The sequence below is a fragment of the Rhizobium aouanii genome, assembly GCF_037002925.1.
Classification (GTDB): domain Bacteria; phylum Pseudomonadota; class Alphaproteobacteria; order Rhizobiales; family Rhizobiaceae; genus Rhizobium; species Rhizobium aouanii.
The window spans coordinates 168102-283105 of the sequence record NZ_JBAMYD010000007.1 but is presented as its reverse complement, the minus strand read 5'-3'; the positions used below and the strand labels follow the sequence as shown (position 1 = coordinate 283105).

Sequence of the window (115004 nt, the reverse complement as noted above, 5' to 3'; positions counted from 1 at the left end):
CCCCGCCACAATGCATCTGAAAACGTCGAAAAAACGACGGCAACGCTCAGCGTGCTGCGACCAGACCTTCGCGCTGGGCGCGCTTACGGGCCAGCTTGCGAACACGACGAACAGCCTCGGCCTTTTCGCGAGCACGCTTCTGCGACGGCTTCTCGTAGTAGTCGCGCATCTTCATTTCGCGGAAAATGCCTTCGCGCTGCATCTTCTTCTTGAGAGCGCGGAGAGCCTGATCAACATTGTTATCGCGGACAAGTACCTGCACGAGAATCACGTTCCTTTGGTTGGTTGATGCCGGAGGCGGCGCAGCGGCCAGAGGCAAAACAATAACGTTCGCGCGGCAGCAGCCTTGCGATTGGTGATGCGGGATAGCAGATTGGGTACGGGAAGTCCAGATGGATATGGAAGGCGGGCAGAAAAATCGCGCTTGCCTCGATATCCGGTCACGATCCGGCCGCCTCCGGCTGGGCTTCATCCAGGGCGGCGATTACCTCTTTCAGCGCCGTCCTGACCCCGGAGTCGATAGGCAGGCTCCAGCCGGCTCATATCCAAATGCGGGTCGAGATCGGAGAGATGTTCGCTCAGGACGCGGTTCTTGTGATCGGCGCCGAGCGTCAGCCCATCGACCGCATAGGGCACGATCTCGCGCTGTATGCCTTTCATCGTGATCGGCGGAAGATGCTGTTGCGCCGGTGGACGGAAAGAAAAGGCGGGAAACCGAAAAGAAGCGCCTGGAGCGCAGGTGCGAATGGCGTTCGGGCTGAAAGCGGCGTAGCCTGTCAGCCGGCAGTGCGGGGCCGCTCGAGCGGCCGTGGGAGGGACAGCCGGTGAGATCATGACGCGCGAGCAGCAAATCGGTGTCGTTATCGGTCTGATCATCGTGACTCTGCTGACGATGCTGCGCGCCGGCGATCCCGGGATGTTTAAGCTGATCCGCGGCGTGACGTTCGATGAGTATCAGCGGCTCGTTCCCAGGATCTTCGAGCCGATGCCGGTTCGTGTCATCGACATCGACGAGACTTCGCTCAGCGAATTCGGCCAATGGCCGTGGCCGCGGGATCGGCTGGCCCTGTTGGTGGACCGGCTCTCGGAAATGGGTGCCGCGGCCATCGCCTTCGATGTTCTCTTCTCCGAGCCGGATCGGTTGTCGCCGCGCAATGTCGTCCGTGAGGTGGTCGGGGTCGATCCCTCGCTTGCCGAAAAGCTACCCGACAATGACGAAATATTCGCCCGTTCGATTGCCGACAAGCCCGTTGTGCTGGGCTTCGGTCTTTCCAACGCAGGCAATTACCGGCCGCCCGTAAAAGCGGGCTTCGCATTCACGGGCGAAAGCCCCATCTCGGCCCCGCCCCGTCTCGGCGCTTCGACGCCGCTCAGACCGCAACTGGAGGCCAACGCGGCGGGCCTCGGCCACATCAGCCTCAACCCGGGAAACCCTTCGCCGGTGGTGCGAGCGGTCCCGCTGTTCCTGACCGATGGGGAACAGCTCTATCCGAATCTCGCGGTCGAGGCGCTGCGCGTCGCGCAGGAAGCATCGACCTACGTGGTATCGGGCGCGCCCGACCACGCGGGTATCATGACATCGGCTAAGATCGGCGATTTCGTCGTGCCGCTGACGGCGGCGGGCGAGCTCTGGCTCTATGTCACTCCCGACCGGGCCGAGCGGTATATCTCCGTCCGTCAGGTGCTTTCGTCAGGTGGCGCCTCCGCAGAAGTCGAAGCCGCCATCGCCGGAAGCATCGTCTTCGTCGGCACATCGGCGGCCGGCTTGCAGGACATCCGCGTTACCGCACTGGGCGAGAACGTTCCGGGTGTCTCGCTGCATGCGCAAGCGGTGGAGCAGATCCTCTCCGGCCAATTCCTATCTCGGCCCGACTGGGCGGATGGCCTTGAAATCCTCGTCATCGCAGTGCTCGGATGCCTGCTCGTTGTGGTGACGACTTTCGTCAGCCCCGCCGTCGCGCTCGTCTGCGGTTTGCTAATTACCGCTATGGCGCTTGTCGCGTCGTGGCTCGCCTTTCTTTATGCAGGACTTCTCTTCGATCCGCTGGCGCCGATCATCAGCGGATCGATCACCCATTTTGCCGCGACCTCGTTCAAGATCCTGGTGATCGATCGAGAGCGACGCGAGGTGCGGCGCGCCTTCGGACATTATCTTTCCCCGTCGCTGCTCCACCGTATCGAGCATAATCGCGATGCATTGCGTCTCGGCGGAGACGATCGCGAGTTGACGATGATGTTCGTCGACGTCAGGAATTTTACCGAAATGAGCGAGCGGCTGGCGCCGACGGATGTCGTCGCTTTCCTCAACACGCTGCTCGATGCGTTGAGCCGTCATGTCGTGGCGAATGAGGGCACGCTCGACAAGTTCATCGGCGACTCGATCATGGCATTCTGGAATGCGCCCGTCGATGTGGCGGATCATGAAGCCAAGGCTGTTCGCGCAGCGCTTGCCATGCGCGAGACACTCGCTGAATTGAACGCCGGCGACGCCTTTGGCTTCGGGCCTGATCAGGAGGTCTGCATCGGTATCGGCATACATACTGGCCTTGCCTGCGTTGGCAATATGGGCGCCAAGACCCGCTTCAACTATTCGGCTGTCGGAGATGCCGTCAACGTTGCGGCTCGGATCGAGTCCTCCTGCAAGGAGGTCGGCTTCGATATCCTCATCTCCGACAGCACGGCACGGTCAGTGCCGGAAATGGCGCTGATCGAGGCCGGCGCGCTCCCGCTAAAGGGGAAGAGCAACCGCACACAGATCCTCGCCGTTGTCGGCGATGAGCGGGTCGCGGCATCTCAGGAATTTGCCTCGCTCAAGGTCGTCCATAACCAGTTGATGCAGGCCCTGCAATCACACTCAAGGAATAGCCGGAAGCTTATCGGTACGGCAAAGCTCAGGGCTGTGCAGGTGATCGGCGGTCTGGCTGAATTCTACGAGCGCGTATACCGCAGGGCCGATCATTTCCGCGAGGTGCCGGAGGAGGTCGAAAAAAGCGCCGCAGACTGACAGGCCTCAGCGACCGCGATTGAAATTATGACCCCTGTCGCGGTTCCGATCGTTGTCGTGATCGCGATCTCTATCTCTATCATGGTGGCGCTCGTGCCCCCGATGATCCAAACCGTGATTTCCGGGCTTGCCATCATCGTCATGCCGGCCATGGCCATCATGCTTGTCGGGCCTGTCCGGTTTGTCATGATGGGGCTGATCGTGGTGCGGCCTGTCATGATGAGGCCTGTCATGATGAGGCTTGTCATGATGCGGCTTGTCGGGCTTGTTCGGTCGCTCCTTTTGCGGCTCGGCCTGTCTCTGTGGCGGATCCTGCCTTTGCGGAGCAGGCGCAACTGCCGGTGGAGGCCGCGTTCTGTCTTTTCTTTCCGGCGCAACGGAGGCCATATTGCAGCCGCCGAGCATGCCGATGCCGCCCGCAAGTCGCTGATTGCCGGAGAGGAAGGGTAGGGCGCGCTGATTTCCGAGCGTCGCGAGGATGCTGGGGTCGACCCGGCGTGCCGCGGACATATCGCCATTCGGCTTGGCCACCACGCAATCGCAGCGTTGCTGCAACTGCCGGCAGCCGCCGGGGCCGCAGAAACGGGCAGCACCATTCAGCAACACGATGGCGGTCGTGCCATCCGGGCCGACGTAGAAATCGAAAGCGGTGCCACGTACGCCGATCGTGCCGGCGGGAGTCAGGATCTGGTAGGCCGAGGAGTTGGAATTGCCGCTGACCCAGCGGAATGTGCCCTTTGCCGCCCTAATCGTCAGTTTCTTGACCGATTGGGAATCATCGAAGACATATTTATCGATCACGACCGACGAACCCCAGCCGACCGCGAGCTTCGTGCCGTCACGAAACACGAATTGGCCAAGCCCCGATTGCGACGTCTTGATGCGTTCGTTGCGATGAACGCGGGTGTCGACCTCGATCGGCCCGCTCTGTCCCGTCACCTGCGTCTTGACGACGACGGCCTGGCCGACCGGCTCGGCGGCGAGCGCCGGCCATGCGCCGTTTAACGCGATGCAAAGCGTCGCGACTGATACTGAGCGCCAACCCCACATGATACACATACCCCACACATGTGATTGTTAACATTTTAGTAATTGCTTGTCTTCTAACCCTCTTGGGTTAGGCGGCCGGTCGACGGACAAGCAGAAATGCCGCCGCTTGCGTCATTCGCCCGAAGCGGCATTCTCTTCAGCGTGTCGAAACCAAAGCTCTCGCGCGTCGCAAAAGAACCGTTGTGCCGCATTTGGATTTGCGATTTGTATGAGCGCGGAGAACAGGCCCTTTCCCGAAGGAGAAGAAGGCGGATGCGGAAATATTCGGTTTTTGCCGTGGCACGGGAGGCCCTTCGTGGCCACAGGGGCTGGGAGAAGCAATGGAATTCGCCTGAGCCGCGCGCCGAATACGACGTCGTCATCATCGGCGGCGGCGGCCACGGGCTGGGAGCTGCCTATTATCTCGCCAAGGAGCATGGCATCACCAATGTGGCGGTGATCGAAAAGGGCTGGCTCGGCGGCGGCAATACCGGGCGCAACACCACCATCATCCGGTCGAACTATCTCTACGAAGAGAGCATGCACATCTACGAGCATTCGATGAAGCTCTGGGAGGGGCTTTCCCAGGAGCTCAACTACAATGTGATGTATTCGCCGCGCGGCGTGATGATGCTCTCGCACAATATTCACGACCAGCAGTCCTTCAAACGGCATATCCATGCCAACCGGCTCTACGGCATCGATAATGAATGGCTGACGCCGGAGCAGGCGAAGGCCTATTGTCCGCCGCTCGATATCTCGGCCGGCGCGCGCTACCCGATCAACGGGGCGGCACTGCAGCGGCGCGGCGGCACGGCCAGGCACGACGCGGTTGCCTGGGGTTATGCGCGGGCGGCCTCGGACCGCGGGGTGCACATCATCCAGAATTGCGAAGTGACCGGCATCCGGCGCGGTCCGGACGGACGGGTGACCGGGGTCGAGACCTCGCGCGGCTTCATCGGCGCCAGAAAGATCGCCGTCTCGGCGGCCGGCCATACGACAACCATCATGCAGATGGCTGGTGTGCGCGTGCCGCTGCAATCCAGCCCGCTGCAGGCGCTGGTCTCCGAGCCGCTGAAGCCGATCTTTCCCTGCGTCGTCATGTCGAACACGGTGCATGCCTATATCTCCCAGTCCGACAAGGGAGAGCTCGTCATCGGCGCCGGCACCGACCAGTATAATTCCTATTCCCAGACCGGCGGGCTGCAGATCATCACGCACACGCTCGACGCCATCTGCGAGCTCTTCCCGATGTTCCGGCGCGTCAAGATGATGCGGCAATGGGGCGGCATCGTCGACAATACGCCGGATCGTTCGGCGATCCAGTCGAAGACGCCGGTTCCCGGGCTTTACGTCAATTGTGGCTGGGGTACCGGCGGCTTCAAGGCGACGCCGGGCTCGGCCAATCTCTTCGCGCATCTGATTGCTCGCGACGAGCCGCACAAATTCAACGCCGGGCTGACGTTGGAGCGCTTCCGCAGCGGCCGGCTGATCGACGAAGCGGCGGCGGCGGCGGTGGCGCACTGATGTGGACGGCGGCTTTCCTGACGATCGGGATCAGCGGCGCGGCAATGCCGGCCGGTGACGTCTTTCCCGGCGTCGGGGATTTCCGCCTGCAGGAGATCCACAGGGCTGCCGGCGAAAGCGAATGGCCCTTCGTTGCCGAGAGCGGCACGCTGCTTTGCGCGATGGTCCTGCGCCAGCCAGCCGTCTATTTCGTGCCCGAGGTCGGCGGAACGCCGGGACGTGCCTTCGTGATCGACAACGATATCGCCAAGATGGCTTTTGCGAATATCGGCATGACCGGTGTGCTGGAGCCCTATGACAATTTCGAACAGCTTCTCAAGCGCCTCATTCCCTATGTGACGATGGGAAAGCGTCTCTGCAATCAACCTCCCGGAACCAATGTTTCCGGATCGGAACTCTAAGACGGGTAACACATGCTGCTGATCTATTGCCCCTACTGTCAGGAAGAGCGCTCCGAACTCGAATTTCGTGGCGCAGGTGACGCGCATATCGCGCGGCCCGCCGATATCGCCTCGATTTCGGATGAGGAATTCGAGTCCTATTTCTTTATCCGCGACAATCCGAAGGGGCTGATCTTCGAGCGCTGGCGGCATTTTCACGGCTGCGGGCGCTTCTTCAATGCGGTGCGCGATACGGTGACCGACAAGTTCATCGTGACCTACAAGGCGGGTGAGCCGAAGCCTGAGATCGCTGCGGCGGCCAAGCAGCATGGGCCTGTCGAGACATATGAAGCCGTGGAAGGAGAGGCGCAATGAGCGGCGTGAACCGTATCGCCGGCAAGGGCCGCCTGACACCGGCCAGGACCGCGCGCTTCAGCTTCGACGGCAAGAGCTATACGGCGCTCGAAGGTGATACCGTCGCCTCGGCGCTGATCGCCAACGGCATACATCTTCTGGGACGTTCGTTCAAATATCACCGGGCCCGCGGTATTCTGTCGGCCGGGGCCGAGGAGCCGAATGCGCTGATCGACGTTTCCCGCGATACGGCGCGCAAGCAGCCGAACGTGCGCGCCACCGTGCAGGAAGTGTTCGACGGCATGATCGTCAGCTCGCAGAACCGCTGGCCCTCGCTTGCCTTCGATGTCGGCGCGGTCAACAATCTGATGTCGCCGTTCTTCGCCGCCGGTTTCTACTACAAGACCTTCATGTGGCCGCGCGCCGCCTGGAAACACGTCTACGAACCGTTCATCCGTCGCGCCGCCGGCCTCGGCGTCGCCCCGACGGAGGAAGATCCGGACCATTATGCCAGCCGCTATGCCCATTGCGATGTGCTGGTGGTCGGCGCCGGTGTTGCCGGGCTTTCGGCGGCGCTGGCTGCGGCCGAGACCGGCGCGCGGGTGATCCTTTGCGACGAGCAGGCGGAAGCGGGCGGCGCATTGCGCTACGATGTCGGGGTCAGGATCGACGGACAGGACGGCAATAGCTGGGCACAGAAGACCGTGGCGCGGCTGAAGGCCATGGACAATGTCGAAGTGCTGATCCGCACGACCGCCTTCGGCTACTACAACCACAATTTCGTCGGTCTTGCCGAGCGCGTCACCGATCATATCGCCAAGCCTACCCGCGATCTGCCGCGCGAGCGGCTTTGGCAGGTCCGGGCGAAGCGCGTGATCCTCGCCACCGGCGCGATCGAGCGGCACATGGTATTTCCGAACAACGACCGGCCAGGCATCATGCTCGCCTCGGCGGGGCGGATGTATCTCAATCATTACGGCGTTGCGGTTGGCACCAAGGTCGGCATCTACACGGCGCATGATTCGGCCTATGAGGCGGCCTTCGATCTGAAACGATCCGGCGTTTCGATCGCTGCCATCGTCGATAACAGGCAGGCGCCGGGAGCGGCGGTGCTGGAAGAGGCGCGTGCGCTCGGCATCGATGTTCTGGCCGGCCAATCGGTCGTCAATACGTCGGGGCGGCTGCGCATCTCATCGATGACGGTAGCGCGCAACGGCGGCGGTTCGCCGCGCAAAATTGCAGTCGATGCGCTCTTGGTTTCGGCCGGCTGGACGCCGTCCGTGCATTTGTTCTCGCAGTCGCGCGGCAAAGTGGCCTTCGACGCAGAAAGCCAGCGTTTCCTGCCCGGCTCCTATGCGCAGGATTGCCTCTCGGTCGGCGCCTGCAACGGCACCGACGACCTGCAGCGGACGATCGAGGAGTCGCTTGCCGCCGGCGAGCTGATGGCGCAGGCCACCGGCAGAAGCAGCGGCGAGAAGATCGCAATTTCAGCCGAGCAGGCCTATGACTGGACGGGCGGCATGATCGGTGCTGCCGAAGGCGCCGGGCCGAAGACCAATGCCAAGGCCTTCATCGACTTCCAGCACGACGTCTGCGCCAAGGATATCCGCCTTGCCGTGCGCGAGGGCATGCATTCGATCGAGCATATCAAGCGCTTCACGACCAACGGTATGGCCTCGGACCAAGGCAAGCTCTCCAATATGCATGGCCTGGCGATTGCCGCCGAAATGCTCGGCAAGGAAATCCCGCAGGTCGGGCTCACCACTTTCCGTGCGCCCTATACGCCGGTCACCTATGGTACGCTGGTCGGCCATTCGCGCGGAGAGCTGTTCGATCCGACACGCAAGACGCCGCTGCACGCCTGGGAAGAAGCTCATGGCGCGGTCTTCGAGGATGTCGGCAACTGGAAGCGCGCCTGGTTCTATCCGCAGGCCGGCGAGACCATGCATCAGGCGGTCGCTCGCGAATGCCGGACGGCACGCGAGATGGCCGGCATCTTCGATGCCTCGACGCTCGGCAAGATCGAGGTGGTGGGGCCGGATGCGGCGGAATTCCTCAACCTCATCTACACCAATGCCTGGGATACGCTGAAGCCCGGCAAGGCCCGCTACGGCATCATGACCCGCGAGGACGGCTTCGTTTATGACGACGGCGTTGTTGGACGCTTGGCGGACGACCGTTTCCATGTGACGACGACGACCGGCGGCGCGCCGCGCGTTCTCCATCACATGGAAGATTACCTGCAGACGGAATTCCCACATCTGAAGGTTTGGCTGACCTCGGTGACCGAACAATGGGCTGTCATCGCCGTGCAGGGACCGAAGGCGCGCGAGATAGTCGCGCCGCTGGTCGAAGGCCTCGATCTTTCGAACGAAGCCTTCCCGCATATGAGCGTTGCCGAGTGCACGGTCTGCGGGGTGCCGGCGCGGCTCTTCCGCGTCTCCTTCACCGGCGAAACCGGCTTCGAAATCAATGTGCCGGCCGATTACGGCCAGTCGGTGCTCGAAGCGGTCTGGGCCAATGCCGAGCCGCTCGGCGCCTGCGTCTATGGAACGGAGACGATGCACGTTCTTCGCGCCGAGAAGGGTTACATCATCGTCGGGCAGGATACCGACGGGACGGTGACCCCCGATGACGCCGGGCTTTCCTGGGCGGTTTCGAAGAAAAAGACGGATTTCGTCGGCATTCGTGGATTGAAGCGGCCGGATCTCGTCAAGGACGGGCGCAAGCAGCTCGTTGGCCTCGTCACCAAGGACCCGAAGCTGGTGCTCGAGGAAGGCGCGCAGATCGTCGCGAGCCCGAACGAGCCGAAGCCGATGACCATGCTCGGCCATGTCACATCTGCCTATTTGTCGGAAAATTGCGGCAGGTCGATCGCCTTCGCGCTGGTCGCCGGTGGTCGGGCGCGGATGGGCGAGACGCTCTATGTGCCGATGCCGGACCGGACGATCACCGTCGAAGTGACGGATCTGGTATTCTTTGACAAGGAAGGAGGCCGCATCCATGGCTGATGTCGCAATTCGCAAACCGGCGCTTGCCGGACGTCTCGGCGGCTCCGCAGCGGTGCGGCTGACGACGGCTCCCACCGCCAGCCGGGTGGCGCTACGCGCGCCAGCGGAATCGCTCGCGGCACTTTCCTCTGCTCTCGGCTTGTCTGTGCCGACCACTCCGAAAACGTCCAGCAGGGCAGGTGCGCGATCGGCGCTCTGGCTCGGGCCGGACGAGTGGCTGGTGGTCGATGAGGCCGGCGCCGACCTGGTAGCGCTCTCTTCCGGTGCCGGCGCGCTGCATTCGGCGACCGATGTTTCCCACCGCAATGTCGCGATCATCGTCTCGGGACCAGGTGCGGAGGCAACGCTTTCAGCGGGCTGCCCGCAGGATCTGTCACTGTCTTCCTTTCCGGTCGGCGCCGCATCGCGCACGATTTTCGGCAAGGCGGAAATCGTGCTTTTCCGCACGGAAGAAGACACGTTCCGGGTGGAGTGCTGGCGGTCGTTTTCGGATTATGTCTTCGGGCTGCTGAACGAGGCGGCCGAAGATGCGGGGCATTGAGCCTCAGCGAATCGCGGGCGTGCGCTCATTCAAGGAGTAAGCGAATGCTGCACCATGCCTCCCTCGGCGTTTCCGACATCGAGCGATCGGCGGCGTTTTACGATGCCGCCCTTGCCGCGCTCGGTTATATCAGGGTCTGGGACGATATCAGGCCGGGACAAACGGGACAGGCCGTCGGCTATGGCCTTCCCGGCGGCGGAGACAAGCTGGCGATCAAACATCGCCCGGACGGCCAGCGTGCGCCCGGTCCCGGCTTTCATCTCGCTTTTGCTGCTCCGAATCGGCAGGCGGTCGATCGGTTTCATGCGGCGGCAATCGCGCATGGCGGCGGTGACAATGGTCGTCCCGGGCTGCGGTCCCATTACGGTGAGCACTATTATGCGGCGTTCGTCATGGATCCCGACGGACACGCTCTCGAAGCCGTGTTCAATTCGGCCGAATAACAAAAGCAGTCTTGCTCAGATGTCCTCGGGGCGGTCCTTCGGGTCGAATTGGATGATGGTGATCCATTTTGCCGTCAGCGCCGGCTTCTTCTCGTTCTCGATCTCGATCGTGACGTCATAGGTGGTCATCAGCATGCCGGCGCCGCGGAAGCGGGCTTCGGAAAGCAGGAAGCGGCCGCGGACACGGGAGCCGCTTTTCACCGGCGTCATGAAGCGGACGCGATCGAAGCCGTAATTGATGCCCAGGGTCTGCTCGCGCACCTTCGGCAGGCAGTTGTAGTTCATCGTCGACAGCAGAGACAGGGTCAGGAAGCCGTGGGCGATGGTGCCGCCGAAGGGGCTCTCGGCCGCCGCCCGCTCAGGGTCTGTATGAATGAACTGATGGTCGTCGGTCGCCGACGCGAAAGCGTCGATCATTGTCTGGTCGACAGTGACCCAATCCGAAAGGCCCGTTTCCATGCCGATCAATCCCCGCACGTCGGAGAGTGAAATTTCCGTGACCATGAATTCCTCGTGAAATAAGCCGCCGCGGCAAAGCCTTATCGTGCATTTGTGACGATTGCGACAAGGATCTGCGCAAGCGAGGGGCGGCGGTCAATTTTCTACGAAAAAGGCAATTGAGCGCGGCTCGACGATTGCGCGGCCAACGGTTTTCTTCACTCCATCCGGGGTCAACTGGCGCCAGTCCGGTTCGCCCTCAGAAGGCAGCGTGAAAAATTGGCGGCTCCCCGAGCGATTGAAAAGCACACCGAGCCGGGTCTGCCTGCCGCGAGAGGAGCGGTCACCGGTCGATAACAGCATGCCGAGGGTGGAGAGCGACGGCGTCTCCCATTCGGCAATGGTCATCGGCTCGCCGGAGAGCGAAATCCATTCGACATCGCCGTTTCCTGACAGGAAGCCCGGCTCGGAGAAGACGGTGAAGCGGCGGCGCAGCCCGGCAACGAAGGCGGTGTGGGCAATGAGATCCTCGTCCAACGCCTTCCAGTCCAGCCAGGTGATCTCGTTGTCCTGGCAATAGGCGTTGTTGTTGCCGTGCTGGCTGCGGCCGCCCTCGTCGCCCGCCGTCAGCATGATGCTGCCGCGGGTGGCAAAGAGCGTTGAGATCAGCGCCATCACATCGTCCCGGCGGCGCTTGCGGATTGTCGGATAGACGGTTTCGCCTTCGACACCATTGTTCCAGGAATGGTTCTCGTTATGGCCGTCGCGATTGTGTTCGCCGTTGGCGTCGTTGTGCTTTCCTTCGTAGGAGACGAGATCGATCAGCGTGAAGCCGTCATGGGCGGCGAGGAAATTGACGCTGCGCGTTTTCTTGCCGTCGTTGCGCGAGAAGATGTCGGAGGAGCCGGCGAGTGCGGTTGCCAGCGCGCCGGTCTTCCAATCGTCGCCGCGCCAGTAGCAGCGCAGGTCGTCGCGAACCCGGTCGTTCCATTCAAGGAAGGGCGGCGGGAAATTGCCGAGCTGGTAACCGCCGGGACCGATATCCCAGGGTTCGGCGATCATGATCCGGTCGGCAAGCACATCGTCGGAGAGGATCGCGGCCAGTGTTCCCCTGTCGCGTTCAAAACCCGTCGCGGTGCGGCCAAGCACCGGGGCGAGATCGAAGCGAAAACCGTCGACGCCGGCGTTGAGCACGAAATGGCGCAGGCTGTCGATCACGAGGCGGCGAACTTCGGGATGATCGCAGGCGAGCGTGTTGCCGGTGCCGGTGTCGTTGACGAGTTCGCCCGGGCAATTCTGGGCGTGGCGATAATAATGCAGGTTGTCGAGGCCGCGCAGCGACAGCGTCGCGCCGTAACGGTCGCTCTCGCCGGTATGGTTGAAGACGAGGTCGAGGATGACGGCGATGCCTTCGGCATGGAGGGCCGCGACCGTTTCTCTCAACTCGGTCACGCCGCCGGGGACGAGCCGCGGATCGAGCGCCATGAAGGCGACGGGATTGTAGCCCCAGCCGTTGGTGAGGCCGAGCGGCGGCAGATGGCGTTCGTCGATCCAGGCGGTGATCGGCATCAGTTCGACGGCGTCGACACCGATCCGTTTCAAATGCGCGACGACGGAGGGATGGGCAAGCGCTGCGACCGTGCCGCGCTCAGCCTCCGGCACATCTGGATGGAGAATGGTGAAGGGCCGCACCGCCACCTCATAGATAAAGCCGCCCGGCTTGAACAGCGGCTTGCGGATCGCGGCTCGGGTATCGGTGGTGACGATCGCCTTCGGCATCAGATCCTGGCTGTCCTCGCCATAGATGCCGAGGCGGGGATCGTAGCGGAACGGCCTGTCGATCTCTTTGGCGTAGGGATCGATCAGCAGTTTGGAGGGATCGTACCAGAGGCCGTTGTCGGGCGCATAGATACCGTCGGCGCGATAGCCGTAGCGCGCGCCCTCCTTCAGTCCGTCGACAAAGAGACGATGGATGTAGTTGCTGTCGCGCGCCATCGGCAGGCGCGCGAATTCCCTGTTGCTGTCATCCTCGAAGAGGCAGAGTTCAATCTGTGCGGCATGATGCGACCACACGGCAAATTCGACGCCGGTCTCGAAGACGATCGCGCCGGCTTGCGCCGAACTGCTTCCCCGCATGTTTCCCCCGGATCAGGTGATCACGGTTGGCGCATCGCGTCCCGTGCGTTCACGAATGTTGGCTATGCTTTCGGCGGCGGCGATCAGATCGGCGAGCGCCTCCTGCGTTTCGATGTTGTGGCGAGTCGAATCCGGCTCGTAGCGCTCGATATAAACACGCAAGGTTGCGCCAGACGTGCCGGTGCCGGACAGGCGAAAGACGACGCGCGAACCGCCCTCGAAGAGCACACGGACACCTTGATGCTCGCTCACCGATTTGTCGATCGGATCGTGGTAGGCGAAGTCGTCGGCCTTCTCCACCTTCAGGCTACCGAAGCTCTTGCCAGGCAGAGTGGGAAGCTGGCTGCGGAGATTATCCACCAGGCCGTTCGCCGCATCGGTGTCGAGGCCTTCGTAATCATGGCGCGAATAATAATTGCGGCCGTAGGTCTGCCAGTGCTGGGTGACGATGTCGGCGACGCTCTCGCCGCGCACGGCAAGAATGTTCAGCCATAGCAGCACGGCCCAGAGGCCGTCCTTTTCGCGGACGTGACTGGAGCCCGTGCCGGAGCTTTCCTCACCGCAGATCGTCGCCATGCCGGCGTCGAGCAGGTTGCCGAAGAACTTCCAGCCGGTCGGCGTTTCATACATGCCGATGCCGCGCTTTTCGGCGACGCGGTCGGCAGCACCCGATGTCGGCATCGAACGGGCGATGCCGGCAAGGCCGCCGGAATAGCCGGGGGCGAGATTGGCGTTGGCGGCGAGGATCGCCAGGCTGTCGGAAGGCGTGACGAAGATGCCGCGGCCGATAATGAGGTTGCGGTCGCCGTCGCCGTCGGAAGCGGCGCCGAAATCGGGCGCGTCATCGCCCATCATCTCATCGAAGAGTTCTTTGCAGTGCACCGGGTTCGGGTCCGGGTGATGGCCGCCGAAATCCGGCAGCGGCATGAAATTGCGCACCGAACCCGAGGGAGCGCCGAGACGATTTTCGAAGATTTCCTTGGCATAGGGGCCGGTGACGGCGCTCATCCCATCGAAGGCAATGCGGAAGCCGAGGCTGATCAGATTGCGGATGGCGCCGAAATCGAACAGCTCTTCCATCAGCGCGGCATAGTCCTCGACCGGGTCGATGACCGAGAGGATCGTGCCGCCGGGAAGCTCGTCCTTGCCGATGCGGTCGAGATTGACGTCGGCGAAATCGGCGATCTTGTAGCTGTCGATCGTCTTGGAGCGCGCATAGATCGCGTCGGTGATCTTTTCCGGCGCCGGGCCGCCATTGTTGATGTTGTATTTGATGCCGAAGTCTTCGGTCGGGCCGCCGGGATTGTGGCTGGCGGAGAGGATGATGCCGCCGAAAGCCTTGTACTTGCGGATGATGTGGGAAGCGGCCGGCGTCGACAGAATACCGCCCTTGCCGACCATGACCTTGCCGAAGCCATTGGCCACGGCCATCTTGACCGCCTTCTGGATGACCTCGCGATTGTAGTAGCGTCCGTCGCCGCCGATGACGAGGCACTTGCCCTGGTAGCCTTCCAGCGAATCGAAGATCGACTGGATGAAGTTCTCCGCATAGTTAGGCTGCTGGAAGACCGGAACCTTCTTGCGCAGGCCCGACGTGCCGGGTTTCTGGTCCAGATAGGGCGTGGTGGGGACGGACTTGATCATTTTAGGTCACATGCCTTTCGAGACGAGGCTTGAATAGAGGGCAGCGTAGCGTTCGGCGCTCTTCTCCCAGGAGACATCCGATTTCATGCCCTGCTTTTGCAATTGGGTCCAGAGTTTTCGGTCCTGGTAAAAATGCATCGCACGGCGGATTGCCTGTAGCATGCCCGTTTCCGTCACGGGGGCAAATTGTATGCCGGTTGCGACTTTCGCTGCAAGTGCGGCGTGATTGGCGTCGATCACCGTGTCATTCAACCCGCCGGTGCGGGCGACGATCGGAACGCAGCCGTAACGCAGGCCGTAAAGCTGGGTGAGGCCGCAGGGCTCAAAACGCGAGGGGATGATGATCGCGTCGCAGCCGGCCTGCATCAGGTGTGACATCGGCTCGTTATAGCCGATCGAGACGCCGATGCGGCCGGGATGGCGGCTGGCGGAGGCGAGCAGCGCGCCTTCAATGGCAGCTTCGCCGGAGCCGAGCACGACGAGCTTGCCGCCCATGGCGACGATCTCGTCGGCAACGTTGGCGACGATATCCATGCCCTTCTGCCAAGTGAGACGGCTGATGACGCAGAAGATCGGGGCGTCGTCATTGTCGAGATGGAAGAATTCGGCGATCGAGCGGCGGTTCTCCTCACGGTTCTTCAGCGTCGTCGGGCCGTAATGGGTGTGGACGACAGGATCGGTCGCCGGATTCCAGATATCGGTGTCGATGCCGTTGACGATGCCGTGCAGATCGTCGATGCGGCTGGCGATGACGCCCTCGAGCCCCATGCCGAATTCCGAAGTCAGGATCTCATCGGCATAAGTCGGGCTGACCGTGGTGATCGCATGGGCAGTCTTCAGGCCGCCCTTGAGGAAGCCGACAGTGCCGTAATATTCGACGCTTTCGGTGGCGAAGGCATGGGCAGGCAGGCGCAGGCCGGGAAAGATCTCGGAACCGAACTGGCCCTGGAAGGCAATGTTGTGGATGGTCAGCAAGCTCGGCAGTTCCGGCGTCGGGTAATAGCGCATATAGACCGACGTCAGCGCCGCCTGCCAGTCGTGGGTGTGGACGAGATCCGGCCGCCAACCGGGCAGCAGGCCGGCGGCGATCTCGGAAGCGGCAAGCGACAGGGCGGCGAAACGGCGCCAGTTGTCGGGATAGTCCTTGCCGAGCGGATCGAGATAGGGCCCGCCCGGCCTGTCGTAATAGGCCGGCGCATCGAGGATGAGCAGATCGAGTCCCTCGTGCTCAACCTCGAGCACGGTCGCCCGCTCACCGAGCAGGTCGGGGAATTCGAGCCTGACGACGGCGTCGCGAATGACCTTCATGACGGCGGGATAGCCGGGCAGAAGGGTCTTGGTCTCGACCCCGAAGGCTTTCAGAGTAATCGGCAGGGCGCCGGACACATCGGCCAGACCCCCTGTCTTGATCAAAGGGAAGACTTCGGACGAAACCGAAAGAACTTTCATAAGTCAGATATCCAGCTTGTCGATCATCGGTTGCGTGATCAGGCAGATGCCGCTTTCCGTCCGCCGGAAGCGCTTGGCATCGAGCTCGGGATCCTCACCGACGACCAGGCCTTCCGGAATGACAACACCATGGTCGATCACCACATTCTTGAGCTGCGCGCGGCGTCCGATCTTCACGTTCGGCAGAATGACCGCCCCTTCCATCTTGGAGAAGGAATTGGCCCTGACACCGGTGAAGAGCAGGCTGTTGTTGAGCATGGCGCCAGAGATGATGCAGTCGCCTGACACGACGGAGGAGGTGGCCGAGCCGCGGCGATCCTCGTCGTCATGGACGAATTTCGCCGGCGGAGTGATCTCGGCATAGGTCCAGATCGGCCAGGACTTGTCGTAGATGTCGAGCTCCGGAACGATCGCCGTCAGGTCGATATTGGCCTGCCAATAGGCGTCGATCGTGCCGACGTCGCGCCAGTAGGGCTCGTGCTCGAAATCGGAACGGACGCAGGACTTGGCGAAGCGGTGGGCGACAGCCTTACCGTTCTTGACGATATAGGGGATGATGTCCTTGCCGAAGTCGCGGCTTGATGTCGGATCGGCGGCGTCGCGACGCAGCGCATCGAGCAGGAACTTGGTGTGGAAAACGTAGATGCCCATCGAGGCGAGGGCGAAATCCGGCTTGTCGGGAATGGGTGGCGGATCGGCCGGTTTCTCGACGAAGGCGATGATCTCGTCCTTCTCGTTGACATGCATGACGCCGAAGCCGACCGCTTCCATGCGCGGCACTTCCAGGCAGCCGATGGTGACGTCGGCGCCGGAATCGACGTGCTGCTGCAGCATCCATTCATAGTCCATCTTGTAGACGTGGTCGCCCGCAAGAATGACCATGTATTCGACGCCGTAATCCTGGATGATGTCGATATTCTGATAGACGGCGTCGGCCGTGCCTTCATACCATTGCGTCTCGGAGACGCGCTGGCTGGCCGGCAGGATATCGAAGCTCTCGTTGCGCTCGGGGCGGAAGAAGTTCCAGCCGCGCTGCATGTGACGGATCAGCGAATGCGCCTTGTATTGCGTCGCAACGCCAATGCGGCGGATGCCGGAATTCAGGGCGTTCGACAGGGCGAAATCGATGATGCGGGCTTTGCCGCCAAAATAGACGGCCGGCTTGGCACGCCGGTCGGTGAGTTCCTTGAGACGGCTCCCCCTACCGCCCGCCAGAACATAAGCCATTGCATCGCGGGCAAGTGGCTGAACGCGCTTTTCTACCATTTTCTCCTCCCACCAGTCACTAATTTTCAGGTTCAAGCATGATTGTCGCCAAGGGCGGCAAGGTGATCGAGCAGGTGATGTTGCCGCCGGCATCGACGGCCTGCACGCGCCCGCCATTGCCCTTGCCGCTGCCGCCGTAGATGTCGGCATCGGTGTTCAGGATTTCCCGCCAGCGGCCTGCGGACGGCAGGCGGATCGAGTAATTCTCGCGATAGACAGGGGTGAAATTGGTGATGACGGCGACCGGCTTCTGGCCCGGCGCCTTGCGCAGCCAGGCAAAGACGGAATTCTGGTGGTCGTCGGCGACCAGCCATTCGAAACCTTCGCCCTCGCAGTCACGCTCATGCAGCGCCGGCTTGCTGCGATAGGTGAAATTGAGGTCGCGCACCAGGCGCCGCATGCCCTCGTGCATCCGATACTGAAGCAGGTTCCAGTCCAGTGCCTTCTCTTCGCTCCACTCGCTCCACTGGGCGAATTCCTGGCCCATGAACAGCAGCTTCTTGCCGGGATAGCCCCACATATAGGCGTAGTAGGCACGCAGATTGGCAAATTTCTGCCAGTCGTCGCCCGGCATCTTGGCGATCAGTGAGCCTTTCCCGTGCACAACCTCGTCATGCGAGAGCGGCAGGACGAAATTTTCCGAATAGGCGTAGAGCAGGCCGAAGGTGAGTTCGTTGTGATGGTGCCCGCGATAGATGGGGTCGCGGCTCATGTAGCTCAGCGTGTCGTGCATGAAGCCCATGTTCCACTTGAAGCCGAAGCCGAGGCCGCCTTCATGAACGGGTTGCGAGACCTTCGGCCAGGAGGTCGATTCCTCGGCGATGGTCATGACGTTGGAATTTTTGCCGTAGATGCGGATGTTGAGATCCTGCAGAAAACGGACCGCTTCGAGGTTCTCGTTGCCGCCATATTCGTTCGGGATCCATTCGCCGTGCTTGCGCGAATAATCGAGGTAGAGCATCGAGGCGACGGCATCGACACGCAGGCCGTCGAGGTGGAACTTTTCGGCCCAATAGAGCGCGTTGTTGACGAGATAGGAAACGACCTCGGTGCGGCCGAAATTGTAGATCGCAGTGCTCCAGTCCGGGTGGAAGCCCTTGCGCGGATCTTCGTGCTCGTAGAGTGCCGTGCCGTCGAACCAGCCGAGGCCGTGTTCGTCGGTTGGGAAATGCGCCGGCACCCAGTCAAGGATGACGCCGATGCCGACCTTGTGGCAGCCGTTGACGAAACGGGCAAAACCCTCCGGCTCGCCGAAACGCGCGGTCGGCGCGTAGAGGCCGGTCGTCTGGTAACCCCAGGAGGGATCGTAGGGGTGCTCGGTGATCGGCAGGAATTCGATATGGGTGAAGCCCATGTCGGCGCAATAGGGGATGAGGCTGGAGGCGAGCTCGTCCCAGGACAGCATCGTGCCGTCCTGGCGGCGTTGCCAGGAGGCGGCATGCACCTCGTAGATCGAGATCGGCTGGCGGCGCTTGTCGGTCTCGCGCCAGTGCTTCAGATGGGCCTCGTCTTCCCACTCCTGCTCCAGCTCGGCGGCGGTGATCGAGGCAGTCTTCGGCCGCAGCTCGCTGCGCCGTGCAAAGGGATCGGCCTTCAGCGGCAGCAATACGCCGTCCTGGCCGCGGATCTCGAACTTGTAGGCAACGCCGATCGGTACATCAGGGGCAAAGATTTCCCAGATGCCGCTGTCGGCACGGAAGCGCATCACGTGGCGGCGGCCGTCCCAATTGTTGAAATCACCCACGACCGAGACGCGCTGCGCGTTCGGCGCCCAGACGGCGAAATGGATGCCCTGGGCGCCGTCATGCTTGATGAGGTGGGCGCCCATCTTGTCGAACAGGCGCAGGTGCGAGCCCTCGCGGGCGAAATAATCGTCCATCGGTCCGAGCACCGGCCCGAAGCTGTAGGGATCGGTAACAGCCCATTCGGCATCGCCGCGCCGGGCGCGGTAACGCACCGGCAGGAGTTTGGTGACGGAAACCGGGCCGGCGAAGAAGCCGTCGGCATGGAGCTGCTTCAGTTCGCCGATGACGCCGCCGTCGAGCGTCATGGCGGTCACCTCCTCCGCGCCCGGGATGAAGCACCGGGCGACGAAGGCGTCACCGGCCTGGTGCACACCTAGGACGGCAAAGGGATTGGAATGCGAGCCGGCAAGGATTGCCGTGATTTCATCTGCCGAAATTTCCCAGGAAAGCTTTACTTCAGGGACGGTTTTCGGCGTTTTCATCCGGCTCTCCAGATTTCGTCTGCGTATTGCCTGATCGTCCGGTCGGAAGAGAACCAGCCCATCCGTGCCGTATTGTTGATCGTCTTGGTGTACCAGGCGGACTGGTTGGTCCAGATCTGGTCGACCTCGCGCTGGGCCTGGGCATAGGCGTCGAAATCGGCCGCGACCATGAACCAGTCGTGCGAATAGATGCCGTCGATCAGCGACGTATAGCGGTTGCGGTCATCGGGCGAGAAGACGCCGGAGCCGATGGCGGCAAGCGCCTGGGCGAGTTCGCGCGATCCCTCGATGATGGCGCGCGGATTGTGGCCATCGCTGCGGACTTTCGACACCTCGTCGGCCTTGAGACCGAAGATGACGATGTTGTCCTCGCCGACATTGTCGCGCATCTCGACATTGGCGCCATCGAGCGTGCCGATCGTCAGCGCGCCGTTCAGGCCGAACTTCATGTTACCGGTGCCGGATGCTTCCATGCCGGCGGTCGAAATCTGCTCGGAGAGGTCGGCGGCCGGAACCATGACTTCGGCGAGCGAGACATTGTAGTTCGGGACGAAGACGATCTTCAGCAGGCCGCGCACCGACGGGTCGTTGTTGATCGTGCGGGAGACGTCGTTGATCAGCTTGATGATGAGCTTGGCGTTGTAATAACTCGGCGCCGCCTTGCCGGCGAAGAGTTTCACGCGCGGCACCCAGTCGAGCTCCGGATGCGAGCGGATCTGGTCGTAGAGCGCGACGGCCTCGATGATGTTAAGCAGCTGGCGCTTGTATTCGTGGATGCGCTTGATCTGGATGTCGAACATCGCCGATGGATCGAGCTTTACGCCCATGCGGCTGGCGACGAGGTTGGAGAGTGCCACCTTGTTGGCGCGCTTTATCGCTGCGAATTTCTGCTGGAAAGCCGGATCGGAGGAATGCACGTCGAGCGCACGCAGCTTCTCGGCATCATCGAGGAATTCGTCGCCGATCGCCTCGCGGATCAGGCCGGTGAGGCCGGGATTGCACTGCTGCAGCCAGCGGCGCGGCGTGATGCCGTTGGTCTTGTTGTTGATGCGGTCGGGATAGAGCTTGTGCAGGTCGGCGAAGACCGTGACCTTCATCAGGTCGGTGTGCAGGGCCGAGACGCCGTTGATCGAATGCGAGCCGACGAAAGCGAGGTTGCCCATGCGCACGCGGCGGTCGCCGCTTTCATCGATCAGCGAGATCGAGCGGATTTCCCCATCGGAGAAGTTCTTGCCCTTGCGGGCGTCGATCAGGATCTTGGCATTGATCGCATAGATGATCTGCATGTGGCGCGGCAGCAGGCGCTCGAACAGCGGCACCGCCCAGCTTTCCAGCGCTTCGGGCAGAAGCGTGTGGTTGGTGTAGGAGAAGGTGTGGCGGGTGATGTCCCAGGCCTGGTCGAAATCCATCCCGTGTACGTCACAGAGCAGACGCACGAGTTCGGCGACCGAGACGGCGGGGTGAGTGTCGTTCAGCTGGATCGCCACCTTGTCCGGCAGCGAAGTGAAATCGTCATATTGCTGCAGATGCCGGCGCAGGATGTCCTGCAGCGAGGCCGACGAGAAGAAGAATTCCTGGCGCAGGCGCAGTTCCTGGCCGGCCGGGGTGGCGTCGGCAGGATAGAGAACCCGGGTCAGGCTTTCGGCCTTGTTGCTTTCGCGTAGCGCCCCGATGTGGTCGCCGGCGTTGAAGGCATCGAGCAGGATCGGATCGATCGGCTGCGCCGACCAGAGGCGCAGCGTGTTGACGCGCTTGCCGCGCCAGCCGACGGCCGGCGTGTCGAAGGCGGCGGCGATGACGCGCTCGGCCGGTTTCCAGACGTAGCGCGGCTGGTCGTCATGGGTTGTAATGAATTCGACGGCGCCGCCGAAGCCGATTTCATAGGAGCTTTCGCGGCGCTCGAATTCCCAGGGATTCCCATGGGCGAGCCAGTTTTCCGGCAGTTCCACCTGCCAGCCGTCAGCCAGTTGCTGGCGGAAGAGGCCGTGGACATAGCGGATGCCGTAACCATAGGCCGGAACCTCGACCGTCGCCATGCTTTCCATGAAACAGGCAGCCAGACGGCCGAGGCCGCCGTTGCCGAGTGCGGCGTCCGGCTCCAGGCCGGCAATGACGTTGACGTCGACGCCGAGCGAGGCGAGCGCATCGCGCACCTCCTCCATCAGGCCGAGGTTCGAGATGGCGTCGCGCATCAGGCGGCCGATCAGGAATTCGAGAGAAAGATAGTAGACGCGCTTGGCGCCGGTCGCATAGACCTCGCGGGTGGAAGCCATCCACTTGTCGATGATGCGGTCGCGCACCACCAGGATGGTTGCGGTCAGCCAGTCATGCGGCTTTGCCACCTTGGCATCCTTGCCGATGCGGTAGGTCAGACGTTCGATGATTTCTTCAGCGAGAATTTCCGGCCTTGAACTGCGAGGGGCGGGGGAGGGGATGATCGGCTTGGAAACAGTGTTCATCGTCAGGTCTCGCCAATTTTAATTTGGTTTCAGGATGTTATGCCTGATTCAATCAATTTGTCGCTTGCGCCGGCGACAGTTTATGCATCGTTAGTAAGCACTTGCAACAAAGGATTTGGACAAACGAAAAATTTGCGAAACCTTCATATTCACGCGGGCCGAGGGGGTTGATTTCTATCGCTTTTCCCGATCTGATGGGTGGGCTAGCGATAACGAAAAGCCGCTCCGGTTTGTTCCGGAGCGGCTTTTTTATCGTGATGTTTCTCACGAACCGATTATTGGGTCAGGCGGACGAAATCACCTTCGGAACCACCGCAAACAGCGCTGACGGTATAGAAGAAGTCCTGGCGCTCCCAGCCGCCACCGTCTTCCCACGCATGGCTTTGGGTCTTGCTGCAGCCGAAATAGGATTCGAGCGGATAGGTCGCGCCCTTCTTCAGCTGCTTTCCGTCGACGAAGAGATAATCTATCTGGTCCGGATTGTCGGTGCGAAGCGTCGAGGTATAGACCGACTTCTGCTGCCATAACGTTTTGTTTTTCTTTTCATCGACGGCCGTGCATGTCACGGTCTTCTTGGAGTTGTTGGAGACGGAACCGGTATAGCCGGTCCCACAGTAGTCGTCTTTGATCTCCATTTTCAGGACGAGCTTTGTGTAATTGCCGAGGTCGATTTCACCGCTTGAGGGAGTAACCGTCATGGTCCCCTGACCTGAATCGTTCAGCGTGGTCGGTTGGTAAATGATGGTTCCGAGCACCTGTTCGGCTGTGCTATTCGGCCGCACGACCATGAGTGATATCTTCTTGTACCAGTAACCTTGCGCCTGTGTCGGCTTGAAGATCACCTTTGTCGGCTTTTCCGGCGAAATGGCCGCCGAAGTGACGCCGACGTCGACGGTATTGATGTTGGCGATCTTCATAAAGGCGGTATCAACCTGATCGTTCAGGGTGACCTTCAAAATGCGCCCGTCGGGCGTGGCGTCGAAGGCGATGTTGCCGCCGTAGGCACTGACATATTTCTGTGCGGCCGCCTTCGCGTCGGCGAGATTGGTGCCGTCGAAAACCTTGGCGCCGGCCAGTGCCGCGCCGTCGGCGATCTGCTGGAGATTGGTTTTTTCAACCCTGGCTACGGAAAAGTCGACCGCAAGGCCGGCTGCGAGCATCAGTGGAACGGCTATTATCGCCGTCATTATACCAAAATTACCGCCACGGTCGCCAAGCATGCGACGCAGGCAGGGATGCAAAAAGGAGGTGCTCATCATGTTCACCCGTATAAGAGGCGCTGTGAGGCGATATACGCACGCTTCTCCTTTCCGCCGTCCTTACGGCGTCAATACAATCTTAACGAATCGTCGGATTTTTCCAGTTTTGGGATTATTTCAGCGGAACGACGTCGACCGCCTGGACGGCGCGTTGGCCGCCATAGCTTTTCAATACGCCGATGACGGGAACGACGTCGGAATAGTCCCGGCCATAGGCGACGACGATGTGGTCCGTGCCGGCGGGGATGTCGTTGGTCGGGTCGAGCTCAATCCAGCCGTTCGTCTCACCGCACCAGATCCTGACCCAGGCATGCATGGCGTCCGCGCCTTCCAGCCGTTCCTTGCCGGGCGGCGGGATCGTGCGCAGGAAACCGGAGACGTAGCCGGCCGGAATGCCGAGGCTTCTAAGCGCTAGGATCATCACATGGGTGAAATCCTGGCAGACGCCGCGCTTCAATCTGAACGCCTCGATCGGTGTCGTGTCCACCGTCGTCGCGTCGGGGTCGTAGGTGAAATCCTTGTTGATGCGGGTACAGAGCGCATGGGCGATCTGCAGCGCCGTCAGATCAGGCATGGCGCAGTTTCGCGCATAGTCGGCGATCTCGCGGGCTTGGGTGAGGCGCGGACTGTCACCGAGGAAATGGTGCGGCGAATCCGGCGCCAGCGACCACATGCCTGATATCTCTTCCGGTAGGTCGGCAAGCAGCGGCGAGAAATCGGCGGCGATCGGCTGGCTCTCCACCTGCACCCGGGCCTGCATGCGAATGTCGAGCGTCTCGTGCGGCGAGCGCAGCAGGAAGGAGGTGGCGGGATGATGGAAGAAATCGACGAAATGCGATTGCTCGTCCGGCGAGGGCGAGATGGTGATCGAGCCGGCGACCAGCCGCTGGCGGTTGGCCAGCGACAGCGGCATCAGGCGCATGATGTGGCGGGCGCCGGAGGCCGGCGCGTCGTAGCTGTAACCCATGTGGAGGGAGAGATCGTAGAGCACGGCCATCACCCGAGATAGGTCTGGGCGAGCAGATCGGAGAGCTGCTCCAACTCGCGTTCCAGTCGCTGATAGACCTCGACGCCCATACCCTCCGGCGTCATCACCGCCAGGCCGGAATGGAGCCGCATCGCCTCGCGGTAGAAGGGCGACATCTGGCCGTTGATCATGGCATTCGGCAGTTGTTCAACCTCGTGATGGATCTCGTTCACCTGGAAGAGGACCGAACGCGGGTTGAGCGGGTCGAGCGCCAAGAGGTCGGTGACAGTCAGCCGCGCGGTGTTGACGTTATAGCGGCGGCGATGAGTCATGACGCTGTCGCCGATCTCCAGCAGCATGTCGAGCGCGCCGTCTGGCGCTTCCGGGCCCGACATGTGGCCGAGCAGGCGCGTCATGTGCAGGCCGCGTTCGATATAACGGCCGAGCGAAAGGAACCGCCAGCCGGTGAAGCGGTACATGTTTTCATGCATGAGACCGGCAAAGCCTGCAAGCTTCCGCAAGAGGATCGTCATCGCGTGGCTGGCGTCGTCGCCGGCAGCGACGGTGACGTGGAAGCGGCGGGCGGTCTTGGCGAGATCGTTGAGCGCCAGCCAGCCGTCCGGCGAGAAACGGTCGCGGATGTTGCTGGCCGAATAAACGGCGCTGTCGATGTTGCGCAGCAGCGTTTCGGGCACGGCGTCGGTGGTATCGATATCGACGGCGGCAAGATAATCGGAGACGTCGGCGAGCAGTGGCTGACTCGGATCGGCGGCTTCGGCGAAACGGGCATGCCAGGCGCGCAGGATGCGCAGCGCCCCTTCGGCGCGCTCGATGTAGCGGCCGAGCCAGAACAGGTTGTCGGCCGCCCGGCTCGGCAGGCTGCCCGGCATGTTGCGGGTGAAGCTGCCTTCAGCGGGCAGCAGCGTGTGGCGCTCGACCGGTTTGTCGCTGACGATCCAGACATCGGCGGCGGCACCACCGGACTGCATGGCGATCGCCGCGACATCGGCGCCGGAGCCGATGCGGGCAAAACCGCCGGGCATGATCTGCCAGCCGTTTGCGGTGCGCGCGGCGAAGACGCGCAGCGACATCGGTCGCGGCACGAGCTTGCCGTCCACCCAGGCAGGTGTGGTCGATAGCGTGACGACTTCCTGGCCGACGAGCTTCGGGCCGTCGGAACTCAGCCAGTCGGTGATCGAATCCTTGGCAGCCGCACGCAGCGATGAGCCGAGCACGGATTCGCCGTTATCGTCGAAGAAGGGAGCGCGGGAATAGGCCGGGCCGATTACCATCTTTTCGATGTTTTTTGCCACGTGCTCGCGCTCTTCCTCCTGACCGCACCACCAGGTAGCGATAGAGGGCAATTGCAGATCCTCGCCAAGCAGATGGTGACAGATGGTCGGCATGAAGGCGAGAAGCGCCCGGGTTTCAAGAATGCCGGTGCCGAGCGCATTGACGATGGTGAGGCTTTCGGCGCGCAGCGCTTCCACGAGGCCGGGCGTGCCGATATGCGAATTCTGGTTCAACTCCAGCGGGTCGGCAAAAGCCGAATCGAGACGGCGCCAGAGCACGCCGATCGGCTTCAAGCCGGCGACGGTGCGCACCATGACACGGCCCTTGACGACGGTCAGATCCTCGCCCTCGAGCAGCATGAAGCCGAGATAGCGGGCGATATAGGCGTGTTCGTAGTAGGTCTCGTTGGCGGGGCCAGGTGTCAGCACCGCGATGCGGTCATCGCCCGAATGTTTCATGCCCTGTAGCGCGTCGCGGAAGGCGCCGAAGAAGGAGGCGAGGCGATGGACCGGGGTTTCGGCATAGATATCCGAGAAGGCACGGGTCGTCGCGACGCGGCTTTCCAGCGCGAAACCAGCGCCTGAGGGAGCCTGCGTCCTGTCGGCCAGCACCCACCAGTTGCCGTCAGGCCCGCGGCCGATCTCGAAGGCGCAGAAATGCAGATAATGGCCGGATGCCGGCTTGACGCCGGCGAGCGGGCGCTGGAATTCGGGATTGGCCGCGATCAGTGCCGGCGGCAGGAAACCTTCCTCCACCAGCCGGTTGTCGCCGTAGATATCGGCGATGATTGCTTCCAGCAGGTCGGCGCGCTGAACGAGGCCCGCCGACAGCGTCTGCCATTCGCGCTCGTCGATCAGCACCGGGATATGCGAGATCGGCCAGGCTCGCTCCCCGGTGCCCTTGCTGCCATAGGCGCGATAGAAGACGCCGGCATCACGGAGATAGCGGTCGGCGCGGGCGAAGCGCTCGGCGAGATCCCTTTCCGGCATTGCGCTCAGATGCGAGAGGAAATTCTGCCAGACAGGGCGGACGGCGCCGTCGTTGTCGACCATCTCATCGGCGGTATCGGGAAGCGGTGCATAGCCGAAGGCCGCATTCTTGGCGATGCGGTCCTCTGCCTCTTCCCTGCGCTCCACTGCCGGCTTCTTGCCCATCAAAACTTAAGCCTCAACCCTCGGTCTCAAACCCCGGCGGGCCGCCTCAGATCCAGCGTCAGCGGGAATTCCGGCGAACCCGTCTCGACGCGCGGAATGTATCCGCCCGCCGTATGCCCCCACGGCTCGAAGCGGGTGAGTCGTCTTGCTTCCGCCTCGTTGCCGTTGACAGGGAAAGTGTCATAGGTCCGGCCACCCGGATGGGCAACATGATAGATGCAGCCGCCGATCGAACGCTTCGACCATGTATCATAAATGTCGAAAGTCAAAGGCGTGTTGATCGGCAGGACGGGATGCAGACCGGAGGACGGTTGCCACGCCTTGTAACGGACGCCGGCGACCGACACGCCGGCGGTGCCGGTCGGCGTCAGCGGCAGGGTGCGGCCATTGCAGGTGACGGTGTAACGCGCGGTATTGCTGGTTTCGAGCCGCACCTGAAGGCGCTCGACGGAGCTGTCGACGTAGCGGGCGGTGCCGCCCGGCGCGCCTTCCTCGCCCATGACGTGCCATGGCTCCAGCGCCTGGCGCAGTTCCAGCTTCGAGCCCTCGTATTCGACTTCGCCGCAGAAGGGGAAGCGGAATTCGAGCTGGGCTTTGAACCATTCCGGGCTGACGTCGAAGCCGTTTTGGCGAAGGTCGGCAAGCACGTCGAGGAAGTCGGCCCAGACGAAATGCGGCAGCATGAAACGGTCGTGCAGGGTCGTGCCCCAGCGGACGAACTTGCCGTCGACCGGGTTGACCCAGAAGCGGGCGATCAGCGCGCGCACCAGCAATTGCTGGGCAAGCGACATGCGCGCATTCGGCGGCATCTCGAAGCCGCGGAACTCGATGAGGCCGAGCCGTCCGGTCGGGCCGTCGGGCGAGAACAGCTTGTCGATGCAGATCTCGGCGCGGTGGGTGTTGCCGGTGACGTCGGTCAGAAGATTGCGGAACAGGCGGTCGACGAGCCAGGGCAACGGCTGCTGACCGCGGCCGGGGGCTCCGATTTGCGCCATGGCGATCTCCAGCTCGTAGAGAGTGTCGTGGCGAGCCTCGTCGATGCGCGGCGCCTGGCTGGTCGGGCCGATGAACATGCCGGAGAAGAGGTAGGAGAGCGAGGGGTGCCGCTGCCAGTGGAGGACCACGCTCTTCAGGAGGTCGGGACGGCGCAGGAATGGGCTGTTGTTCGGATTGGCGCTGCCTACGACGACATGGTTGCCGCCGCCGGTGCCGGTATGGCGGCCGTCGATCATGAACTTGTCGGCGCCGAGCCGGGTGGCGCGCGCCTCCTCGTAGATCGCAGTGGTGATGTCGACGCAGTCCTTCCAGTTGGAGGCCGGATGGATGTTGACCTCGATGACACCGGGATCCGGGGCGACGCGGATGACGTTAATACGCTCGTCCTGCGGCGGCGGATAACCTTCGATATGGACGGGAAGCTTGAGCTCGGCGGCGGCGTTTTCGGCGGCGGCGATCAGCTCGAGATAATCCTCAATGCGCTCCACCGGCGGCATGAAGATGCAGAGCCTGCCGTCGCGCGGCTCGACCGACATGGCGGTGCGCACGGCGCCGCGGAGTTCGCCGAGCGTCTGTTCAATCCGGCCGCGATTGCTCTCGTCGGCATGGAAAGAGGCTTCCGGCATGGCCCGGCCGGCCGGAACGAAGACATCAGGCAGCGGTTCGCGCGGGATCGTCGGGTCGGCGGGGTGGATGTAGGGATAACGCGCCGGGGGAACATAGGGCAGCGTGCCGAGCGGCAGGCGGTAACCGATCGGACTGTCGCCGGGGACGAGGAAGATCTTGCCGCGGCGGGTGCGCCATTTCTCGCTGACCCAGACTCGGCTTTCCGCTGCCCTGGCATTCCATGCCTGGACCGGAAGGATATAACCGGTCGGGGTCGTGAGGCCGCGGGCGAAGACGCGGGCGATGCGGTTGCGTTCCTCGGGATCCTTCAGCTTCGAATTCGACGGATCGACGTTTTCGGGAAGGCTGCCTTCCTTGATGATCCAGTCAGCGGGATCCTCATAGGCCGGCTGCACCATATCGGGCTTGATCGCCAGCTCCTTTGCGATCGCCGTCAGGAGCTTTTCGGCATCCTCGGCTTTGACGCCGGTGTCCTTGCCTTCGGCGGCGACCAGGTCGAGGTTCTGCCAGACCGGTTTGCCGTCGCGGCGCCAGTAGAGCGAGAAGGTCCAGCGCGGCAGGCTTTCGCCCGGATACCATTTGCCCTGGCCGTAATGCAGGAAACCGCCGGGGGCGAAGCGTTCGTGCAACTTGCGGATCAGGATGTCGGCCTTTTCGCGCTTGGTCGGGCCAACCGCGGCGGTATTCCACTCCTCGGACTGGAAATCGTCGATCGAAACGAAGGTCGGTTCGCCGCCCATCGTCAGATGCACGTCCTCGGCTTCGAGGACACGGTCGACCTTCTCGCCGAGCTCGTTGAGCTCCTCCCAGCTTTCATCGGAGAAGGGTTTGGTGATGCGCGGGTGCTCGGCGACGCGCGAGACCTTCATGTCGAAGGCGAATTCGGTTTCGGCCTCGCCGAAATAACCGCCGGAGATCGGAGCGGCGTTGCGATAATGCGGCGTGGCGGCAAGCGGGATGTGGCTTTCGCCGGTCAGCAGGCCAGAAGTCGGATCGAGGCCGACCCAGCCGGCGCCAGGCAGATAGACCTCAGCCCAGGCATGCAGGTCGGTGAAATCGACTTCGGTGCCGGAAGGGCCGTCAAGCGCCTTCAGGTCCGGCGTCAGCTGGATGAGGTAGCCGGAGACGAAGCGGGCGGCGAGGCCCAGATGGCGAAGGATCTGGACGAGCAGCCAACTGGTGTCGCGGCAGGAACCCTTGGCGCTTTCCAGCGTCTCCTCCGGCGTCTGCACGCCGGTTTCCATGCGGATGACATAGCCGATCTGCCGCTGCAAGCGGGCATTCAGGCCGACGATCATATCGACTGTCGGCTGGTCGGGCGACCAGTCGAGCGTCGGCAGCAGCGCCTTGAGGCGCGGACCGGCCGGCTCCGGCGTCATGTAGATCGACAGATCCTCCTGGATCGTTTCAGGGTATCCGAAGGGCCACTTGGTTGCCTCTTCCTCGACGAAGAAGTCGAAGGGATTGTAGACCGTCATGTCGGCGACGAGATCGACCTCGATCTTGAATTCGGTCACCGGGTCCGGAAAGACGTAGCGGGCAAGGTAATTGCCATAAGGGTCTTGCTGCAGATTGACGAAATGGTTGGAGGGCGTGACCTTCAGCGAGTGGCTGAGCACCCGTGTCTTCGAATGCGAGGCAGGTTTCAGCCGGATGATCTGTGGGCCGAGGCGGATCGGCTTGTCATAGGTATAATGCGTCAGATGATAGATGCTGGCTTTGATCGACATATTTCTCTTTTTATCCGGCTCGCATCGTCGTGCGGCTTGCTGTTCCCGAAATCAGTGTGTGCAATGCAGCGAAAGAAAGCAAGGCGGAAAGGTCGACGGCTTTTACGCTGCCTTGGCAAAGGTGACTGCCGCCTTCAGGCCTTTGCCATCTGCGCCCGGCTCCAGCGTCAGGTCGGCGTTGAAAAGATTGGCGATTTCTTCGACGATCGGCAGGCCGAGGCCGGCGCCTGGCGCATCGGAATCATTGCCTCGCGAAAAACGCCGGCGCACCGCCTCCAGCTTCTCGGGCGGAATGCCGGGGCCGTTGTCCTCGACTTCGAGGCGGATCGTCTCTGACGCGGCGATGATACGGACGGTGACCTCAGCTCCCTTGCCGGCATAGGCGATGGCATTGCCGGCAAGGTTGCGCAGCATTTCGCCGATCAGCAGCGGCTCGGCGCGGACCATCGCCGGGCTCTCGCCCTCGAAGCCGAGATCGATGCCGGCGACGGCGGCTGTCGGGATCTGTTCGCCGGTGATCTCCTGAGCAATGGCGGCGAGATCGATGGCGGAGGCGGTCAACGCCTCCTTGGCGGTAGCGGCGTCAATCTTGGCCATCAGCAGAAGCTGGGCAAGGATACGCTCGGCATGCGCCACCGCCTGGTCGCCCTTCAGTGCTGCGGCCTGGGCCTCATCGAGCGAGCCGGCCCGGGCGGAAAGGGCGAGCTGGGTGCGGATGATCGCCAGCGGGGTGCGCAACTGATGGCTGGCATTGCCGGTGAAATGGCGGAGCGCATCCAGCGCCGACTGTAGTCGGACCATGAAGGAATTTACCGTATCGACCAGCGGCTCGACCTCGCTCGGCACGGTCTGCCTAATCGGATGCAGGTCATCGGGGCTGCGTTCGCCGATGGCGTCGCCGAGCTTGTAGAGCGGGCGCAGAGCCACCGTGACCGAGATCCAGACGATGACCGCCGCGCCCGCGATCATGAAGGCGAGGCGGAGTGCGGAGCGGACGAGGATCGCCTGTGCCAACTGCCGGCGGGCGATGGTGGTTTCGGCGACCGTCACCACGAAGGGCACGGAGCGGATGCCTGTCGAGGCCGAGCGCTCGAGTGTGGCGACGCGGATCGGCTCGCCGCGGAAGGTGTCGTCGGCGAAGGCGGCAGCATCGCCCGGCGTCTTCTTGAGGACCGGCAGGGACTGGTAGCCGGTGATGAATTGGCCCGGCGGGCCGTCGACGCGGTAGAAGACGCGATCCTGCGCGGCCGAGGTCAGCATCTCCAGTGCGACATAGGGGATATCGACCTGTAGCGTGCCGTCCTCGGCGACGACGACGCGCTCGGCGATCGCCAGCGCGGAACCAGCGAGCACGCGGTCGGAGACGATATTGGAGGTCTGGACCGCCTCGCGATAGGTATCGGCAAGTGCCAGCGTACCGATGACGGCGGTGGAGACGAGCAGCCAGAAGAGCAGCCGGCGCCTGAGGGAATAGGCGGCTTTCATGAGGCCTCGGGCAGCTTGTCGAGATAATAACCGATGCCGCGGGCGGTCTTGACGGTCAGGCCGTGCGGCGACAGGCGCTTACGCAGACGGCTGACATATTGCTCGATGGCGTTTGCCGAAATGTCGTCGTCGAAGGCCGTCAGCGATTGAATGATCGCCTCCTTGGCGACGACCTTGCCGGCCCGCATGAAGAGGATTTCGAGCAGGCCGAGCTCGCGGGCGGGAATATCGAGGGGGGTGGCGCCTGATGAAAAGGTGCGGGAATTGAGATCGAAGGAGATGCTGCCGAAGCCGACCGTCGCCGAGCGCAGCCCGGCCTGGCGGCGCAGCAGCACGCGCACACGGGCCTCGAATTCGGCGATATCGAAGGGCTTGATCAGATAATCGTCAGCGCCGAGATCAAGCCCCTTCACCCGCTCTTCCGGCGTGCCGCGCGCGGTCAGGATGAGGACGGCCGCCTGGTTCTGCCGGCCGCGCATGGCGCGCAGCACGTCGAGCCCGTCCATCTCCGGCAGGTTGAGGTCGAGGATCACCAGATCGAAATTTTCCGCTGCGATGACCGCATTGGCAGACGCACCGTCATGGACGACATCGACGGCATGGCCTGTGCCGCGCAAGATCGCCGACAGGCCGTCTGCCAGCGCGATATTGTCTTCGGTGAGCAGGATGCGCACGGATGTTTCCCCTGTTTTTCAAGGGAGATTACAGAGATGAAGCAGGGATGTCACAGCGATTTTCAAGCTTACAGCGCCGCGCGTCCTACAGACGCGCAAAGGACGCTGTAACACTTTGAGTCTACGCATCGTGCTTTCCGTAAATCGATTCCGATTTTCGGGCCGATGCGCCAGTGAACGGCCGGGAAAAGCTTGACCTCAGCTCCCTGTCCTTTCGATCCGCTCGCGCTGCGTCATCGCGGCGGCGAGGAGTTTCTGGAAGCGGGGATCGTCGCGGATGTTGTCGAGGTCGGAATCATTATCGAACCATTTGATGTGGTAGACGGAGCTATTCGGCAGCAGCTTCTGCAGCAGATCGATCGCTTGGTCGACGTCGCCGAGGACGGAGTAGACGCAGGCGAGATTATACTGCGCGACGATGTCATCAGGATCGATGGCGATCGCCCGGTCGGCCCAGTCGCGCGCCCTTGCCGCGTCGCCAAGATGGGCAAGCGCCAGCGCGCCGCGATGGGCGGGACCTGAATTTTCCGGATTGAGGTTGAGGGCGCGTTCGGCGCGCAGCAGGCCGAGGCGCGCCCAGTTTTCCGTATCCAGCACCCGGCCGAGCGAGCGATAGGCGGACATCAGATGGATCGGCGAGACGTAGTCATCGGAGCGGATTGCGGCGGCGCGGGTGAAATATTGCACGGATTCGGCGAAGTTGCCGTGCATGAAGAAGAACCGGGCATAGTGGAAATTCGCCTCGAAGAGGTTCGGGTCGAGCGCCAGGGCACGTTCGAAGGCCGCCGCCGCCCTATCGTCATAGCCGCTTTGATGCAAAGCGAGACCATGGGAGGCGTGGGCCTCGGGAAGGTCAGGATCGAGCTCCAGGGCGCGAGCGCTCATCTCGAGGATGCGCCTCAGCGGCACGTCATCAGGCGCCCAATCGCGGATCGCCGCGTCGCAATCGGCGATGCCGGCATAGGCGCGGGCATAGTCCGGATCGAGCTCGACCGCCTTGCAGAACATGCGCCTTGCGAGCTCCAGATAGGATTTGGTCCAGGTGTGAGAGAGCTGGCGGCCTCTGAGATAATAGGTATAGGCCTCGACATTGGCGGTCGGCTCAGTCGCGATCGCCTTCTTCTCCTCCGGCAACAGACGCACCTTCAACTGGCCGACGATCGCATGGGTGATCTCGTCCTGGATGGCGAAGATGTCGGTCATGTCGCGGTCGTAACGCTCGGCCCAGAGATGGTCGCCATTGGCGGTGTCGATCAGCTGACCGGAAATGCGCACGCGATTGCCGACGATGCGCACACTTCCCTCCAGCACGTAGCGCACGCCAAGCTCCTGGGCGAGCCGCTTCACCTTCACCGATATGCCCTTGTAGGTGAAGATCGTATTGCGTGGCACGACGTGCAGGCTGGAGATCTTGGAGAGATCGGTGATGATGTCTTCGGTAATACCGTCGGAGAAATAATCCTGGTCGGCATCGCCGCTCATATTGGTGAATGGCAGCACCGCGATGAAGCAGGTATTGCGGTTTTGCGCCACCAATCTGGCGGAGGAGGGCGGCGCCAAGCTGACGGTATAGACCTGAACGGGCTGCCGGATGTTCTTCAGCGTGTGCTCGCCGATAAATTCGAAGCCGAGATTAAGGCGCGAGCCGACCTGGTCGCGCACCGAGGCCGACACGGCGATGCCGCCCGGCGCTGCAATACGCTCAAGCCTGGCGGCGAGATTGACCCCATCTCCGAATATGTCGCCGTTCTCGACCACGACGTCGCCGAGATTGATGCCGATGCGGAATTCGACGCGCTCGTCCTTGGGCACGTTCTCGTTGCGGGCCGCCATGCTGCGCTGAATTTCGGCGGCGCAGGCGACCGCATTCACGACGCTCTGGAATTCGGCAAGGATGCCGTCGCCGGTGAGTTTGACGATCCGGCCCTTGTAGTCTGATATACGAATATCGACCAGCTCGCAGCGATGGCGGTTCAGCGCCTGCAACGTGCCGGATTCATCGATGCCCATCAGCCGGCTGTAGCCGACGACATCGGCAGCGAGAATAGCACTCAGTCGTCGTTCCATGACCCCTCCATGGATCTTTCCAGTTTAGTCTAGCTTTTTATAGAGTTTTTGTCGCGTAGAGTCGTCCCCCGAAAAAGAAATTCGGGCGGTCTCGACGTTTTGACGCGGCAGCGCGACCATATAACGTCGTCGATCTTCATCAATACTCTAAATGGGTGAAGGATCGAGCCAATCCCTAATCCTTTGTGATGAAAAGACAATTCCCGTCGGAGAAAAACGGAGTCTTCTGCTTGCCGACACTTTCTGTATCGGCATCATAAAACTGATCGCCGATCGTTTTAAGGCTTGAGCCGGACCCAGGGGCATAGCCTAGAAGACGATTCGTGAGGGAATGATGAACGAGCGAATGAACGAGAATCTCTGGCTGACGGCAGCCGAATGCGCCGAGCGAATCGGCCTGACGGTAAAAGCGCTTCGACTCTACGAGAAACGCGGGCTGATCAACCCGCGGCGAACCGGCAAGAATTGGCGGCTCTATGGAGTCGAGGACATCGCGCGGCTGAACGAGATCCTGGCGCTGAAGCGGCTTGGGCTCAGTCTGGCGAGGATCACAGAACTGCTGGCCGGCCAGGCGACCGATCTCGACCGTACGCTCGCCATGCAACAGACGCAGTTGCTCTCGCTGCGCAGCCGCGTCGAAGACAATCTCTCGCGGATCAACGCCTCGCGGCAACGGATCGCCGCCGGCGAACCCATCTCGATCAACGAACTTATCAGCATAGCCAAGGAGACCAGCATGACCGACCAATCCGCCGACGCCGTCGCCTGGCGGCGCTACGAGCAGGCGCGGCCGCGCACGGAAGGCGCGATCGCTCTTGAGATCAATGATGATTATTTGGGCGCCTACCTCTTCGAATGGGGTGGCAGTATCACGATCGCCCGGCGCGAGGGCGGGCTGACAGCGCAGGTGCTCGGACAGGAAGCCATCGATATCTATCCGGAGAAGGAAGACGAGTTCTTCTATCGCGTGGTTGCGGCGCAGATCGGCTTCCGCCGTGGGCCGGACAAGCGGGTGGACGGCCTTGTGCTGCGCCAGAACGGGTGGGAGCAAGAGGCGTTGCGGATCGATGCGGCGGAGGCGGTGAGGCTGGCCGAAGACCTGGAGAACCGGACGAAAAACAAACAGCCGGTCGACAATAGCGAAGCGCTGCTGCGCGGCCTGATCGCCCAGCATCAGAGCGGTGAGGTCGACTATGACAAGATGGTTCCCGCACTTGCCGATGCTGGGCGCGAGCAGATGTCGATGATTCGCGCGGACCTGGAGCGGGCGGGGGCGTTGCGGTCGATTTCGTTCAAGGGCGTGTCGCCGGAGGGGTGGGACGTCTATGACGTCGCCTTCGAAAATGCCGTGATGGAATGGCGATTTGCGCTTGCTGCCGATGGAAGGTTCAGCGGGATTTTCTTTCGACGATTGCCGTGAGGCCGGACCTGGTTATTGTGGCGACGGTTTCAAGCGCAACGAGAGTTGGAATGACAGGTTCGGCCCGGAATTTTCTGGAGTTTCATGACATTCCGGAGGCCGGGCTTCGGTCGATCATCGGTCGCGCCAGTGAGCTTGCCAAAGCCTGGGACAAGCGCACGATGCCGCAGAGCCTTGCGGGCAAACGCGTCGCCCTGATTGTCGATGACGGCGGTTGGCGCAATACCACCGCCTTCGATCTCGGTATCCAGGCGATGGGCGGTATCTGCGTGCATGTGCCGATCGGCTTCAATGCCAGGGAGGAAACCGGCGATCTCTCGGGTTATCTCGGCAACTGGTTCGACATGCTGGTGATCCGCACCAGGGAGTTTGCGACGTTGAAAGCGGTGGCGGCAGCCTCGCAGGTGCCTGTCATCAATGCGCGCACGCGCTACAATCATCCCTGCGAGACGCTCGGCGACCTTGCCTACATCAAGAGCCGGCGCGGCTCGATCGACGGGTTGAAGGTCGTTGGCGTGGCGGCGGACGCAAATATCCTCCGCTCCTGGGCCGAAGCGTCGATCGCATTGCCGATCGAGGTGGTGCAGGTCTATCCCGAACGCTGGCACATCAGCGACGCCGCGCTGCTCAACAGGCGCTTCCGCGTGAGCACCGATATGGGCGAGCTATCGGATGCCGACGTCGTCATCACCGATTCATGGCCGGGCGATGCCGCCTCGGACGCGCTCGCCGGGTACCGGATCGGGACCGATGTGCTCGATCGTTTGCGGGAGGATACGATCTTCCTGCCGTGCCCGCCGGTTACGCGCGGCCGGGAGGTGACGGCGGGGGCGATGGAACACCCGCTTTGCCGGAGCTGCGCCGCCAAGGCCTTTCTGCTGCATGCGCAGAATGCGCTGATGGAGTGGGTCGCTGCCTAGTCCGGCGCCCTTGCTCCTCTGGGCGCGCTCAGGCATTGTTGCGGCATGAGGAGAGTTTTCATCTTGCTGCTGGCGTTCTGGCCGGGCTTTGCGCTCGCCGATCCGGTCTTCTATCCGGCGAAGTCGGGCAATGCCGATGCGCCGGTGCTGACGGTTTATTCCTCGCTCGACGAGCCCCTGGCGCAGCCGATGATCCGGGGTTTCCAGGACGCCAATCCCGATGTTGCAGTCAAATATGAGGATATGCTGACCGGCGACATCTACGACCGGATCGTCAGGGAGACGGATGCCGGCAAGAAGACGGCGGATTTCGCCTTTTCCTCGGCGATGGACCTGCAGGTGAAGCTTTCCAACGACGGCTATGCACAGGTCAGCAACCTGCCGATGAGTGCTGCATGGCCGAAATGGGCGAACTGGCGCAACACCGCCTATGCGCTCACCTTCGAGCCGGCGGTGTTCGTCTATCACAAGCCGAGCTTTGCGGATGAGCCGGTGCCGAGTTCGCGGGCTGAATTCGTCGCCTATCTGAAGCGCAAGGGCAACCAGGTCTATGGGCGGATCGGCACCTATGACATCGAGCGTTCCGGCGTCGGCTTTCTTTTCATGGCGCGCGACCAGGAGCAGTTCGGCGACATCTGGTCGGTGATCGGGGCGATGGGGGCTGCCGGCGTCAAGCTTTATTCGACGAGTTCGGCGATCCTCGAACGCGTTGCCGACGGGCGCTTCGTGCTCGGCTACAATATTCTCGGTTCCTATGCGGCCGACTGGGCCTCACGCTATCCCGATGTCGGCATCGTGCTGCCGAAGGATTACACCGTGGTGATGTCGCGGATCGGGCTGGTGCCGCAGGCCGCTGCCGAGCCGGAGCTCGGTCGGCGTTACCTTACCTTCTTCATGTCGAGGGAAGGGCAGACGATCATGGCGCGCGAGCTGCAGATCCCGGCCGTCAGCCCCGAGGTGGCAGGGGAGAATACCGCCAATACGCTGCAGGAACTGCTCGGCGCCCAACTGCGGCCGGTGCCGGTCAGTCCCGGGCTCATGGTTTATCTCGACCAGGTGAAGCGGGCGCGGCTGATCGCGCATTGGAACGAGGTTCTGCGGACGCAGTGAAGGTCAGCTTTCAGCCAGTTTCACTCCACCAACTGGCGGTCTCGCGCTCGTTTCGTGCGCTCTGTTGCCATCGATTACGACTCCGGAATTAAACCGGAGGCCTTTGCTGCAGAGTTGGGGAGGCCGGGCCGATGATCCTGCCAGATTGAGCCCGGCAGTCGTGTTAGTGCTTCGTCACGACCACTTCGAGATATTCGGCGGGCACCACCATCGTGCCGTCCTCGGCCTGGTTGAAACGCTCGATCAGCGTTAGGAAATCACGTTCCAGCGCCGCCTTGCCCGGCTGGGGCAACGCCTCGAACGCCTTGTGCACCGGGCCGTACCAAGTGCGGAAAATTTCCAGCCAATGGGCGGGGGAGCGATAGCGGAAATTGAAGATTTTCGGCGTGACGGCAATCCGTCCGCTGCTTGCGAACATCTCTTCGAGCCTGGCGGTCGTGCCCCAGAGTGCAGGAGATTTCACGCCGGGCATGGCTGGAATGTGCTGGCCGATCGTCTTGAACACTTGGCCGATGAAGCCGTTCGGCGTCCAATTCGCCATGCCGATCCTGCCGCCTGATCTGCAGACCCGCAGCATCTCCTTCGCCGCAGTGTCTTGATCGGGGGTAAACATCACGCCGAATGTAGAAACGACGGCATCGAAAGCTCCGTCTTCGAACGGCAGCGCCTCTGCATCGGCCATCTGGAAATTTACCGGCATGCCTTCGGCGATCGCCCGTTCGCGGCCGCGCTCCAGAAGCTCGTGGACGTAATCCGTCGATGTCACCTCGGCCCAGCGCCGCGCCGCGGCCAGCGTGGCGTTGCCGTTCCCGGCCGCCACATCCAAGACTTTCTCGCCGCCGCGCAGGTCCAGCGCCTCGCAGAGGCTTTCGCCGACGATCTGCAGTCGCACGCCGATGACGGCATAATCGCCCGAGGCCCATGCGGTCTGCTGGCGCGATTTCAGGGCGGAAAGGTCGGTATTTTGGGATAGCGCGGGTTCCCGCGACGTGCTGAGGGTGGTCTGCATGGTTTCTCTCCTGGGCTTGTCGGCAAACGCAGGCAATCCGCCGTAACGTCCGCCGGGTTTTGTTGCTCTCGTTCGGTTTTGCAAAGCGGCCGGCCCGCCAATCAGCGTTGCCGCTGGTCCGCTCATGGTTCGATGGTGCCGCGAACTGGCATTTCGGCCTAGTGTAGGAAGTGTAGCAATCCCGATACAGAATATGGACTGGCAGGCGCAACCATGGCGCCTCAGGCGATCGCGTAGGAACTCCTGACCATCCAGTTTTCCATGCTGGCGGCGAGGGTCGTGTCGCCGATCAGGGAAATCTTGTCATGGGCGATTTCGGTTTCCAGGCTCGACAGGCCGATCCATGCCGATGTCATGGCCTTGAGCTCCGCCGTCACGAAAAGGTCTACGTCATAGCCGGGATCACTGAGACACAGGTCGACCGGCATACCGGGTTTTGCCAGCAGCCAGTAATTTCTCTCGTCTCTCGGCAGTTCGGGGTAGCTGAACCTGATGACGCTGCGCCTGCGGGAAGGAAGGGCGCTCGCATCGATCTTGCGGCGCATGTTCCACATCAATATGCGGGCATCGAGCTTTTCCAGCGTGACGTCGGCGTCGACGTTCCTATGCGCCCATTTTCCAAGCGCGTGGACGATCGGCTCCAGCTCCTTGGCCATCTCGGTCGTTCTATAGACTATATCGCCCGTCGCATCGTTTTGCGACCGGACAATCAGTCCGTTCGCTTCCATTTCCCTCAGACGCTTAACCATCAGGGTCGGCGACATTCCCGGCACGCCCCGGCGGATCTCATTGAAGCGGGTTGAACCGGACCACATCTCGCAGAGAATGAGCAGCGTCCATCGCGGCTCAAGCAGCTCGCACGCTTTGGAAACCGGACAAAAATGGTTGTAACCGCCATGCGCCATTGGATTGCCCTCCGGCATAGAATATCCGGCAAATAAAAACGGACGTCCAGTGTAGATAATGTACTTGCCATGCGGCAGGAGAAAGCGGATCTCAGCCGCCGTCCGCCAATTACGGCAAAAAAGTGTCTTCTCCTTCTGGATATCTCGCCGATGTCAGCTAAATGACAGGTTGTTGTGGTCGCTTTGGCTACTTCTTCTCCGTGGAGGCGGAGAGCTGAAGCCTTGGGAGGTATTCCGCTCGTCATTCAGGACGCTTGCGTCCGCTGGCCGGCCATTCCTCCCGATTCCCAGAGAACAACAGGCGGTTTGCTCAGCCGCCGACGGAGGACACATCGTGAAGCATACGTTCATCGCAACCCTTCTTGCAGCGACCATCGCGCTGCCGGCCTATGCGGCCGATTACACCATCATCGCGCCCGCCGCTCCCGGCGGCGGCTGGGACCAGACGGCTCGTTCGCTGCAGACCGCGCTGCAGCAGGAGAAGATCTCGGGCAACGTGCAGGTCCAGAACGTCCCGGGCGCCGGCGGCACCATCGGCCTTGCGCAGTTCAGCAGCCAGGCTGCCGGCAACCCGAATTCGCTGATCGTCGGTGGCTATGTCATGGTCGGCGCGATCCTCACCAACAAGTCGCCGGTCACGCTCAAGGATGTCACGCCGATCGCCCGCCTGACCGGCGAATATGAGGCCGTCGTCGTTCCCGCTGCATCCGAGATCAAGACCATGGCCGATCTTGTTGCGGCGCTGAAGAAGGATCCGGGTTCGGTTTCCTGGGGTGGCGGTTCGGCCGGCGGCACCGACCATATCACCGTCGGCCTGATCGCCAAGGCCTCCGGTGTCGATCCGACCAAGATCAACTATGTCGCCTTCTCCGGCGGCGGTGAAGCGCTCGCCGCAATTCTCGGCGGCCAGGTCACGGCCGGCGTCTCGAGCTATAGCGAGTTCGAATCGCAGGTGAAGTCAGGCACGCTCCGCCTTCTCGCCGTCTCCAGCGAAAAGCGTATCGACGGCGTCGATGCCCCGACGCTGAAGGAAGCCGGCACCGACGTCACCATCCAGAACTGGCGCATGGTCGCCGCTGCCCCCGGCCTGTCGGCAGAACAGGTGGCAAGCGTCACCGCCGATTTCGAGAAGCTGCACAGCTCCGCCACCTGGCAGGAAACGCTGAAGACCAAGGGCTGGGCCGACACCTATCTGTCCGGCGATGCCTTCAAGGCGCAGCTCGAAAAGGATATCTCGGCCACTGAGAGCATTCTCAAAGACATCGGACTTGTTCAATGAGCGAGGATAACACCTCCTCGGCAACCGAACGCCGCCCTGATTGGGCGGCGTTCATCATTGCCGTTTTCCTCTTCGTCGTCGCCGGCGTGATGGCCTGGGATGCCTTGCATCTGAAAACGATCGCGCAATACGATCGCATCGGTCCGGCGACAGCGCCTCAAATGGTGGCATTTGGCCTCTTCTGTCTCGGGATCTGGACCGCCTTCGAAGCCTGGCGCGGCGATTTTCCGGAGCGTGACCGGCAGGAAGTCGCACCCGTCATCTGGATCGTCGCCGGTCTTGCCGGCCAGATGCTGCTCCTGCGCGTGGCCGGCTTCTCGATCGCAACCGGCATCCTCTTCGCGCTGACGGCACGCGGCTTCGGCAAACGCAAGCTCTGGATCTCGCTGCCGCTTGGTATCGTCTTCAGCTTCGTCGTCTGGGCGATCTTCTCGCAGCTGCTGCAGCTGACGCTGCCGGCCGGGCCGCTGGAACATCTGTTCTTCTGACCGCGCGGGACGCGCTGTCAGCTCTTTTGATTTTGCGCGGCGCCCGGTTGCGAAACGCACGGCCGGGAATGCCGCTTGGGACACCAAGATGAGCACATTCGAATTTCTATGGCAGGGTATCCTGGTTGCGATGCAGCCGATGAACCTGGTTTATGCGCTGGTCGGCGTGACGCTTGGCACCGCCGTCGGCGTGCTTCCCGGCATCGGCCCGGCACTCACCGTGGCGCTGCTGTTGCCCGTCACCTACAAGCTCGATCCCGGCGGCTCGCTGATCATGTTCGCCGGCATCTATTACGGCGGCATGTATGGCGGTTCGACGACCTCGATCCTGCTCAACACGCCGGGTGAAAGCGCTTCGATCGTCACCGCGCTCGAGGGCAACAAGATGGCGCGCGCCGGGCGCGGCGGGCCGGCGCTGGCGACAGCAGCGATCGGCTCCTTCGTCGCCGGCCTGATCGCCACGCTCGGGCTCGCCTTCATCGCTCCCTATATCGTCAAGCTGGCGCTGGTCTTCGGGCCGCGCGAATATTTCGCGCTGATGGTGCTCGCCTTCGTCACCGTCTCCTCGGCCTTCGGCGATTCGGCATTGAGGGGTCTGACCTCGCTGTTCATCGGCTTTGCGCTCGCCATGGTCGGCATCGACCAGCAGACGGGGCAGGCCAGGCTTACCTTCGGCATTCCCGACCTGCTCGACGGCGTCGAGGTAACGACGCTTGCCGTGGCGATGTTTGCGATCGGCGAGACGCTTTATATCGCCGCGCAGGGCAACCGGATCGCGGAGAAGGTCGAGGCGGTCAAGGGTTCGCTCTGGATGAATGCGCAGGACTGGTCACGTTCGTGGAAGCCGTGGCTGCGCGGCACGCTGATCGGTTTCCCGATCGGCGCAATGCCGGCGGGCGGCGCCGAAATCGGTACCTTCCTCTCCTATGCCACCGAAAAGCGGCTGGCGAAAAACCCGGAAGAGTTCGGCCATGGCGCGATCGAAGGTGTCGCCGGCCCTGAAGCGGCGAACAATGCATCGGCCGCCGGCACACTGGTGCCGCTTCTGACGCTCGGCCTGCCGACGACGGCGACGGCGGCGATCATGCTTGCCGGCTTCCAGCAATACGGGCTGCAGCCGGGGCCGCTGCTGTTTGCCACCAATCCGCAGCTCGTCTGGGGGCTGATCGCTAGCCTGCTCATCGCCAATGCGATGCTCTTGGTGCTGAACCTGCCGATGATCGGGCTCTGGGTGCGGCTGCTGACCGTTCCGAAGCCGTGGCTCTATGCCGGCATCCTGCTGTTTGCGACGCTCGGGACGATCGGCGCCAATCCGTCGGTGTTCGAGCTCGGCATGCTGCTCGCCTTCGGCCTGCTCGGCTATGTGATGCGGCTCTTCGGCTATCCGATCGCGCCTGCCGTCGTCGGCCTGATCCTCGGGCCGCTTGCCGAACAGCAGCTGCGCCGGGCGCTGGCGATCAGCCAGGGCGATGTGACGACGCTGGTGATGTCGCCGATCGCAGCAGGCCTGCTCATCGTTGCAGCCGCCGCCTTCCTCATCCCGCTGATCCTGCGGCTGCGCGGCAGGGGCCAGGTGCTCTCGCAACTGGCGGCAAACGAAGACTAGCGCATCGGCCCGAAAATCGGAATCGATTTTCGGAAAGCACGATGTGCAGATTTCAAAGTGTTAGAGCGTCCTTTGCGCGTCCGTAAGGACGCACGGCGCTCTAAGAAGAAAAAGACCACCCACCCCTGCCTCGAGGTCGGCCATGGAGACATGCGCCGGCCTCCTGTTTTTGCATGGCTGAGGTGATTTTCTGAGCATTGTGGAGGTCTGTGCGCGATGCCATCTATGAGTAGTCAATCATAGAGCAAGAGGAAAAGGACAATGTCCGCACTTCGCAATTCAGTCCGTACTGGCTTCTTTGGCCGCGCATTCGCCGTCCTTGGTGCCGCAAACGCCGTCAGCGCTGCTGTCGAAGCCGGTCGCCGCCCGCGCGCTAACGACCTCACCACACTCGGTATCGACCCGGCCTCCTTCGGTCAGGTCTCCCGCTAAGACCTTCAAGTCATGCATGAATGAATTAGCCCGCAACCGGATGGTCGCGGGCTTTATTTTTAGCTGCAAGGGTGGCGCGCACCGCGGCTTCTTGCATCCTCAGGCGTGAAGTTCCTCCTGCCGGGCGCCATGATCCTCCACCCTTTCGCGCCTGTTGTGGCGGATGGACGACCAGAGGGACAGGCCGATCAAGGCTGCGCCGCCGAGCCCGGTGATGACCTCGGGGATGTGGACCAGGGTCTGCGCATACATGATCACCGAGAGGATCAGGATGGCGTAGAAGGCGCCATGCTCGAGATAGCGGTATTCGGCAAGCGTTCCCTTCTCCACCAGCATGATCGTCATCGAGCGCACGTACATGGCGCCGATGCCGAGACCGATCGCGATGACGAAGAGGTTCTGCGTCAAGGCGAAGGCGCCGATGACGCCGTCGAAGGAGAAGCTGGCATCCAGCACCTCCAGATAGATGAAGGCGCCGAGGCCGCCCTTGGCGGCAGCACTCATCGTCTGCTGCGACGCATCGAGCAGCTCACCGACAACCTCGACCGCGAGGAAGGTGAGCAGGCCGTAGATGGCGCAATGGACGAAGACACTGGCTTCCTCGCCACCGATCAACCAGGAGAACACAAGCATCAGTGCCAGCACGAAGGCGATCTCGATGCCCCTGATGGTCGCCGAGCGCGCCATCACCTTTTCCAGACCGCGAAGCCAATGGATTTTCTTCTCGTGGTCGAAGAAATAGCTGAGGCCGACCATCATCAGGAAGGTGCCGCCGAAGGCTGCGATCGGCAGATGCGCATCGTTCATGATGCGGGCATATTCCTCGGGTTCGCGTGCGGCAAGCACCAGAGCATCCCAGGGGCCGATCCGCGCCGCGATAGCGACGATTGCCAGCGGGAAGACGATGCGCATGCCGAAGACGGCGATGATGATGCCCCAGGTGAGGAAGCGCTGCTGCCAGACCGGCGTCATCTCCTTCAGCTTGTTGGCGTTGACGATGGCATTATCGAAGGAGAGCGAGATCTCCAGCACCGCAAGCACCGTGCAGATGAAGAAGACGGTCGCCATGCCGCCGATCGTACCGGTCGTCTGCCAGCCGAGCACCGCGCCGAGAACGAGGCCGAGAGCAGTGACGATGAAAGCCCAGCGGAAATAGCTGAGCGAAGAGTTATGGGTCACGGGTCGGTTCATGGCCGCACCTCGCGGCCGCAAATCGTGTTGAAGAGGGTCGATATATTGGAAAAACGCGGCACGCCACAACGGGCACGCGGGTCAGGCATGGTGAGCTTGTTCATCGATGAAAAATCCGCCGGCTAAGCTGCAGGCGGTACCGACATCACGAGAGCGCCGTAAAAACTCTCGCCAGAGGGGCCCGGCACCAAAGTTCCCCGTCAGCCGATGTCTGGAAGGCTGCGGGATAGGCTCTAGGTAATGAACTTCGCGGGCCAGTCAAGGCCGGTCGTCACACCGGGATTGGGTGATTTTTTTTGGAACCATCCCGACGCCCGCCCGTTAGGCTCTGGTTGAGCTTAAAAAGGAGGCCGATGATGCACACTTCGACCCATCTTCCCGACAAACGCACGGAGGCGTCCGACCGCATGAAGCGGGCGAAGCCGAACCGCATGCAGAAGGCGCAGGTGCTGCCGCCGCATCATGTCGACCTGACACTGACGCCCGGCATCTACCACGACATTCACGTGCCGGCCCATGTTACCGGCGCCGATCTTTCCAAGGGAGGCCCCGACATCAAGGGCAATGCAGGGACCAAGAAATAACGGGTATTCCGGAAGCCTCCGGCGCGAACGGTAGATTTGAAACAGGGTGAGAAACATATGACGATCAACTTTGTGCCCCGCGAGATCTTCATCCGGCACGAAAATGAATGGCAGGCCGTACGCGAGGCGGCGGACGAGCGCATCAATATCGGCAAACGCCAGAAGCCGCTCTCCGTCGGCGGCACGGCATCGGTTGGGAAAAGCGATCTTTCGGCCACACGGGCTGAACGACCAACAGCCGAATGACCAACTGAAGCGCACGTGACACGAGCGCCCGGCGTGATGCCGGGCGCTTTGTTTTTCTATTTGTGTTCATCGCGATCGACACGCTGTCCGGAATTATAGCCGAACCATTGTTCGAGTTTACCGAAGGCGAAGAGCACGCAGATGGCAGCGAGCGTCGTGAAGAAGGCGATCGGCCAATAGCCGAAGCCCATGGCGAGGCCGATCGCGCCGGAGAGCCACATGCCGGCGCCCGTCGTCAGCCCGTGCACCCGACCTCTTGCAAAGACGATCATGCCGGCGGCAAGGAAGGCAACGCCGGCGGTGACGGCTTCGATGACGCGCAGCGGATCGATGCGCACCTGATCGTCATCGGTAAAACCCGGCATGTGCACTGCCTCGATCGAGATGATGGCGAAGAGGGCAGCGGCAAGACTGATCAGAATATGGGTGCGGAAGCCTGCCGGGCGGTCGCGGGCCTCACGCTCGAAGCCGATCAGCCCGCCGAAGACGATAGCGCCGAGGAGGCGGGCGAAGATGACGGGATAGTGGATACGCGACGCCGGTATTATGTCGGCGATAATGAGATCCATGGATTTTTCCCCAGAGCAGATGAAATTTTTCGCTGGCTAACGTCTGAGCCCGGAATTTGTTCAGCTTTTTTCCCTCGTGCGTTTCGATGGGCCCGTTGGTCTCTCCGGTGCGCACCGGCGCGTTCATGTCATTGGAGGGAAAGTTCGGCGAACCAGGCATCATCCTGTCGCCGCGCCAACCTTTCGGAAAGGATTGGGCAGCGATAATCCCGACCTCACGGGAATCGGACAGATGGCCAAGACAGCGACACGCGGCCGCCGCAAGGCGCCGGCGAGAGGAAAGAGCAAAGCGCGCAGCAGCGGCGGCGGATTGCTGCCCTGGGCGGTGATCGGCATTGCCGCAATCGGCGGCATCGTCGCCCACGACCATTGGAAGAGCATCCAGCCGATGCTTGCAAGGCAATCGCCGCCGATCACACGGGACACGGCGGAGCCGAGGCCTGTCGTCAAGAAGGACACGCCCCCGAAGCAGGTGGCGCTTGCCGCACCCACGCCGAAAGTCCCAGTACCGCAGTCGCTGCCGCCGGCCGCGATCCCGACGCCGATGATCCAGCCGATAAAGGCAGTGCCGTCGCCGGCCTCCGCTGCCGTTTCGGAAGCCAGGACAGTCGCCTTCGGCTATTGCGGGCAGGGCGCCCATATCAATTGCGTCGGCGACGGTGGCGTCTTCTGGTACAAGGGCGAGAAGATCGTGATTGCCGACATGGCAAGCCCGGCGGTCGACCGGGCGCGCTGTGACGGCGAGCGCCGGGTGGCCTTTGCCGCCAAGTCGCGGCTGCTGGCGCTTCTGAACGCCGGGCCTTTCACCATGAATGCGGCGGGTAAGGCCGAGTCCTCCGCCGCGCCGCGCGTCGTCTCGCGCGACGGGCGCTCTTTCGGGGCTCAGTTGATCAATGAGGGGCTGGCACGCAAGCCGGGGGCTGCCGGCAGTGCCTGGTGCGCCTGAGGGCGGCTACTTCCCCTTCTTCACCAGCTTGCCGCCGGTACGGAAGCTGCCGGTGAAGGAGGAGTCCTTGCTTTCGGCGGTGCATTCGATCGCGATCGGCTTGCCGGCATAGGGATTGCCGAAGGTGCAGAAGCCGGCAACCTTGACCTCTCCGGTCATCTTGTTGCCGACACCCGTGGTGACGAGGCTGAGCGGCAGGCGGGCATTGCCGTTGGAGGCAGGCTTGATGCCGCTGCCGTCGCCCTGGAAGCCCAGTGCCTTGCCGTCCGAGGTGAAGATGAAGGTCACCACGCCATTGGCCAGCGTGACACTGGCAAGCTCGTTCTTGCAGCCCTTGGTGGCGTCGAACTTGGCGACGACCAGCTTGGCGCATTTGCCGGAAAGCGTAATGACGCCGGGCGCACCAGGAAAGGTCTCGGCGGGTGCGGCCGGCGCGGCAGAGGCCGGCAAGGCGAGGACGGCGGAAAAAAGGGCGGCAGCGGCAAGCGCGGATAACTTCATTTCGATCTCAAACCCCATGTCGCGGCGAGGCGAATCATTACCTCACCCTCGGTTCGCCATGGCATGGCTCTGTGTCCGAATTTGGCGCCGTTATTGCTGAGGTGAAAAAATTTTGTCGGCCGCGGGGCTCGCTCGACGATCGGCGGCAGATCAGTAAAAAGCTGGTTGCGCTTGCTGGTTACAAGATCCGGCAACGACATAGGCTGCCGGACATCGGCAACGAACCGATGTGACACGACAGTGGCAAGGCACTCATCGAGGTGTCGTCTTGGACGCACGTCTGGTCAAGGGGAATAGGCCCAGGCAGGGAAGTCCAGGCCCATTCTTTCCCGATCGGAGGTCAGTCAGATCAGGAATTTGTAGCTACCGGTCCAGAGCATGATGCCGAAAAGTGTGAACGGTTTTCGGATGACATCCTGTTCTAGCCGGCAGCCTTTTATCAGAACGCGCGCTGCAGGCGGAAGAAGCCCGAGGTAACGTCGCTAGCATTGTCCGGATCGAGATACTGAACCGAAATCTTGGTGGAGAGGTTGTCGACGATCTGGTAATCAACCGTCAGACCGACCTTCCAGGCATCCACGTCGTCGTTGAACTCGCCAGCAGTGATGCCGTAGTTGTTGTAGTACTGAACAGCCGGGGTGATCTTCAGCTTGTCAGTCGCCTTGATGGCGTATTCAGCAGCGATCGCCCATTCAGCCTTGTTGTAATAGGCGTTCGGGTTGCTGGCGTAGACAACTGCGAGGCCGAGCGTACCCGGACCGACAGCAACCGTACCCATAGCGCGGACGGCGCCTTCTTCGTTGTCGGTGTCGTAACCAGCCGTGATCTGATAGCTGAAGATGCCAGCCTTGCCGCCGAGACCGACTGCAACGCCGACGTTGTTGGCGGTTTCGCCGTTGTAGAACGGGCTGTCTTCCAGCTCGTCAACGCTGATGCCAGCGTAGAAAGCGTCGGTTTCGTACTGATAACGGATGGAGTTGTGCAGCGTGACCGGAGAACCGATATCGTCCGTTTCGCCGGAGAGACCATCGTCCCACCAGGAGTAGAACAGACCAGCGCGGAAGCCGGCGATGTCGATGTAAGCGGAGTCGAGGATGGCCTTCTGAGCCGAAGCGTTGTCAGCATTGAACTGCATGACGATGACGCCGGTCAGCGGACCATATTCGGTGTCGCTCTTGGCCGTAAACTGAACCTGGCCGCGAGTACGGGCATCCCAGTCCGAGTCGTTGGCGACAGAACCGCCGCCGCTGGCGCCGATCGAGCTGGCGTTCGGAGCAACGTCAACCTGGAAACGGACGTAGCCGTTGATCTTGAGGCAGGTTTCGGTGCCCGGGATGTAGAAGTAACCGGTGCCGTAAGCGTCGCAGACGCGAACATATTCAACCGGTTCCGGCTCGGCAGCAACGATAGCGTCGGCAGCCTGAGCGCCGGATACTACTGCAAGTGCAGCAGCGGAGCCGAGAAGAAGGCTCTTGATGTTCATGGAATAACCTCCAGTTCAGATGCAGAAGGATGAAGACCGTTGCCATCGGCAGTCCCTACGTATCTTCAACCCGTGTGAGCGAAGCGGCGCCTTTTGACCCGGTGCCTGCCTCGCCGCGGTAGTTACACAGCGGCATGTTGCGTCGCAATAACGATGTCGATCGTGACAGCAGGGCGGGGCAGCTATGTTGCTGAAATAACACGCATTTTGTCACAAACTCGTCATCTGTCCGTCACAAAACCGGCAGCTCTGGATGCTTGACCAACGAGGGGCTGAAACTTGAATACGCTAATGCAAGTGACGAGCGCGTGAGCATGTTCTCATATGCGATCGCGCCGTCGCTGCAATGCGCGCGAGCCGACCGCAATCCGTTAGCGACGACGATGTGGCAAGCAGATCTGGAGCTTTGGTGCTGCCCGGAACGGGCTTCGGACGCTCGACGCAATTTTACGGCAAGGATATAGTTGCATTAGGGATGGAAGCGGGACGCAGGGATGCATCCAAAATGTTGTTTCACCGAAAATCGGCATTTCGGGTACTTCTTCAATAAGCAAAACGGCCTTGCCGCACGGACTATGAGGACGGCGCAACTCGGAAATTTAAAAAGCAAACGGCCTGTCGATTTTTCGAAAGGCCGTTTGCTTTTTAGCGAATTAGGATGGTGGGCGTGACAGGGATTGAACCTGTGACCCCTACGATGTCAACGTAGTGCTCTCCCGCTGAGCTACACGCCCATCCGATGGCGGCGCATAGATCACAAAACCTTCGGAGCCGTCAATAGGCTTTTTTCAGTTTTGTGACGCGCCGCCCGGCAAGCCTTATGCGGCAAGCATCTTGTTGACCTCGTCGACCAGATCGCGCAGGTGGAAAGGCTTGGAAAGGACCTTGGCATCCTTCGGCGCCTTCGAATCAGGGTTCAGCGCCACGGCGGCAAAACCGGTGATGAACATCACCTTCAGGTCGGGGTCGAGTTCGGTGGCGCGGCGCGCCAGCTCGATGCCGTCCATCTCGGGCATGACGATATCGGTCAGCAGCAGGGAAAACGGCTCCTCGCGCAGCCGGTCGTAGGCGCTGGCGCCATTGTCGTAGGAAAGGACCTTGTAGCCGGCCTTTTCGAGCGCTTTCACCAGGAAGCGGCGCATGTCGTTGTCATCTTCGGCGAGAAGTATCTTCTGAGTCATCAATCCAGACCGCGATCCATAGGTTTTTGGTGGGCTGCCAGCCGTTTACACTAGTCTCGCCCCGGTAAACAACCGGTGAATTGCCTGTGCGTGACCGCCATCCCTTCTACATAGTATGGACTTGCGGGCGGGCAACTGGCAACATACGCGAAGCAGTCAGTTCATGACATGGTAAAGAGGGCCGAAAGTGCCGGAAATACGCGAATACGAGCTTTTTGAGGTCCATGAGCCCGTGTCGCAGACCATTCCCTTCGTCTACAACTCCCCCCATAGCGGCCGCATTTATCCACCGGAATTTATCGCTCAGTCCAGGCTGGAAGGCATCGCCATCCGCCGTTCCGAGGATCATTACGTCGACGAGCTCTTCGGCTCGGCGGTCGCACTCGGCGCGCCGCTTCTGGCGGCCAACTTCCCGCGCGCCTATCTCGACGTCAATCGCGAACCCTACGAACTCGATCCGCGGATGTTCGACGGGTTGCTGCCGCCCTATGCCAACGTCAATTCGCTGAGAGTTGCCGGCGGGCTCGGCACCATTCCGCGCATCGTCGCCGAGAATATGGAGATCTATGCCCGGCGCTTGCCGGTGCAGGAGGGGCTGGACCGCGTCGAAGCGGTCTACAAGCCCTATCATGCGGCGCTCCGCCGGCTGATCGCGCGAACGCATGTGCAATTCGGCTTCGGCGTGCTGATCGACTGCCACTCGATGCCCGGCAATGTGCGCGTCGCCGGCAGCACTGCGCGGCCCGATTTCATCATCGGCGATCGCTACGGCACCAGCGCTTCGGCCGAACTTTCGCGCGCGGCGATCGCCATCCTCGAGGAGATGGGTTTTGCGGCGCTCCGCAACAAGCCCTATGCCGGCGGCTTCATCACCGAACACTACGGCCGGCCTTCGCGCGGACTGCACGCGCTGCAGATCGAGGTGAACCGGGCGATCTATGTCGATGAGCTGACGCTGGAGAAACGCGAGGATTTCGCCGCGGTGGCCGATGCCGTCACGGACTTCATGCAGCAGATGGCGGACTATGTCGAGAAATTCGCCGGCGAGCGGGCGCTGGCCGCCGAATAGATCCGTTTTCGATTTTGCTGACGTGTGGCCTTCCCGGCCAAAAAAAACCGCGCTTGTGAGCGCGGCTAAGTCTAGGGAGGAAACACCCAAGGAGGGTATTTACAGTCAGAAGACTGTATGAAGACGCTACTATTGCATTGCACAAATGTCAAGCAATATATTGCGCTGCGATATCTTTGTGCAACTAAACCCTATTTGCCTGCTGCGTTTGCATTCCCGTCGCTTTTCGCTATGAAAAGCGCCACTCCCGCCAGCCAAACGGATCCAACATGTTTCCTGACCGTTCGTTCTTCAATCGCCTGGCGGAGGCTGCCCGCGCCGAAACGCTGCCGCGTTTCCGCTCCGGCCTCGATGTCACGAACAAGCTTTCCTCCGGTTTCGATCCGGTGACGGAGGGCGACCGGGCGGCCGAACTCGCCATCCGGGCGCTGATCGAGGAGAATTTCCCCGACCACGGCATTCTCGGCGAGGAACATGGCGATGTCGGCCTCGACCGCGAATATGTCTGGGTGATTGATCCGATCGACGGCACGCGCGCCTTCATATCGGGTGTGCCGGTGTGGGGAACGCTGATCGGCCTGCAGAAAGCGGGCCGGGCGATCATGGGCATGATCGAGCAACCCTTTACCGGCGAGCGTTATTTCGCCGACCAGAACGGCTCGATCTATACCGGGCCGGAGGGCGAGCGACGGCTGGCGACGCGCCAGTGCGACACGCTTTCGAACGCCATCCTGTTCACCACCTCACCGCATCTCTTTGCCGGCGAGGAGATGGAGAAATACCGCGAGATCGAAGGCCAGGTGCGGCTTTTCCGCTATGGCTGCGACTGCTATGCCTATGCGCTGCTTGCCGCCGGCCATATCGATCTGGTCGTGGAAAACAGCCTGAAGCCCTATGACGTCGGCGGCATCATTCCCGTCATCGAAGGGGCGGGCGGCCTCATCACCACCTGGGACGGCGGACGGCCGGAAAACGGCGGCTCGATCATCGCCGCCGGCAGCCAGGCGGTCTACGAACAGGCAATCGCCATCCTGCAGCGCTGATCCCGGGGTGAGCAGCGCTGATCCCCCGGTCGGCAAAGCCGATCCGTCTCACGTGCCGAGGGCGGCGACGTCCTGGTTTTCTTCGGCATCGCTGCCGGGAATGAAGGCGTGGAAGGCGGCAAGGGCGGCGGCGCGATAGATATCGCGCTCCTGGAAGATTTCGTGACGGGCGCCGTTGATCGGCACCAGTTGGCCGGCGCGGAAGTAACGCGAGAGCCGCTCCTGCGCCGTGTAGGGCACGACACCGTCACGCGTCGGGGCGATGACGATGGTCGGGATGGTGATCGAGAAGAGATGGTAGGGTGAGGTGACCCGGTCCATCGTGCGGAAAGCCTCGATCAGCCAGCGGGCCGTCGGCGGCCCGAGCGTCAATTCCGGATAGGCCTTCATCATCGCGACATTGCGCTCGAAGCGGTGTTCGTCCGAGGTCAGCGGATTGTCGCTGAAGTTCGGCTCCTTCAGTTTTGAGGTCAGCGGCAGGAAGCCGAGGCCGACGGCGGTCAGCGTGCCGGCGAGAGCGCGGATGACGCGGGGCGAGGCCGACTGGCCGGTCAGGCCGATGAAGGGCGCCGACAGCACCATGCGATCGATACGGGTGGCGAGATAGGGCGCGGCCGAGAGTGCGATCAGGCCACCTGTGGAATGGGCGAGCAGATAGAAGGGCAGGCGGGTATCCGGCAGCACCACCTTTTCCAGGAAGGTATCGAGATCACGCTCGTAATCGGCAAAGCGGCGGATGTGGCCGTGGTTGCGGCGCTTCATGAGCCGCGATGAACCGCCTTGGCCGCGCAGATCGAAGGTCGCGACCCAGAGACCCTTAGCGGTAAGGTCGCGGATGGTCTCGAAATATTTCTCGATATATTCGTTTCGGCCATGCAAGATGACGACGGTGCCCTTGGCAATCTGGCCGCTGGAGCGGAAGACGGCGTAACGCAGTTGGTGGCCGTCATGGGTTTCGAAGAACCCCTCCGTGCGGTTTTCCGGGGCGGGATTATCGGGCGTCGAATAGAGAACCTGATCCATGACTTTGCCAATGCGCCGCTGCTGACTGCTTCGCATCAGGGATAGCGCATGGCATCCGGCTTGGAAAGCGGTGGGGAAAAGGGCCGGCAGGAGCATGAGGGTGCTCGCGGCCGGCCGAAGTTGAGGCTGAAGAAGAAGGGACGATGCACTTCAGCCATCGGGACCAGATTCACCCGACGCCTGAATCCTAGGCGAATGCGCCTGAACGCGCTCCGAACCGGTCGTTCATGCGGGGTTCACAGGCCGATCAAGGCGATTGCAAAAAGGTCTTGAACTCCTCGAATCCCATCACCATTTCCTTTCTGCGGGTGCCGAACAGGGCCTGCGCAACCGTCCCAAGGCCGCCAAAGATGGGGTCTCAGGGGCATTTCATCGCAACACGTCGCTTCCACAGGAGGACATCATGCGTCACGTAGACTTCTCTCCCCTTTATCGTTCGACCGTCGGTTTCGACCGGCTCTTCACCATGCTCGACAGCCTTGCCCAGCCGGAGCAGGCGCAAACCTATCCGCCCTATAATATCGAGCGCACTGGTGAAAACACCTATCGCATCACCATGGCGGTTGCCGGTTTCGACGAAACCGAACTTTCGATCGAAGCCCATGCCCACGTGCTGTCGGTGAAGGGTGAAAAGAACGAGGAACCTGCCGAAGGCGGCGAATTCCTCTACCGTGGCATTGCCAAGCGCGCCTTCGAGCGCCGCTTCCAGCTTGCCGACCATGTCGAGGTGACCGCCGCTTCGCTGAAGAACGGCCTGTTGCACATCGACCTTCTGCGCAACATTCCCGAGGCCATGAAGCCCCGCAAGATCGCAATTGCCGCAGAACCGGTCGAGGCTCCAAAGGCCATCGAAGCGCAGGTCATCAACGGCTAATCATATCCCACGGGATAAAACGGACGGCGCTCCATCGGAGCGCCGTTTTTTATTGCGGCTCAGGCCGGGCTGGCGGCTTCGTCTATCTCTTTTTGCGTTGCGCGGCGGGCCGCGGCGGCAGCGTATTTCTGGGCGATGGCGGCGCATACCATCAGCTGGATCTGGTGAAACAGCATCAGCGGCAACACGATCGCGCCGATCGACTGGCCGGCGAAAATGACGTTGGCCATCGGCACGCCACTTGCGAGGCTCTTCTTCGAGCCGCAGAAGGTGATGGTGATCTCGTCTGCCTTGTTGAAGCCCATCCAGCGGCTGCCGAACATCGTCAGCACCAGGACAATTGCCAGCAGGACCATGTCGGCGACGATGACGACGGCGATATCGGCGATCGAGAAGGTGTGCCACAGGCCCTCGACGACAGCCGTGCTGAAGGCCAGATAGACGACCATCAGGATCGAGCCGCGGTCGACAGGCATCAGGATCTTCTTCTTGGCGCGAATCCAGTCGCCGATCCAGGGCTGCAGAACCTGGCCGATGAGGAAGGGGGCAAGCAGCTGCAGCAGGATCTGCTCCAATGCGTCGAAGGAGAAGCCGCCATGGCCGCCGACGGAAAACAGCAGGCCGACGAGCAGCGGCGTCAGGAACATGCCGAAGATGTTGGATGCCGAGGCCGAGCAGATAGCGGCAGGCACGTTGCCGCCCGCCATCGAGGTAAAGGCGATCGACGACTGCACCGTCGACGGCAGCACACAGAGGAAGAGAATGCCGAGGTAAAGCGGCTGCGGCAGGATCGTGTCCGGGATCCATCCCAGCGCCATGCCGAGCAGCGGGAAGATGCCGAAGGTCGTCAGCAGGATGACGAGATGCAGGCGCCAGTGCAAGAGGCCTGATATGACGACGTCGCGCGACAGACGGGCGCCATGCAGGAAAAACAGCGCCGCGATGGCAAGGTCGGTGGCGATGCCGAAATAGTCTGCGAATGTGCCGCTTGCCGGCAGCAACGAGGCGAGGATGACGGTACAGACGAGCAGGATGGTGAATGTATCGGGCAGAAAGCGGCGCATGGCGGTCTCGCGGCTAGATAAAACAGTCATTGTTCTGTCGTGCATTATGATCCAGGATGCAAGGAATAACAGTTATCGAGAAGCTGGATCATGCTGGACCTTTCGCAATTGCGCAGTTTCGTCGCCGTCGAGCAGATGGGCAGTTTTACGCTCGCCGCAGAAAGGCTCGGCCTCGGGCAGTCGACGGTCAGCCAGCACATCCAGCGGCTGGAGACGGCGCTCGGGCGCAGGCTGCTGGCGCGCGACACGCATAAGGTGATGCTGACCGGCGATGGCGAGGCGCTGTTGTCGCATGCACGCGCCATGCTTTCGATCGAGGGGCAGGTGCAGTCGCTGTTTAAGAGCCACAGCCTGCGCGGCAGCCTGCGGCTCGGCGTGTCGGAGGATTTCGTCACCAGCCAGCTGCCGGCGGTGCTCGAGGATTTCGTTCGTTCGCACCCTTCGGTCGACCTCGAACTGACAGTGGCACTATCAGGCGTGCTTTACGAGATGCAGGACAATGGCGAGATCGATCTGGTGCTCGCCAAGCGCCGGCTCGGCGATGCGCGCGGAAAACTCGTCTATCGCGAGCCGCTCGTCTGGCTGGCGCGCGACCCCGAGCGTGTGCTTGCCTCGGGCCCTTTACCGCTGATCGCCTTTCCGCCGCCGAGCGTCACACGGGTGATCGCGCTCGAAGCGCTCGGGCGAAACGGGGTGCCGTGGCGGATCGTTTGCACCTGCGGCAGCCTGAGCGGGCTGACGGCAGCGGCGCGGGCCGGGATGGGCGTGCTGGTGCAGCCGCGCAGCATGGCGCCGTCCGGCCTGAAGGAGATCGCTGCGGGAAAGCTTCCGGTGCTGGAGGACGTGGAATTCGTGCTGGTTCCGCGCAAGGGCGCGGATCAGGCGCTGGTTTCAGCACTGTCGGAGGATATTCTGCAAAAGGTGAGGGGGCTGAGGTCGGCGTGAGGCTTTGCCCGTCACCGAAAGGCCTGCCGGGCCGGCAAGCCTTTCCAGCAGGCGATCAGGCGGCCAGGCACTTCAGGAAGCCATCAACATCCGCTTCGGTGGTCGCGAAGCTGGTGACGAGACGGATCAGGGTTTCGCTTTCGGAAACGAGTTCGGGCATTGCCGCCGGGACTGGCCATTCGTAAAATTTCGCGCCCTTTTCCTCCGCGATTTTTGCGGCACTTTTGCTGACGACGGCAAAGACTTCGTTGGACGCGGTCGGCCAGGCGAGGCGGGCGGAGTTGCTGGTGGCGATGCCGGCGCGCAGCCTGTCGGCCATGCCGTTCGAATGGCGGGCGAGATCGAGCCAGAGACCGTTTTCGAAATAGGCATCGAACTGGGCGGCGATGAAACGCGACTTGGAGAAGAGCTGGGCGGCGCGCTTGCGGATGAAGGGCATTTCCCGGGCTTGATCCGGATTGAAGAAGACGATCGCTTCGGCACACCAGCAGCCGTTCTTGGTGCCGCCGAAGGACAGCATGTCGACGCCGCGCTTCCAGGTCATTTCGGCCGGGGTGGCACTGAGCGCGACCAGGGCGTTGGCGAAGCGGGCGCCGTCCATGTGGAGCGGCAGATTGCGCTGCCTTGATATGGCGGCGATCTCGCCGATCTCCGGCAGGGAATAGACGGTGCCGATCTCCGTCGCCTGGGTGATGGTCACCGCGCTGGCGCGGCCGTGATGGACGGCGTCCTCGGGAAAGCTTGCGATCTTCGCCGAAAGCTTTGCCGGATCGATCTTGCCGGCTTCGCCGTCAACGGCAACGAGGCGGGCGGAGCCGGAGAAAAATTCCGGCGCGCCGCATTCATCCTCGATCACATGGGCCTCCGAATGGCAGAAGGTGATGCCACCGGGGCGCTGGACGCTTGCCAGCGACAGCGAGTTGGCGGCCGTGCCGGTGGCGACGAAGAAGATCGAAACCTCGCGCTCGAATATCTCGGAAAAACGGGCCTCGACCTTCCTGTCGAGATCGCCGGCGCCATAGGCGGCGGCAAAGCCGGCCGATTCCGTCAGCAGACGTTCGGCAATGGATTTGTGGGCGCCGGCCCAGTTATCGGAAGCAAAGAACATGGGGGAAACCATTGGGAAGGAAGGGGTTGGCAAGGTCCGCAGCGGACATTACGCCAAAGCTTCACAGGATCAAGGTTGTCGCCCGCGACACATCACAGAAATTGAACTACGCAATCAATAAACAAAATAGTACTGCTTGACGTAATTTTCTTTCGTCATCACCGCTGCACAGGCAATCTTCCGTCGCAAATTGACGTTTTTTGCCGGAGCGCTCTTGCAGAGCCGAATGCTTTCTGGCATAGAACTGATAAATTAGGACAGTGTTGCTGTCCTATTTTGGCCTTTATGACCGAAGAGGCGCCGAAAGCCCTGGAACAGACCGGCTTTCACGCTATAGTTCTTCCGAGCGTCAAGCCTCAAGGGGCGGCGCGCGGAGGCGAATGGCAGGCGCGGAACGCGACGGTTTGCTTTCCTTCAAAGCAGATGTCTGCGGCCGATCTTCACAATGCAACAGCGCTGTCATGCGCCGAACCTATCTTCGGGTTGCGGTGCGGGACGAAAAGCCGCCCGCGGCCCCGCGGGCTTCGACAGGAGGAAAGATGATGACGAAGACGCCATCCATGGAAATTGACCGGTTTGCTGCTGCTAATCTGCGCGCGACGGCCAATATGTCCAAATTCGCCTCCGGCCTGCCGAAGAAGCAGGGCCTTTACGATCCGCGCAACGAACATGATGCCTGCGGCGTCGGCTTCGTCGCGCATATGAAGGGCCAGAAGTCGCACCAGATCGTTAAGGACGGCCTGTTCATCCTCGAGAACCTGACGCATCGCGGCGCCGTCGGCGCCGATCCGCTGATGGGTGACGGCGCCGGCATCCTGGTGCAGATCCCCGACCGTTTCTTCCGCGAGGAGATGGCCGAGCAGGGCATCACCCTGCCGCCGGTCGGCGAATATGGCGTCGGCCATATCTTCATGCCGCGGGATGAAAAGCAGATCGAGCACTTCAAGAAGGTGATCAAGGACGTCATCACCGAGGAAGGTCAGGTCTTCATCGGCTTCCGCGACGTGCCCGTCGACAATTCCTCGCTCTCCAAGGCGCCGGCCATTGCCGCAACCGAGCCGCATCATGTGCAGGTCTTCATCGGCGCCGGCGAGGATGCCGAAAACAACGACGAGTTCGAGCGCCGGCTGTTTACGCTGCGCAAGGTGATCTCCAACCGCATCTATGACGAGTTCGACGGCGAGGAGAGCAATTTCTATCCGGTGTCGCTGTCGTCGGCGACGGTGGTCTACAAGGGCATGTTCCTGGCCTATCAGGTCGGCGTCTATTACAAGGACCTGTCGGATCCGCGTTTCGAAAGCGCGGTCGCCCTGGTGCACCAGCGCTTCTCGACCAACACCTTCCCGTCGTGGAAGCTCGCGCATCCCTATCGCATGGTCGCCCATAACGGCGAGATCAACACGCTGCGCGGCAACGTCAACTGGATGGCGGCGCGCCAGGCGTCGGTCTCCTCACCGCTGTTCGGCGAGGATATCTCCAAGCTCTGGCCGATCTCCTACGAGGGGCAGTCGGACACGGCCTGCTTCGACAATGCGCTCGAATTCCTGGTGCGCGGCGGTTATTCGATGGCGCATGCCGTGATGATGCTGATCCCGGAAGCCTGGGCCGGCAACCAGTCGATGGCGGCCGAACGCAAGGCCTTCTACGAATATCATGCGGCACTGATGGAGCCCTGGGACGGACCGGCTGCCGTCGCCTTTACCGACGGCAAGCAGATCGGCGCGACGCTCGACCGCAACGGCCTGCGGCCGGCGCGCTACCTCGTCACCGATGACGACCGCGTCATCATGGCGTCCGAAGCCGGCGTGCTGCCGGTTCCGGAGGAGAAGATCATCCAGAAGTGGCGCCTGCAGCCGGGCAAGATGCTGCTGATCGATATGGAGGAAGGCCGCATCATCTCCGACGACGAGGTGAAGTCGCAGCTGGCGACGGCGCATCCCTATCGCAGCTGGCTCAACCGCACCCAGCTCATCCTCGAAGACCTGAAGCCGGTGGAGCCGCGGGCGCTGCGCCGCGACGTCTCGCTGCTCGACCGCCAGCAGGCCTTCGGCTACACGCTCGAGGATACACGCATCCTGATGTCGCCGATGGCGACGACAGGCCAGGAAGCGATCGGCTCGATGGGCACGGATACGCCGATCTCGGCGATGTCGGAAAAGCCGAAACTGCTCTACACCTATTTCAAGCAGAACTTCGCGCAGGTGACCAACCCGCCGATCGACCCGATCCGCGAGGAACTGGTGATGAGCCTGGTTTCCTTCATCGGGCCGCGGCCGAACATTCTCGACCATGAGGGCGCGGCGAACGCCAAGCGGCTCGAGGTTCGTCAGCCGATCCTGACCAATGGTGATCTCGAGAAGATCCGCTCGATCGGCCATACGGAAGACCGTTTCGACACCAAGACGCTCGATTTCACCTATGATATCGAGCGTGGCGCCGAAGGCATGCCCGAGATGCTCGATCGGCTCTGCGAGCGCGCGGAAGCGGCCGTCAGGGGCGGCTATAACATCATCGTGCTTTCCGACCGCCAGATCGGGCCGGACCGGATCGCCATTCCCGCGTTGCTCGCCACAGCTGCCGTGCATCACCATCTGATCCGCAAGGGGCTGCGCACCTCGGTCGGTCTCGTCGTCGAGACCGGAGAGCCGCGCGAAGTCCATCATTTCTGCCTGCTCGCCGGCTACGGCGCCGAGGCGATCAACCCTTATCTCGCCTTCGACACGCTGCTCGACATGCATGCCAAGGGCGAATTCCCGAAGGAAGTGGATGCTTCCGAAATCGTCTACCGCTACATCAAGGCGGTCGGCAAAGGCATCCTCAAGGTCATGTCGAAGATGGGCATTTCGACCTACCAGTCCTATTGCGGCGCGCAGATCTTCGATGCGATCGGCCTGCAGTCGGAGTTCATCGATAAATACTTCTTCGGAACCGCGACGATGATCGAGGGCGTCGGCCTCGAGGCGATTGCCGCAGAGACCGTCGCCCGCCATAATGCGGCCTTCGGCACGGATCCGCTTCTTGCCACGACGCTCGATATCGGCGGCGAATATGCCTACCGTATGCGCGGCGAAAGCCATGCCTGGACGCCGGATGCGGTCGCAGCCCTCCAGCATGCCGTGCGCGGCAATGCCGAGGACCGCTACCGCGAATTCGCCGATATGGTGAACAATTCGGCGCTGCGCATGAACACGATCCGCGGTCTCTTCAAGATGAAGAGTGCCGAGGCGCTCGGCCGTACGCCGGTATCGATCGACGAGGTCGAGCCGGCGGCCGATATCGTCAAGCGTTTCTCGACGGGGGCGATGTCCTTCGGCTCGATTTCCAGGGAGGCGCATACGACGCTGGCGATCGCCATGAACCGGATCGGCGGCAAGTCGAACACCGGCGAGGGCGGCGAAGAATCCGACCGCTATATACCGCTGGCCAATGGTTCGATGAACCCGGAACGTTCGGCGATCAAGCAGATCGCCTCGGGCCGCTTCGGCGTCACCACCGAATATCTCGTCAATGCCGACGTGCTGCAGATCAAGGTGGCGCAGGGCGCCAAGCCTGGCGAAGGCGGCCAGCTGCCGGGTCACAAGGTTGACGCGACGGTTGCCAAGACCCGCCACTCGACCCCGGGTGTCGGCCTGATCTCGCCGCCGCCGCACCACGACATCTATTCGATCGAAGATCTGGCGCAGCTGATCTACGATCTGAAGAACGTCAACCCGACTGCCGATGTTTCGGTCAAGCTGGTCTCGGAAGTCGGCGTCGGCACGGTCGCTGCCGGTGTCGCCAAGGCGCGCGCCGACCATATCACGGTCGCCGGCTTCGACGGCGGCACGGGTGCGTCGCCGCTGACCTCGCTCAAACATGCCGGCAGCCCCTGGGAAATCGGCCTTGCCGAGACCCAGCAGACGCTGGTGCTGAACGGATTGCGTTCACGCGTCGCCCTGCAGGTGGACGGTGGCCTGAAGACCGGCCGCGACGTGATTATCGGGGCGCTGCTTGGAGCCGACGAGTTCGGCTTTGCCACCGCGCCGCTGATCGCCGCCGGCTGCATCATGATGCGCAAGTGCCATCTCAACACCTGTCCGGTGGGCGTGGCGACCCAGGATCCGGTGCTGCGCAAGCGCTTCAAGGGCGCGCCGGAGCACGTCATCAACTATTTCTTCTTCGTCGCCAACGAAGTGCGCGAAATCCTCGCCTCGCTGGGCTTCACCCGGCTTGACCAGATCATCGGCGCTTCGGAGCTGCTGGAGAAGGACGAGATGCTGAACCACTGGAAGGCGAAGGGCCTCGACTTCAGCCGCATCTTCCACAAGGTCGACGCTCCCAAGGAAGAGACCTTCTGGACGAGCCGGCAGAAGCACCCGATCGACGACATTCTCGACCGCGTGCTGATCGAGCAGGCGCAGCCGGCGCTGACGGCCAAGACGCCCGTCGCCTTCGAGGTCGGCATCAAGAACGTCGACCGTTCGGCGGGAGCGATGCTTTCCGGCGAAGTCGCCAAGCGCTTCCGCCATCGCGGGCTGAAGGAAGACACGATCAACGTGACGCTTCGCGGCACGGCGGGACAGAGCTTCGGCGCCTTCCTGGCGCGCGGCGTCACCTTCAACCTGATCGGCGACGGTAACGACTATGTCGGCAAGGGCCTTTCGGGCGGCAAGATTATCATCCGGCCGCCGGAGAATTCGAGGATCGTGGCCGAGGACTCGATCATCGTCGGCAACACCGTGCTTTATGGTGCGACCGAGGGCGAATGCTACTTCCGCGGTGTGGCAGGCGAACGTTTCGCCGTGCGCAATTCGGGCGCGATCGCTATCGTCGAGGGTGTCGGCGACCATGGCTGCGAATACATGACCGGCGGCGTCGTCGTCGTGCTCGGCGCCACGGGCCGCAACTTCGCGGCCGGCATGTCCGGCGGTGTCGCCTACGTGCTCGATGAAACCGGTGATTTCGCCAGCCGCTGCAACATGGCGATGGTCGAGCTCGAGCCGGTGCCTGAGGAGGACGACATGCTGGAGAAGCTGCACCATCACGGCGGCGATCTCATGCACAAGGGACGCGTCGACGTCTCCGGCGACATGACGCGCCATGACGAGGAGCGCCTTTACCAGCTGATCTCCAACCATCTGCATTATACGGGCTCGGCCCGCGCCACTGAGATCCTCGACAACTGGGCCGACTACCGCCCGAAATTCCGCAAGGTCATGCCGGTCGAATACCGGCGTGCGCTCGAGGAAATGGAGCGCAGCCGGATGGGCATCGCTGCGGAATGAATTGCACCGAACATCCGTCATCTGCTGACTGCAGGTGACGGGTGACGAAAATATCTCGATGACCCGTGACGATCACGCCGACGGCGAAAGCTCTCCAGATCGCACGGATGTCTTTCAGGGGATATGGTCCAATGACGGTCAAGACGAGCAACTTGCCCCGGGTACCGGGACTGACGATAGACAGATTGGCTGCGGTGAGGCGGTCATGAGGGTAAGGGACGAAGATATGGGTAAGGTAACAGGGTTTCTGGAAATCGACCGGCAGGTGGCGAAATACCAGCCGGCGTCGGATCGTATCCGTCATTTCCGCGAGTTCACGATCCCGATGTCGGACCCGGAAGTGCAGAAACAGGCAGCCCGCTGCATGGACTGTGGCATCCCCTATTGCCACGGCCCGACCGGCTGCCCTGTTCACAACCAGATTCCCGATTGGAACGACCTCGTCTATAACAACAACTGGGAAGCGGCGATCCAGAACCTGCATTCGACCAACAACTTCCCTGAGTTCACCGGTCGCGTCTGCCCGGCGCCCTGCGAGGAAGCCTGCACGTTGAATCTCGAGGATGCGCCGGTCGCTATCAAGACGGTCGAGCAGGCGATCGCCGACAAGGCCTATGAGCTCGGCTTCATCCGGCCGCAGCCGGCCACGGTCCATACCGGCAAGAAGGTCGCCGTCATCGGCTCCGGCCCCGCCGGCATGGCGGCCGCCCAGCAGCTCGGCCGCGCCGGCCACGAGGTGCATCTCTATGAGCGCGAGACAAAGCCGGGCGGCCTGCTGCGCTACGGCATTCCCGATTTCAAGATGGAGAAGAACTTCATCGACCGCCGCGTCGAGCAGATGAAGGGCGAGGGCGTCACCTTCCATTGCGGCGTCAATGTCGGCGTCGACGTCAAGGTCGAGCAACTGCTCATCGATCACGACGCCGTGCTTTACTGCGGCGGCTCCGAGACGCCGCGCGAGGCGGGCATTCCGGGCACCGACCTTGCGGGCGTGCATGATGCGATGCCCTATCTGGTGCAGCAGAACCGCCGCGTCGGGCGCGAGAACATCGACAGCGTCGGCTGGCCGTCGGACCCGATCCTTGCCGGCGCCAAACATATCGTCGTCGTCGGCGGTGGCGATACGGCTTCGGACTGCGTCGGCACGGCGTTCCGCCAGGGCGCCGTCAAGGTCACCCAGCTCGACATCCGGCCGCAGCCGCCGGAGAAGGAAGACAAGCTTGCCGTCTGGCCCTTCTGGGCGACGAAGATGCGCACCTCCTCCTCGCAGGCCGAGGGTGCCGTGCGCGAATTCCAGGTGGCCACTCTTGAATTCGTCGGCGAAGACGGTGTGCTGACCGGCGTCAAGTGCTGTGAGGTCGACGAGCGCCGGCGGCCGGTTCCAGGCACGGAATTCGTCATCCGGGCCGATCTCGCCTTCATCGCCATCGGTTTCCGCGGCCCGTTTACCGGCAGCGTGCTGAAAGAGCTCGACGGCAAGCTGACGCTCAACACCGACAAGCGCGGCTCGACCAACGTCGTCGCCAACGATCGCGACTACAAGACTTCGGTCGACAAGTTCTGGACGGCGGGCGACGTGCGCCGCGGCCAATCGCTGGTGGTCTGGGCGATTCGTGAAGGCCGCCAGGCGGCGCGCGCGATCGACGAGGAATTGATGGGCTCGACCGTCCTGCCGAACTGAGCATCAGCCGCACAGACCTCCCGAAGACACGAACTCCGCCGCTCCGGCGGAGTTTTTTCATGGTGCGCGGCGCTGTAGTGCGACCTTGACGCGGAGGCTCTGCGCCGCAAGCCCAGGCAATGCCGGGAAGCGAGATTTTCCGCCGGACGCGGGCTCAGAAGGAGCCAGCGGCCACCTTGCGCGGCCTTTTCACTTGACCGAGACTTCGGCCGGCGCCTTAACCGCCGGCAGGCGGTAATCGTCAACGCGGCCGGGAGGTGCGGGCGTCATTTCGCCTTGCTCGACAAGCAGGTCACGCGGCGATCGCGTCAAAGTCATAGGCGGCGGCCTGGCGCCGAGAAGCTCGGCGCCGCCGTCCAGATTGGGATCGGAGAGGCTGATCGGCACGGTATGTTCGACCGGATTGGTGGGAAGGCCGAGGCCGGGCAGATTGCTGGAGTCGAGGCGGACCAGATCGGGGCTTGCCTGCGTGCCGAGAAGACGCCGTGCCGGTTTTTCCACATAGAAGGCAAGCTTGCGCCGGCCGGCCTGGGTCAAGTTGATGCCGTCGGAGGTGCGCAGGCGCACCTGCTGGCCGTTCACATCAGAACCGGTGACGATGAAGTTGCCGTTTTCGTCGACGAAACCATCCCAGATATCGACGAATTCGCCGCCGATGCTTTCGACCTGGTTGCGGTAGAGCTGGTTCATCTGGACGGCATCCGCCGTCATCTGATCGGATTCGAAGGCGGGAAGACCGACCCAGAGCAGCGGGATCTTGCGGTCGGTGACGTCCTTGCCGAAGGAAAGCACGCGGCGGCGATATTCGGTGAACCAGCCGTCGGTGCGGAATTTTTCCTTGGCAGTGTCGGTCACCATCTGCTGGCGGTCGTTGGCGCCGATCATGACGACGACCATTGCCGGCTTCAGCTCGTCGATCATTTTCGGCAGCTGTTCCGGCCAGTCGTAATAATCGTCGCGGACAAGACCTGAGGAAACGTTGCCGCGGGCTTCGACGATGACGCCCGGCGAGGTCTCAAAGGCGGCGGTGAGGCCGTCGCCGAGGCCGCTGGCCAGGAAATCGCCGACGATCAGGATCTTTCGGGCGTCGCCGAGCTTCTGTACGGCCGGCTCCTCTTGGACGGGAGCGCGGACCGGCGGTGCGGTGCGGGTATTGACGATGGCTTTCTGCGCCGGCGGGCGTTTGCGCTGCTGGCGTCTCGGCTGCTGAACCTCAGGGGCTTGTGGCCCGTCGTCGAGATAGCGCCGGCCGAGGAAGAAATCGAGGACCGACCGGCGCTGATAGCGCTGCTCCTGGGCTTCGGCGACATGCGCCGGCGCAGACACGCCAAGGCATAGCGAAGCCGCCGCCAAGGAGAGCACGAGCCAACGGATTTTACGGGTCCGATCAGTTTTCTTCGTCATGGGCAGTTCCGCATCTGCCGGCATCTTGCACGCAGGGTAGGCCAGCGTCCACTCCCGCTAATATCTAGGTCACGGTTCTGCCTGTTGTAGAGCATCATGCCAAAGTGTGTGGGGTTTTCGGGCGATAGCGCGCCCTACTTGTCTGATTCAAATGCGGATTCGGTTTTCCGGCCGATCCGGCCGGAAATCATCCCGGTCTAGCGGCGCAGTGCGTTCAGAAGCGGCAGCGAGGGCTCGCCGTCCGGCTGCATGCCGATGCGAGACTGCACGGCCGATATCGCCGCCTTCGAACCCGAGCCGAAATTACCGTCGACCTCGCCACTGTAATAGCCGAGCGTCTTCAGACGCGTCTGCAGTTCGAATTTCTCGGTGATATCGAGTGCGCCGTTCGGGCGTGGCCAACGCTGCTGCATCCCGCCATAGCCGGCGATCTGGTCGGCCAGCAGGCCGACGGCAAGCGCGTAGCTGTCCGAGGCATTGTAGTTCTTGATGGTGAAGAAGTTGGCGGTCATCAGGAAGCCCGGACCACTGGGCCCGGCCGGCATCTTCAGCACGGCTTTGGTAGCGCTCTCGCGGAAGGCCTTGCCGTTCGGGCGCGTCAGGCCAAGCGCCGCCCATTGGGCCAATGTATGGGTCTTGCCGGCCTGCTTGGCGGCTGCGGCGGGAACGACGACCTCGTAGCCCCAGGTCTTGCCGGTGTCCCAGCCGTTCTTCATCAGGAGATTGGCCGAGGTCGCCAGCGCGTCGGGGATCGAATTCCAGATGTCGCGATGGCCGTTGCCGTCGGCATCGATGGCATAAAGCAGGTAGCTTGTCGGAATGAACTGAGTGTGGCCCATGGCGCCGGCCCAGGAGCCGGTCATCTCGCGTGCCGGCACATCGCCGTTCTGCAGGATCTTCAGCGCGGCGACCAGCTGCTTCTTGGCGAATTTGGCGCGGCTCGGATCGGCATAGGCAAGCGTTGCTAAGGCGCGCGGCACGTAGTGCAGCCGGTCGTCCTTATCGAGGACGGCGCCGTAATTCGATTCCATCGACCAGATGGCGAGCAGAATGCTCTTGTCGACGCCGAAGCGCTGCTCGATCGCAGCGAGCGTCCTTGCGTGCTTCGCGGCCATCTCGCGGCCGATCTTCACCGTATAGGGATTGACGCGGGAATCGACATAGTCCCAGATCTTCGAGGTGAATTCCGGCTGGTAGGCGGCTTTTTCGAGCACGGTCGGATCGGGCTCGCTCACCCCGGAAAAGGCCTTTTGATAGGTTGCCTTACTGATGCCACTCTGAGCGGCAGTTTGGTAAAAATCCGCGATCCATTTCTGGAACCGGGAATCAGCTCTCGCGTTGTCGGGGACCAGCCCAACCTGGGCGGCGACAATGAGAGCGAGAGCAAGACCACGAAGGGAGTTTTTGTGATTCTGGGTCATCGACAGTCGTATCCCACATCTTCAGTTTCAGGCGTAGCAGGGCGTCATGTCCGCCCAGACCCGAGACTACAGGAACGGAGTCAACAAAATCTTTACCATGACCGTCCGCTGAGGTCACCAGTTGCAAAACAGTTGCAATTCTATACTAGCTAGTCAGACGTGAACGGCTTTATTTAAAAGGCGATATAGTCAAAGCAGGAGGCCTGTGTGGCGCATCACAATAAAGTTCGTAAGGCAGTTTTCCCGGTAGCAGGGTTGGGGACACGGTTCCTGCCGGCAACAAAGGCTGTGCCGAAGGAAATGTTGACCGTGGTCGACAAGCCAATCATTCAATATGTCGTCGATGAGGCGATCGAAGCCGGGATCGAGCATCTGGTTTTCGTGACCGGGCGCAACAAGCACGTCATCGAAGATTATTTCGACATTCATTTCGAACTCGAGCAGACTCTCAAGGAGCGCGCCAAGAAGGCGGAAATCACTCTCCTGCAGCAGCAGCTTCCCAAGGCAGGTACGGTGAGCTTTACCCGCCAGCAGGAGCCGCTCGGCCTCGGCCACGCCGTATGGTGCGCCCGCGAGATCGTCGGCGACGAGCCCTTCGCTCTGCTGCTGCCCGACATGATCATGAAGGGCGAAAAGGGCTGCATGAAGGGCATGATCGACCTCTATGCCCAGAGCGGCGGCAATATCATCGCCGTCGAGGAATGCGCGCCGGACCAGGCGCATAAATACGGCATCGTCGGCGTCGGCGAGGCGATCGGCGACGGCTTCCGCATCACTGGCATGGTGGAAAAGCCTGCCAAGGGGACGGCGCCTTCCAACTTCTTCATCAACGGCCGCTATATCCTGCAGCCTGAGATCTTCAGGATCCTCGAAACCCAGGAGCGCGGCGCCGGCAACGAGATCCAGCTCACCGACGGCATGCTGAAGCTGCTGAAGGAACAGGATTTCGCCGGTTACCACTTCCGCGGCGCGACCTACGACTGCGGCGCCAAGGACGGCTTCATCCTGGCGAACGTCGCCTTTGCCCTCGAACGCGCCGATATCCGCCCCTCCGTCGAAGGCGGTTTCAGGGAACTGCTGGCCGGCCTGAAATAAGTCGCAAATTTAATGTGATAGGGCGCCGCGTGTCCTAACGGATACGCGGCGCTCAATTTTGGTATGCATTAGAGCGTGCGTCCTTTCGGATGCACAAAGCACGATGCGCTAGCGTTTCAGCTTGAGGCCGACGCCGGCTCGCCATTGCTGCGAGTCGCTGCCTTCCTTGCGCGTCGTCAGCTCGTAGCCGAGCGTGCTGGTCAGATCGAGATAGCGGTTGATGTTCCAGGTCAGGCCGGTCGCGGCGGTATAGACGAGCTCGTCGTTGATGGTGCTGTCGGTGGGATAATCGCGCCATATGACCCCGCCGATCATCGTCCCGACCAGATTGTCGCGCAGCTGGTGGTTGACCGTCGTCGTCAGCGCATGCGAGACGTAGCCGCTTTCGCCCGCCGTGGTCGAGGGTTGGATGCTCGTCTGCAGGTCGAGATTGACATCGGTGCCGCGGATCGGCGACCAGAGCAGGCTCGCATCGAGCGTCGCGGTATCGATCGAGGACAGGCGGCTGTCTTCGAAATCCGCCATCTCGTAGCCGACGCCGACTTCACCCTTCAGCTTTTCGCCGAGATCGACCTCGACGCCGGCCTTGGCGCCATAGCTGTGGCCCGAACGCTCGTAGCCGGCGGAGTCGCGCGTTTCGTCATAGAGAGTACGGCCGACCGTCGCCTCGATGAAGGGAATGAGCGCGGGCGACAGCTCGTAGCCGACGCGGCCGCGCAGCGTCCCCGTCGTCTGGTTGCGGTCGCTGAGGGCGACGGTCGTGCCGTCTGCAAGCTTGGCATCCGAATAGATCGAGCGGGTCAGTGCCAGTGCCGTCGTGCCGCGCAAGATGCCGAAATCGCGCTGGACGGAGGCGCCGGCCGAAAATTCCTGCACGTCCGACTGCTGCGCGGCGTCGGCGATGGCGTCGGGATCGTCCGTATCCTCACGGTAGAAATTATAGCCGGCGGTGAGGTGCGCGGTCGTATCGTCGGGAAGATCCAGCCTGAGATCGCCGTTGACTTTAAAGGAAGGCTGCTCCTCGCCCTCGCCGCTGATATTCCTCTGCCAGGCGCCTTCCGAGGTCACGGTGAGCTGATGTCGGCCCCAGCCGGACGTCAGTGTCGCTGCCGCATCCGTTTCGAGGAAGGCGCGCCGCTGCCTGGTATTGCCGTCCTTGGTGATCTCGGTGTTGATGCTCTGGGTGACGCTCGGACGGAGCACAAAAGTGCCGATCGGGATTCCCGGCGTTTCCTCTGTCGAGGCGCTCTCGGCAGCCCTGCGGCGCGGCAGCGTCTCGTCGATCGGCGCCTCGCGGGTGTTCAGCCGGCGTATGTCCTCGTCGAGGATGGAGCCGGTAATATCGTCGCCGGCCTGTGCATCCGGTATGGCGGGCCGCTGCTGGACATCGTCCGCGGTCGCAGTCGTGCCGTTTGCCTCAGGAGTGGTGGTATCGCCGGTCTCGTCATCGAAACCGGTGGCGGATGTGGCATTGTTGGTGGCGCGGTAATCCTGAGAGGCGGCGGAGGGGCTGTTTGCCGGCTGTGTCGAGGCGGATTGCGCGAAGGCTGCCGTCTGGCTGAGAAGCATGCTACCAAGCACGGCAAAAGAGACGGCACGGCTCATGGCGCGGAGCGGCGTCACACTGCTCGTCTGTTTTGGCTGGCCCATGCAATTCGCGCCTGACATGCTTTCGGTTCTTACCCAAAGGTAAAGCCTTGTGGTTAACCATTCGTTGCCGGCGACGGGCGCTGTTCACATTTCGGAAAGAGTGCGGGTCGGAAAGACAGCGGGTCGGAAAGAGTGCGGGGTGGACTTGGAAAGTGAAAAGGTCTAACGCAATTTCATGAACAGAAGAGCGATCAACCTCGTTGAAAACAGCGTGCTCGAATCGGCAAAACGCACGATAGAGACCGAAAGACGCGGTCTTGAAGCGCTCGAACAGGCTTTTGACAATGGATTGGCCGGTCCTTTCACACGGGCCGTCGAAGTCATCGGCGACATCTCCGGACGTGTGATCGTCACCGGCGTCGGCAAGAGCGGGCATATCGGCGCCAAGCTCGCAGCCACGTTCGCTTCAACGGGAACGCCCGCCTTTTTCGTGCATGCGGCGGAGGCCAATCACGGCGATCTCGGGATGATCGCGCGCGATGACGTCGTGCTGGCGATTTCCAAAGGCGGCGAGAGCGCCGAGCTCAAGAGCATCATTTCTTTCACGCGGCGCTTCTCCATTCCGCTGATCGCGGTCACCTGCAGCGAAGGTTCCTCGCTTGCGGCCGCCGCCGATATCGTCCTTCTGATGCCGAACGAACAGGAGGCCTGCCCCAACGGGCTGGCGCCAACGACCTCGACGCTGATGCAGCTTGCAATCGGCGACGCGCTGGCGGTGGCGCTTTTGGAGGCGCGCGGCTTTACCGCCACGGATTTCCACGTCTTCCATCCCGGCGGCAAGCTGGGCGCGAGCCTCATGCATGTCGCCGATGTCATGCATACCGGCGAGCGGCTGCCGCTGGTTGTCACGGGTACACCGATGCCGGAGGCGATCACGGTGCTGTCGCGCAAACATTTCGGCTGCGTCGGCGTGCTGGATGAGGATGGGCGGCTCTGCGGCATCGTCACCGAAGGCGACATGGCGCGCAATCTGACGCGCAATCTCTCTGAACTTGCCGTCGACGACATCATGACGAAGACGCCGAAGACGGTGAGGCCGACGGTGCTGGCGACCGCGGCCCTGGCTCTGCTCAACCAGCATCACATCGGCGCGCTGATCGTCATCGACGACGACCGCCGGCCAGTCGGGCTGGTGCATTTCCACGACCTACTGCGGATCGGCGTCGCCTGATCAGGCTCGTTTGATCAGACGGGCTCGACCGTCAGGTCGCGGCCGTTGCTCGAAACCACCTTCACCTGTGTTCCGACGGGCAGGTCCGGTCCCATCACCTGCCATAGCGTATCGTCGAGGCGGATGCGGCCGCGGCCCTCACGGATCGGTTCGTGCAGTGTGGCCGTGCGGCCGACGAGGCTGGCGCCGCGCTGATTGAGAAAGGGCTCGTCAGTCGTCGCATTGCGCAGCGTCAGCCGGCGGCCCGCGAAGGTCGTGGCAACGGCGAGCAGCGCAAAAAGGACCGCCTGCAACTCCCACACCCAGAAGGCACTGTCCCAGAAGAGCAGCGACAGCGCGCCGACGATCAAGGCGGCAAGGCCGATCCAGACCAGAAAGAAGCCGGGAACGATCATTTCCGCAGCGAGCAGCACCAGGCCTGCGACCCACCAGCTCCACGGACCGAGTTCGGCTGCGATCTTCGCCAGCATGGCCTAGCGCTCCTGCTCGGGATTGAAAGGATTGGGGGTCGACGGATTGATCGGCGGCGTCGAGCGCGCCGGAGCGGGACGCGGACGCGGCGGTACCGGCAGCGGCGTTGACGGGCTGTTGCCGGCATCGCCGAAAACTTCGCGGGCAATGGCGCCGATACCACCGAGCGAACTCAGGATGGAAGAGGCTTCCATCGGCATCATGACGATCTTGGAATTGGGCGCCGAACCGATCGAGGTCAGCGCTTCGGTGTATTTCTGGGCGACGAAATAGTTGATCGCCTGGATGTCGCCGGCGGCGATCGCCTCGGAGACCATCTTCGTCGCCTTGGCTTCGGCCTCGGCCAGACGTTCGCGGGCTTCAGCGTTGCGGAAGGCGGCCTCGCGCTGGCCTTCGGCCTGCAGGATGGCGGATTGCTTGGCGCCTTCGGCCCTCAAGATCTGCGCATTGCGCGAGCCTTCGGCTTCCAGCACCTGGGCGCGCTTCTCGCGCTCGGCCTTCATTTGACGGGCCATCGCATCGACAAGGTCGCGCGGCGGCTGGATATCCTTGATCTCGACGCGGGTGACCTTGATGCCCCAGGGATGCACGGCCTCGTCGACAACGCGCAGCAGCCGGTCATTGATCGCATCGCGGTTGGAAAGCAATTCATCGAGATCCATCGAACCCATGACCGAGCGGATGTTGGTCATGGTGAGATTGAGGATGGCGTTTTCGAGGTTGGAGACCTGATAGGCAGCCTGAGCGGCGTTCAGCACCTGATAGAAGGAAACGGCATCGGCCGAAACCGAGGCATTGTCCTTGGTGATCACCTCCTGGGTCGGCACGTTCAGGACCTGCTCCATCACGTTCAACTTGGCGCCGACGCGCTCGATGAAGGGGGTGATGAGGTTAAGGCCCGGCTCCAGCGTGCGGGTATAACGCCCGAAGCGCTCGATCGTATAGCGGTAGCCCTGCGGCACGGTCTTGATCCCGGCAAAGAGCACCAGGATGACGAAGATGACCAGCACGATCACGACGATGTCGAAGCCGCCGAACAGCATGAAGAATTCCTCCTATCGGCGCATGCGCCCATACACTGATGTGGTGGGGTAGCATGTTCTTTGCGAGGAAGAAATGCCACACGGATGCCGCACATCCGTGTGAGACGGAGGTTTCGTCTCGGTTGGGTTATTCGGGTCTTCGCCAGCTATCCGTGCAGCGCTACTTTCTGAAAAAAGTTTCTCAGGTCCAGCCCTGCAATTCGCGGCGGACGACCTTTTCCAGCACATTCATGCCGTCCTCGCCGTCGTTGAGGCAGGGAATATGCGCGAACTTCTCACCGCCGTTCTCGCGAAAGGAATGGGCGGCCTGTTCGGCGATCTCCTCCAGCGTCTCCAGACAGTCGGAGACGAAACCGGGATTGATGACGGCGATGCGCTTGACGCCGTCCTTGGCGAGCTTCTCCACGGTCTTGTCGGTATAGGGCTGCAGCCATTCCTCCGGCCCGAAGCGGGACTGGAAGGTGACCATGAAATTTTCTTTGGTAAGCCCCAATCGTTCGCGCAGCAGCCGGCCGGTCTTCTGGCATTGACAGTAGTAGGGATCGCCCTGCTTGAAATAGGACATCGGAATGCCGTGGAACGAGGCGAGCAGCATCTCGGGCTTCCAGTCGAGGGTCGAAAGATGCCTGTCGACCGACGCGGCGAGCGCCTCGATATAGGTCTCGTCGTCATGATAGGCGGGAACGGTGCGCAGCGCCGGCTGCCAGCGCATTGAGAGCAGCTTCTGGAAGGCCTTGTCGTTGACGGTGGCGGTCGTCGCCGCCGCATATTGCGGATAGAGCGGGAAGAGCACGATACGGTCGCAGCCCTCTTCTTTCAGCGCGTCGATGCGCGAGGCGATCGACGGCGTGCCATAGCGCATCGCCCAATCGACCTTGACGTTATCAAGATCCTTCAGGCGCTCGGCCATCAGTTCCGACTGGTTGCGGGTGTAGGTGCGCAGATAACTTTCGTTCTGCTCCTTGTTCCAGATCAGCTCATAGGCCTTGCCGACCTTCTGCGGGCGGGTGTTGAGCACGATGCCGAACAGGATCGGATACCACTTCCAGGGCGACCATTCGATGACGCGGCGATCGGTCAGGAATTCCCTGAGGTAGCGGCGCATCGAGGTATAATCGGTGCCGTCAGGCGTACCGAGATTGACCAGCAGTACACCGACATTACCAAATTTGACGGCCGGATGGTCGGCCGGGCGGAGTGAAATATCTGCTGTCATTCTGGCCTCAACGCTCTTTTGTCCCGTCGGCTCATACGCAGCCTGGAGATCGCGGTTCACCCTATAGAAAGAAAAGCCGGCCCGGGAAACCCCGGACCGGCCAGTGGCATCGAGACAAATCGTCTTACTTGGCGGGGACTTGAATTTCCTCGCCGATCCTGAGATGGCGCGGATTCGGGCTGCCATTGGCTTCCGAGAGTTTGCGCCATTCGGCGCCATCGCCATAGAAGCTTTCGGCCAGATCCCAGAACGTATCGCCGGCAACGATGACATGGGTCGATGGTGTTGCAGGTGCTGACGTCGCAGGAGCCGGTGCGGGCTCGGTCGAAGGCGCCGGTGTGGCGGGTGCCGGAGCCGGTTCTGCGGATGGGGCAGGTGCTGCCGGAGTCGGGCTGGGTTCTGCAGACGGGGCTGGAGCTGCAGGGGCCGCCGGCGTCGGTTCGGCGGAAGGCGCCGGTGCAGCAGGCGCCGGCTCGGAAGCGGAGGGAGCAGGCGCTGCCTGCGCCAGTTCCGTGACGCGGCCGTCCGTATAGGGCTTGTAGGGCGAATGTGCTGCGACATATTCGGCGGTCACGTCGGCAAGGTCCGGACCGTAATCATAGGCGTTCTTGCCGTCCTTGAAGATCGAATAGCCGTCGCCGCCGGCCCGCATGAAGTTGTTGGTGGCGACTTTGTAGGTCTTGGCCGGATCGATCGGAGCGAAGCTGTCGCCCTCCTTCACCTGGACATCGCTGACCCGGCTGCCGACGGGCTTCGATTGGTCGAAGGAGAATTTCAGGCCGGCGACCTGCGGGAAGCGCCCGGCGCCCTGGTCGATCTGGCTGACACCATTTTCGAGCGCTTTGACGACATCTGCGCCGGTCGTCTCAAACGTCGCGAGTGTGTTCTGGAAAGGCAGGACGGTGATGACCTCACCCTGGGTGACCTCGCCGCCGTCGATCGAAGCACGCAGGCCGCCGCCGTTCTGGACGGCGATGGTGACGCCCTGGTTCTTGGTGCGATCGAGCATGGCGTCGGCCACCAGATTGCCCATCGAGCATTCCTTGACGCGGCAGACCTTGCGGTCGCCTTCGATCGGGCTTTCAGAAGAGCCGATCACCTTCTTGCGCAGTTCCTCAATCGGCTTTGCCAGTTCGGCGATGCGGGTGATGACGGCCGGATCGGGCGTAAAGGTGGAATCGATCAGGATCGGATCGCCCTTGGCATCCTTGACGACGCCACTATCATCGAAATTGACGACGAGATCGCCGAGATACTTGCTGTAGGAGGCGGCCTGGACGACCGGCGCCTTGTAGCCGCCGGGATTGTCGACCATCGTCGGGTAGGGGCCTTCCGCCTTCGGGTCGGTATTCGAGAGCAGGCTGTGCGAATGGCCGCCGACGACGACATCGACATCCGGGATTTTGGCAATCAGGGCGAGATCGCGGGGATAACCGACATGGGTGAGCGCGATGATCTTGTTGACGCCTTGGCCCTTCAGATCCTGAACGGCTGCGGTGATGGTCTGAACGTCATCTTCAATCGTAACGTTCGGGCCGGGGGAGGAAAGCTCGGGCGTGTCGTTGGTGACGGCGCCGACGATGCCGATCTTCTGGCCGCCGACATCGAGCACCAGCGACGGCTTGATGCGGTCGCCAAGCTTGGAGGCGGCCGTCGCCTTGACGTTCGCCGTTACGACAGGGAACTGCACCTTGTCGAGGAAGGTCGCGAGCCCGTCCTCGCTGTCGTCGAATTCATGGTTGCCGACGGTCATGGCGTCGAACTTCATCAGGTTCAGGAATTCGGCTTCGGCTGCTCCCTTGTAGGTCGTGTAGAAGAGCGAGCCCTGGAAATTGTCGCCGGCATTGAGGAGGACGACGTTCTTGCCAGATAGCGCCTGACGGCGCTGGTCGATCGCGGTCTTCAGGCGGGCCGCACCACCAAAGCATTCCTTCTTGCCTTCCTCCTCGGCCGAGCAGGTGGAGTCGAACTTGTTGATCGATTCGATGCGCGAATGGAAATCGTTGATATGAAGAATATTGAGTTCGTAATCCGCAAAGGCGGCGCCCGCGCTGAGCGCCAGCATGGACGCGGTCAAAAGACCGAAGCTGAAAGACTTCGTCATCCCTGTTCTCCTGATTGAGGCGAAAGATCCCCCTGATCCTCGCCGATCCCTTTTATTATGCGCCGGGGCGGTTTCCCGGCCTGCGGATGTTCCATCAGACGATGCACGACCGCAAGAGAAAGCTGGGCCAGGCGGGACGCTTTCCAAGGGGGCAGGGCAAAAAAGCCGGGTTCCTATCCCCGGCATTCGCCGTCGGCGGTATTTCGGTAGAGTTCGTGCACGGCCCCTGCGATATTCGGGACCGTGGCGAGCGCGATGATCAAGCAGAGAATGGAAACGAGGCGATGAAAGCGCCGGCCGGCCCGATTAGCAAGGAGCGCGCCTGCACCATAGATAAAGACTGCCGGCACCGCGAGGATCAGCACCTGCAGCGGCCCGTCGCAATCGGGAGCGGCGATGCCCTGGGCACGATATTCGTTGGCCGGCGAAACGACCGCAAGTGCCGCAAGCGGTATGGTGAGCGGCAGGACGCGATAAGACGCGACGGCACGCATGCCTAGCCTATCGCCGCATCTTTCATCCGCGGCGGGAAAGCGTGAACTGTGCGCCGGAATCGGAGGTGCAATTGAGCTGGCTCGGGTTCACGAGGGCGCAATTGACCTTGGACTGGGTCTTGCGCACCAGCGAGGTCATGTTGATCTCCACCAGGGTCGGTGAGGTATTGATATAGGTGCCCGAGGCAAGAAGCTGGTTGCTGTCGGTCGTGCGGGTGGTGAAAGTACCGCCCTGGAAGGTGGAAACGATGCCGTTCGGATCGCTCCAGTTGCCTTCGACGCCGGTGGCGGCGGGCGCGGTTGCAACCGGCAGGCGACGCGGCTCTGATGAAACGCAGGCGGCAAGAGCGGCCGCTGCACCGACAAGAACAAGACCAGTTCTGATTTTCATAAGGCTTCTCCCGGCGAATCGGCGCGGCGGACAGCCGCCAAGTTCGGGCAAAACATGGCGCGCGTCCGGCATGAAGGCAAGCCTTGGAGCGGCGGCGGGCAGCAATTATACAGCCGGCGTTACAAAAATGCCCGCCTTGCGGCGGGCATTGTCAAAGCCATGAAAGCGTCCTCAGCGAACGAGAATGTTCCTGAACTGCCACGGATCCTTGGTGTCGATATCCTCCGGGAAGAGGCCCGGACGGCCGTCGAGCGGGGTCCAGTCGGTGTAGTGGCCTTCGACCGGGCCGAGATAGGGCATCTGCACTTCGAGGCAGCGCTTGTAGTCGATCTCGTCGGCTTCGACGATGCCGGCATTCGGGTTTTCCAGCGCCCAGACCATGCCGGCGAGGACGGCGGATGTGACCTGCAGGCCGGTGGCGTTCTGATAGGGCGCGATACGGCGGGTTTCTTCCAGCGACAGGCGCGAGCCATACCAATAGGCATTCTTCTCATGGCCGTAGAGCAGGACGCCGAGTTCGTCGATGCCGTCTTCCAGCTCGTCCTCGTCGAGAACGTGATGGACCGGCTGCGGCGTGCCGCCATTGCCGAACATCTCATGCAGCGAGAGAATAGCGTCGTTGGCCGGATGGTAGGCATAGTGGCAGGTCGGGCGGAAGGTCACTTCGCCGTCCTTGTCGCGGACCGTGAAAAAATCGGCGATCGAGATCGACTCGTTGTGGGTGACGAGGAAGCCATATTGCGGACCGGGCGTCGGGCACCAGGTGCGCACGCGGGTGTTGGCACCCGGCTGCTCCAGGTAGATCGCCGCCTTGTTGCCCTTCTTGTGCTTCTTGGCGTTCTTCGGCATCCATTCTTCATGCGTGCCCCAGCCGAGTTCGGCCGGCTGCAGGCCTTCAGAGATGAAGCCTTCGACGGACCAGGTGTTCCAGAAGACGTTGAGCGGCTTCGGATGCTTGGTGCGCTGGGTGTCGCGCTCGGCGATGTGGACGCCCTTGACGCCGAGCTTCTTCATGAGCTTTGCCCAGCCTTCGCGATCGTGCTGGTCCGGTTCCTCGAATTTGAGGCCGATGTCGTTGGCGAGGTTGACGAGCGCCTGCTTGACGAACCAGGAGACCATGCCGGGATTGGCGCCGCAGGTGGAGACGGCGGTGGCGCCGCCCGGGTTCTTCGCCTTTTCCTTGCGCATGGTTTCGCGCAGCGCATAGTTGGTGCGGTCGGCATTGCTCATGCCCTTGTCGAAATAGAAGCCGAGCCAGGGCTCGACGACGGTGTCGATATAGGGAACGTCGAGTTTGCGGCAGAGCTTGATGATGTCGAGCGAGGAGGTGTCGACCGAGAGGTTGACGCAAAAACCCTGGCCTTCGCCTTCCGTCAGCAGCGGCTTCAGCAGTTCCTTGTAATTGTCCTTGGTGACATATTCCTTGATGTGGCGAACGCCGTGCTTCTTGAGGATCTCCATGTCGGAGGGCTCTTCACGAGGGTCGATGACGACCATCCGGCTCTTGTCGAATTTGAAATGGCGCTCGATCAGGGGCAGGGTGCCGCGGCCGATGGAGCCAAAGCCGATCATCACGATCGGACCGGTAATTTCGGCATATACCGGATAGTTCTGTTCCGTCATTCTTTTCTCCTGTGGAAGGCGACGAAGGCGTTCAGCCTGAAGAATTATTTTGAAATTGCCGCAGAGAGTGCGAGGTGACCGGCTCTAATCATAAAACGACGTCACAATAAAGAGCGTTGACGGGGAAAGGCCAAATATCGAGCGGCGATAGAGGCCGGCGAAGCCATCCTGGGATAGGCAGCCCGATGGATTGGCTTAACCGATGACGGTGCCCTGGTGGAAGAGCATGCGCCAGTGCCCATCCTCTTCCAGCCGCCAGATGGAACTGCGCAGCGTCCGCCTTTCGCTTCCGTCGGTGTCTGTGTAAATGGCGCGGTAGGTGACGAGCGCGATGTGCTCCGCAAGTCTCTGGGTTTCGAAATGCTCGCCGCGGGACGTTCCCGTCCGTTGTTCGGCCAAAAGACTGGGCACAATGACGTCGAAGGTATAGAGCCGTCCGGAGCTGCCGATTTCACGGAAATCGCGCGAGAGCAGCGTCGTCAGCATCTCTCGCGAGGCGCGAACGGACGGGTCGAAGAGCTTTTCTTCGAGCTCTTTCAGATGGTCTGAGAGATCATCCATGATCGGCTCCTGCAAATTCAGCGCTTCAGGATTTCCAGTCCTTCGGCCGTCGTCGTTACGGCAAGCTCGGTGATGTCGTATTCAGCGACGCCGTGGATGGTGAAGGGATCGGCGGCGACATAGGCCTCGATTGCGGCGCGCTCGCCGATTGCGAGGATGACGCCGCCGGTGCGCGGCACCTTGCGGCCGGAAGCGAGGAACCAGCCCTGGACATAACCCTCCTTCACCCAGACCATGTGCGGCTCCATGTGCCTGTCGGCTTCATCGTTGGGTTTCACATAGGTGAGCGAGAGAATGAACATGGTCAGTTCCTGACGAGGTTTGCGCGGATCAGGCCGCGCAGCGAGTTGCCGATATAAAGCGTGCCGGCATCGAGATCGGCAAGAGTAAGGCGGCCGATGCGGGCCTGGCGCCGGCAGATAAGCTCCGTGCGCAGCACGCCGGCGAGCAGGCCGCAGGAAATCGGCGGGGTGCGCAGGATGCCGGTTCCGTCGTCCAGGAAGATCGAGGTGATGGTGCCCTCGCAGACTTCGCCATGTTCGTTCAAAAGCATAACCTCATCGGCCTCATCAGGCCTATATTCGGCACGCGCGATCTCGTAGACGGCGCGGCGTGTCGTCTTGACGCGCAGCAGCCTGTCGGCGGAATGCAGGCGGGTCTCGGCGAGGCGGACGGTCCAGATGGCATCGGGCGCCAGGGGCGCGAAAGCGGCGCTCGTCACCTCGATGTGGCCTTGCGCGTCGAAGGTCAGGCGGATGCGCAGCGGACCGTCAGCACCCGCAACAGCTTCGCCGATCCTGGCCGCCGCCTCGATCGGTTGCGGAAAGCCAAGCCGCCGGGCGGAGCGGGAAAGCCGGGCAAGATGCAGCCGTAGCCGGAGGAAGCCTTCGCCGGGCTGCCAGCGCAGCGTCTCGATCAGCGAAAAATCGATCATCGCGCAATCCATTGGTCGCCGACAGCGAAGCGGGCCTTGAGCAGGCATTCCTCATATTCGGCCTCGGCTGTGGAATCGAAGACGATGCCGCCGCCGACATTGAAGACGGCCCTGCCGCCGTTAAAAAGCGTGATGGTGCGGATGGCGACGGAAAAACGCATGGCGCCGGTGGGGGAGATCATGCCGATCGCCCCGCAATAGGCGTCGCGCGGGGCATCCTCGAGCGCATGGAGGATTTCCATCGCCCGCATCTTCGGCGCGCCGGTGATCGAACCGCAGGGAAAGAGCGCGGAGAAGATGTCGCGGATCGAAAGATCGGGGCGGAGCCTTGCCTGGACATGGCTCACCATCTGGTGGACGGTCGGATAGGTCTCGATGTCGAAGAGCTTCGGGACGTCGAGCGTGCCGACTTCGGTGATGCGGGAGATATCGTTGCGCAGGAGATCGACGATCATGCGGTTTTCCGCCTGCGTCTTGATATCGCGGCGCATGGATTCGATGATTTCGGCATCCTCGGCGGCGGTAGCGCCGCGTTTTGCCGTGCCTTTCATCGGATGGGTCTCGATCCAGCCCTCTTCGTCGGTGCGGAAGAAAAGTTCGGGCGAACGCGAAAGTATGATCGGGCCGCCGAGATCGACCAGCGCGCCGTATTTGACCGGCTGGCGTTCGATCAGCGACCAGAAGGCGGCGCGGGGATCGCCGTTCCAGCGAGCCTCGACCGGCATGGTGAGGTTTGCCTGATAGGCGTCGCCAAGCCGCAGGTGCTGGTGGAGACGGTCGAAGCGCTCTTTATATATGGGGAAACTCCAGGCAGCTTTTGGAGCGGTGAGGAATTCCTCGTTTTCGAGGCGCTGTTTTGGTTGGGCAAGCGGATGCGTATCGGCCTGCGGAGCGTCGAACACGCCGAAACAGATGAGCGGGGTTTCGCGATGTTCCTCGGCGAAGGGAGCAAGTTTTTCCTCGAAGAGGTATCCGGCCTCATAGGCCATGTAACCGGCAAGCCATTTGCCTGCGGCCTTGGCCTGCTCCATCCGGGCAAGGCCTGTAAAGAACTCGGCGCGCGTCCTGGCAACGATGATCTCCGCCGGCTCGGCGAAAAGCATCACCTGTCCGGTCGTGTCGTCGCGAAAGAGGATGTAGGGTTGGTCAGCCACGCGCCGCTTTCATTTTGTTCTGCTCCTCATTGCTCATAATCTCATTGGGAGCGTGAGGCATTTTCCCGCTTCTCCCCACGGGGGAGAAGATGCCCGAAGGGCAGATGAGGGAGCGGAGCGGAGCGACGTCCTGAGCACGTGCGAAGGACAGGTTCTGCCGTGTCGCCCCCGCATCCGCCTGCCGGCACCTTCTCCCCGAGGGGAGAAGAGACCCGTTGCGGCCCTTCCGCCTTTGGAGAAGAGGCTCTCAGGCCCTATCCAACGCTTCCAGTTCGTCGATCAGCCCTTCGATCATCGACAGGCCCTGGCTCCAGAACGACGGATCGGTGGCGTCGAGGCCGAAAGGTTTCAGCAGTTCCGAGTGATGCTTGGTGCCGCCGGCCCTCAGCAGTTCGAAATACTTCTCCTGGAAGCCCTTCTCGGCCTTCTGGTAGACGGCATAGAGCGAATTCACCAGGCAATCGCCGAAGGCATAGGCGTAGACATAGAAGGGCGAGTGGATGAAGTGGGGGATATAGGCCCAATAGGTCTCGTATCCTTCGGAAATGCTGATCGCCGGCCCAAGGCTCTCCGACTGGACGGAGAGCCAGAGTTCGCCGATGTCGTCAGCTGTAAGTTCGCCGGCCTTGCGGGCGGTGTGCAGCTTGCGCTCGAATTCGTAGAAGGCGATCTGGCGCACGACCGTGTTGATCATGTCCTCGACCTTCTGGGCGAGCATCGCCTTGCGTTCGCGCGTATCGGTGGTCTTTTGCAGAAGCGCGCGGAAGGTCAGCATCTCGCCGAAGACGGAAGCTGTTTCGGCAAGCGTCAGCGGCGTCTGGCACATCAGCGCCCCTTGCGCGCCGGCGAGAACCTGATGCACGCCGTGCCCGAGTTCATGGGCAAGCGTCATCACATCGCGCGGCTTGCCCATATAATTGACGAGCACATAGGGATGGGCCGAGGGAACCGTCGGATGGGCGAAGGCGCCGGGCGCCTTGCCGGCACGGACCGGAGCATCGATCCACTGTTCGTCGAAGAAGCGCCTGGCGATAGCAGCCATCTCCGGGGCGAAATTGCCATAGGCCGACAGCACCGTATCCTTCGCCTCCGGCCAGGAGATGATGGCGCTGGAGGTTTCCGGAAGCGGCGCGTTGCGGTCCCAGAAATTCATCTGCTCCATGCCGAGCCATTTCGCCTTCATCTTGTAATAGCGATGCGAAAGGCGGGGATAGGCCTCGCGGACGGCCGCGGCCAGCGCATCGACGACCTCACGCTCGACGCGATTTGCCAGGTGTCGGCTGTCGGCGATGTCCTCGAAGCCGCGCCAGCGGTCGGCGATCTCCTTATCCTTGGCAAGCGTGTTGGTGATCAGCGTGAAGGTGCGGATATTCGCCCTGAAGGTTTCGGCGAGCGCCATGGCTGCCGTGCGACGCACTTCCGGATCCTTTTCCTGCAGCTTGTTCAGCGCCACTTCGAGCGGCACTTTCTCGCCATCGATGTCGTAGCGAAGTTCCGCCATGGTTTCGTCGAAGAGGCGGTTGAAGGCGGCGGCCGATGTCATCGACTTCTCGAGGAAGAGCTGTTCCAGCCTGTCGTCGAGCTGATAGGGCTTGTCCTTCCTGAGGTCGAGCAGCCAAGGGCGATAATGTCCGGCGACGGGATCATTCGCCATGCAGGCGTCGATCACCGCGTCGTCGATGCGGTTCAGTTCCAGCGCGAAGAACAGGAGATGGCCGGAAAATTCGGTGATCTTGGTCTGTACGTCGCCATAGAGCTTGCCATTTGTCGGATTGGTGGTGTCGGAGAAATAGGTCAGGCCGGCAAAGGAGCCGAGACGGCCGATGATGTCGTCCAGCGCCTCATATTCCTTCAGCGCCGCGCCGATGCCCTCAGCGCCGGTCTTCGCCGCCGCCTCCGTGAGTTTGCCCTTCCACTTTTCTTCAAAGGCGATCGCGGCCTTGCCGGCCTTTTCCATGTCGGCGACGAAGGCGGTGGAGGTGGCGGAGGGATAAAGATCCTGCAGCTTCCAGACCGGCAGATCGCCGAGCGCCGCATCGGCGGCCCCGGCTGGCGCTGCCGCCGATAGAAGAAGGCCGGCGTGCGGGAGCTTGTTTTTCATGAGCGCAATTCCTCTCCACTTTCATAACAGTCTGCTTGTCTAAGCGCGCTAAGGCCGGGCATCAAGGGGCTTTCGGCGCATGAAAGGCCTCGCTTCGGCACGAAAACGACCTGTTGCAATCGTTAAAATGCAATTATTTCTCAAAACTGGATGTTCAAGCCTTGCTGTCAGAGTGCGCTTTATGGTTTCGCATGAAGTGAGGCGACAATGACCGGTTACAATGAGCTCAAGGGAGCAGGGCAAATCCTCGTGGTCGAGGACGACCCCGTACAGCGCCGCCTGCTCAAGAACGCAATCGAGCGTCACGGCCATGTCGTGCACCAGGCGGAAAATGGCCGCATCGGCCTGGAAATGGTCAAACGCGACAGCGGCCTTTTCAACGTCATCGTGCTCGACTTGATGATGCCGGAGATGACCGGCCTCGAATTCCTCGATGCGCTTCACGAATTCGGCACGCAAATCCCCGTCATCGTGCAGACGGGGCAGGGCGGCATCGAAACGGTGGTGCAGGCGATGCGCGCCGGCGCCTTCGATTTCGTCGTCAAGCCGGTCTCGCCCGAACGCATCGCCACTTCGATCTCGAACGCGATGAAGCTCGACCAGCGCGAGGTGAAGGCGCGGGCCGGACGCCGGTCGCGCTCAGGCTCGGTCGGTTTCGACGACATCGTCTCGGCAAGCCCGGCGATGCTCCGTGTCATCGATCTCGCCCAGCGGGCGGCTCAGTCCAACATTCCCGTCGTGCTCGAAGGCGAATCCGGCGTCGGCAAGGAACTGGTGGCGCGCGCCATCCAGTCCGGCGGCGACCGCTCGAACAAGCCCTTCGTCACGGTCAATTGCGGGGCGATCCCGCATAATCTGGTCGAAAGCATTCTCTTCGGTCACGAGAAGGGCGCGTTTACCGGCGCGACCGAGCGTCATATCGGTAAATTCATGGAAGCCGACGGCGGCACCATCTTCCTCGACGAGATCGGCGATCTGCCGCTCGAGGTGCAGGTGAAGCTTCTGCGTGCCGTGCAGCAGGGCGAGATCGAGACCGTCGGTGCGCGCACCGCGCACAAGGTCAATGTCCGGCTGATCTCTGCGACCAACAAGGATCTGATCGAGGAGGTCAAGAACGGCCATTTCCGCGAGGATCTCTACTATCGCCTCAACGTCTTCCCGATCACCATTCCGGCGCTGCGCAAACGCAAGGAAGATATTCCGCATCTGGTGCGCGTCTTTGCCGACCGCTTCTCCAGCGAGCAGAAGAACGGCCGCCGCATGACGGTGAATGCCGGCACGCTGGCTTTGCTGACCGCCTATGACTGGCCGGGCAATATCCGCCAGCTCGAAAACGCGATCTTCCGCGCGGTCGTCCTGGCCGAAGGGCCGGAGCTGACCGAGGCTGACTTCCCGCAGATCGCCGCCCAGCTTCCGGAATATGACGTCGTAGATCACCTGGCCCTCGTTGCCGACAATACCGGCCTCGATCTCGACAACGGCTATGGCGAGGACTTCAGGGCGTCGATGTCGGGAGAGGTGCACCACCGCCTGTCCGAGGCCTCGGAAAACGCGATCGCCAGCGTCAATCCTGCCGGAGACGTGCGCAAGCTTGCCGATGTCGAGGAGGAACTCATCCGATTCGCGCTCAAATTCTATCGCGGGCAGATGAGTCAAGTAGCGCGCAAGCTCGGCATCGGCCGATCCACACTTTATCGCAAGCTCAAGGACTACGGCATAGACCCCGACAATCCCCAGAAAGATGCGGCTTAAGCGCTTTTTCGTTAAGATTAAGGCAACCACGTTTTGTTACTAGTCATAAACCACTTGTTAGTGGCGCGTTCACTATGTAAAGAAAAGGTTGATCATGTGTGGCATTTTTGCCATCGTGTGACCGCATTTGACAGTCATCTGAGACAGTACGGGACATTGTCTGTCTGACGGGGATCGAGTTGCCGAATCTGAATGGGAATTCCAAGCCTTCGCGCTTGAGCTGGCGTTTGTTGTGCGCCGACATTTGCGGAAAGGCAAAAAGGACGGTAGCGGCCGCCCTTCTTGCGCTCGCGGTTTCCTCACCGGTATTCGTTGGTACGCCTTCGCAGGCAGCGGGCGACACCCGCAGCCTCAAGCTTTATTTCATTCATACCGGCGAAAAAGCCGTCATCACCTACAAGCGGAACGGCAAGTTCGACCCCAAGGGTCTGCAGCAGCTGAACCGCTTTCTGCGCGACTGGCGCAAGAACCAGCCGACGAAGATGGACCCGCGCCTGTTCGACCTGATCTGGGAAGTCTATCGCCAGAGCGGTTCGAGGGATTACATCAACGTCGTCTGCGGTTTCCGTTCGCCGGGGACCAACGAGATGCTGCGCGGCCGCTCGCGCAAATCCGGCGTCGCCGAAAAGAGCCAGCATATGCTCGGCAAGGCGATGGATTTCTTCATTCCCGACGTCAAACTCGCGACGCTGCGCGCCATCGGCATGAAGATGCAGGTCGGCGGCGTCGGCTTCTATCCGAAATCGGGCTCGCCCTTCGTGCATATGGATGTCGGCGGCGTTCGCGCCTGGCCGCGCATGAGCCGCGACGAACTCGTCAGGCTTTTCCCCAACGGCAACACCATCCATATTCCGGCCGACGGCAAGCCGCTACCGGGCTACCAGCAGGCGATGGCCGACTATAAGCGCCGCGGCAGCGGCCCGCAGATCCAGATCGCCAGCGCTTCCGAATCGGCGCCGAAGCACAAGACGCTATTTGCCGCGCTCTTTGGCGGCGGAGCGGACGAGCAGGAAGACGAGTCGGACGATTCCACGCCTGTCGCCGTCGCCAAGGCGACGCCGCCGAAGGCCGAGCCCGCTCCTGCCGAGCCGCAGCAGACCGAAGTCGCCGATCTGAACGCGCCGGTGCCGCAGGTTCGCCCGGCATTCAGCAACCAGCCGACGGGCAGCGAAGTGGCGAGCGCGCTGGTCGCGCCGCCTTCGGGTAATGCCGCACAGCAGGCTCTTGCTGCGGCCGTTCCGGCCGACCAGGCCCAGCCGCAGCAGTTTGCCGATCTCAGCGCCTACAGCATTCCGGTTCCCTCGCTTCTCGGCCAGCGCCGCGCGCCTGGCGATGCCGAGGTTGCATTGACCGATCCCATGCTGACGGGCGCGAATGCACTGCCGGTTCCGACGCCGATCGAACGTCCTGCCGTTGCCGAGAACCTTCTTGCCGCGGCCGATGCCGATCCGGAAGCAGAGGCCGACGAAGCCGATCAGGACGCGCTGTCTCCTGCCCTTGCCGATGCGCTCGACCAGCAGCGAAACGAGGATGCGGAAAGCCAGATCGCGTCGAAGGCGGCGCCGCAGACGGTCGAGCAGGCGATCAACGCCGCGATGACGCAAAAGGCGCCTGCCGCAAAGCCGCCGCTCGAACTCGCCGCCTTGGCGCCGATGACCAAGTCGGCAAGCTTTGGCGACGGCTTCGACGAACCGGCCGTCGAAAGCGCCGTGGCGCAGGGGCTTCCTGCCAAGGGTGGTCGCCCGACGCATAAGGAAGCCGCCGCAGCGGATGCCAGCCGCACGACGGTGCGCACCGAACCGAAGCTGACTGAAAAGATGATCTCGCAGTGGGCGCTCACCAATGCCCGCCTGGAAATGGCCTCCAAGCAGGTCAAAGCGCCGCGGTTCGTCAGCCAGACGATGCGCGCCCAGCCGACCGCCGTCTATGCCGAGGGCTTCAACGTCAAGACCGCTTCGGTCGACCCGGCCCGCTTCAGCGGCACGGCTGTGAACTTCATGGAAGTGCGCAAGTTCAACACGAACTGAGCCTGCCAATTGAGGAAATGTCGAAAACCGCCGGAGCGATCCGGCGGTTTTTCTTTTTTATTTCGATCCGGCAAGCTGGCTGTTTAGGCAGTTGTTTCCACCGCAAAAGAAAAGCCGCCGGGAGGCCGGCGGCTTGTCGACATCGGTACTGCCGGAAGGATCAGCCTTCCGGCGGCGACTCGATCATGCCGAGCGCGAGCAGGTAGGTGTCGAGGATTGCTTCCTCTTCCATGCGTTCCTGCTCGTCCTTCTTGCGCAGCGCCACGACCTTCTTCAGGATCTTGGTATCGAAGCCCATTCCCTTGGCCTCGCCATAGACGTCCTTGATGTCGTCGGCGATGGTCTTCTTTTCTTCTTCCAGCCGTTCAATGCGCTCGATGAAAGCGCGAAGCTGATCGCGGGCGACGCCATGAGCATCAGACATCGTGTTCTCCTGGTTTTCGGTGATCAATTTTGGATGCCAGTGACTGCCGCGAAGCGGCGTCACGGTCAAGCCTGTTCGCGGCCAGCCAAGCTATTTGTGTGGATTGTTCAGTTCAAAAGCAGCCTTTTGCACAGGCGAGGCCTCGTTCTGGTGAAGATTCTTCCAGTCCTCATAGGACATGCCATAGACCATTTCGCGCGATTCGTCCTTGGTAACCGGGACACCTTCGGCCTCGGCGGCTTCGCGATACCAGTTCGACAGGCAGTTGCGGCAGAAGCCGGCCAGATTCATCAGATCGATGTTCTGAACGTCGCTGCGTTCGCGAAGATGTGCGACGAGGCGGCGGAAGGCGGCAGCTTCGAATTCGGTCTGTTGTTCCTTGCTGAGCGCGGTCATCTCGCTTCCTTTCGTTAAAGTGAGGCCTTTCGTTTGGAGGCCTTCGTTCAATAGGGGCCGGTGCGCGACAGGTGGACATCGTATTCGTGCAAAGCGGGATCGGCATTCATCGCCGCAAAGATCGGCGCCAGGCGTTCGGCCCATGCTGATATGCCGGTCTCGTCTCTGATCAGGTCCTGGCGCACCTCGAGCAGCGCATGCGGAATGCCTGTGATCATGCAATGGCGGTACATGGTATCGCCCTTCAGCGCGCCGTCATAGGGTTCGTTGTCGCCAACCGCGAGATCGGGATCTGCGCGCAGCATGTCAAGCAGCGGGCCGACGGCGCGATCGTCGCTATCCCAGAGCACGGCAGCGTGCCAGGGACGAGGAATACCTTTCCAGGCCGGCGTGAAGGAGTGCAGCGACAGTACCAGCGGTGCCCTGCCGGTTGCATTCGCCACGCTGTCGATCGTTGCGGCGACAGCGTCGTGATAGGGGCGATGGAAGGTTTCGATCCGGTAGTTCCATTCCTGCGGCGTGATCGGATGATTGCCTGATATGACGGCGCCGTCGGAGATCTTCATGATCAGTGTCGGATCGTCTTCACCGCGATTCGGATCGATCAGCAGACGCGAAAAGCCGCCGAGCACGGCAGGAACGCCGAGTTTTTCCGAAAGCTGCCGCGTCAGGCCCTCGATGCCGATGTCATAGGCGATGTGGCGGGCGAAGGCCGCGTCGGGCAGTCCGAGCCGGCCATATCGCGCGGGAAGGCGGTTCATCGCGTGATCTGCGAGGATCACCATGCCTTTGTCATGTTTGCCGGATAGGATTTCGAAGGATTGGAAGTCGTCCATCAGGAATTGCCGTTCGTCATTTGCGCCGTCGGGCGCAGTGATCGCATGCGCCTGCGGCGGGTTCAAGCGCGGCACGAGGGAGAGGTTGAACCGGACCCTCGACGGATGGGTTATGAAAGGAAATATAATCGATTAGCATTGCGTTGACTTTCGCTTGACGGCGGCGCAAGAAGACACGGATACGAATAACCGTGGAGCTATTTGGGAGCCGTGTTGATCCAAGCCGCGCCAAGTTTCCTCACGCGGTCCGGACCGCTGGTCCGTCTCGCTCTGTTCGCTCTTGCAGCCGCCATGCCGTTTTTCATCGCAGATGCCGCACGCGCCGATTTTCGCGTCTGCAACGGAACACAGAATCTCGTCGGCGTCGCGATCGGATACCGGGCCAAGGATGGCTGGGTGACGGAGGGCTGGTGGCAGGTGCCGGCAACGACCTGCGCCACGCTGATCGAGGGAGAATTACAGTCGCGATATTACTACCTCTACGCAGAGGACGCCGCCCGGGGTGGACGATGGACGGGTGACGTGCAGATGTGCGTGGCGGAAAACGAATTCAAGATCACGGGTGTGCAGGATTGTTATGCCCGCGGTTACCAGAAGATGGGATTCAAGGAATATGATACGGGCCGCCAGGGTAGCTGGATGGTCCAACTCTCCGACACCCCAGGGACGCAAGAAAGCCAGAATTGATGAAGCGTAATCGCAAAGTTAAAATCCTCGCCACCCTCGGGCCAGCCTCCTCCGAGGAATCGATGATCGAGAAGCTGCACCAGGCCGGTGCGGATGTCTTCCGCATCAATATGAGCCATGCGAGCCACGACATGATGCGTACGCTCATCCAGCGCATCCGCTCGGTCGAAGCGCGCTCCGGCCGACCGATCGGCATTCTCGCCGACCTGCAGGGACCGAAACTGCGTGTCGGCAAGTTCGTCGACGGCAAGGTGGACCTGAGGCCCGGCCAGACCTTCACGCTCGACAACAACGAAGCGCTCGGCGATCAGAACCGCGTCTATCTGCCGCATCCCGAAATCCTGGAATCGGTACAGCCCGGCCATCGTCTGCTGATCGACGACGGCAAGCTCGCCCTGCGCGCAGAAAAATGCGACGGCAAGAGCATCGTCACGACTGTTATTTCGGGCACGCGCATCTCCGACCGCAAGGGCGTCAGCCTTCCCGACACGCTGCTCGGCGTCGGCGCGCTGACGGACAAGGACCGCGCCGACCTCGACGCGGTGCTTGCCACCGACGATGTCGATTGGGTGGCGCTTTCCTTCGTCCAGCGTCCCGACGACCTTGCCGAAGTGCGCAAGATCGCCCGCGGCCGCGTCGGCCTGATGTCGAAGATCGAAAAGCCGCAGGCTCTCGAGCGCATCGAGGAAATCATCGAACTGTCAGACGCATTGATGGTCGCCCGTGGCGATCTCGGCGTCGAAATGCCGCTCGAATCGGTTCCCGGCATCCAGAAGCAGCTGATCCGCGCCTGCCGCCGTTCGGGCAAGCCGGTGGTCGTTGCCACGCAGATGCTGGAATCGATGATCTCGGCGCCGGTGCCGACACGCGCCGAAGTTTCCGACGTCGCGACCGCCGTCTTCGAAGGTGCGGATGCCGTCATGCTCTCGGCCGAATCGGCCTCGGGCGATTATCCCGTCGAAGCCGTCACGACGATGGCGTCGATTGCCACCGCCATCGAGCGCGAGCCGCATTATCCCGGCATTATCTATGCCCAGCGTGCCCAGCCGGAAGCGACCGGCGCCGATGCGATCTCGCTTGCCGCCCGTCAGATCGCCGAAACGCTGAAGCTGTCGGCGATCGTCTGTTACACCTCGTCGGGCACGACAGGCCTTCGTGCCTCGCGCGAGCGTCCGCAAGTGCCGATCCTGGCGCTGTCGCCGATCATCAAGACGGCGCGCCGTCTTGCCGTCGTCTGGGGCCTGCATTGCGTCGTCACCCATGACGCGACCGATCTCGACGACATGGTCAACCGCGCCTGCCGCATCGTCGCCGATGAAGGCTTCGGCAAGCCGGGCGACCGCATCATCATCTCGGCCGGTGTGCCGCTCGGCACGCCCGGCGCCACCAACATGATCCGCATCGCCTATATCGGCTCCGACGGCCAGAGCGGCGTCTGATCCAATCGCATGGATTCTAGAGCCCGCTGCCTGGAAAGGCGGCGGGCTTTTTCGTTGACGGACCGGCATTGCCAAGCTTGGCGGCGCGTGCAAGTTTCGGTCCCTAGGACAGGGTTCGGAGGAGCATCATGGATATCGTCACGCTTCTGGCTTTTGCGGCCGTTTCCTTCGTTGGCATCGCGACGCCGGGGCCGACAGTGCTGTTGGCGCTGACCAACGGTTCGCGGCATGGCCTGCGCCGGGCAATTGCCGGCATGATCGGCGCGGTGCTGTCCGATTTCGTGCTGATCGGCGCCGTCGCGATCGGGCTCGGTGCGCTGCTCGCCGCATCGGAATTCTGGTTCTCGATGCTGAAATGGGCGGGTGCCGCCTATCTCGCTTTTCTCGGTATCATGCTGCTGCGTTCGAAGGGCACGATCGATGCGGCGTTGAAGTCCGGAGTGCCTGCGAGTGTGACATCGCCCTTCTCTATCGGACTGAAGAGTTTTATGGTCGCGGCGACCAATCCGAAGGGCTACCTGTTCTTCTCGGCCTTCCTGCCGCAGTTCATTGATCCTACCATGCCGCAGGCGACGCAATATATGCTGCTCGCCCTTGTCTTTGCCGCGCTCGATTTCCTCATCATGTTCGGCTACGCCTTCTTCGGCTCGCAGGCGGTGCGTTTCCTGAAAACCTCGGGCGCCATGTGGCTGGAGCGGGCCTGTGGTGGCGCGCTGCTGGCGCTTGCCGGCTCGCTGGCCTTTTATCGCCGGGCAACTGTCTGAGTTCAGGGTCGAGCCAGGGATAGGTGGCCAACGCGATAAGTCTGCGTATGCTCGCCGATTTCCGGAACCTCGCGCCATAGCTTGAAGCGTATTCGCGTCCATGTCGTCGGTTCGAAGCCGGAGACGGAGGCGAGTGCGCCGCCCGTCGCCAGGTCGGCTTCGGCCTCCACGCTTTCGACGCGGCGAATGTCGGCGAGAGGTGCGTAGGGCTCTGTCTGCAGGACATCGCCTGTGGCGAACCTCGCTGAGGTGATATCAGGTGAGATTTCTGCCTGCCAGACGATCCAGGTCCTCACCTGTGGCCAGCCGAAGGCGCCGGTGAGCGCCTTGAAGCCCGGGCCGCAGAGGAAATCGCTCGCCCCTTCGGGTTTCTGCCAGAGATAGAAAGGCGCATAGAGATTGTTGCGGCTGCCGAACTCCCCTTTGCGGGCGCTGAGATAGGCTTTGAAGCCGAGATTGGGGAAGCCGTCGAGCAGCGGACCCTTGTCGCGGATACGGCGGTCGATGATCGACATGTCGTAATCGGCTGGCAGGGTGAAGCTGTACTGCATGGCGATCATTGCCGGCCTCCGAGCGCACGAAGCCGCCAGTCGGGGTCGGTCATCTGGGCAATGCCGTTACCGAAGGACCAGTCTTCCGGTGCGCTGGTGCTGATGACGATCATCAGATCCTCCGGCCGGAGGCCCGGCGATTGCGCCAGGAGATCGGCGAGCCGCCGATAGAGCGCCGCCTTCATCTCGCCGGTGCGAGGCCTGCCGATCGTGATCGAGATATAGACGAAGTCGTCCGAGCGCGGGCCGGCGAGATAGCTCCGGTCGAAGATCAATTCGTTGCCGTCATGCTGGTGGATGGCCTGGAAGCGGTCGTTTTCGGGCACGTCGAAGGTCTCGACCAGGGCGCGCTGGATGTTGTCGGCCAGTGCCATGAGGTAGTCCGGCGACTTGCCTTTGTGAAGGGAAATGCGAACGAAGGGCATCGGGATCTCCATGGTTCAGACCGCGGGTCGGCCTTGACAGCAGAACCATCGCACGGCACGATGATGCTGAAAATCAGAATTTTATGGATAAATGGTCCTGAAAATCGGGATAATGCAATGCGACGGACGATCTTCGATCTTGATGTACTTCGGACCTTTTCGACCGGCATGGAGCTCGGCAATTTCGCCAAGGCGGCCGAGCGGCTCGGGCGTTCGACCTCGGCGGTCAGTGCGCAGTTGAAGAAGCTGGAGGAACAGGCGGGCACGCCGATCTTCCGCAAGGCGGGTCGCGGGCTGGGGCTGACCGATGCCGGCGAGACGATGCTCGCTTATGCCAGGCGGCTGCTGGAACTCAACGACGAGGCGGCGGCTGCCGTCAACAGCGTCGAGCTGGAAGGCTGGGTGCGGCTCGGCCTGCAGGAGGATTTCGGCGAGACCCTGCTGCCTGATGTGCTCGGCCGCTTCGCGCGCGCTCATCCGAAGGTCCGGATCGAAGCGCGGGTGGTGCGTAATGCCGAACTGCTCGAGCGCGTCACATCGGGCAAGCTCGATCTGGCGCTTGCCTGGAGTGACGGCACGCTGACGGCGCATTGCGAGCGGATCGGCGAAGTGCCGATGCGCTGGATAGGACCTTCCGAGGGGCAGCCGGTCTGGCAGGCCGCGAGCGGTGAGCCCATGCCACTCGCCTCGCTGGAGGCGCCGTGCCTGTTACGCAGCGCCGCGACCAAGGTGCTGGATGAGGCGGGCATCTCCTGGCGGCTCGCCTTCGTCAGTCCCAGTCTCGGCGGTCTCTGGGCTGCGACGGCGGCAGGCCTCGGTCTCACCATCCGCACGCCGATCGGCCTGCCGGCGAAGGTCCGGCCGCTGGCGCCGGAGACGATCGGCCTGCCTGATTTGCCCAACCTCGGCCTGGTCCTCCACCGGGCGGAAGCCGAACCGCAACCGGCTGCGGCCCGGCTTGCCGAGCTCGTGCTTCAGTCGGTGCTGGGCACGCTGCGCGGAGTGGTGGCCTAACATCTCCGCATTGACCCCTCGGGCGCAAGCTTGTAGCCTCAAACTGCTATGAAGACGTTCACCCTCAATATCGCTTCGGTCTTCTTCTTGAGCCTCTAAGGCTCTGCCTTCGGGCATCAGAAGATGCGGCCGCTGACCAGCCTTCGCGGCTGGAGCGTTGCCGTGGACTGTAACCACCCTGTGTCTGGCCACGGAAAGAGCCGGCAGGTTTGGCGATAGAGAGATATATCATGACATCAGATGTTTACCCGCCGGCGCTGAGTGCTGCGCAGATCGAGCAATTCATCGAAGACGGCTTCATCAGGATCGACGACGCTTTTCCCCGCGCATTGGCCAAGGAAGCTCGTGGCATCATGTGGCGCGACATTCCCTTCGATGCGGATGATCCAAGGACATGGATGCAGCCAGTCGTGCGGCTTGCCGGTTATGGCGGCGGGCCATTCGAGAAAGCCGTCAATACGCCGGTGTTGCATTCGGCCTTCGACCAGCTCGTCGGCAAGGGTCGCTGGGAGCCACGCAGTGGGCTTGGCAGTTTCCCGGTCCGCTTTCCCCATCCCGATGATCCCGGCGATGCCGGCTGGCATGTCGATCTGAGCTTTCCCGGCGAGGATTCCGATCCTGACGAGCAACGGGACTTTTCCGCCTGGCGGGTGAACATCACGTCTCGCGGGCGGGCGCTGCTGATGCTCTTCCTGTTCTCGGATGTCGGGGAGGAGGATGCACCGACCCGTATCCGCGTCGGTTCGCACAAGGATATCGCCCGCCTCCTGGCGCCAGCGGGTGAGGCGGGGATGGCCCACCTCTGGCTGGAGCATGTCGGGGAGGAGCGGCCGCTGGCCTTGGCGACGGGACGGGCGGGCACGGTCTATTTGTGCCACCCGTTCCTCATCCATGCAGCGCAGATGCATCGCGGCAAGCAGCCGCGTTTCATGGCGCAGCCCGGCCTTGCGCCTTCCGAAGCCCTTCGGCTCGAACGGGAGGACGGCGCCTATTCACCGGTCGAGACGGCGATCCGGCGCTCGCTTCAGGAGCAGTAGCGAAGGCAGGATGCGTCCTGCCGTCGCAGGCTGGATGCATCACATCTGCAGTTCCTGCAGGGCGGCGCGCCGGATTGCCTGCGGCGGCTGACCGAAAGCGCGAAGGAAGGCGCGGCGCATGCGCTCGCGATCGGCAAAACCGGTTTCGCGGGCAACGACATCGATCGGGTGCCGGCCCTGTTCCATCATCAGGCGGGCCGCTTCCAGCCGCAGGTTCTCGACGGCCTTGGCCGGCGATTGCCCGGTTTCGGCGCGGAAGGCGCGACTGAACTGGCGGGGGCTGAGATGGGCGGCTTCCGCCAGCTCCTCGACCGAAAGCGCCGATTTCAGATTGCTGCGGGCGTGGGCGAGCGCCTTCTGGATGCGGTCCGATTTGGGCTCCAGTTCCAGAAGGGCTGAAAATTGCGACTGGCCGCCGGCGCGGCGGTGATAGACGACAAGCATGCGGGCAACGGCGCGCGCCACTTCGATACCGTGATCCTTCTCGACCATCGCCAAAGCCAGATCGAGACCGGCCGTCATGCCGGCAGAGGTCCAGACGGAACCGTCGATGATGAAGATCCGATCCTCTTCCATCTTTATTTTCGGATAGCGGCTTTGCAGTTCGCGGGAGACATACCAGTGCGTTGTCGCGCGGCGGCCGTCGAGGATGCCGGCTTCGGCGAGAAAGAAGGCGCCCGTGCAGATCGACGCCAAACGACGTGCGACGGGCAGGGCGGCGCGGATAAAGGCGGCTTCTACGACATTCGGCAGGCGGATGCCCGGGGCTCCTGCCACGATCAGCGTGTCGAGGGCCGGGTCGCCAAAGGCTTCCGTTTCCATCACCATGCCAAGCGAATTGGTAACCGGCCCACCATTCTCGGAAAGATAGCGGATGTCGTAAACCTTTTCCTCAAGCTCGATATTGGTGAACTCGAAGGCCGAGACGGCAGCCAAGCTCATGATCTGGAATCCGGGATAGAGCAGAAAGCCAATTTTCTGCATTTCGTCGCCTCCGAGAAAATGATGTCTTAAAAGGTGGTATATACGACATTTGGGACATCAGCAATCAGGCGTAAGAATCTCTTCAAGCGCAAGGCCATCGGGCCGGCGTATTCAAGGAGACGGATCATGTTGCAGGAACATAAGGGCACGGCGCTGGTGACGGGCGCATCCTCGGGCATTGGCGTGATCTACGCCCATAGGCTGGCAAAGCAGGGTTACGATCTCATCATCGTCGCCCGCAACGGCGAGCGCCTGCAGGCGCTGGCAAGTCGGTTGAGTGATGAGACCGGACGGACCGTCGAGACTGTCGTCGCCGATCTCGGCGACAGGGTCGATCTTGCTCGCGTCGAAAGCGTGCTGAAGGAAGATCGGAGCATCACGCTTCTCGTCAACAATGCTGGCTTCGGCGGGACGGCGCCGCTGCTTGCCGCCGATGTCGACAAGATGCAGGAAATGATCGAACTCAACGTCACGGCGCTGATGCGGCTGACCTATGCCGCTGTTCCTGGCTTCGTTGCGCGTGGCGGCGGTACGATCATTAACATTGCGTCTATTGTCGCGATCGCACCGGAACTCTTGAACGGCGTTTATGGCGGTACGAAAGCCTTCGTGCTCGCCTTCAGCCAATCGCTGAAGCATGAGCTGGCGGAGAAGAACGTTCGCATCCAGGCCGTTCTGCCCGGGGCCACGGCAACGGAATTCTGGCACATCGCCGGCACGCCGGTCGAACATTTGCCGAATGAGATCGTGATGTCGGCAGAAAATATGGTCGATGCGTCGCTCGCAGGCCTCGAGCAGGGCGAATTCGCGACCATTCCGTCGCTCGAGGATGCCGGTCTGCTTGCCGCCTATGAGCAGGCGCGCGAGGCGCTGATGCCGAACCTGTCTCGCAGCATGCCGGCGGAGCGCTACAAGATCGCCTGAGGCTTACCGATGAAAAGCCATCCGCGGCAGTGCTGCGGATGGCCCAAAAAGCGTTCACGGCATTTGCGGCCGATCGCAACCTTGTACGCTGCGAGCTGCTCAGCCGTAGCGTCCGAGCGCCGTGGCGAAGATATCGGCATCGACATTGCCGCCCGAAGTGACGGCGACGATCGTGTTGCTTTCCAGGGCGTCGCCATGGAAGAGGGCGGCGGCAAGGGCCACGGCGCCGCCGGGCTCGACGACGATCTTCAGCCGCGAGAAGGCGAGCGCCATAGCGCGCAGCGCCTCTTCGTCGGTGACGACGATGCCGGCGCCGGCTAAGCGCTTGAGGATCGGGAAGGTGATGGTGCCCGGCTGCGGCGTGACGATCGCATCGCAGATCGAGCCCGATACCGCCGCGTTGCGTTCGATCTTGCCGGAGGCGAGCGAGCGGGTGGTGTCGTCGAAATCCTTGGGCTCGCAGGGGCGGACGCGAAAGCCGGGGGCGCTGGCTTCGAGGGCGAGCGCAATGCCAGAGGTCAATCCGCCGCCGCCGCAGGGAACGAGGACCTCGGCCGATGTCACGCCTTCCTCTTCCGCCTGTTCAGAGATTTCGAGACCGGTCGTGCCCTGACCGGCGATGACCAGCGGTTCGTCGAAGGGCTTGATCAGCGTCAGGCCGCGTTCGGCCGAAAGCCTGGCGCCGATCTCGTCGCGATCTTCATTGACGCGGTCGTAGAGCACCACTTCGGCGCCGAAGGCGCGGGTGTTGGCGATCTTCAGCTTCGGCGCATCGCTCGGCATGATGATGACAGAGGGGATATTGTGCAGCTTGGCCGCAAGCGCAACGCCCTGGGCGTGGTTGCCGGAGGAGAAGGCGATGACACCCTTCGAGCGCACCGCCGGATCGAGGCCGGAGACGGCCGACCAGCCGCCGCGAAACTTGAACGAGCCGGAATGCTGCAGACATTCCGCCTTCACGAATAGGCGCCGGCCGGCAATCTCATTCAAAAAAGGAGAGGAGAGAAGCGGCGTGCGCCTTGCATGACCGCGCAGACGGGCGCGAGCTGCGACAATCATTTCAATGCTGGCCATTCGGGAATCTTTCTGCTTGCGGGTTCGCCCATGCATAGGGCGAGGCAAGCTAATTGTGAACGGCGACTTTGTCACGGTGACATGAATGGTGCCACCGCTGCTTCATCAGCCGCGTTGTGCTTCCGCCAACTGCTTGATCAGGCGACCCCGAAGCGTCAGTAGCCGCTTGCCGACCCTTCCGTTGCGCGGCTGTCCATGGCGCCATTGTAGCGGGCGCCGCCGCCTTTTTCGATGGCGGCAAGGCTTTTGCCGCCGACGAGGATGCCGGCGGCCTGGCCCCAGACCGTCCCGTCATTGCCGCCGTCGAAGCTGTAGCCCATGGCGGCGAGCGTCTGTTCCGTATCCGGCGAAAGTGCATAGGGTTCGAGAAAGACCTTGTCGGGCTGCCATTGGTGGTGGAGACGCGGGGCGTTGACCGCCTGACTGATGTCCATGCCGAAATCGACGACATTGAGGATCGCTTCCAGCGTGATGGTGATGATGCGCGAGCCGCCGGGGCTGCCGATCACCATGAAGGGCTTGCCGTCCCGAGTGACGATCGTCGGGCTCATCGAGGAGAGCGGCGTCTTCTTCGGGGCGATGGCATTGGCCTCGCCCTGCACCAGTCCGTAGAGGTTCGGCACGCCGGGCTTGGACGTGAAATCGTCCATCTCGTTGTTGAGCAGCACACCGGTGCCGGGCGCTACGACGGCGGCACCGAAGGAGCCATTCAGTGTATAGGTGACGGCGACTGCATTGCCCTCGTCGTCGATGATCGAATAATGCGTGGTCTCGGTGCTTTCCTTGCCGCCCAGCGGTTTCAGGTTCGCCGAGGTGCCGGCCTTGTAAGGGTCGATCTTGGCTGCGATCTCCAAAGCATACTTCTTGTCGAGCAGCTTTGTCACCGGGTTCTCGACGAAATCGGGATCACCGAGCGCAGCATTGCGGTCGACATAGGCATAGCGCATCGCCTCGACCATGATGTGCACGGTTTCAGCTGAGTTATAGCCGAGATAGGAGAGTGGATATCCTTCGAGAACGTTGAGGATCTCGCAGATGATGACGCCGCCGGAAGACGGTGGCGGCGAAGAGATGATGTCGTAGCCGCGGTAATTGCACTCGATCGGCTTCAGCTCGCGCACGGCATATTGCTCGAAATCCTCCTTGGCGAGGATGCCGCCCTTGGCCTGGCTCGCCTTGACGATCGCCTCGGCGGGCGCGGCCTTGTAGAAGGCGTCGGGGCCTTTTTCGGAGATGCCTGCCAGGACGGCGGCAAGGTCCGGTTGCTGGAGTTTTTCGCCTGATGCATAGGGTTTGCCGTCCGCTTTCAGGAAGATCTTTGCCGTGGCTTCATCCTTGGAAAGGCGTTTGGCGTTGCTGGCGAAACTTGCCGCGTCGCCCTGTTCCAGCGTGAAACCTTCCTTGGCGAAGCGGAGTGCCGGCGCGATCAGTTCTTCGCGCGATTTGGTGCCGTATTTCTCGCGCGCGGTCTCGAAGCCCATGACGGAGCCCGGTACGCCGACGGCAAGATAACCGTCGAGGCTGGCACGCGGCACGATATCGCCCTTGGCGTCGAGATACATGGTCTTCGTGGCGGCAAGCGGCGCGCGTTCGCGGAAATCGAGGAAGGTCTTCGTGCCGTCCTTCAGGCGGATGGTCATGAAGCCGCCGCCGCCGAGATTGCCGGCTGAGGGATAGACAACCGCCAGTGCATAACCGACGGCGACCGCCGCATCGACGGCATTGCCGCCGCCTTTCAGCACGTCGACGCCGACGTCGGTCGCCAGATGCTGGGCGGTGACGACCATGCCGTGCTCGGCTTCGACGGGCGCAGGCGAGGCGGCAAAAGCCGCGGTCAGGCTCAGCGACAATGCTGATATGACGGAGATCGTCCCGATATGCAGGCGGCCCATGATTTCCCCTCCTATGGACAATGATGGAAAAACATATGGGACTGCGATGGCACGAGGCAATGCAAGGGATTGGCTTTAAATCATGTCGCGCAAAACTGTGCCGCGGGTTTGTGACGGCGACATGCGTAAAAACAAAACCCAAAGCTTCAGCAGTTCGACGAGTTTCCCGTTGACGTCGGCGTTATCGAGCGGCGTACGATGCTCTTTATCTTCGCCGGATGGGTCAGCGTCAGGCCGGTCGAAGGTCATGCGGCCCTTGGCCGGATAATTATACAATTCAACGTGCTACAGCGTGTTTTGCGCGTCTGAGAAGACACGCGGCGCAGCAGACGCCAACGACGGCGCGGTTGCGACCGTCCGATCGCGTGAGGTGGCGGCAAGCCTCTCTTCGGCCTTGCGGGCGATCGCCTGCAGGTCGCGGGGCTTGCCTGATATCTTCTCCATGGCGGCGATGGCGACATCGGTTGCGAGGTAATCCGGCTTGTGGCCGACGCCGCGAACGGTGATGAGTTCGGAGCGTGATATATCGCGGGCAAGGCCGCGCGAATGCAGGTGTTCCCAGACGATCTCGTCGCGGTCGCCCGTTATGATGACGGTCGGCGCGGTGATCTGCGAATAAAGCAGCGACTGCTCCTTCACATAGGCGAGCAATCTTTTGAAATCGGCGGCATTGTTGTGGAAGGCGCTGGGGCGCAGCACCAGCGACGGACCGGTTTTTTCGATGTAATCGGCCGGGCGAGGATTGGGGCGGAAGACATTCAGCGTGCCACGCTCCAGCCGTCTCAGCCCGAGCGGTACGACGATTGCGTGAGTGAAGAGCCAGCCGACGACCGGTGTCGTGGCGACATGGTAGTACCAGTCGATGCCGCCCGGCCAGGGATGGGTGGCGGGCGCGAGGAAGAGCAGGCCGGCGGTCTTGTCAGGATGGCGCAGGCCGAAGGCGGCGGTGATCGCGCCGCCGAAGGAATGGCCGACGATGATCGCCTTTTCGATGCCGCGCTTCTCCATCAGTCTGGCGATCGCATCGGCCTGGCCGGAGGGGACGGCGTTCTCGGGTCCGCCGCGTTCGGAATAGCCATGACCGGGGCGATCGACGAAGAGCATTTCCGCCCGGCCTTCGAGCGCGGCACGAAAGGCGACGACCTGATCGAGCAGATTGCCGCTGGCGCCGTGAATGAAGACCAGCGCCGGCAGATCCGCATTTTTGGGACGCTTGATGTGGACGGCATTCATGCGGTAACCGCCGACATCCGTCAGTTCTCCGATATTTGGATAGGCGTGTTCGAATTGCCGCGCCTTATAAGTGGAATAACCGATGGCGGCGGCGAGCGGGGCGAGAAGAGCGGAAACTTCTGCAAGCATGATCTCAACGAGCGATATTTGCGGGACGGCCTGCGGCGGACAACCGCCACATCGTTCCTCTAAAGTCTAAAATTGTGCATCGTGATCGGACGTCAAGATCGCTGACCGGGAATCAGGTGCGGTTGCCGGCAAGTTTTTCCGCAAGCGTGTTGGCCTGTTCCTGCGCGGTGCGTTCGGCGGGATAGATATCGAGAAAACGCTCCCAAGCTTTCAAGGTCAGCTGGTCGTTGCCGGAATTGCTAAGGATCGCCGCCATGCCGGAGAGAGCGCCGAAATGGCGCGGCTCGAGATCGAGCACACGTTCGATGTCGGACATCGACTTGCGATAATTGCCCATGACGAAATTCAGCGTGGCGCGGCGGTTCCAGCTTTCGGCATAATCGGGCTTCAGCGCGATCGCCTCATCGAGGAAATCGAGGGCGGCGGGGTTGCGCTTTTCCTCGATCGCCTTGTCGGCCCACTGCATCAGCAGATTGATGGTGGCGCTACCGGAATCGTTCCATTCCATGCGGATTTCATTGGCGATGCCGCTGGCCTTTTCGGGATCGCGTTCACGCTTCAATTGGCTGAAGAGCTGGTCGAGGTGCTGCTTCGGCGAATTGTTGGTATCCGCCTGCTCGACGATGACGTCCTTTTTCGCCGCGGCGGCCGGCTTTTCCGCGGCGGTCGCCGGAAAGGAAGAGGTGAGCAGAATGAGAACGAGCGGCAGCGCCGCTGATGTCAAAGCAAAAAAGCGCATGGCGGACATATTAGCCCGCCAGCGCCGAAGATCAAACAAATTTGACGTGATCACCGCAGCGACCCACCGGATATATCTGCCGGCGCAAGCTCACGCGGCAGGGCGATCCGGACGCGCGAAATCAGCCCTGACGAGCCTTGAAGCGCGGGTTCAGCTTGTTGATGATGTACATGCGGCCCTTGCGGCGAACCAGACGGTTGTCACGGTGACGAGCCTTGAGCGACTTGAGCGAATTCTTGATCTTCATTTTTCTGATCCGCGATCTCTATGGGGGAATTCACATTCGCCCGTATCTTTAACAATCAAAAGCGCGCCATCGGGCGCGCTGTTTAGGTGGGGGAGCAGATACCCCGTCACCTTTTCCGTGTCAACCACATGAAGGTGTTTTTCCCAAGGCGCAGCGGTGTTTTCTCAGGCCAAAACCGGCGATTTCGGCGTCAAGGTGGTGACATGGCCCATCTTGCGGCCGGGGCGCCACTCGGTCTTGCCATAGAGATGAACCAGCGTATCGGGGCGCCGCAGCCAGTCGGGAACGGCAAGAATATCGTCGCCGATCAGGTTCTGCATGACGCAGTCGGAATGGCGCTCGCCGTTGCCGAGCGGCAGGCCGGCAACGGCGCGGATATGCTGCTCGAACTGGCTGACGACGCAGGCGGCTTCCGTCCAGTGACCGGAGTTGTGGACACGCGGCGCCATCTCGTTGGCGATCAGACCGCCATCGGCAAGCACGAAGAATTCGATGCCGATGACGCCGACATAGTTCAATGCAGCAAGGATTTTCTCGGCAGATTGCCGCGCGGCGTCCGCCGCCGGCGCAGAGATCGCAGCGGGAACCGTCGAAGTGTGGAGAATGCCGTTGCGGTGCACATTCTCGGCGGGATCGAAGCAGACGACCGTACCGTCGGTGGCGCGAGCAGCGATGATCGAGACCTCACGCTCGAAGGCGACGAAGCTTTCGAGGATGAGCGGCACGCCGCCAAGTGCTGCATAGGCACCATCCGGGCTGTCTGCGGCCGAGCGGAAAACCTTCTGGCCCTTGCCGTCATACCCGAGACGGCGGGTCTTCAGCACGCCCTGGCCGCCGAAATCCTTCAGTGCCGTCTCGAGGTCGGCCTGGCTGTCGATCGTGTGGAAGCGGGCAGTTGATATGCCGCAGCCATTGAGAAAGCGCTTTTCGACAAGGCGGTCCTGGGCTGCTTCCAGCGCCTTCGGCGGCGGATAGACGAACACACTAGCCGAGAGCGTTTCGGCGGCTACGACGGGCACGTTCTCGAATTCGTAGGTGACGACGTCGCAGATATCGGCGAGTTCGGCCAGTGCCGCCGGATCGTCATAGGCGGCGGTAATCTGCCGGTTGGCGAGCTGGGCGGCTGGGCAGTCCGCCTGCGGCTCGAGGATGACCGTGCGAAAATTCAACCTGGCGGCGGCAATGGCTAGCATGCGGCCGAGCTGGCCGCCGCCGATAATGCCGATCGTTCTTGCCGTCATAGATCGTCCATCGGGTATTCGGCGACGGCAGCACTCTGGCGCTCGCGCCATTCGTCGAGCCGGTCGGCGATTTCTTCGTCGGAAAGGGCAAGCACGGCGGCGGCGAGAAGGGCGGCGTTGACCGCGCCGGCCTTGCCGATGGCAAGCGTACCGACAGGAATACCGGCCGGCATCTGCACGATGGAAAGGAGGCTGTCCTGGCCGGACAGGGCTTTCGACTGGACCGGCACGCCGAAGACCGGCAGCGGCGTCATCGCGGCGGTCATACCCGGCAGGTGGGCGGCGCCACCGGCGCCGGCGATGATGACCTTGAAGCCCTCCGCGCGTGCGCCCTTGGCGAAATTGACCAGCCGGTCGACTGTGCGGTGCGCCGAAATGATGCGCGCGTCATAGGGAATTTCCAGCGCCTCCAGCGTGTCGGCGGCGTTTTTCATGGTTTCCCAGTCGGACTGGCTGCCCATGATGATGGCGACGGGTGGTCTGTCTGTCATCGTTGCTGCTATTCCCTCTCAGGCGATGATGTCAGGGACGATCTGATCTTCCAGCTTGGAGAGCCTGTCCTTGATAACGAGCTTCTTCTTTTTCATTCGCTGGATCCGCAGAGCATCGCATCCGGTCTGAATCATGGCGTTGATCGCGGCGTCGAAATCCTCGTGCTCCTGGCGCAGACGCGCCACTATGAGCCTGATTTCCGCCTGTTCCTGATCGGCCATATGCATTCCCCGTTATCGTCCTTTGGACCTTGTCCGATCTGGCGATGATTTCCGCAAGCTCCTATCACCAAATACAGGTAACGGCTAGTTAGTCTTGATCATGAAATTGCCATCCAGTCTTCATCTTTTGGCCTTCGACAAGCCTTCAAAAATATGTCACAGTCCCGCCCGTTGACACCTTGATCCCCGACGATGTTGGCCGGGGAGGGTAAGAGGAAGGAAGGGTCATATGACTGTTCAAGCTCATCTTGAGTCACTCCAGAAAAAGCATGTCGCTCTCGAGGAGGAGTTGCACGCGCTCAGAACATCTCCCTCTATTTCCGATACGGAACTTGCCGAATGCAAGCGCCGCAAGCTGCGCATCAAGGACGAGATTCAGCGTCTTAAGTCATCCGTCCACTAGTCTTCCCAAGGGTCGCCGGGCGATCATCTTGCGCAACAAGGTAAATCCATCCATTCCACCAAAAATTTGCAAGAACCGGTGATTTGACACCATATTTGCGCCAGTCCGATGCATCCGGCATCGTGGCTGGCGCTTTTGGGTCTGTCACGTCTCACATCGCATTCTTACGATTCGCATCGTATCCCCAGATCTTACGGGAACATGCATCAGGCCCAGAACTGATCCAGCCACAAATTGAGCGTGTCGAAGCCACGGTTATTGACTGCGTAGATGCGTTTGGTGCCTTCCGAGGTCACGGAAACGAGATTGCTGTCGAGAAGCGCCTTCAGGTGCTGCGAAACAGCAGGACGGCTGATCGGCAGGCCTTCGGCGAGCTCATTGACAGTCCGTGGCGCGCGACGCAATTCCTCCAGCAGAAACCGCCGGTTCGGATCGGCAATCGCCGAGAAAGGGTCCGTGTTCGACATGGCGGGAACGCTACGTCAAACCGGCCGTGCCAGCAAGGAAATTGTGCATTGCAGCGCGCTGCTTCAAAACTCCTTCATTCGAGATCGATCTAAGAATTCAAAGCGCTACAGCCTCCTTTGTGCGTCTGAAGAGACGCGCGGCGCTGGGCCTTTTACCAACCAAGGCCCTCGCGCACGATCAGAAAGGCGGCGATCAGCGCCATTGCATACATGAAGGGGTAGAAGATCTGTGGCTTCATGCGCCGCACGCACCAGGCGCCGGCGATGGTGGCGAGCGGGGCGAAGGGCAGAAGTGTTGCCGAGGTCGCGAGGTTTTGGGTGCCGAGCTGGCCGAGCGCGAAATAGGGGATCAGCTTGATGGCGTTGAGGATCGCGAAGAAGCGCACGCTGGTGCCGGTATATTCGCGTGGCTGCAATTTGAGCGGCAGGGCATAGATCTGGAAGGGCGCGCCGCCGGCATGGGCGACGAAGCTGCCGTAACCGGAAAATGTGCCCCAGAGGCTGGCGGCTACCGGCCGCTGGCCGCGCGGCGGGATCACCTGGCCGGCGCCCGGCCTGAAATTGTTCCAGAAATAGCGCAGGCAGAAGAAGATGGTCACCGCGCCGATGACGATGCGCAGCATGTTGCCCGGAACCAGCGCCGAGGTTGCCCAGCCCAGCGCGATGCCGAAGACGGCGCCTGGCAGCATGATCTTCAGCGTCGCCCAGTCGCCATGCTTGCGCCAGATGACAAGCGAAATCATGTCCATGAAGACCAGGATCGGCAGCAGGATGGCGGCCGCCTCGACCGGCGAGACGACGAGGGCGAGGAAGGGCAAGCCGATCAGCGACAAAGCGTCGCCCATGCCGCCCTTTGCGAGGCCTACCAGCAGAACGGCGGGCACGGCGGCGTAGTAGAATGACAAATCCTGCGGCATGCTTTCGACGTCCTCCTCTTGCCAGCCTCGTCTAACGGAACTACTCACACAAAACGAGTGCGGATCCCTCATTTCGAAGGGGAATTCGCAGGAAACGGAAAGACCCCATGACCGAACCGGAAAACCGCTGCCGCCTTGTGCTCATCGTAGCCGATATCGCCGATGCCGATGAACAGGCAAAGATCGTCGCCGACGCGCTGAAGGGCGGCGACGTCGCCTCGGTGATCGTGCCGCAATACGGGCTTGACGACGGCACCTTCCAGAAACATGCCGAAAAGCTGGTGCCGCTGATCCAGGACGCTGGCGCCGCCGCGCTGATTGCGGGCGACAGCCGTGTCGCAGGCCGGGCGAAGGCCGACGGCCTGCACCTTTCCGGCAATGCTGAGGCCCTTTCGGAGGCGATCGACAAACATGCGCCGAAGCTGATCGTCGGCGGCGGCAACGCGGCCGACCGGCACCATGCGCTGGAGATCGGCGAAGTCAGGCCGGACTATATCTTCTTCGGCAAGCTCGACGGCGACATCAAGCCGGAGGCGCATCCGAAGAACCTGGCGCTTGGCGAATGGTGGGCCTCGATGATCGAGATCCCCTGCATCGTCATGGGCGGCACCGATCCGGCCTCGGCGCTCGCCGTCGCCGAGACCGGAGCGGAGTTCGTGGCGATGCGGCTGGCGGTTTTCGCCGAGCCCGCCCGGGCGCCGTCCGTCGTCGCCGAGATCAATGCGTTGCTTGACGAAAAAGCGCCACGGTTTGAGGATTGAAATCGCGCTCATGCCGATCCCGCCCGCCTGTCTTTTGAAATATCTCCTCGCCGGTATGGCCGCCTTCCTTGCGGCCGGGCCGAATGTTGCCTTGGCACAGGCGCCGGACAGCGTCATCAGCCAGCCGGGCACAGGCCCGGCTTCGACCTTCCGCACCGACCGGCCTTCGAGCCCGGGCGTGCAACCCTCCGATGGCGTCGGCGTATTCGACCGCATGGGCGCGAAGCTGCCGGACCTGCCGCCGGAGAAGGATTACAAGGGGCCGATCGACGAGGCTTACGGCGCCTTCCAACGCGGTTATTACCTGACGGCAATGGACAAGGCGCTGCCGCGCGCCCAGCTCGGCGATCCGGCGGCGCAGACGCTGATCGGCGAAATCCTCTCGCAGGGCCTCGGCGTCAAGAAGGACGTGAAGAACGCTGCCTTCTGGTACGGCAAGGCGGCCGAAGGCGGCGATGCGGCGGCGATGTTCAAATATGCGCTGATCCTGATGGAAGGCGAGGGCGTGCCGCGTGACAAGGTCAAGGCCGACGACTACATGCACAAGGCGGCCGAGGCGGGCAATCCTTCGGCGGAATTCAACTGGGCACAGCTTCTCATCGCCGACAATCCCGGCGAAAAGGGACTGAGGCTGGCGCTGCCATTCTACGAGAAATCGGCCGAGCAGGGCATTGCCGATTCGCAATATGCCGTGGCGCAGATCTATGCGACGCTGAAGGACCTGCCGGAAGAAAAGAAGAAGCTCGCCCGCGAATGGATGGTGCGCGCGGCGCGCGCCGGCTTCGACACGGCCCAGCTCGATCTCGGCATCTGGCTCGTCAACGGCGTCGGCGGGCCGAAGGATTACGTCAAGGGCTTCGAATGGCTGAAACTTGCCGCCAATGGCGGCAATGTCGCCGCGCAGAACAAGCTCGCCCATCTCTATATCAACGCGATCGGCACGGCGCCCAATCCGATCGAGGCGGCGAAGTGGTACGTGCTGTCGCGCCGGGCCGGGCTCGCCGATCCGGCGCTCGAGGATTTCTATCTCGGCATCGAGGACACCCAGCAGAAGGCGGCGATCGATGCCGCCAACAAGTTCCGGCGGCGATAGCGGCCGTATCCTAACTTAGAAAAGCGCGTCAGCGAAAAGATCCTCATCGTTTTCGGCTTTGGCGGTTTCGGCGGGAGCGGAGGTGCTGTCCTCGCTCGCCGGAATGATGCCGCGATGAATGCTGCGCTCCTGGACCATCGTATAGTGCTTGAAGATCTTGCGGTCGAGCGGCGCGATCGTCTCAGCGAGATCGGAGATATCGGCGACATCGGTGCCGGCGACGCCTTCGAGCAGATCGGCGCAGCCGGCAAGGACTTCGCCGAGATTATGCTGGAAATCGAGCTTGCCGATCAGCAGGCTGATCTTGGTGGCGACCTCGCGACCGTTCTCGGCGAGCACCTTCAGCTCGTTTTCCATCACATTGGCTGCAGAGCGGATGTTGCCGACGGCCGAGGTCAGGCTTTCTCCGAGGTTGCCGGCTCCGGCATCAGCGGCGGGGGCGACGCGCCCGGCCGCGGCTTCGAGCGCCGGCAGGCCGTTGACGATGGCGTCGGCGGAATCGTCGAGCTTGCCGGCGAAGATGCGCAGCTCGGCGGTGACGACGTTGATCGACCTGCCTTCCTCGCCGAGCCGGCTGCAGCGCAGGTTGGTATTCAAAGCCATATAGTGAATGTCGGTCTTGACGGCGCGGATGTTGCCGATCGCTTCGGAGAGCTTGGCCGCCGTACCGATCGTCGATTGGCTCACCTGGTCGGCCTGGCGGCTTGCCGTATCGACCTGCTTGACGATTTCATGGGCGGCCGAAACGCTGGATTCCAGCGCACGCATGAAGTTGCCGCCGGCCTCGCCGCTCTGACCGCTCATCTGATCGCGCAGCTTGAGGATCTCCCGCATGTCGTGGTCGAAACTCGCGATCGTCTTGACGACGTTCTCGGAATCCCGCTGGAAATTTGCGCACATGTCGCTCATCTGCGCCGCCGTCAGATGGTGAATGACGTTCTGGAGGCGCTGGCGCGCGCCGGCGTCGAGTCTGGCGCCATCATCGCCGGCAAAGAAATCTTCAAGCAGCGAAAAGGTGGCCTGCACATGCTCGATGCGCTGGCGGGTGATATCGCCGATCTGCAGGGCGGACAGCGTCGAGGCGACCTTGCTCTGGACTGCGCGGGCAATTGCGCCGACCTCGCGGGCGATGACGCCGAGATCCTTGCGATGTCCCGCGATCTTGGCGGCATCATCGCGCAGGGCTCCGGCGACGGCCGGAACAGTATCGGCGTAGCTCTTGGAAACGCTGGCGCCAAAGGAGGCTGCGAGCTTGACCTCCTTGTCGAGACTGTCGAGGTGCGTGGCGAAACGGTTGACCTCGTCAGTGCCGGAATAGATGCGCTCCAGGATCTCCTGGGCGAAGCCGGCGAATTCGGCAAGGCCGGCGCCGGTGATCTTTACGGTCACCGCGAAGGTTCTGAGATAACGCATCGTCTCCTGCATGTCGGCGACGTGCTTGCGCAGCTCCCTGCCGGTATGCGCCAGCGAGACGAGCGCCTGCTGGCGGTTTTCCTCGGTGACGGGCAGCGCCATCAGGCTCTCCACCGTGGCGCGGAGATCGGCGCTGGTGTCGCTCGCCTCCTTGTTGTCGAGCGTCGTGGTGACACTCTCGAGCGAGTTCAACAGACGGTTGAGGACATCCATCACCGAGAGCAGCACGGTGCCGCCTTCGAGGAAACGTTCCTCGACCTGGCTACGAGCAGATTCCAGGGTCTGGCTGATGTCCCGCCCTGACGTGTAGGCTGCAGCGTTCGATGATACCAGAGCGTGTGCCACTTTTATACCTTTTGTTAAAATACAGGCAATTCGACTCTATTTTTACGGGCAGGATGGAAACGTCCGGTAAACGCGCCGGGACTCGCCGGCGTTGTGATTAACGAAAGATGTTGATGGCGTGTCGGTGAAAGCCTAACGCTCGGCTTTATGATTCAACATATTGTTTTTATTTTATTTATTTCTAAATTTTGAGAAAAAAATACAACTTATCCCGGATGAGAATTGGGAGTCTGGGAATGCGCTATACGGCAGTTTCCTACAACCGCTGTTTACTCTGCATTAACGCTGTCGTGAGAGTCCTTTTAGGGTCATCAAGTATTTTTCTGGCCCAGGAGGCTGCATTGGATACTCAGAAACAATATTACGAACCTATAAATTTGCCAGTTGTCCTCAGTATTCGTAACGTGTCCGAACTATATTCAAAGTTTACTGATGAATTTCACAGCAATGATACAATCATCATCAGCATTCCCGAAGGCGCGGAAGCGGATCTGAGTTTCGTTCAACTCATCGAATCCTCGCGCCGCCAAGCAAAGGCCAAGGGAAAGACGCTCAGACTTTCTTCGCCGGCCAGCGGCTCGGTCCTGAAGGTACTTGAGCGCGCAGGTTTCATCGAATCCTTCGATCATGAAGATGCAAAGTTCTGGTTGCATAAAGAGGTGGCGTTATGACTGCAAATATCCTGACTGTCGACGATTCTGCCAGCATTCGTCTGACCACCAAGGTCACGCTGACCAATGCCGGTTATAGCGTCACCGAGGCGGTCAATGGGGCAGAGGGCCTGGCTACGGCCAAGGGCAGCAGCTTCGATCTGATCGTGACCGATCTCAACATGCCTGTCATGGACGGGCTGACGATGATCGAGGAACTGCGCAAGCTGCCAGCGCAAGCCGGCGTTCCGATCATCTTCCTGACGACGGAATCGGACGCCGATCTCAAGGCGCGCGCCAAGGCCGCCGGCGCGACGGGCTGGCTGACCAAGCCGTTCGACCCTGAAAGCCTGGTGAAGATCGTGAAGAAGGTTCTCGGACGATGAGTACGCTCGATCCCGTCGCCGTATTCCGCACGGAAGCCGCCGAATGCCTCGAAGCGATCGAGGCCGGTCTTCTCGACCTGACCCACCAGCTCGACAACAAGGATCTGGTCGACGCCGTGTTCCGCGGCCTCCACACGCTCAAGGGCTCCGGCGCGATGTTCGGTTTCGAGGCGCTCGCCGCCTTCACCCATCATTGCGAAACGGCCTTCGACCGTGTCCGCAAGGGCGAAGTCGCGGCGACCAGCGAACTCGTCGCCGCCGTTCTCGCTGCGCAGGACCATATGCAGGCCTTGGTCGACCAGCCGGACGCCGATCATGGTGATACCGGGCATAAACTTCTGACGCAGCTGCAGGCTGCCGTCGGCGGCAGGGAAGCGGCGCCAGCAGCAGCGCCGGCTGCTGTTTCCGTACCCGCAGTCGCGCGCGACGCAGCGGCGATGAAGAAGAAGAACAGCTGGCGCATCCGCTTCAGCCTGCCCGCCAATTCGATGGCCAACGGCACCAACCCGCTCGGCCTGCTGGACGAGCTGCGCGATCTCGGCGAATGCACCGTGCGCGCCAACACCTCGGCCATTCCGCCCCTCGACGCGCTGGCTCCGACGGAACTCCACATTTCCTGGGACGTGACGCTGACCAGCGAGCAGGACCGCTCGGCAATCGACGACGTCTTCATCTTCGTGCTCGACGACATGGAACTCAGCGTCGAGGAGATCAGCGGGCAGGCAGCGGCAACCGCCGCTCCGGTCGAGGAAAAGGCAGCACCTGCGCCTGTCGCCGCGGCATCGCCGGCGCCCGTTTCGCCGACCACCGTCCCGGAGTTCCGTCCTGTCGAGGCGGTTCCGGCCAAGCGCGAGGCGCCTGCCGCCGTCAGCCAGGCGAAGGCGGCCGAGAATGTCCGCGTTCCGGCCGAACGTCTCGACGAACTGATGGACCGCGTCGGAGAGCTCGTCATCGCGCAATCGCGCCTCAGCCAGCTCGCCAGCGCCAGCACCGATATCGCACTGCGCTCCGTTTCGGAAGAAATCGAACGTCTCTCCGGCGAATTGCGCGACACGATGATGGTGCTGCGCATGGTGCCGGTCGCCACCCTTTTCTCCCGCTTCCGCCGCCTCGTTCACGATCTCGCTCGCGAGACCGGCAAGGTGATCGAACTGGTGACGGAGGGGGAGAGCACCGAAGTCGACAAAACCGTCATCGAGCGTCTGGCCGATCCGCTGGTGCATCTGGTACGCAATTCGATCGATCACGGCCTCGAAACGCCCGCTGACCGCCTTGCTGCCGGCAAGAGCGAAGCCGGCACGGTGACGCTTTCGGCCCGCCAGGCCGGCGGCGAGGTCATCATCTCGATCAAGGACGACGGCCGCGGCATCAATCGCGAACGGGTTCGCGCCAAGGCGGAATCCTCCGGCCTCATCCAGCCCGGCCAGCCGCTTTCGGACTCCGAGCTGCTGCAACTGATCTTCGCTCCCGGTTTCTCCACAGCTGCGGCGATCACCAATCTGTCCGGCCGCGGCGTCGGCATGGACGTGGTCAAGAAGACGGTCGAGGCGCTCCGCGGCGCGATCGACATCGTCAGCCTGCCGGGGCAGGGGTCGGAAGTGTCGCTGCGCATCCCGCTGACGCTCGCCATCATCGACGGCCTGCTGGTGCGCGTCGGCTCCGGCCGCTACGTCATTCCGCTCTCGGCGGTCGAAGAGTGCCTCGAACTCTCGCTTGAGGAAGATCTGCGCTCGCGCGGCCGGAGCTTCATCTCGCTGCGTGACAGCCTGGTGCCGTTCCTGCGCCTGCGCGATCTCTTCCGCACCGGCACCAAGCCCGACCTGCATCAGAAGGTGGTCGTCATCTCGACCGGCACGGAGCGCGTCGGCCTCGTCGTCGACCAGATCATCGGCGACCATCAGACGGTCATCAAGTCGATGTCGAAACTGCACAGCAACGTCGCGACCTTCTCGGGCGCGACCATTCTCGGCGACGGCAGCGTCGCCCTCATTCTCGACGTCGGGCACCTGGTTGCCGCGGGTCAGCAACAGGAGGCGCAATTGCGGGTGGCAGGATGAGCGCAACAGCAGCAACAGCCGAACGATTCGACAAACACTGGAGCTATGCCGAGGAAGTCGAGGTCCTGACCTTCGATCTCAACGGTGAAACCTTCGCGTTGGAAGCCGTCATCGTCCAGGAAATCCTGGACCTGCTTCCCGAGACTGCGGTGCCGGGCAGCCAGCCCTTCGTCGCGAGCGTCATCAACTTCCGCGGCAAGGTCATTCCGCTCGCCGACCTGCGTCTCGCCTTCGGGATGGAGGCGGCAGAAGCCACGATCGACAGCCGCATCATCGTCATCGAGATCGATCTGCAGGGCGAGCAGACGCTCGTCGGCCTCAGGACCGACAAGGTGAACGAGGTGACGACGCTTGCCAAGACCGCGAGCGAGGCACCGCCGAGCGTCGGCATGCGCTGGCGCGCCGACTATATCAACTGTCTGGTGAAGAGGGGTGGACAGTTCATCATCCTCCCAAATCTTCAGGCAATTTTTTCTTCACGACATAATGCGGCGGGAGCCGGCAACTGATTTTGGATGAATTCACAAGGGGTTAGACCGATGCGACTGACAATTAAGACGAAACTGGTGATCGCGTTCACCTTCATCATTCTCCTGCTCACGGGCACGGCTTCCTATGGCATTTTCAGCCTCGGATCGCTGAACGATACGATCGGAAATCTGCTCGCCGGCCCTGCAGCCCGCCTCGACCTCGCACAGCAGATCAACATCGCGCAGCTCGAAGCCATCCGCCAGCAGAAGAACCTGCTCACCGCTCGTACCGCCGAGGACACGGCCGCTGCGATCGAAAAGGGCAATCAGGCCCGCAAGAATTTCAGCGACGCCTTCAACCAGGTGCTGACGCTTGCAACGGAAGAAGGCAAGGCGCGCTGGGCGCGTGTCGCCGAACTTTCCAGGACCTTCAATACGGCTGACGACCAGATCAGGGAATTCCTGAAGACCGGCAACACCGAAGGCGCAAACACCGTCTCCGTCACGACGGCGCGTGTTGCCGCCAACGATATCGACGCGACGCTCGACGAGATCCTGAAGCTTGAAAAGCAGCGCATGAAGGCTGCCGACGAAAGCGCCGACGCGCAGTACACGACGACACGCACGACGATGATCGCCGTCGCAGCCGTTGCCCTGCTGATTGCCGCCACGACCGCCTTCTGGATTGCCAGCACGATCAGCAAGGGCCTCAGCCGCGCCAACAACGTGGTCCGCGAAGTGGCAGAAGGCGATCTGACGAAGATGGCCGATATCAACAGCCATGATGAGATCGGCGAACTTCTGGGCAACGTCAACATCATGATTGAACGCCTGCGCGGCGTCGTCGGCGATGCACTGTCGGCGGCCGACAACGTCTCCTCGGGCAGCCAGGAGCTCTCGGCAAGCTCCGAGCAGGTGTCGCAGGGCGCCACCGAACAGGCCGCGTCGGCCGAAGAGGCTTCGGCCTCGATGGAGCAGATGGCAGCCAACATCAAGCAGAACGCCGACAACGCCGCGCAGACCGAAAAGATTGCCCGTCAATCCGCCAAGGATGCCGAAGCCAGCGGCGAAGCGGTGACCCGTGCCGTCGACGCCATGCGCACCATCGCCCAGAAGATCGGCATCGTCCAGGAAATCGCCCGCCAGACTGACCTTCTCGCCCTCAATGCCGCCGTGGAAGCGGCGCGTGCCGGCGAGCACGGCAAGGGTTTTGCGGTCGTCGCCTCCGAAGTGCGCAAGCTTGCCGAACGCAGCCAGTCGGCCGCTGCCGAGATCAGCTCGATGTCGAGCGATACGGTCAAAGCCGCAGCCGACGCCGGCGAAATGCTCGGCCGCCTGGTGCCCGATATCCGCAAGACGGCGGAGCTGGTCTCCGAGATCAGTGCCGCCTGCCGCGAGCAGGACATCGGCGCCTCGCAGATCAACGAGGCGATCCAGCAGCTCGACAAGGTGACGCAGCAGAATGCCGGCGCCTCCGAACAGATGTCGGCAACCTCGGAAGAACTCGCCTCCCAGGCCGAGGAACTTCAGACGTCGATCGCCTTCTTCAAGGTCGATACGGCAGGCAGCGCACGGCCCGGCGGCCACAAAACGCAGCCGAAGACCACCGCCAAGGTGTTGAAGGCTCCTGTCGCAACTCGCAAGCCCACACCGGCAGCACACAATCAGAGCTCCGGCCATTCGGTCTCGGCGCAACAGGCCCGCGCTAAAGGATTTGCCCTCGACATGTCGATGGGCGGCCCCGACGCCGGCGACGACGACTTCAGGGTGAGCGCATAGCGCTCCCCTGGCGAAAGCGCCTGACGCCTTCGCCTCAACGTGATCTCTCAGGCCGCCCGGCGGCCTGAGGCTGGGTGCCCCCCAACGTGTGTAGGCGTTGGCCAAACGATTGATAGATGTCCGGCTGTCGGGAAGTGAATGTAGTCGCTTTCCTCCTTTACAGGCTCTTCATTTTTCAAGCTCGACGTCCCTCCGCCGGGACGTCTCTCTATCCATTCGTTTTGACCACATACAGGGGATACCACATGCGTTTCACAATCAAACTCAAGCTGGGTCTTGCCTTCGGCATCATGACGCTGTTGCTGATCGGCATTGCCGTCTACGGAAGCATGAGCCTCGGTACGTTGAACGATGCGAGCGGCAAGATGATCGACGGCCCGATGCGCCGTCTGGAATTGGCGCTGAATGCCAATGTCGCCGAAGTCAACGCCATCCGCGCTCAGAAGAACGCGTTGCTTGCTACCGATCCCGACGCTGCCGCCGGCTTCTACAAGGAGGCCGACCAGAACTTGCAGGCCATGTTCGACGCCGTCGATGCCGGCCACGCCATCGCTTCGCCCGAAGGCAAGCCCTATTGGGAAAAGCTGCAGACGATCGGCGCGAAATTCCGTGATAGATCCGCCGAATTGCAGCAGCTTGACGCCAAAGGCGATCAGGCCGGCGCATTGGCGCTTTCGCTCGGCGATCTGCGCACGATGACCAATGACATGGGCGACGCGATCGCAACCCTCATCGATGTCCAGCGCAAGGGCATGAAAGCGACCGACGAGGCGAATGCCGATCTTTACGGCTCGACCAAGC

The 115004-nt window shown here is 62.0% G+C and carries 101 protein-coding genes, 1 tRNA gene and 1 pseudogene (1 of these 103 only partly in view); 42 read left to right on the top strand and 61 right to left on the bottom strand.

Features of this window, described 5'->3' with window-relative positions:
* Window positions 1-46: 46 nt before the first annotated feature.
* Window positions 47-262, bottom strand: coding sequence for a 30S ribosomal protein S21 (rpsU, locus tag V8P77_RS14985; protein WP_003542939.1), 216 nt, complete (start codon window positions 260-262; stop codon window positions 47-49).
* Between the two features lie 178 nt (window positions 263-440).
* A pseudogene (locus tag V8P77_RS14980) lies at window positions 441-675 on the bottom strand (adenylate/guanylate cyclase domain-containing protein); the annotation flags it as partial.
* Between the two features lie 157 nt (window positions 676-832).
* On the opposite strand from V8P77_RS14980, the gene V8P77_RS14975 reads away from it, so the two are divergent.
* On the top strand, window positions 833-3004 hold the full coding sequence (locus tag V8P77_RS14975; protein WP_335913151.1) for a CHASE2 domain-containing protein: 2172 nt from the start codon (window positions 833-835) through the stop codon (window positions 3002-3004).
* Between the two features lie 6 nt (window positions 3005-3010).
* Here the strand turns inward: V8P77_RS14975 and V8P77_RS14970 are convergent, their stop codons facing one another.
* The gene (locus V8P77_RS14970; protein ID WP_335913150.1) at window positions 3011-4054 is read right to left on the bottom strand and encodes a FecR family protein; all 1044 of its coding nucleotides are present in this window, start codon (window positions 4052-4054) and stop codon (window positions 3011-3013) included.
* A gap of 252 nt (window positions 4055-4306) precedes the next feature.
* Here V8P77_RS14970 and V8P77_RS14965 point away from each other — a divergent pair, with 252 nt between their 5' ends.
* From V8P77_RS14965 to V8P77_RS14940, 6 genes are read left to right on the top strand one after another with little or no spacing between them, the layout of a single operon-like run.
* A complete protein-coding gene (locus V8P77_RS14965) occupies window positions 4307-5560 on the top strand; it encodes a sarcosine oxidase subunit beta family protein (protein WP_335913149.1) in 1254 nt (417 codons plus the stop codon).
* Complete coding sequence (locus V8P77_RS14960) at window positions 5560-5961, top strand: hypothetical protein (RefSeq protein WP_077979481.1); 402 nt, start codon at window positions 5560-5562, stop codon at window positions 5959-5961. The genes V8P77_RS14965 and V8P77_RS14960 overlap by 1 nt, the downstream gene beginning before the upstream one ends.
* Window positions 5962-5973: 12 nt before the next feature.
* Window positions 5974-6315: a sarcosine oxidase subunit delta gene (locus V8P77_RS14955; RefSeq protein WP_335913148.1), complete on the top strand. Its 342-nt coding sequence runs from the start codon at window positions 5974-5976 to the stop codon at window positions 6313-6315.
* Complete coding sequence (locus V8P77_RS14950) at window positions 6312-9305, top strand: sarcosine oxidase subunit alpha (protein WP_335913147.1); 2994 nt, start codon at window positions 6312-6314, stop codon at window positions 9303-9305. The genes V8P77_RS14955 and V8P77_RS14950 overlap by 4 nt, the downstream gene beginning before the upstream one ends.
* Window positions 9298-9846 (top strand): sarcosine oxidase subunit gamma, encoded by a 549-nt coding sequence (locus V8P77_RS14945; protein ID WP_335913146.1) that lies wholly within the window; start codon window positions 9298-9300, stop codon window positions 9844-9846. Before V8P77_RS14950 ends, V8P77_RS14945 begins: the two co-directional genes overlap by 8 nt.
* Window positions 9847-9890: 44 nt before the next feature.
* Window positions 9891-10289, top strand: coding sequence for a VOC family protein (locus V8P77_RS14940; protein WP_130793459.1), 399 nt, complete (start codon window positions 9891-9893; stop codon window positions 10287-10289).
* 15 nt (window positions 10290-10304) lie between these two features.
* On the opposite strand, the gene V8P77_RS14935 is transcribed toward V8P77_RS14940, so the two are convergent.
* The 14 genes from V8P77_RS14935 to V8P77_RS14870 all read right to left on the bottom strand — a co-directional run bounded on the left by V8P77_RS14935 (window position 10305) and on the right by V8P77_RS14870 (window position 34160).
* The gene (locus V8P77_RS14935) at window positions 10305-10793 is read right to left on the bottom strand and encodes a MaoC family dehydratase (RefSeq protein ID WP_335913145.1); all 489 of its coding nucleotides are present in this window, start codon (window positions 10791-10793) and stop codon (window positions 10305-10307) included.
* A gap of 90 nt (window positions 10794-10883) precedes the next feature.
* The gene (glgX, locus tag V8P77_RS14930; protein ID WP_335913144.1) at window positions 10884-12863 is read right to left on the bottom strand and encodes a glycogen debranching protein GlgX; all 1980 of its coding nucleotides are present in this window, start codon (window positions 12861-12863) and stop codon (window positions 10884-10886) included.
* 12 nt (window positions 12864-12875) lie between these two features.
* A complete protein-coding gene (locus V8P77_RS14925; RefSeq protein WP_335913143.1) occupies window positions 12876-14507 on the bottom strand; it encodes an alpha-D-glucose phosphate-specific phosphoglucomutase in 1632 nt (543 codons plus the stop codon).
* 6 nt (window positions 14508-14513) lie between these two features.
* Window positions 14514-15956: a glycogen synthase GlgA gene (gene glgA / locus V8P77_RS14920; RefSeq protein ID WP_335913142.1), complete on the bottom strand. Its 1443-nt coding sequence runs from the start codon at window positions 15954-15956 to the stop codon at window positions 14514-14516.
* A 3-nt stretch (window positions 15957-15959) separates the two neighbouring features.
* Window positions 15960-17222, bottom strand: coding sequence for a glucose-1-phosphate adenylyltransferase (glgC, locus tag V8P77_RS14915; protein WP_020051642.1), 1263 nt, complete (start codon window positions 17220-17222; stop codon window positions 15960-15962).
* Between the two features lie 19 nt (window positions 17223-17241).
* On the bottom strand, window positions 17242-19449 hold the full coding sequence (gene glgB, locus V8P77_RS14910; protein WP_335913141.1) for a 1,4-alpha-glucan branching protein GlgB: 2208 nt from the start codon (window positions 19447-19449) through the stop codon (window positions 17242-17244).
* Window positions 19446-21908, bottom strand: a complete 2463-nt coding sequence (locus V8P77_RS14905) for a glycogen/starch/alpha-glucan phosphorylase (RefSeq protein WP_335913140.1) — start codon at window positions 21906-21908, stop codon at window positions 19446-19448. Before V8P77_RS14905 ends, glgB begins: the two co-directional genes overlap by 4 nt.
* 275 nt (window positions 21909-22183) lie before the next feature.
* Window positions 22184-23164, bottom strand: a complete 981-nt coding sequence (locus tag V8P77_RS14900) for a pilus assembly protein TadG-related protein (protein WP_335913139.1) — start codon at window positions 23162-23164, stop codon at window positions 22184-22186.
* 115 nt (window positions 23165-23279) lie between these two features.
* A complete protein-coding gene (locus V8P77_RS14895; RefSeq protein WP_335913138.1) occupies window positions 23280-24167 on the bottom strand; it encodes a transglutaminase family protein in 888 nt (295 codons plus the stop codon).
* Complete coding sequence (locus tag V8P77_RS14890; protein WP_335913137.1) at window positions 24164-26581, bottom strand: circularly permuted type 2 ATP-grasp protein; 2418 nt, start codon at window positions 26579-26581, stop codon at window positions 24164-24166. Before V8P77_RS14890 ends, V8P77_RS14895 begins: the two co-directional genes overlap by 4 nt.
* A 26-nt stretch (window positions 26582-26607) precedes the next feature.
* Window positions 26608-29934, bottom strand: coding sequence for a transglutaminase family protein (locus V8P77_RS14885; RefSeq protein ID WP_335913136.1), 3327 nt, complete (start codon window positions 29932-29934; stop codon window positions 26608-26610).
* Window positions 29935-30036: 102 nt separating this feature from the next.
* Window positions 30037-31419, bottom strand: a complete 1383-nt coding sequence (locus V8P77_RS14880) for a sensor histidine kinase (RefSeq protein ID WP_335913135.1) — start codon at window positions 31417-31419, stop codon at window positions 30037-30039.
* Window positions 31416-32093 carry a response regulator gene (locus V8P77_RS14875; RefSeq protein ID WP_025396025.1) on the bottom strand — a complete coding sequence of 226 codons (678 nt, stop codon included), beginning with the start codon at window positions 32091-32093 and terminating at the stop codon, window positions 31416-31418. Before V8P77_RS14875 ends, V8P77_RS14880 begins: the two co-directional genes overlap by 4 nt.
* A gap of 198 nt (window positions 32094-32291) precedes the next feature.
* On the bottom strand, window positions 32292-34160 hold the full coding sequence (locus tag V8P77_RS14870) for a TPR end-of-group domain-containing protein (protein ID WP_335913134.1): 1869 nt from the start codon (window positions 34158-34160) through the stop codon (window positions 32292-32294).
* 346 nt (window positions 34161-34506) lie between these two features.
* Here V8P77_RS14870 and V8P77_RS14865 point away from each other — a divergent pair, with 346 nt between their 5' ends.
* The 3 genes from V8P77_RS14865 (at window position 34507) to V8P77_RS14855 (ending at window position 37610) form a co-directional block, all read left to right on the top strand.
* Window positions 34507-35580 (top strand): MerR family transcriptional regulator, encoded by a 1074-nt coding sequence (locus V8P77_RS14865; RefSeq protein ID WP_335913133.1) that lies wholly within the window; start codon window positions 34507-34509, stop codon window positions 35578-35580.
* 50 nt (window positions 35581-35630) lie between these two features.
* Window positions 35631-36500: an ornithine carbamoyltransferase gene (locus tag V8P77_RS14860; RefSeq protein WP_335913132.1), complete on the top strand. Its 870-nt coding sequence runs from the start codon at window positions 35631-35633 to the stop codon at window positions 36498-36500.
* 63 nt (window positions 36501-36563) lie between these two features.
* Window positions 36564-37610 (top strand): ABC transporter substrate-binding protein, encoded by a 1047-nt coding sequence (locus tag V8P77_RS14855; protein WP_025396022.1) that lies wholly within the window; start codon window positions 36564-36566, stop codon window positions 37608-37610.
* A gap of 163 nt (window positions 37611-37773) precedes the next feature.
* On the opposite strand, the gene V8P77_RS14850 is transcribed toward V8P77_RS14855, so the two are convergent.
* Window positions 37774-38619, bottom strand: coding sequence for a class I SAM-dependent methyltransferase (locus V8P77_RS14850; protein WP_335913131.1), 846 nt, complete (start codon window positions 38617-38619; stop codon window positions 37774-37776).
* Between the two features lie 221 nt (window positions 38620-38840).
* Window positions 38841-39524: a winged helix-turn-helix transcriptional regulator gene (locus V8P77_RS14845; RefSeq protein ID WP_335913130.1), complete on the bottom strand. Its 684-nt coding sequence runs from the start codon at window positions 39522-39524 to the stop codon at window positions 38841-38843.
* A gap of 334 nt (window positions 39525-39858) precedes the next feature.
* Here V8P77_RS14845 and V8P77_RS14840 point away from each other — a divergent pair, with 334 nt between their 5' ends.
* The 4 genes from V8P77_RS14840 to V8P77_RS14825 all read left to right on the top strand — a co-directional run bounded on the left by V8P77_RS14840 (window position 39859) and on the right by V8P77_RS14825 (window position 43329).
* Window positions 39859-40803, top strand: a complete 945-nt coding sequence (locus tag V8P77_RS14840) for a Bug family tripartite tricarboxylate transporter substrate binding protein (protein WP_026158883.1) — start codon at window positions 39859-39861, stop codon at window positions 40801-40803.
* A complete protein-coding gene (locus tag V8P77_RS14835) occupies window positions 40800-41291 on the top strand; it encodes a tripartite tricarboxylate transporter TctB family protein (RefSeq protein WP_017962097.1) in 492 nt (163 codons plus the stop codon). Before V8P77_RS14840 ends, V8P77_RS14835 begins: the two co-directional genes overlap by 4 nt.
* Before the next feature lie 88 nt (window positions 41292-41379).
* Complete coding sequence (locus V8P77_RS14830; RefSeq protein ID WP_027667767.1) at window positions 41380-42897, top strand: tripartite tricarboxylate transporter permease; 1518 nt, start codon at window positions 41380-41382, stop codon at window positions 42895-42897.
* Between the two features lie 261 nt (window positions 42898-43158).
* Entirely contained in the window at window positions 43159-43329 is a 171-nt protein-coding gene (locus V8P77_RS14825) for a hypothetical protein (protein WP_003542890.1), read from the top strand.
* Between the two features lie 99 nt (window positions 43330-43428).
* On the opposite strand, the gene V8P77_RS14820 is transcribed toward V8P77_RS14825, so the two are convergent.
* On the bottom strand, window positions 43429-44520 hold the full coding sequence (locus V8P77_RS14820) for a DUF475 domain-containing protein (RefSeq protein ID WP_335913129.1): 1092 nt from the start codon (window positions 44518-44520) through the stop codon (window positions 43429-43431).
* A 353-nt stretch (window positions 44521-44873) separates the two neighbouring features.
* Here V8P77_RS14820 and V8P77_RS14815 point away from each other — a divergent pair, with 353 nt between their 5' ends.
* Window positions 44874-45104 (top strand): hypothetical protein, encoded by a 231-nt coding sequence (locus tag V8P77_RS14815; RefSeq protein ID WP_017962093.1) that lies wholly within the window; start codon window positions 44874-44876, stop codon window positions 45102-45104.
* A gap of 57 nt (window positions 45105-45161) precedes the next feature.
* Entirely contained in the window at window positions 45162-45350 is a 189-nt protein-coding gene (locus tag V8P77_RS14810; RefSeq protein ID WP_335913128.1) for a hypothetical protein, read from the top strand.
* A gap of 56 nt (window positions 45351-45406) precedes the next feature.
* On the opposite strand, the gene V8P77_RS14805 is transcribed toward V8P77_RS14810, so the two are convergent.
* A complete protein-coding gene (locus V8P77_RS14805; protein ID WP_168289668.1) occupies window positions 45407-45919 on the bottom strand; it encodes an MgtC/SapB family protein in 513 nt (170 codons plus the stop codon).
* A gap of 232 nt (window positions 45920-46151) precedes the next feature.
* On the opposite strand from V8P77_RS14805, the gene V8P77_RS14800 reads away from it, so the two are divergent.
* The gene (locus tag V8P77_RS14800) at window positions 46152-46865 is read left to right on the top strand and encodes a hypothetical protein (RefSeq protein ID WP_335913127.1); all 714 of its coding nucleotides are present in this window, start codon (window positions 46152-46154) and stop codon (window positions 46863-46865) included.
* 6 nt (window positions 46866-46871) lie between these two features.
* Here the strand turns inward: V8P77_RS14800 and V8P77_RS14795 are convergent, their stop codons facing one another.
* The 4 genes from V8P77_RS14795 to cpdR1 all read right to left on the bottom strand — a co-directional run bounded on the left by V8P77_RS14795 (window position 46872) and on the right by cpdR1 (window position 50030).
* Window positions 46872-47366, bottom strand: a complete 495-nt coding sequence (locus V8P77_RS14795; protein ID WP_172643807.1) for a hypothetical protein — start codon at window positions 47364-47366, stop codon at window positions 46872-46874.
* Window positions 47367-47805: 439 nt separating this feature from the next.
* The gene (locus V8P77_RS14790) at window positions 47806-48849 is read right to left on the bottom strand and encodes a porin (protein ID WP_335913126.1); all 1044 of its coding nucleotides are present in this window, start codon (window positions 48847-48849) and stop codon (window positions 47806-47808) included.
* A 659-nt stretch (window positions 48850-49508) separates the two neighbouring features.
* A tRNA-Val gene (locus tag V8P77_RS14785) sits at window positions 49509-49583 on the bottom strand.
* Between the two features lie 84 nt (window positions 49584-49667).
* Window positions 49668-50030 carry a response regulator CpdR1 gene (gene cpdR1, locus V8P77_RS14780; protein WP_003542883.1) on the bottom strand — a complete coding sequence of 121 codons (363 nt, stop codon included), beginning with the start codon at window positions 50028-50030 and terminating at the stop codon, window positions 49668-49670.
* Between the two features lie 187 nt (window positions 50031-50217).
* On the opposite strand from cpdR1, the gene V8P77_RS14775 reads away from it, so the two are divergent.
* Together V8P77_RS14775 and hisN are read left to right on the top strand one after the other, a co-directional pair.
* Window positions 50218-51099 carry an N-formylglutamate amidohydrolase gene (locus V8P77_RS14775; protein WP_335913125.1) on the top strand — a complete coding sequence of 294 codons (882 nt, stop codon included), beginning with the start codon at window positions 50218-50220 and terminating at the stop codon, window positions 51097-51099.
* A gap of 269 nt (window positions 51100-51368) precedes the next feature.
* A complete protein-coding gene (hisN, locus tag V8P77_RS14770; protein ID WP_335913124.1) occupies window positions 51369-52142 on the top strand; it encodes a histidinol-phosphatase in 774 nt (257 codons plus the stop codon).
* Window positions 52143-52190: 48 nt separating this feature from the next.
* On the opposite strand, the gene V8P77_RS14765 is transcribed toward hisN, so the two are convergent.
* Window positions 52191-53165, bottom strand: coding sequence for an alpha/beta fold hydrolase (locus V8P77_RS14765; protein WP_335913123.1), 975 nt, complete (start codon window positions 53163-53165; stop codon window positions 52191-52193).
* A 403-nt stretch (window positions 53166-53568) separates the two neighbouring features.
* Between V8P77_RS14765 and V8P77_RS14760 the strand changes: the two genes are divergently transcribed.
* A complete protein-coding gene (locus V8P77_RS14760; protein WP_335913122.1) occupies window positions 53569-54039 on the top strand; it encodes an Hsp20 family protein in 471 nt (156 codons plus the stop codon).
* Between the two features lie 59 nt (window positions 54040-54098).
* Here V8P77_RS14760 and V8P77_RS14755 read toward each other — a convergent pair whose 3' ends face one another.
* Window positions 54099-55148: a bile acid:sodium symporter family protein gene (locus V8P77_RS14755; RefSeq protein WP_335913121.1), complete on the bottom strand. Its 1050-nt coding sequence runs from the start codon at window positions 55146-55148 to the stop codon at window positions 54099-54101.
* 45 nt (window positions 55149-55193) lie between these two features.
* Between V8P77_RS14755 and V8P77_RS14750 the strand changes: the two genes are divergently transcribed.
* Window positions 55194-56048, top strand: coding sequence for a LysR substrate-binding domain-containing protein (locus tag V8P77_RS14750; RefSeq protein ID WP_025396008.1), 855 nt, complete (start codon window positions 55194-55196; stop codon window positions 56046-56048).
* A 55-nt stretch (window positions 56049-56103) separates the two neighbouring features.
* On the opposite strand, the gene V8P77_RS14745 is transcribed toward V8P77_RS14750, so the two are convergent.
* Window positions 56104-57156, bottom strand: coding sequence for a threonine aldolase family protein (locus tag V8P77_RS14745; RefSeq protein WP_335913120.1), 1053 nt, complete (start codon window positions 57154-57156; stop codon window positions 56104-56106).
* 539 nt (window positions 57157-57695) lie between these two features.
* Between V8P77_RS14745 and gltB the strand changes: the two genes are divergently transcribed.
* Window positions 57696-62420, top strand: coding sequence for a glutamate synthase large subunit (gene gltB / locus V8P77_RS14740; protein ID WP_335913119.1), 4725 nt, complete (start codon window positions 57696-57698; stop codon window positions 62418-62420).
* A 226-nt stretch (window positions 62421-62646) separates the two neighbouring features.
* Window positions 62647-64101 carry a glutamate synthase subunit beta gene (locus V8P77_RS14735; protein WP_163883593.1) on the top strand — a complete coding sequence of 485 codons (1455 nt, stop codon included), beginning with the start codon at window positions 62647-62649 and terminating at the stop codon, window positions 64099-64101.
* Between the two features lie 189 nt (window positions 64102-64290).
* Here V8P77_RS14735 and V8P77_RS14730 read toward each other — a convergent pair whose 3' ends face one another.
* The gene (locus V8P77_RS14730; protein WP_335913118.1) at window positions 64291-65529 is read right to left on the bottom strand and encodes an SGNH/GDSL hydrolase family protein; all 1239 of its coding nucleotides are present in this window, start codon (window positions 65527-65529) and stop codon (window positions 64291-64293) included.
* Between the two features lie 173 nt (window positions 65530-65702).
* Window positions 65703-66926, bottom strand: a complete 1224-nt coding sequence (locus V8P77_RS14725) for a lytic murein transglycosylase (RefSeq protein WP_335913117.1) — start codon at window positions 66924-66926, stop codon at window positions 65703-65705.
* A 207-nt stretch (window positions 66927-67133) separates the two neighbouring features.
* On the opposite strand from V8P77_RS14725, the gene galU reads away from it, so the two are divergent.
* Window positions 67134-68021, top strand: coding sequence for a UTP--glucose-1-phosphate uridylyltransferase GalU (gene galU / locus V8P77_RS14720; RefSeq protein WP_335913116.1), 888 nt, complete (start codon window positions 67134-67136; stop codon window positions 68019-68021).
* A 108-nt stretch (window positions 68022-68129) separates the two neighbouring features.
* Here galU and V8P77_RS14715 read toward each other — a convergent pair whose 3' ends face one another.
* Window positions 68130-69671 carry an outer membrane beta-barrel protein gene (locus V8P77_RS14715; RefSeq protein ID WP_335913115.1) on the bottom strand — a complete coding sequence of 514 codons (1542 nt, stop codon included), beginning with the start codon at window positions 69669-69671 and terminating at the stop codon, window positions 68130-68132.
* 175 nt (window positions 69672-69846) lie between these two features.
* Here V8P77_RS14715 and V8P77_RS14710 point away from each other — a divergent pair, with 175 nt between their 5' ends.
* A complete protein-coding gene (locus V8P77_RS14710; protein WP_335913114.1) occupies window positions 69847-70842 on the top strand; it encodes a KpsF/GutQ family sugar-phosphate isomerase in 996 nt (331 codons plus the stop codon).
* 14 nt (window positions 70843-70856) lie between these two features.
* Here V8P77_RS14710 and V8P77_RS14705 read toward each other — a convergent pair whose 3' ends face one another.
* The 12 genes from V8P77_RS14705 to V8P77_RS14650 form a co-directional block, all read right to left on the bottom strand.
* Window positions 70857-71312: an NfeD family protein gene (locus tag V8P77_RS14705; RefSeq protein WP_131629288.1), complete on the bottom strand. Its 456-nt coding sequence runs from the start codon at window positions 71310-71312 to the stop codon at window positions 70857-70859.
* A gap of 3 nt (window positions 71313-71315) precedes the next feature.
* Window positions 71316-72356 carry an SPFH domain-containing protein gene (locus V8P77_RS14700; RefSeq protein ID WP_011653489.1) on the bottom strand — a complete coding sequence of 347 codons (1041 nt, stop codon included), beginning with the start codon at window positions 72354-72356 and terminating at the stop codon, window positions 71316-71318.
* Window positions 72357-72537: 181 nt separating this feature from the next.
* Entirely contained in the window at window positions 72538-73572 is a 1035-nt protein-coding gene (hemH, locus tag V8P77_RS14695; protein ID WP_335913113.1) for a ferrochelatase, read from the bottom strand.
* A gap of 124 nt (window positions 73573-73696) precedes the next feature.
* Window positions 73697-75676, bottom strand: a complete 1980-nt coding sequence (locus V8P77_RS14690; RefSeq protein ID WP_335913112.1) for a 5'-nucleotidase C-terminal domain-containing protein — start codon at window positions 75674-75676, stop codon at window positions 73697-73699.
* A 173-nt stretch (window positions 75677-75849) separates the two neighbouring features.
* Window positions 75850-76170 carry a hypothetical protein gene (locus tag V8P77_RS14685; RefSeq protein ID WP_335913111.1) on the bottom strand — a complete coding sequence of 107 codons (321 nt, stop codon included), beginning with the start codon at window positions 76168-76170 and terminating at the stop codon, window positions 75850-75852.
* 22 nt (window positions 76171-76192) lie between these two features.
* Window positions 76193-76561 (bottom strand): outer membrane lipoprotein Omp10, encoded by a 369-nt coding sequence (gene omp10 / locus V8P77_RS14680; RefSeq protein ID WP_018243526.1) that lies wholly within the window; start codon window positions 76559-76561, stop codon window positions 76193-76195.
* 171 nt (window positions 76562-76732) lie between these two features.
* Window positions 76733-78184, bottom strand: a complete 1452-nt coding sequence (locus tag V8P77_RS14675) for a homospermidine synthase (protein WP_335913110.1) — start codon at window positions 78182-78184, stop codon at window positions 76733-76735.
* A 195-nt stretch (window positions 78185-78379) separates the two neighbouring features.
* Complete coding sequence (locus tag V8P77_RS14670) at window positions 78380-78745, bottom strand: nuclear transport factor 2 family protein (protein ID WP_335913109.1); 366 nt, start codon at window positions 78743-78745, stop codon at window positions 78380-78382.
* Window positions 78746-78762: 17 nt separating this feature from the next.
* Entirely contained in the window at window positions 78763-79047 is a 285-nt protein-coding gene (locus V8P77_RS14665) for a YciI family protein (RefSeq protein WP_335913108.1), read from the bottom strand.
* A 2-nt stretch (window positions 79048-79049) separates the two neighbouring features.
* Window positions 79050-79679: an aminotransferase class IV family protein gene (locus tag V8P77_RS14660; protein WP_335913107.1), complete on the bottom strand. Its 630-nt coding sequence runs from the start codon at window positions 79677-79679 to the stop codon at window positions 79050-79052.
* Complete coding sequence (locus V8P77_RS14655; RefSeq protein ID WP_335913177.1) at window positions 79676-80782, bottom strand: aminodeoxychorismate synthase component I; 1107 nt, start codon at window positions 80780-80782, stop codon at window positions 79676-79678. Before V8P77_RS14655 ends, V8P77_RS14660 begins: the two co-directional genes overlap by 4 nt.
* A 298-nt stretch (window positions 80783-81080) precedes the next feature.
* Entirely contained in the window at window positions 81081-82934 is a 1854-nt protein-coding gene (locus tag V8P77_RS14650) for a M3 family oligoendopeptidase (RefSeq protein ID WP_335913106.1), read from the bottom strand.
* Window positions 82935-83141: 207 nt separating this feature from the next.
* On the opposite strand from V8P77_RS14650, the gene V8P77_RS14645 reads away from it, so the two are divergent.
* Window positions 83142-84686: a sigma-54-dependent transcriptional regulator gene (locus V8P77_RS14645; protein ID WP_335913105.1), complete on the top strand. Its 1545-nt coding sequence runs from the start codon at window positions 83142-83144 to the stop codon at window positions 84684-84686.
* A 179-nt stretch (window positions 84687-84865) separates the two neighbouring features.
* Window positions 84866-86713, top strand: coding sequence for a peptidoglycan L,D-endopeptidase MepK (locus V8P77_RS14640; protein ID WP_335913104.1), 1848 nt, complete (start codon window positions 84866-84868; stop codon window positions 86711-86713).
* A gap of 160 nt (window positions 86714-86873) precedes the next feature.
* Here V8P77_RS14640 and V8P77_RS14635 read toward each other — a convergent pair whose 3' ends face one another.
* The 3 genes from V8P77_RS14635 to V8P77_RS14625 all read right to left on the bottom strand — a co-directional run bounded on the left by V8P77_RS14635 (window position 86874) and on the right by V8P77_RS14625 (window position 88369).
* Window positions 86874-87137, bottom strand: a complete 264-nt coding sequence (locus tag V8P77_RS14635) for a DUF2312 domain-containing protein (RefSeq protein WP_003542853.1) — start codon at window positions 87135-87137, stop codon at window positions 86874-86876.
* A gap of 90 nt (window positions 87138-87227) precedes the next feature.
* Window positions 87228-87533 carry a DUF1244 domain-containing protein gene (locus V8P77_RS14630; RefSeq protein WP_181291773.1) on the bottom strand — a complete coding sequence of 102 codons (306 nt, stop codon included), beginning with the start codon at window positions 87531-87533 and terminating at the stop codon, window positions 87228-87230.
* A 47-nt stretch (window positions 87534-87580) separates the two neighbouring features.
* Entirely contained in the window at window positions 87581-88369 is a 789-nt protein-coding gene (locus V8P77_RS14625) for an N-formylglutamate amidohydrolase (RefSeq protein WP_335913176.1), read from the bottom strand.
* Window positions 88370-88570: 201 nt separating this feature from the next.
* Here V8P77_RS14625 and V8P77_RS14620 point away from each other — a divergent pair, with 201 nt between their 5' ends.
* The 3 genes from V8P77_RS14620 to V8P77_RS14610 all read left to right on the top strand — a co-directional run bounded on the left by V8P77_RS14620 (window position 88571) and on the right by V8P77_RS14610 (window position 91259).
* Window positions 88571-89056: a DUF1036 domain-containing protein gene (locus V8P77_RS14620; RefSeq protein WP_017967841.1), complete on the top strand. Its 486-nt coding sequence runs from the start codon at window positions 88571-88573 to the stop codon at window positions 89054-89056.
* The gene (pyk, locus tag V8P77_RS14615) at window positions 89056-90495 is read left to right on the top strand and encodes a pyruvate kinase (protein WP_020051592.1); all 1440 of its coding nucleotides are present in this window, start codon (window positions 89056-89058) and stop codon (window positions 90493-90495) included. The genes V8P77_RS14620 and pyk overlap by 1 nt, the downstream gene beginning before the upstream one ends.
* A gap of 128 nt (window positions 90496-90623) precedes the next feature.
* Complete coding sequence (locus V8P77_RS14610; protein WP_335913103.1) at window positions 90624-91259, top strand: LysE family translocator; 636 nt, start codon at window positions 90624-90626, stop codon at window positions 91257-91259.
* A 2-nt stretch (window positions 91260-91261) separates the two neighbouring features.
* Here V8P77_RS14610 and V8P77_RS14605 read toward each other — a convergent pair whose 3' ends face one another.
* Entirely contained in the window at window positions 91262-91819 is a 558-nt protein-coding gene (locus V8P77_RS14605) for a DUF4865 family protein (protein WP_335913102.1), read from the bottom strand.
* Window positions 91816-92235, bottom strand: coding sequence for a tautomerase family protein (locus V8P77_RS14600; RefSeq protein WP_335913101.1), 420 nt, complete (start codon window positions 92233-92235; stop codon window positions 91816-91818). The genes V8P77_RS14605 and V8P77_RS14600 overlap by 4 nt, the downstream gene beginning before the upstream one ends.
* Window positions 92236-92352: 117 nt before the next feature.
* Here V8P77_RS14600 and V8P77_RS14595 point away from each other — a divergent pair, with 117 nt between their 5' ends.
* Window positions 92353-93249 (top strand): LysR substrate-binding domain-containing protein, encoded by an 897-nt coding sequence (locus V8P77_RS14595; protein ID WP_335913100.1) that lies wholly within the window; start codon window positions 92353-92355, stop codon window positions 93247-93249.
* Between the two features lie 230 nt (window positions 93250-93479).
* The gene (locus V8P77_RS14590) at window positions 93480-94286 is read left to right on the top strand and encodes a phytanoyl-CoA dioxygenase family protein (RefSeq protein ID WP_335913099.1); all 807 of its coding nucleotides are present in this window, start codon (window positions 93480-93482) and stop codon (window positions 94284-94286) included.
* A gap of 39 nt (window positions 94287-94325) precedes the next feature.
* On the opposite strand, the gene V8P77_RS14585 is transcribed toward V8P77_RS14590, so the two are convergent.
* Complete coding sequence (locus V8P77_RS14585) at window positions 94326-95270, bottom strand: GlxA family transcriptional regulator (RefSeq protein ID WP_335913098.1); 945 nt, start codon at window positions 95268-95270, stop codon at window positions 94326-94328.
* Window positions 95271-95396: 126 nt separating this feature from the next.
* Between V8P77_RS14585 and V8P77_RS14580 the strand changes: the two genes are divergently transcribed.
* Window positions 95397-96194 (top strand): SDR family NAD(P)-dependent oxidoreductase, encoded by a 798-nt coding sequence (locus tag V8P77_RS14580; RefSeq protein ID WP_335913097.1) that lies wholly within the window; start codon window positions 95397-95399, stop codon window positions 96192-96194.
* A gap of 99 nt (window positions 96195-96293) precedes the next feature.
* Here the strand turns inward: V8P77_RS14580 and V8P77_RS14575 are convergent, their stop codons facing one another.
* The 9 genes from V8P77_RS14575 to V8P77_RS14535 all read right to left on the bottom strand — a co-directional run bounded on the left by V8P77_RS14575 (window position 96294) and on the right by V8P77_RS14535 (window position 103462).
* Window positions 96294-97268 (bottom strand): threonine ammonia-lyase, encoded by a 975-nt coding sequence (locus V8P77_RS14575; protein ID WP_335913096.1) that lies wholly within the window; start codon window positions 97266-97268, stop codon window positions 96294-96296.
* A 155-nt stretch (window positions 97269-97423) separates the two neighbouring features.
* A complete protein-coding gene (gene ggt / locus V8P77_RS14570) occupies window positions 97424-99160 on the bottom strand; it encodes a gamma-glutamyltransferase (RefSeq protein WP_335913095.1) in 1737 nt (578 codons plus the stop codon).
* Window positions 99161-99235: 75 nt separating this feature from the next.
* Window positions 99236-99409 carry a hypothetical protein gene (locus V8P77_RS14565; RefSeq protein WP_335913094.1) on the bottom strand — a complete coding sequence of 58 codons (174 nt, stop codon included), beginning with the start codon at window positions 99407-99409 and terminating at the stop codon, window positions 99236-99238.
* Between the two features lie 36 nt (window positions 99410-99445).
* The gene (locus V8P77_RS14560) at window positions 99446-100522 is read right to left on the bottom strand and encodes an alpha/beta fold hydrolase (RefSeq protein WP_335913093.1); all 1077 of its coding nucleotides are present in this window, start codon (window positions 100520-100522) and stop codon (window positions 99446-99448) included.
* Between the two features lie 112 nt (window positions 100523-100634).
* The gene (locus tag V8P77_RS14555) at window positions 100635-101270 is read right to left on the bottom strand and encodes a tetratricopeptide repeat protein (RefSeq protein ID WP_335913092.1); all 636 of its coding nucleotides are present in this window, start codon (window positions 101268-101270) and stop codon (window positions 100635-100637) included.
* A 112-nt stretch (window positions 101271-101382) separates the two neighbouring features.
* On the bottom strand, window positions 101383-101508 hold the full coding sequence (gene ykgO / locus V8P77_RS14550) for a type B 50S ribosomal protein L36 (RefSeq protein WP_003542835.1): 126 nt from the start codon (window positions 101506-101508) through the stop codon (window positions 101383-101385).
* Window positions 101509-101672: 164 nt separating this feature from the next.
* Complete coding sequence (locus V8P77_RS14545; protein ID WP_335913091.1) at window positions 101673-102749, bottom strand: 5-(carboxyamino)imidazole ribonucleotide synthase; 1077 nt, start codon at window positions 102747-102749, stop codon at window positions 101673-101675.
* Window positions 102746-103240 carry a 5-(carboxyamino)imidazole ribonucleotide mutase gene (gene purE, locus V8P77_RS14540; protein WP_011653459.1) on the bottom strand — a complete coding sequence of 165 codons (495 nt, stop codon included), beginning with the start codon at window positions 103238-103240 and terminating at the stop codon, window positions 102746-102748. The genes V8P77_RS14545 and purE overlap by 4 nt, the downstream gene beginning before the upstream one ends.
* A gap of 18 nt (window positions 103241-103258) precedes the next feature.
* Window positions 103259-103462 carry a YdcH family protein gene (locus V8P77_RS14535; RefSeq protein ID WP_335913090.1) on the bottom strand — a complete coding sequence of 68 codons (204 nt, stop codon included), beginning with the start codon at window positions 103460-103462 and terminating at the stop codon, window positions 103259-103261.
* A 229-nt stretch (window positions 103463-103691) separates the two neighbouring features.
* Between V8P77_RS14535 and V8P77_RS14530 the strand changes: the two genes are divergently transcribed.
* On the top strand, window positions 103692-103865 hold the full coding sequence (locus V8P77_RS14530) for a YdcH family protein (protein WP_003542831.1): 174 nt from the start codon (window positions 103692-103694) through the stop codon (window positions 103863-103865).
* A 206-nt stretch (window positions 103866-104071) separates the two neighbouring features.
* Here V8P77_RS14530 and V8P77_RS14525 read toward each other — a convergent pair whose 3' ends face one another.
* Both V8P77_RS14525 and V8P77_RS14520 read right to left on the bottom strand, forming a co-directional pair.
* Complete coding sequence (locus tag V8P77_RS14525) at window positions 104072-104332, bottom strand: ArsR/SmtB family transcription factor (RefSeq protein ID WP_017962043.1); 261 nt, start codon at window positions 104330-104332, stop codon at window positions 104072-104074.
* Window positions 104333-104484: 152 nt separating this feature from the next.
* Window positions 104485-105249, bottom strand: coding sequence for a sulfite exporter TauE/SafE family protein (locus tag V8P77_RS14520; protein WP_335913089.1), 765 nt, complete (start codon window positions 105247-105249; stop codon window positions 104485-104487).
* A gap of 107 nt (window positions 105250-105356) precedes the next feature.
* Between V8P77_RS14520 and V8P77_RS14515 the strand changes: the two genes are divergently transcribed.
* Together V8P77_RS14515 and V8P77_RS14510 are read left to right on the top strand one after the other, a co-directional pair.
* The gene (locus V8P77_RS14515; RefSeq protein ID WP_335913088.1) at window positions 105357-106010 is read left to right on the top strand and encodes a thiamine phosphate synthase; all 654 of its coding nucleotides are present in this window, start codon (window positions 105357-105359) and stop codon (window positions 106008-106010) included.
* Window positions 106011-106020: 10 nt separating this feature from the next.
* Window positions 106021-107103 (top strand): tetratricopeptide repeat protein, encoded by a 1083-nt coding sequence (locus V8P77_RS14510; protein WP_335913087.1) that lies wholly within the window; start codon window positions 106021-106023, stop codon window positions 107101-107103.
* A 15-nt stretch (window positions 107104-107118) separates the two neighbouring features.
* On the opposite strand, the gene V8P77_RS14505 is transcribed toward V8P77_RS14510, so the two are convergent.
* Entirely contained in the window at window positions 107119-108861 is a 1743-nt protein-coding gene (locus V8P77_RS14505; RefSeq protein WP_335913086.1) for a methyl-accepting chemotaxis protein, read from the bottom strand.
* Window positions 108862-109202: 341 nt separating this feature from the next.
* Between V8P77_RS14505 and V8P77_RS14500 the strand changes: the two genes are divergently transcribed.
* The 6 genes from V8P77_RS14500 to V8P77_RS14475 form a co-directional block, all read left to right on the top strand.
* Entirely contained in the window at window positions 109203-109532 is a 330-nt protein-coding gene (locus V8P77_RS14500; RefSeq protein WP_335913175.1) for an STAS domain-containing protein, read from the top strand.
* Window positions 109529-109897 (top strand): response regulator, encoded by a 369-nt coding sequence (locus V8P77_RS14495; protein ID WP_003542824.1) that lies wholly within the window; start codon window positions 109529-109531, stop codon window positions 109895-109897. The genes V8P77_RS14500 and V8P77_RS14495 overlap by 4 nt, the downstream gene beginning before the upstream one ends.
* Window positions 109894-111954 carry a chemotaxis protein CheA gene (locus V8P77_RS14490; protein ID WP_335913085.1) on the top strand — a complete coding sequence of 687 codons (2061 nt, stop codon included), beginning with the start codon at window positions 109894-109896 and terminating at the stop codon, window positions 111952-111954. Before V8P77_RS14495 ends, V8P77_RS14490 begins: the two co-directional genes overlap by 4 nt.
* Window positions 111951-112463 carry a chemotaxis protein CheW gene (locus V8P77_RS14485; protein ID WP_335913084.1) on the top strand — a complete coding sequence of 171 codons (513 nt, stop codon included), beginning with the start codon at window positions 111951-111953 and terminating at the stop codon, window positions 112461-112463. The genes V8P77_RS14490 and V8P77_RS14485 overlap by 4 nt, the downstream gene beginning before the upstream one ends.
* A gap of 30 nt (window positions 112464-112493) precedes the next feature.
* A complete protein-coding gene (locus tag V8P77_RS14480; RefSeq protein WP_335913083.1) occupies window positions 112494-114203 on the top strand; it encodes a methyl-accepting chemotaxis protein in 1710 nt (569 codons plus the stop codon).
* 245 nt (window positions 114204-114448) lie between these two features.
* Window positions 114449-115004 carry the 5' end (the start) of a HAMP domain-containing methyl-accepting chemotaxis protein gene (locus tag V8P77_RS14475; RefSeq protein ID WP_335913082.1) on the top strand. The gene runs 1367 nt beyond the window's last position, so only the first 556 of its 1923 coding nucleotides appear in the window; it begins with the start codon at window positions 114449-114451; its stop codon lies beyond the right edge, outside the window.

Bases quoted from the DNA above. Each gene is read 5' to 3' on its own strand.
- V8P77_RS14975 (WP_335913151.1), top strand. From the start codon at position 833: ATGACGCGCGAGCAGCAAATCGGTGTCGTTATCGGTCTGATCATCGTG.
- V8P77_RS14970 (WP_335913150.1), bottom strand. From the start codon at position 4,054: ATGTGGGGTTGGCGCTCAGTATCAGTCGCGACGCTTTGCATCGCGTTA.
- V8P77_RS14965 (WP_335913149.1), top strand. From the start codon at position 4,307: ATGCGGAAATATTCGGTTTTTGCCGTGGCACGGGAGGCCCTTCGTGGC.
- V8P77_RS14960 (WP_077979481.1), top strand. From the start codon at position 5,560: ATGTGGACGGCGGCTTTCCTGACGATCGGGATCAGCGGCGCGGCAATG.
- V8P77_RS14955 (WP_335913148.1), top strand. From the start codon at position 5,974: ATGCTGCTGATCTATTGCCCCTACTGTCAGGAAGAGCGCTCCGAACTC.
- V8P77_RS14950 (WP_335913147.1), top strand. From the start codon at position 6,312: ATGAGCGGCGTGAACCGTATCGCCGGCAAGGGCCGCCTGACACCGGCC.
- V8P77_RS14945 (WP_335913146.1), top strand. From the start codon at position 9,298: ATGGCTGATGTCGCAATTCGCAAACCGGCGCTTGCCGGACGTCTCGGC.
- V8P77_RS14940 (WP_130793459.1), top strand. From the start codon at position 9,891: ATGCTGCACCATGCCTCCCTCGGCGTTTCCGACATCGAGCGATCGGCG.
- V8P77_RS14935 (WP_335913145.1), bottom strand. From the start codon at position 10,793: ATGGTCACGGAAATTTCACTCTCCGACGTGCGGGGATTGATCGGCATG.
- glgX (WP_335913144.1), bottom strand. From the start codon at position 12,863: ATGCGGGGAAGCAGTTCGGCGCAAGCCGGCGCGATCGTCTTCGAGACC.
- V8P77_RS14925 (WP_335913143.1), bottom strand. From the start codon at position 14,507: ATGATCAAGTCCGTCCCCACCACGCCCTATCTGGACCAGAAACCCGGC.
- glgA (WP_335913142.1), bottom strand. From the start codon at position 15,956: ATGAAAGTTCTTTCGGTTTCGTCCGAAGTCTTCCCTTTGATCAAGACA.
- glgC (WP_020051642.1), bottom strand. From the start codon at position 17,222: ATGGTAGAAAAGCGCGTTCAGCCACTTGCCCGCGATGCAATGGCTTAT.
- glgB (WP_335913141.1), bottom strand. From the start codon at position 19,449: ATGAAAACGCCGAAAACCGTCCCTGAAGTAAAGCTTTCCTGGGAAATT.
- V8P77_RS14905 (WP_335913140.1), bottom strand. From the start codon at position 21,908: ATGAACACTGTTTCCAAGCCGATCATCCCCTCCCCCGCCCCTCGCAGT.
- V8P77_RS14900 (WP_335913139.1), bottom strand. From the start codon at position 23,164: ATGAGCACCTCCTTTTTGCATCCCTGCCTGCGTCGCATGCTTGGCGAC.
- V8P77_RS14890 (WP_335913137.1), bottom strand. From the start codon at position 26,581: ATGGGCAAGAAGCCGGCAGTGGAGCGCAGGGAAGAGGCAGAGGACCGC.
- V8P77_RS14885 (WP_335913136.1), bottom strand. From the start codon at position 29,934: ATGTCGATCAAAGCCAGCATCTATCATCTGACGCATTATACCTATGAC.
- V8P77_RS14880 (WP_335913135.1), bottom strand. From the start codon at position 31,419: ATGAAAGCCGCCTATTCCCTCAGGCGCCGGCTGCTCTTCTGGCTGCTC.
- V8P77_RS14870 (WP_335913134.1), bottom strand. From the start codon at position 34,160: ATGGAACGACGACTGAGTGCTATTCTCGCTGCCGATGTCGTCGGCTAC.
- V8P77_RS14865 (WP_335913133.1), top strand. From the start codon at position 34,507: ATGAACGAGAATCTCTGGCTGACGGCAGCCGAATGCGCCGAGCGAATC.
- V8P77_RS14860 (WP_335913132.1), top strand. From the start codon at position 35,631: ATGACAGGTTCGGCCCGGAATTTTCTGGAGTTTCATGACATTCCGGAG.
- V8P77_RS14850 (WP_335913131.1), bottom strand. From the start codon at position 38,619: ATGCAGACCACCCTCAGCACGTCGCGGGAACCCGCGCTATCCCAAAAT.
- V8P77_RS14845 (WP_335913130.1), bottom strand. From the start codon at position 39,524: ATGGCGCATGGCGGTTACAACCATTTTTGTCCGGTTTCCAAAGCGTGC.
- V8P77_RS14835 (WP_017962097.1), top strand. From the start codon at position 40,800: ATGAGCGAGGATAACACCTCCTCGGCAACCGAACGCCGCCCTGATTGG.
- V8P77_RS14830 (WP_027667767.1), top strand. From the start codon at position 41,380: ATGAGCACATTCGAATTTCTATGGCAGGGTATCCTGGTTGCGATGCAG.
- V8P77_RS14825 (WP_003542890.1), top strand. From the start codon at position 43,159: ATGTCCGCACTTCGCAATTCAGTCCGTACTGGCTTCTTTGGCCGCGCA.
- V8P77_RS14820 (WP_335913129.1), bottom strand. From the start codon at position 44,520: ATGAACCGACCCGTGACCCATAACTCTTCGCTCAGCTATTTCCGCTGG.
- V8P77_RS14815 (WP_017962093.1), top strand. From the start codon at position 44,874: ATGATGCACACTTCGACCCATCTTCCCGACAAACGCACGGAGGCGTCC.
- V8P77_RS14810 (WP_335913128.1), top strand. From the start codon at position 45,162: ATGACGATCAACTTTGTGCCCCGCGAGATCTTCATCCGGCACGAAAAT.
- V8P77_RS14805 (WP_168289668.1), bottom strand. From the start codon at position 45,919: ATGGATCTCATTATCGCCGACATAATACCGGCGTCGCGTATCCACTAT.
- V8P77_RS14800 (WP_335913127.1), top strand. From the start codon at position 46,152: ATGGCCAAGACAGCGACACGCGGCCGCCGCAAGGCGCCGGCGAGAGGA.
- V8P77_RS14795 (WP_172643807.1), bottom strand. From the start codon at position 47,366: ATGAAGTTATCCGCGCTTGCCGCTGCCGCCCTTTTTTCCGCCGTCCTC.
- V8P77_RS14790 (WP_335913126.1), bottom strand. From the start codon at position 48,849: ATGAACATCAAGAGCCTTCTTCTCGGCTCCGCTGCTGCACTTGCAGTA.
- cpdR1 (WP_003542883.1), bottom strand. From the start codon at position 50,030: ATGACTCAGAAGATACTTCTCGCCGAAGATGACAACGACATGCGCCGC.
- hisN (WP_335913124.1), top strand. From the start codon at position 51,369: ATGTTTCCTGACCGTTCGTTCTTCAATCGCCTGGCGGAGGCTGCCCGC.
- V8P77_RS14765 (WP_335913123.1), bottom strand. From the start codon at position 53,165: ATGGATCAGGTTCTCTATTCGACGCCCGATAATCCCGCCCCGGAAAAC.
- V8P77_RS14760 (WP_335913122.1), top strand. From the start codon at position 53,569: ATGCGTCACGTAGACTTCTCTCCCCTTTATCGTTCGACCGTCGGTTTC.
- V8P77_RS14755 (WP_335913121.1), bottom strand. From the start codon at position 55,148: ATGCACGACAGAACAATGACTGTTTTATCTAGCCGCGAGACCGCCATG.
- V8P77_RS14750 (WP_025396008.1), top strand. From the start codon at position 55,194: ATGCTGGACCTTTCGCAATTGCGCAGTTTCGTCGCCGTCGAGCAGATG.
- V8P77_RS14745 (WP_335913120.1), bottom strand. From the start codon at position 57,156: ATGTTCTTTGCTTCCGATAACTGGGCCGGCGCCCACAAATCCATTGCC.
- gltB (WP_335913119.1), top strand. From the start codon at position 57,696: ATGATGACGAAGACGCCATCCATGGAAATTGACCGGTTTGCTGCTGCT.
- V8P77_RS14735 (WP_163883593.1), top strand. From the start codon at position 62,647: ATGGGTAAGGTAACAGGGTTTCTGGAAATCGACCGGCAGGTGGCGAAA.
- V8P77_RS14730 (WP_335913118.1), bottom strand. From the start codon at position 65,529: ATGCCGGCAGATGCGGAACTGCCCATGACGAAGAAAACTGATCGGACC.
- V8P77_RS14725 (WP_335913117.1), bottom strand. From the start codon at position 66,926: ATGACCCAGAATCACAAAAACTCCCTTCGTGGTCTTGCTCTCGCTCTC.
- V8P77_RS14715 (WP_335913115.1), bottom strand. From the start codon at position 69,671: ATGGGCCAGCCAAAACAGACGAGCAGTGTGACGCCGCTCCGCGCCATG.
- V8P77_RS14710 (WP_335913114.1), top strand. From the start codon at position 69,847: ATGAACAGAAGAGCGATCAACCTCGTTGAAAACAGCGTGCTCGAATCG.
- V8P77_RS14705 (WP_131629288.1), bottom strand. From the start codon at position 71,312: ATGCTGGCGAAGATCGCAGCCGAACTCGGTCCGTGGAGCTGGTGGGTC.
- V8P77_RS14700 (WP_011653489.1), bottom strand. From the start codon at position 72,356: ATGCTGTTCGGCGGCTTCGACATCGTCGTGATCGTGCTGGTCATCTTC.
- hemH (WP_335913113.1), bottom strand. From the start codon at position 73,572: ATGACAGCAGATATTTCACTCCGCCCGGCCGACCATCCGGCCGTCAAA.
- V8P77_RS14690 (WP_335913112.1), bottom strand. From the start codon at position 75,676: ATGACGAAGTCTTTCAGCTTCGGTCTTTTGACCGCGTCCATGCTGGCG.
- V8P77_RS14685 (WP_335913111.1), bottom strand. From the start codon at position 76,170: ATGCGTGCCGTCGCGTCTTATCGCGTCCTGCCGCTCACCATACCGCTT.
- omp10 (WP_018243526.1), bottom strand. From the start codon at position 76,561: ATGAAAATCAGAACTGGTCTTGTTCTTGTCGGTGCAGCGGCCGCTCTT.
- V8P77_RS14675 (WP_335913110.1), bottom strand. From the start codon at position 78,184: ATGACGGAACAGAACTATCCGGTATATGCCGAAATTACCGGTCCGATC.
- V8P77_RS14670 (WP_335913109.1), bottom strand. From the start codon at position 78,745: ATGGATGATCTCTCAGACCATCTGAAAGAGCTCGAAGAAAAGCTCTTC.
- V8P77_RS14665 (WP_335913108.1), bottom strand. From the start codon at position 79,047: ATGTTCATTCTCTCGCTCACCTATGTGAAACCCAACGATGAAGCCGAC.
- V8P77_RS14660 (WP_335913107.1), bottom strand. From the start codon at position 79,679: ATGATCGATTTTTCGCTGATCGAGACGCTGCGCTGGCAGCCCGGCGAA.
- V8P77_RS14655 (WP_335913177.1), bottom strand. From the start codon at position 80,782: ATGCTTTTCGCCGAGCCGGCGGAGATCATCGTTGCCAGGACGCGCGCC.
- V8P77_RS14650 (WP_335913106.1), bottom strand. From the start codon at position 82,934: ATGAAAAACAAGCTCCCGCACGCCGGCCTTCTTCTATCGGCGGCAGCG.
- V8P77_RS14645 (WP_335913105.1), top strand. From the start codon at position 83,142: ATGACCGGTTACAATGAGCTCAAGGGAGCAGGGCAAATCCTCGTGGTC.
- V8P77_RS14635 (WP_003542853.1), bottom strand. From the start codon at position 87,137: ATGTCTGATGCTCATGGCGTCGCCCGCGATCAGCTTCGCGCTTTCATC.
- V8P77_RS14630 (WP_181291773.1), bottom strand. From the start codon at position 87,533: ATGACCGCGCTCAGCAAGGAACAACAGACCGAATTCGAAGCTGCCGCC.
- V8P77_RS14625 (WP_335913176.1), bottom strand. From the start codon at position 88,369: ATGGACGACTTCCAATCCTTCGAAATCCTATCCGGCAAACATGACAAA.
- pyk (WP_020051592.1), top strand. From the start codon at position 89,056: ATGAAGCGTAATCGCAAAGTTAAAATCCTCGCCACCCTCGGGCCAGCC.
- V8P77_RS14610 (WP_335913103.1), top strand. From the start codon at position 90,624: ATGGATATCGTCACGCTTCTGGCTTTTGCGGCCGTTTCCTTCGTTGGC.
- V8P77_RS14605 (WP_335913102.1), bottom strand. From the start codon at position 91,819: ATGATCGCCATGCAGTACAGCTTCACCCTGCCAGCCGATTACGACATG.
- V8P77_RS14600 (WP_335913101.1), bottom strand. From the start codon at position 92,235: ATGCCCTTCGTTCGCATTTCCCTTCACAAAGGCAAGTCGCCGGACTAC.
- V8P77_RS14595 (WP_335913100.1), top strand. From the start codon at position 92,353: ATGCGACGGACGATCTTCGATCTTGATGTACTTCGGACCTTTTCGACC.
- V8P77_RS14590 (WP_335913099.1), top strand. From the start codon at position 93,480: ATGACATCAGATGTTTACCCGCCGGCGCTGAGTGCTGCGCAGATCGAG.
- V8P77_RS14585 (WP_335913098.1), bottom strand. From the start codon at position 95,270: ATGCAGAAAATTGGCTTTCTGCTCTATCCCGGATTCCAGATCATGAGC.
- V8P77_RS14580 (WP_335913097.1), top strand. From the start codon at position 95,397: ATGTTGCAGGAACATAAGGGCACGGCGCTGGTGACGGGCGCATCCTCG.
- V8P77_RS14575 (WP_335913096.1), bottom strand. From the start codon at position 97,268: ATGGCCAGCATTGAAATGATTGTCGCAGCTCGCGCCCGTCTGCGCGGT.
- ggt (WP_335913095.1), bottom strand. From the start codon at position 99,160: ATGGGCCGCCTGCATATCGGGACGATCTCCGTCATATCAGCATTGTCG.
- V8P77_RS14565 (WP_335913094.1), bottom strand. From the start codon at position 99,409: ATGACCTTCGACCGGCCTGACGCTGACCCATCCGGCGAAGATAAAGAG.
- V8P77_RS14560 (WP_335913093.1), bottom strand. From the start codon at position 100,522: ATGCTTGCAGAAGTTTCCGCTCTTCTCGCCCCGCTCGCCGCCGCCATC.
- V8P77_RS14555 (WP_335913092.1), bottom strand. From the start codon at position 101,270: ATGTCCGCCATGCGCTTTTTTGCTTTGACATCAGCGGCGCTGCCGCTC.
- ykgO (WP_003542835.1), bottom strand. From the start codon at position 101,508: ATGAAGATCAAGAATTCGCTCAAGTCGCTCAAGGCTCGTCACCGTGAC.
- V8P77_RS14545 (WP_335913091.1), bottom strand. From the start codon at position 102,749: ATGACGGCAAGAACGATCGGCATTATCGGCGGCGGCCAGCTCGGCCGC.
- purE (WP_011653459.1), bottom strand. From the start codon at position 103,240: ATGACAGACAGACCACCCGTCGCCATCATCATGGGCAGCCAGTCCGAC.
- V8P77_RS14535 (WP_335913090.1), bottom strand. From the start codon at position 103,462: ATGGCCGATCAGGAACAGGCGGAAATCAGGCTCATAGTGGCGCGTCTG.
- V8P77_RS14530 (WP_003542831.1), top strand. From the start codon at position 103,692: ATGACTGTTCAAGCTCATCTTGAGTCACTCCAGAAAAAGCATGTCGCT.
- V8P77_RS14525 (WP_017962043.1), bottom strand. From the start codon at position 104,332: ATGTCGAACACGGACCCTTTCTCGGCGATTGCCGATCCGAACCGGCGG.
- V8P77_RS14520 (WP_335913089.1), bottom strand. From the start codon at position 105,249: ATGCCGCAGGATTTGTCATTCTACTACGCCGCCGTGCCCGCCGTTCTG.
- V8P77_RS14515 (WP_335913088.1), top strand. From the start codon at position 105,357: ATGACCGAACCGGAAAACCGCTGCCGCCTTGTGCTCATCGTAGCCGAT.
- V8P77_RS14510 (WP_335913087.1), top strand. From the start codon at position 106,021: ATGCCGATCCCGCCCGCCTGTCTTTTGAAATATCTCCTCGCCGGTATG.
- V8P77_RS14495 (WP_003542824.1), top strand. From the start codon at position 109,529: ATGACTGCAAATATCCTGACTGTCGACGATTCTGCCAGCATTCGTCTG.
- V8P77_RS14490 (WP_335913085.1), top strand. From the start codon at position 109,894: ATGAGTACGCTCGATCCCGTCGCCGTATTCCGCACGGAAGCCGCCGAA.
- V8P77_RS14485 (WP_335913084.1), top strand. From the start codon at position 111,951: ATGAGCGCAACAGCAGCAACAGCCGAACGATTCGACAAACACTGGAGC.
- V8P77_RS14480 (WP_335913083.1), top strand. From the start codon at position 112,494: ATGCGACTGACAATTAAGACGAAACTGGTGATCGCGTTCACCTTCATC.